Source organism: Pseudomonas sp. SJZ077 (genome assembly GCF_007993905.1).
GTDB classification, from domain to species: domain Bacteria; phylum Pseudomonadota; class Gammaproteobacteria; order Pseudomonadales; family Pseudomonadaceae; genus Aquipseudomonas; species Aquipseudomonas mandelii.
Map to the genome: position 1 here is coordinate 1 of NZ_VIUJ01000015.1, position 112,321 is coordinate 112,321.

General features: G+C 58.9%; 110 protein-coding genes and 3 pseudogenes (1 of these 113 cut by a window edge). 56 read left to right on the forward strand and 57 right to left on the reverse strand.

All coding sequences use genetic code 11. The annotated features are described in order from the left end of the window. Window positions 1-228 (forward strand): universal stress protein (locus FBY01_RS21050; protein ID WP_145309528.1); only part of this gene is annotated, 228 nt, incomplete at its 5' end. 530 nt (window positions 229-758) lie between these two features. Here the strand turns inward: FBY01_RS21050 and FBY01_RS21055 are convergent. Beyond that, window positions 759-857, reverse strand: a pseudogene (locus tag FBY01_RS21055) (LysR family transcriptional regulator); the annotation flags it as partial. Window positions 858-999: 142 nt separating this feature from the next. Between FBY01_RS21055 and FBY01_RS21060 the strand changes: the two are divergent. After that, window positions 1,000-1,401 carry a RidA family protein gene (locus FBY01_RS21060; protein ID WP_010459176.1) on the forward strand — a complete coding sequence of 134 codons (402 nt, stop codon included), beginning with the start codon at window positions 1,000-1,002 and terminating at the stop codon, window positions 1,399-1,401. 86 nt (window positions 1,402-1,487) lie between these two features. On the opposite strand, the gene FBY01_RS21065 is transcribed toward FBY01_RS21060, so the two are convergent. Then, complete coding sequence (locus FBY01_RS21065; RefSeq protein WP_145309526.1) at window positions 1,488-1,892, reverse strand: DUF6632 domain-containing protein; 405 nt, start codon at window positions 1,890-1,892, stop codon at window positions 1,488-1,490. A gap of 398 nt (window positions 1,893-2,290) precedes the next feature. On the opposite strand from FBY01_RS21065, the gene FBY01_RS21070 reads away from it, so the two are divergent. Continuing rightward, a complete protein-coding gene (locus FBY01_RS21070) occupies window positions 2,291-2,833 on the forward strand; it encodes a DinB family protein (RefSeq protein WP_145309525.1) in 543 nt (180 codons plus the stop codon). A gap of 181 nt (window positions 2,834-3,014) precedes the next feature. Here FBY01_RS21070 and FBY01_RS21075 read toward each other — a convergent pair. Then, a pseudogene (locus tag FBY01_RS21075) lies at window positions 3,015-3,891 on the reverse strand (DMT family transporter). Between the two features lie 134 nt (window positions 3,892-4,025). Between FBY01_RS21075 and FBY01_RS21080 the strand changes: the two are divergent. Further along, window positions 4,026-4,880 carry a LysR family transcriptional regulator gene (locus FBY01_RS21080; protein WP_145309523.1) on the forward strand — a complete coding sequence of 285 codons (855 nt, stop codon included), beginning with the start codon at window positions 4,026-4,028 and terminating at the stop codon, window positions 4,878-4,880. A gap of 200 nt (window positions 4,881-5,080) precedes the next feature. Here FBY01_RS21080 and FBY01_RS31925 read toward each other — a convergent pair whose 3' ends face one another. From FBY01_RS31925 to FBY01_RS21110, 5 genes are all read right to left on the reverse strand, one after another. Further along, complete coding sequence (locus tag FBY01_RS31925; protein WP_077750366.1) at window positions 5,081-5,380, reverse strand: hypothetical protein; 300 nt, start codon at window positions 5,378-5,380, stop codon at window positions 5,081-5,083. A 92-nt stretch (window positions 5,381-5,472) separates the two neighbouring features. Next, window positions 5,473-6,192, reverse strand: a complete 720-nt coding sequence (locus FBY01_RS21090) for an NADPH-dependent F420 reductase (protein WP_145309521.1) — start codon at window positions 6,190-6,192, stop codon at window positions 5,473-5,475. Between the two features lie 343 nt (window positions 6,193-6,535). Then, window positions 6,536-7,096, reverse strand: a complete 561-nt coding sequence (locus FBY01_RS21100) for a hypothetical protein (RefSeq protein ID WP_145309519.1) — start codon at window positions 7,094-7,096, stop codon at window positions 6,536-6,538. 60 nt (window positions 7,097-7,156) lie between these two features. Further along, window positions 7,157-7,651, reverse strand: a complete 495-nt coding sequence (locus tag FBY01_RS21105) for a PaaI family thioesterase (RefSeq protein WP_145309517.1) — start codon at window positions 7,649-7,651, stop codon at window positions 7,157-7,159. Window positions 7,652-7,731: 80 nt separating this feature from the next. Next, a complete protein-coding gene (locus FBY01_RS21110; protein WP_077750370.1) occupies window positions 7,732-8,736 on the reverse strand; it encodes a LacI family DNA-binding transcriptional regulator in 1,005 nt (334 codons plus the stop codon). Window positions 8,737-8,963: 227 nt separating this feature from the next. On the opposite strand from FBY01_RS21110, the gene FBY01_RS21115 reads away from it, so the two are divergent. The 3 genes from FBY01_RS21115 to FBY01_RS21125 are packed head-to-tail and all read left to right on the forward strand — an operon-like array spanning window position 8,964 to window position 12,486. Then, window positions 8,964-10,103 (forward strand): Gfo/Idh/MocA family protein, encoded by a 1,140-nt coding sequence (locus tag FBY01_RS21115; RefSeq protein WP_178113285.1) that lies wholly within the window; start codon window positions 8,964-8,966, stop codon window positions 10,101-10,103. Further along, on the forward strand, window positions 10,100-11,197 hold the full coding sequence (locus tag FBY01_RS21120) for a sugar phosphate isomerase/epimerase (protein ID WP_077750372.1): 1,098 nt from the start codon (window positions 10,100-10,102) through the stop codon (window positions 11,195-11,197). Before FBY01_RS21115 ends, FBY01_RS21120 begins: the two co-directional genes overlap by 4 nt. A 56-nt stretch (window positions 11,198-11,253) precedes the next feature. After that, window positions 11,254-12,486 carry a nucleoside permease gene (locus tag FBY01_RS21125; protein ID WP_145309513.1) on the forward strand — a complete coding sequence of 411 codons (1,233 nt, stop codon included), beginning with the start codon at window positions 11,254-11,256 and terminating at the stop codon, window positions 12,484-12,486. Here FBY01_RS21125 and FBY01_RS21130 read toward each other — a convergent pair. The 4 genes from FBY01_RS21130 to FBY01_RS21145 all read right to left on the reverse strand — a co-directional run bounded on the left by FBY01_RS21130 (window position 12,471) and on the right by FBY01_RS21145 (window position 17,029). After that, entirely contained in the window at window positions 12,471-13,163 is a 693-nt protein-coding gene (locus FBY01_RS21130; RefSeq protein ID WP_145309538.1) for a bifunctional 2-polyprenyl-6-hydroxyphenol methylase/3-demethylubiquinol 3-O-methyltransferase UbiG, read from the reverse strand. The two genes, FBY01_RS21125 and FBY01_RS21130, sit on opposite strands and share 16 nt — an antisense overlap. Before the next feature lie 86 nt (window positions 13,164-13,249). Next, entirely contained in the window at window positions 13,250-13,780 is a 531-nt protein-coding gene (locus FBY01_RS21135; RefSeq protein WP_010459205.1) for a glyoxalase superfamily protein, read from the reverse strand. A 314-nt stretch (window positions 13,781-14,094) separates the two neighbouring features. Next, entirely contained in the window at window positions 14,095-16,350 is a 2,256-nt protein-coding gene (locus FBY01_RS21140) for a TonB-dependent siderophore receptor (RefSeq protein WP_145309511.1), read from the reverse strand. A gap of 253 nt (window positions 16,351-16,603) precedes the next feature. Beyond that, entirely contained in the window at window positions 16,604-17,029 is a 426-nt protein-coding gene (locus FBY01_RS21145) for a hypothetical protein (protein ID WP_145309509.1), read from the reverse strand. Window positions 17,030-17,183: 154 nt separating this feature from the next. Here FBY01_RS21145 and FBY01_RS21150 point away from each other — a divergent pair, with 154 nt between their 5' ends. Further along, on the forward strand, window positions 17,184-17,858 hold the full coding sequence (locus FBY01_RS21150; protein WP_145309507.1) for a TetR/AcrR family transcriptional regulator: 675 nt from the start codon (window positions 17,184-17,186) through the stop codon (window positions 17,856-17,858). Between the two features lie 655 nt (window positions 17,859-18,513). Here FBY01_RS21150 and FBY01_RS21155 read toward each other — a convergent pair. Both FBY01_RS21155 and FBY01_RS21160 read right to left on the reverse strand, forming a co-directional pair. After that, window positions 18,514-19,206 (reverse strand): RES family NAD+ phosphorylase, encoded by a 693-nt coding sequence (locus FBY01_RS21155; RefSeq protein WP_145309505.1) that lies wholly within the window; start codon window positions 19,204-19,206, stop codon window positions 18,514-18,516. After that, window positions 19,200-19,604: an antitoxin Xre-like helix-turn-helix domain-containing protein gene (locus tag FBY01_RS21160; protein ID WP_077750379.1), complete on the reverse strand. Its 405-nt coding sequence runs from the start codon at window positions 19,602-19,604 to the stop codon at window positions 19,200-19,202. Before FBY01_RS21160 ends, FBY01_RS21155 begins: the two co-directional genes overlap by 7 nt. A gap of 195 nt (window positions 19,605-19,799) precedes the next feature. On the opposite strand from FBY01_RS21160, the gene FBY01_RS21165 reads away from it, so the two are divergent. Further along, entirely contained in the window at window positions 19,800-20,270 is a 471-nt protein-coding gene (locus FBY01_RS21165) for an anti-virulence regulator CigR family protein (RefSeq protein ID WP_145309503.1), read from the forward strand. Between the two features lie 171 nt (window positions 20,271-20,441). Beyond that, window positions 20,442-20,939, forward strand: a complete 498-nt coding sequence (locus tag FBY01_RS31595; protein ID WP_178113283.1) for a hypothetical protein — start codon at window positions 20,442-20,444, stop codon at window positions 20,937-20,939. 182 nt (window positions 20,940-21,121) lie between these two features. Here FBY01_RS31595 and FBY01_RS21175 read toward each other — a convergent pair whose 3' ends face one another. Together FBY01_RS21175 and FBY01_RS21180 are read right to left on the reverse strand one after the other, a co-directional pair. Then, window positions 21,122-21,556: a GFA family protein gene (locus FBY01_RS21175; protein ID WP_145309501.1), complete on the reverse strand. Its 435-nt coding sequence runs from the start codon at window positions 21,554-21,556 to the stop codon at window positions 21,122-21,124. A gap of 46 nt (window positions 21,557-21,602) precedes the next feature. Further along, window positions 21,603-22,544 (reverse strand): carbon-nitrogen hydrolase family protein, encoded by a 942-nt coding sequence (locus tag FBY01_RS21180; protein WP_145309499.1) that lies wholly within the window; start codon window positions 22,542-22,544, stop codon window positions 21,603-21,605. 104 nt (window positions 22,545-22,648) lie between these two features. On the opposite strand from FBY01_RS21180, the gene FBY01_RS21185 reads away from it, so the two are divergent. Continuing rightward, window positions 22,649-23,338 (forward strand): helix-turn-helix domain-containing protein, encoded by a 690-nt coding sequence (locus FBY01_RS21185; RefSeq protein ID WP_010459223.1) that lies wholly within the window; start codon window positions 22,649-22,651, stop codon window positions 23,336-23,338. Between the two features lie 98 nt (window positions 23,339-23,436). Here FBY01_RS21185 and FBY01_RS21190 read toward each other — a convergent pair whose 3' ends face one another. The 6 genes from FBY01_RS21190 to FBY01_RS21210 form a co-directional block, all read right to left on the reverse strand. Then, the gene (locus FBY01_RS21190; RefSeq protein WP_145309497.1) at window positions 23,437-23,724 is read right to left on the reverse strand and encodes a cyd operon YbgE family protein; all 288 of its coding nucleotides are present in this window, start codon (window positions 23,722-23,724) and stop codon (window positions 23,437-23,439) included. Then, a complete protein-coding gene (gene cydX / locus FBY01_RS21195) occupies window positions 23,721-23,843 on the reverse strand; it encodes a cytochrome bd-I oxidase subunit CydX (protein WP_010459227.1) in 123 nt (40 codons plus the stop codon). The genes FBY01_RS21190 and cydX overlap by 4 nt, the downstream gene beginning before the upstream one ends. Window positions 23,844-23,865: 22 nt before the next feature. Further along, window positions 23,866-25,002 (reverse strand): cytochrome d ubiquinol oxidase subunit II, encoded by a 1,137-nt coding sequence (gene cydB, locus FBY01_RS21200; RefSeq protein ID WP_010459229.1) that lies wholly within the window; start codon window positions 25,000-25,002, stop codon window positions 23,866-23,868. Beyond that, window positions 24,995-26,566: a cytochrome ubiquinol oxidase subunit I gene (locus tag FBY01_RS21205; RefSeq protein WP_010459231.1), complete on the reverse strand. Its 1,572-nt coding sequence runs from the start codon at window positions 26,564-26,566 to the stop codon at window positions 24,995-24,997. Before FBY01_RS21205 ends, cydB begins: the two co-directional genes overlap by 8 nt. Continuing rightward, window positions 26,563-26,763 (reverse strand): cytochrome oxidase putative small subunit CydP, encoded by a 201-nt coding sequence (gene cydP, locus FBY01_RS32285; RefSeq protein ID WP_331460111.1) that lies wholly within the window; start codon window positions 26,761-26,763, stop codon window positions 26,563-26,565. The genes FBY01_RS21205 and cydP overlap by 4 nt, the downstream gene beginning before the upstream one ends. A gap of 148 nt (window positions 26,764-26,911) precedes the next feature. Next, window positions 26,912-28,237 (reverse strand): sigma-54-dependent Fis family transcriptional regulator, encoded by a 1,326-nt coding sequence (locus tag FBY01_RS21210; protein ID WP_145309495.1) that lies wholly within the window; start codon window positions 28,235-28,237, stop codon window positions 26,912-26,914. A 237-nt stretch (window positions 28,238-28,474) separates the two neighbouring features. Between FBY01_RS21210 and FBY01_RS21215 the strand changes: the two genes are divergently transcribed. The 7 genes and pseudogenes from FBY01_RS21215 to FBY01_RS21245 all read left to right on the forward strand — a co-directional run bounded on the left by FBY01_RS21215 (window position 28,475) and on the right by FBY01_RS21245 (window position 33,100). After that, the gene (locus FBY01_RS21215) at window positions 28,475-29,353 is read left to right on the forward strand and encodes an MBL fold metallo-hydrolase (protein WP_145309493.1); all 879 of its coding nucleotides are present in this window, start codon (window positions 28,475-28,477) and stop codon (window positions 29,351-29,353) included. Window positions 29,354-29,405: 52 nt separating this feature from the next. Continuing rightward, entirely contained in the window at window positions 29,406-31,076 is a 1,671-nt protein-coding gene (locus FBY01_RS21220) for a bifunctional protein tyrosine phosphatase family protein/NAD(P)/FAD-dependent oxidoreductase (protein WP_145309491.1), read from the forward strand. Window positions 31,077-31,104: 28 nt separating this feature from the next. Beyond that, window positions 31,105-31,905, forward strand: a complete 801-nt coding sequence (locus FBY01_RS21225) for a sulfite exporter TauE/SafE family protein (RefSeq protein ID WP_145309489.1) — start codon at window positions 31,105-31,107, stop codon at window positions 31,903-31,905. A 14-nt stretch (window positions 31,906-31,919) separates the two neighbouring features. Next, window positions 31,920-32,021, forward strand: a pseudogene (locus FBY01_RS31930) (transcriptional regulator); the annotation flags it as partial. Continuing rightward, the gene (locus tag FBY01_RS21235) at window positions 32,018-32,458 is read left to right on the forward strand and encodes a YeeE/YedE family protein (protein WP_145309487.1); all 441 of its coding nucleotides are present in this window, start codon (window positions 32,018-32,020) and stop codon (window positions 32,456-32,458) included. The pseudogene FBY01_RS31930 and the gene FBY01_RS21235, both read left to right, overlap by 4 nt. Next, window positions 32,455-32,874 carry a DUF6691 family protein gene (locus FBY01_RS21240; RefSeq protein ID WP_083377055.1) on the forward strand — a complete coding sequence of 140 codons (420 nt, stop codon included), beginning with the start codon at window positions 32,455-32,457 and terminating at the stop codon, window positions 32,872-32,874. Before FBY01_RS21235 ends, FBY01_RS21240 begins: the two co-directional genes overlap by 4 nt. A 13-nt stretch (window positions 32,875-32,887) precedes the next feature. Then, window positions 32,888-33,100: a DUF2892 domain-containing protein gene (locus FBY01_RS21245; protein ID WP_010459248.1), complete on the forward strand. Its 213-nt coding sequence runs from the start codon at window positions 32,888-32,890 to the stop codon at window positions 33,098-33,100. A 50-nt stretch (window positions 33,101-33,150) separates the two neighbouring features. Here FBY01_RS21245 and FBY01_RS21250 read toward each other — a convergent pair whose 3' ends face one another. Further along, a complete protein-coding gene (locus tag FBY01_RS21250; RefSeq protein WP_145309485.1) occupies window positions 33,151-33,801 on the reverse strand; it encodes an FMN-dependent NADH-azoreductase in 651 nt (216 codons plus the stop codon). Window positions 33,802-33,904: 103 nt separating this feature from the next. Here FBY01_RS21250 and FBY01_RS21255 point away from each other — a divergent pair, with 103 nt between their 5' ends. Both FBY01_RS21255 and FBY01_RS21260 read left to right on the forward strand, forming a co-directional pair. Further along, window positions 33,905-34,759, forward strand: a complete 855-nt coding sequence (locus tag FBY01_RS21255) for a LysR substrate-binding domain-containing protein (RefSeq protein WP_145309483.1) — start codon at window positions 33,905-33,907, stop codon at window positions 34,757-34,759. Between the two features lie 148 nt (window positions 34,760-34,907). Further along, window positions 34,908-35,237, forward strand: a complete 330-nt coding sequence (locus FBY01_RS21260) for a DHCW motif cupin fold protein (RefSeq protein ID WP_010459253.1) — start codon at window positions 34,908-34,910, stop codon at window positions 35,235-35,237. A gap of 177 nt (window positions 35,238-35,414) precedes the next feature. Here FBY01_RS21260 and FBY01_RS21265 read toward each other — a convergent pair whose 3' ends face one another. Next, window positions 35,415-35,855, reverse strand: a complete 441-nt coding sequence (locus tag FBY01_RS21265) for a phage infection protein (RefSeq protein ID WP_145309481.1) — start codon at window positions 35,853-35,855, stop codon at window positions 35,415-35,417. A 59-nt stretch (window positions 35,856-35,914) separates the two neighbouring features. Further along, the gene (locus FBY01_RS21270) at window positions 35,915-36,094 is read right to left on the reverse strand and encodes a hypothetical protein (protein WP_145309479.1); all 180 of its coding nucleotides are present in this window, start codon (window positions 36,092-36,094) and stop codon (window positions 35,915-35,917) included. Window positions 36,095-36,348: 254 nt separating this feature from the next. On the opposite strand from FBY01_RS21270, the gene FBY01_RS21275 reads away from it, so the two are divergent. Further along, complete coding sequence (locus FBY01_RS21275; protein WP_145309477.1) at window positions 36,349-37,242, forward strand: transporter substrate-binding domain-containing protein; 894 nt, start codon at window positions 36,349-36,351, stop codon at window positions 37,240-37,242. A gap of 23 nt (window positions 37,243-37,265) precedes the next feature. On the opposite strand, the gene FBY01_RS21280 is transcribed toward FBY01_RS21275, so the two are convergent. After that, window positions 37,266-38,183, reverse strand: coding sequence for a LysR family transcriptional regulator (locus FBY01_RS21280; protein WP_010459260.1), 918 nt, complete (start codon window positions 38,181-38,183; stop codon window positions 37,266-37,268). Between the two features lie 125 nt (window positions 38,184-38,308). Here FBY01_RS21280 and FBY01_RS21285 point away from each other — a divergent pair, with 125 nt between their 5' ends. From FBY01_RS21285 to FBY01_RS21310, 6 genes are all read left to right on the forward strand, one after another. Then, window positions 38,309-39,067, forward strand: coding sequence for a 5-oxoprolinase subunit PxpA (locus FBY01_RS21285; protein ID WP_010459262.1), 759 nt, complete (start codon window positions 38,309-38,311; stop codon window positions 39,065-39,067). Window positions 39,068-39,159: 92 nt separating this feature from the next. Beyond that, window positions 39,160-39,405 (forward strand): acetyl-CoA carboxylase, encoded by a 246-nt coding sequence (locus FBY01_RS21290; RefSeq protein ID WP_077749837.1) that lies wholly within the window; start codon window positions 39,160-39,162, stop codon window positions 39,403-39,405. Window positions 39,406-39,415: 10 nt separating this feature from the next. Beyond that, on the forward strand, window positions 39,416-40,789 hold the full coding sequence (locus tag FBY01_RS21295; RefSeq protein ID WP_145309475.1) for an acetyl-CoA carboxylase biotin carboxylase subunit: 1,374 nt from the start codon (window positions 39,416-39,418) through the stop codon (window positions 40,787-40,789). Then, complete coding sequence (locus tag FBY01_RS21300) at window positions 40,786-41,658, forward strand: allophanate hydrolase subunit 1 (RefSeq protein WP_102595540.1); 873 nt, start codon at window positions 40,786-40,788, stop codon at window positions 41,656-41,658. The genes FBY01_RS21295 and FBY01_RS21300 overlap by 4 nt, the downstream gene beginning before the upstream one ends. Then, window positions 41,655-42,629 (forward strand): biotin-dependent carboxyltransferase family protein, encoded by a 975-nt coding sequence (locus FBY01_RS21305; protein WP_083377046.1) that lies wholly within the window; start codon window positions 41,655-41,657, stop codon window positions 42,627-42,629. The genes FBY01_RS21300 and FBY01_RS21305 overlap by 4 nt, the downstream gene beginning before the upstream one ends. A 111-nt stretch (window positions 42,630-42,740) precedes the next feature. Then, window positions 42,741-44,057, forward strand: a complete 1,317-nt coding sequence (locus tag FBY01_RS21310; protein WP_145309473.1) for a cytosine permease — start codon at window positions 42,741-42,743, stop codon at window positions 44,055-44,057. 112 nt (window positions 44,058-44,169) lie between these two features. Here FBY01_RS21310 and FBY01_RS21315 read toward each other — a convergent pair whose 3' ends face one another. Beyond that, entirely contained in the window at window positions 44,170-44,655 is a 486-nt protein-coding gene (locus FBY01_RS21315) for a DUF6130 family protein (RefSeq protein WP_102595542.1), read from the reverse strand. A 331-nt stretch (window positions 44,656-44,986) separates the two neighbouring features. Here FBY01_RS21315 and FBY01_RS21320 point away from each other — a divergent pair, with 331 nt between their 5' ends. Further along, window positions 44,987-45,262 carry a hypothetical protein gene (locus FBY01_RS21320; protein WP_145309471.1) on the forward strand — a complete coding sequence of 92 codons (276 nt, stop codon included), beginning with the start codon at window positions 44,987-44,989 and terminating at the stop codon, window positions 45,260-45,262. A 97-nt stretch (window positions 45,263-45,359) separates the two neighbouring features. Here the strand turns inward: FBY01_RS21320 and FBY01_RS21325 are convergent, their stop codons facing one another. From FBY01_RS21325 to FBY01_RS21345, 6 genes are all read right to left on the reverse strand, one after another. Next, window positions 45,360-45,686, reverse strand: a complete 327-nt coding sequence (locus FBY01_RS21325; RefSeq protein ID WP_224795472.1) for a hypothetical protein — start codon at window positions 45,684-45,686, stop codon at window positions 45,360-45,362. Between the two features lie 202 nt (window positions 45,687-45,888). Beyond that, window positions 45,889-48,471 (reverse strand): EAL domain-containing protein, encoded by a 2,583-nt coding sequence (locus FBY01_RS21330; RefSeq protein ID WP_145309469.1) that lies wholly within the window; start codon window positions 48,469-48,471, stop codon window positions 45,889-45,891. Between the two features lie 279 nt (window positions 48,472-48,750). Then, a complete protein-coding gene (locus tag FBY01_RS21335; RefSeq protein ID WP_145309467.1) occupies window positions 48,751-50,205 on the reverse strand; it encodes a TrkH family potassium uptake protein in 1,455 nt (484 codons plus the stop codon). 261 nt (window positions 50,206-50,466) lie between these two features. After that, entirely contained in the window at window positions 50,467-50,601 is a 135-nt protein-coding gene (locus FBY01_RS31935) for a hypothetical protein (protein ID WP_255311816.1), read from the reverse strand. Between the two features lie 50 nt (window positions 50,602-50,651). Continuing rightward, window positions 50,652-51,374: an NERD domain-containing protein gene (locus FBY01_RS21340; RefSeq protein WP_372241885.1), complete on the reverse strand. Its 723-nt coding sequence runs from the start codon at window positions 51,372-51,374 to the stop codon at window positions 50,652-50,654. 171 nt (window positions 51,375-51,545) lie between these two features. Then, window positions 51,546-51,818: a hypothetical protein gene (locus FBY01_RS21345; protein ID WP_145309462.1), complete on the reverse strand. Its 273-nt coding sequence runs from the start codon at window positions 51,816-51,818 to the stop codon at window positions 51,546-51,548. A 617-nt stretch (window positions 51,819-52,435) separates the two neighbouring features. On the opposite strand from FBY01_RS21345, the gene FBY01_RS21350 reads away from it, so the two are divergent. Together FBY01_RS21350 and FBY01_RS21355 are read left to right on the forward strand one after the other, a co-directional pair. After that, window positions 52,436-52,954, forward strand: coding sequence for an isochorismatase family protein (locus FBY01_RS21350; protein ID WP_145309459.1), 519 nt, complete (start codon window positions 52,436-52,438; stop codon window positions 52,952-52,954). A gap of 168 nt (window positions 52,955-53,122) precedes the next feature. Next, window positions 53,123-53,677: a GNAT family N-acetyltransferase gene (locus FBY01_RS21355; protein WP_145309457.1), complete on the forward strand. Its 555-nt coding sequence runs from the start codon at window positions 53,123-53,125 to the stop codon at window positions 53,675-53,677. A 324-nt stretch (window positions 53,678-54,001) separates the two neighbouring features. Here the strand turns inward: FBY01_RS21355 and FBY01_RS21360 are convergent, their stop codons facing one another. The 3 genes from FBY01_RS21360 to FBY01_RS21370 form a co-directional block, all read right to left on the reverse strand. After that, window positions 54,002-54,331: a hypothetical protein gene (locus tag FBY01_RS21360; RefSeq protein WP_145309455.1), complete on the reverse strand. Its 330-nt coding sequence runs from the start codon at window positions 54,329-54,331 to the stop codon at window positions 54,002-54,004. 44 nt (window positions 54,332-54,375) lie between these two features. Further along, window positions 54,376-54,942: a DJ-1/PfpI family protein gene (locus tag FBY01_RS21365; protein ID WP_145309452.1), complete on the reverse strand. Its 567-nt coding sequence runs from the start codon at window positions 54,940-54,942 to the stop codon at window positions 54,376-54,378. A gap of 328 nt (window positions 54,943-55,270) precedes the next feature. After that, a complete protein-coding gene (locus FBY01_RS21370; protein WP_145309450.1) occupies window positions 55,271-57,238 on the reverse strand; it encodes an alkyl/aryl-sulfatase in 1,968 nt (655 codons plus the stop codon). 414 nt (window positions 57,239-57,652) lie between these two features. Between FBY01_RS21370 and FBY01_RS21375 the strand changes: the two genes are divergently transcribed. After that, window positions 57,653-59,011: an MATE family efflux transporter gene (locus FBY01_RS21375; protein WP_145309448.1), complete on the forward strand. Its 1,359-nt coding sequence runs from the start codon at window positions 57,653-57,655 to the stop codon at window positions 59,009-59,011. 70 nt (window positions 59,012-59,081) lie between these two features. On the opposite strand, the gene FBY01_RS21380 is transcribed toward FBY01_RS21375, so the two are convergent. Continuing rightward, entirely contained in the window at window positions 59,082-60,008 is a 927-nt protein-coding gene (locus tag FBY01_RS21380) for a universal stress protein (protein WP_077749851.1), read from the reverse strand. Between the two features lie 273 nt (window positions 60,009-60,281). Here FBY01_RS21380 and FBY01_RS21385 point away from each other — a divergent pair, with 273 nt between their 5' ends. Further along, complete coding sequence (locus FBY01_RS21385; protein WP_145309446.1) at window positions 60,282-61,523, forward strand: MgtC/SapB family protein; 1,242 nt, start codon at window positions 60,282-60,284, stop codon at window positions 61,521-61,523. Window positions 61,524-61,538: 15 nt separating this feature from the next. On the opposite strand, the gene FBY01_RS21390 is transcribed toward FBY01_RS21385, so the two are convergent. Beyond that, the gene (locus tag FBY01_RS21390) at window positions 61,539-62,438 is read right to left on the reverse strand and encodes a diguanylate cyclase domain-containing protein (RefSeq protein WP_145309444.1); all 900 of its coding nucleotides are present in this window, start codon (window positions 62,436-62,438) and stop codon (window positions 61,539-61,541) included. Between the two features lie 211 nt (window positions 62,439-62,649). On the opposite strand from FBY01_RS21390, the gene FBY01_RS21395 reads away from it, so the two are divergent. Beyond that, entirely contained in the window at window positions 62,650-63,573 is a 924-nt protein-coding gene (locus tag FBY01_RS21395) for a universal stress protein (protein WP_145309442.1), read from the forward strand. A 53-nt stretch (window positions 63,574-63,626) separates the two neighbouring features. Here FBY01_RS21395 and FBY01_RS21400 read toward each other — a convergent pair whose 3' ends face one another. Continuing rightward, on the reverse strand, window positions 63,627-64,190 hold the full coding sequence (locus tag FBY01_RS21400) for a GNAT family N-acetyltransferase (protein ID WP_077749854.1): 564 nt from the start codon (window positions 64,188-64,190) through the stop codon (window positions 63,627-63,629). A 228-nt stretch (window positions 64,191-64,418) separates the two neighbouring features. Between FBY01_RS21400 and FBY01_RS21405 the strand changes: the two genes are divergently transcribed. Beyond that, window positions 64,419-65,330: a universal stress protein gene (locus tag FBY01_RS21405; RefSeq protein WP_010459308.1), complete on the forward strand. Its 912-nt coding sequence runs from the start codon at window positions 64,419-64,421 to the stop codon at window positions 65,328-65,330. On the opposite strand, the gene FBY01_RS21410 is transcribed toward FBY01_RS21405, so the two are convergent. Further along, window positions 65,320-66,303, reverse strand: coding sequence for a zinc-dependent alcohol dehydrogenase family protein (locus FBY01_RS21410; RefSeq protein ID WP_083377034.1), 984 nt, complete (start codon window positions 66,301-66,303; stop codon window positions 65,320-65,322). The two genes, FBY01_RS21405 and FBY01_RS21410, sit on opposite strands and share 11 nt — an antisense overlap. A 23-nt stretch (window positions 66,304-66,326) precedes the next feature. Further along, on the reverse strand, window positions 66,327-67,070 hold the full coding sequence (gene fnr, locus FBY01_RS21415) for a fumarate/nitrate reduction transcriptional regulator Fnr (protein ID WP_102593859.1): 744 nt from the start codon (window positions 67,068-67,070) through the stop codon (window positions 66,327-66,329). A gap of 251 nt (window positions 67,071-67,321) precedes the next feature. Between fnr and FBY01_RS21420 the strand changes: the two genes are divergently transcribed. Next, window positions 67,322-69,694 (forward strand): phosphoketolase, encoded by a 2,373-nt coding sequence (locus FBY01_RS21420; RefSeq protein WP_145309440.1) that lies wholly within the window; start codon window positions 67,322-67,324, stop codon window positions 69,692-69,694. A gap of 52 nt (window positions 69,695-69,746) precedes the next feature. Continuing rightward, the gene (locus FBY01_RS21425; RefSeq protein ID WP_077749857.1) at window positions 69,747-70,631 is read left to right on the forward strand and encodes a universal stress protein; all 885 of its coding nucleotides are present in this window, start codon (window positions 69,747-69,749) and stop codon (window positions 70,629-70,631) included. Between the two features lie 33 nt (window positions 70,632-70,664). On the opposite strand, the gene FBY01_RS21430 is transcribed toward FBY01_RS21425, so the two are convergent. Together FBY01_RS21430 and ftsH are read right to left on the reverse strand one after the other, a co-directional pair. Next, a complete protein-coding gene (locus FBY01_RS21430; protein WP_083377031.1) occupies window positions 70,665-71,090 on the reverse strand; it encodes a potassium channel family protein in 426 nt (141 codons plus the stop codon). Window positions 71,091-71,099: 9 nt separating this feature from the next. Then, window positions 71,100-72,944: an ATP-dependent zinc metalloprotease FtsH gene (gene ftsH, locus FBY01_RS21435; protein ID WP_010459316.1), complete on the reverse strand. Its 1,845-nt coding sequence runs from the start codon at window positions 72,942-72,944 to the stop codon at window positions 71,100-71,102. Window positions 72,945-73,247: 303 nt separating this feature from the next. Between ftsH and FBY01_RS21440 the strand changes: the two genes are divergently transcribed. Beyond that, the gene (locus FBY01_RS21440) at window positions 73,248-74,168 is read left to right on the forward strand and encodes a universal stress protein (RefSeq protein ID WP_145309437.1); all 921 of its coding nucleotides are present in this window, start codon (window positions 73,248-73,250) and stop codon (window positions 74,166-74,168) included. A gap of 96 nt (window positions 74,169-74,264) precedes the next feature. After that, window positions 74,265-75,653, forward strand: a complete 1,389-nt coding sequence (locus FBY01_RS21445) for an MBL fold metallo-hydrolase RNA specificity domain-containing protein (protein WP_169857274.1) — start codon at window positions 74,265-74,267, stop codon at window positions 75,651-75,653. A gap of 53 nt (window positions 75,654-75,706) precedes the next feature. Here FBY01_RS21445 and FBY01_RS21450 read toward each other — a convergent pair whose 3' ends face one another. The 3 genes from FBY01_RS21450 to FBY01_RS21460 form a co-directional block, all read right to left on the reverse strand. Next, a complete protein-coding gene (locus tag FBY01_RS21450; RefSeq protein WP_010459321.1) occupies window positions 75,707-76,249 on the reverse strand; it encodes an Hsp20/alpha crystallin family protein in 543 nt (180 codons plus the stop codon). A gap of 84 nt (window positions 76,250-76,333) precedes the next feature. Continuing rightward, entirely contained in the window at window positions 76,334-77,827 is a 1,494-nt protein-coding gene (gene arcD / locus FBY01_RS21455; RefSeq protein ID WP_077749859.1) for an arginine-ornithine antiporter, read from the reverse strand. Between the two features lie 206 nt (window positions 77,828-78,033). After that, window positions 78,034-79,101, reverse strand: a complete 1,068-nt coding sequence (locus FBY01_RS21460; RefSeq protein WP_145309435.1) for an ArsO family NAD(P)H-dependent flavin-containing monooxygenase — start codon at window positions 79,099-79,101, stop codon at window positions 78,034-78,036. Between the two features lie 210 nt (window positions 79,102-79,311). Here FBY01_RS21460 and FBY01_RS21465 point away from each other — a divergent pair, with 210 nt between their 5' ends. Next, the gene (locus FBY01_RS21465) at window positions 79,312-82,152 is read left to right on the forward strand and encodes a cation-translocating P-type ATPase (RefSeq protein WP_256664458.1); all 2,841 of its coding nucleotides are present in this window, start codon (window positions 79,312-79,314) and stop codon (window positions 82,150-82,152) included. Window positions 82,153-82,218: 66 nt separating this feature from the next. Continuing rightward, a complete protein-coding gene (locus FBY01_RS21470; RefSeq protein ID WP_102593865.1) occupies window positions 82,219-82,671 on the forward strand; it encodes a hypothetical protein in 453 nt (150 codons plus the stop codon). 48 nt (window positions 82,672-82,719) lie between these two features. On the opposite strand, the gene FBY01_RS21475 is transcribed toward FBY01_RS21470, so the two are convergent. After that, on the reverse strand, window positions 82,720-84,084 hold the full coding sequence (locus FBY01_RS21475; protein WP_083377027.1) for an erythromycin esterase family protein: 1,365 nt from the start codon (window positions 84,082-84,084) through the stop codon (window positions 82,720-82,722). Between the two features lie 337 nt (window positions 84,085-84,421). Here FBY01_RS21475 and FBY01_RS21480 point away from each other — a divergent pair, with 337 nt between their 5' ends. Beyond that, the gene (locus FBY01_RS21480) at window positions 84,422-85,081 is read left to right on the forward strand and encodes a c-type cytochrome (RefSeq protein WP_145309431.1); all 660 of its coding nucleotides are present in this window, start codon (window positions 84,422-84,424) and stop codon (window positions 85,079-85,081) included. Between the two features lie 72 nt (window positions 85,082-85,153). Here the strand turns inward: FBY01_RS21480 and FBY01_RS21485 are convergent, their stop codons facing one another. From FBY01_RS21485 to FBY01_RS21510, 6 genes are all read right to left on the reverse strand, one after another. Beyond that, window positions 85,154-85,801: a BON domain-containing protein gene (locus FBY01_RS21485; RefSeq protein ID WP_145309429.1), complete on the reverse strand. Its 648-nt coding sequence runs from the start codon at window positions 85,799-85,801 to the stop codon at window positions 85,154-85,156. Window positions 85,802-86,008: 207 nt separating this feature from the next. Beyond that, window positions 86,009-86,710, reverse strand: a complete 702-nt coding sequence (locus FBY01_RS21490) for a VIT family protein (RefSeq protein ID WP_010459348.1) — start codon at window positions 86,708-86,710, stop codon at window positions 86,009-86,011. 31 nt (window positions 86,711-86,741) lie between these two features. Beyond that, window positions 86,742-87,719, reverse strand: a complete 978-nt coding sequence (locus tag FBY01_RS21495; RefSeq protein WP_256664456.1) for an FAD:protein FMN transferase — start codon at window positions 87,717-87,719, stop codon at window positions 86,742-86,744. Beyond that, the gene (locus FBY01_RS21500; protein WP_145309427.1) at window positions 87,703-89,883 is read right to left on the reverse strand and encodes a PepSY domain-containing protein; all 2,181 of its coding nucleotides are present in this window, start codon (window positions 89,881-89,883) and stop codon (window positions 87,703-87,705) included. Before FBY01_RS21500 ends, FBY01_RS21495 begins: the two co-directional genes overlap by 17 nt. A 25-nt stretch (window positions 89,884-89,908) precedes the next feature. Further along, window positions 89,909-90,379, reverse strand: a complete 471-nt coding sequence (locus tag FBY01_RS21505; RefSeq protein ID WP_010459354.1) for a DUF2271 domain-containing protein — start codon at window positions 90,377-90,379, stop codon at window positions 89,909-89,911. Window positions 90,380-90,471: 92 nt separating this feature from the next. After that, window positions 90,472-90,795, reverse strand: a complete 324-nt coding sequence (locus FBY01_RS21510; RefSeq protein WP_010459356.1) for a PepSY domain-containing protein — start codon at window positions 90,793-90,795, stop codon at window positions 90,472-90,474. 132 nt (window positions 90,796-90,927) lie between these two features. Here FBY01_RS21510 and FBY01_RS21515 point away from each other — a divergent pair, with 132 nt between their 5' ends. The 5 genes from FBY01_RS21515 to FBY01_RS21535 all read left to right on the forward strand — a co-directional run bounded on the left by FBY01_RS21515 (window position 90,928) and on the right by FBY01_RS21535 (window position 96,029). After that, on the forward strand, window positions 90,928-91,587 hold the full coding sequence (locus FBY01_RS21515; protein ID WP_145309425.1) for a response regulator transcription factor: 660 nt from the start codon (window positions 90,928-90,930) through the stop codon (window positions 91,585-91,587). Then, on the forward strand, window positions 91,584-92,927 hold the full coding sequence (locus FBY01_RS21520) for a HAMP domain-containing sensor histidine kinase (RefSeq protein ID WP_145309422.1): 1,344 nt from the start codon (window positions 91,584-91,586) through the stop codon (window positions 92,925-92,927). The genes FBY01_RS21515 and FBY01_RS21520 overlap by 4 nt, the downstream gene beginning before the upstream one ends. A 563-nt stretch (window positions 92,928-93,490) precedes the next feature. Beyond that, window positions 93,491-94,138: a hypothetical protein gene (locus FBY01_RS21525; RefSeq protein ID WP_145309420.1), complete on the forward strand. Its 648-nt coding sequence runs from the start codon at window positions 93,491-93,493 to the stop codon at window positions 94,136-94,138. Between the two features lie 269 nt (window positions 94,139-94,407). Next, on the forward strand, window positions 94,408-95,535 hold the full coding sequence (locus FBY01_RS21530; RefSeq protein WP_145309418.1) for a saccharopine dehydrogenase NADP-binding domain-containing protein: 1,128 nt from the start codon (window positions 94,408-94,410) through the stop codon (window positions 95,533-95,535). A 2-nt stretch (window positions 95,536-95,537) separates the two neighbouring features. Then, complete coding sequence (locus FBY01_RS21535) at window positions 95,538-96,029, forward strand: DUF2269 domain-containing protein (protein ID WP_077749870.1); 492 nt, start codon at window positions 95,538-95,540, stop codon at window positions 96,027-96,029. Between the two features lie 39 nt (window positions 96,030-96,068). Here the strand turns inward: FBY01_RS21535 and FBY01_RS21540 are convergent, their stop codons facing one another. Then, the gene (locus tag FBY01_RS21540; protein ID WP_145309416.1) at window positions 96,069-96,815 is read right to left on the reverse strand and encodes an SDR family oxidoreductase; all 747 of its coding nucleotides are present in this window, start codon (window positions 96,813-96,815) and stop codon (window positions 96,069-96,071) included. A 179-nt stretch (window positions 96,816-96,994) separates the two neighbouring features. Here FBY01_RS21540 and FBY01_RS21545 point away from each other — a divergent pair, with 179 nt between their 5' ends. Next, window positions 96,995-97,564: a YceI family protein gene (locus tag FBY01_RS21545; protein ID WP_145309413.1), complete on the forward strand. Its 570-nt coding sequence runs from the start codon at window positions 96,995-96,997 to the stop codon at window positions 97,562-97,564. 19 nt (window positions 97,565-97,583) lie between these two features. Here the strand turns inward: FBY01_RS21545 and FBY01_RS21550 are convergent, their stop codons facing one another. Further along, window positions 97,584-98,027: a hypothetical protein gene (locus tag FBY01_RS21550; RefSeq protein WP_042932138.1), complete on the reverse strand. Its 444-nt coding sequence runs from the start codon at window positions 98,025-98,027 to the stop codon at window positions 97,584-97,586. A 297-nt stretch (window positions 98,028-98,324) separates the two neighbouring features. Between FBY01_RS21550 and FBY01_RS21555 the strand changes: the two genes are divergently transcribed. Continuing rightward, window positions 98,325-99,452 (forward strand): diguanylate cyclase, encoded by a 1,128-nt coding sequence (locus FBY01_RS21555; RefSeq protein ID WP_145309411.1) that lies wholly within the window; start codon window positions 98,325-98,327, stop codon window positions 99,450-99,452. 110 nt (window positions 99,453-99,562) lie between these two features. Here FBY01_RS21555 and FBY01_RS21560 read toward each other — a convergent pair whose 3' ends face one another. Next, window positions 99,563-100,003, reverse strand: a complete 441-nt coding sequence (locus FBY01_RS21560; protein ID WP_145309409.1) for a hotdog fold domain-containing protein — start codon at window positions 100,001-100,003, stop codon at window positions 99,563-99,565. Window positions 100,004-100,165: 162 nt separating this feature from the next. Here FBY01_RS21560 and FBY01_RS21565 point away from each other — a divergent pair, with 162 nt between their 5' ends. The 4 genes from FBY01_RS21565 to FBY01_RS21580 all read left to right on the forward strand — a co-directional run bounded on the left by FBY01_RS21565 (window position 100,166) and on the right by FBY01_RS21580 (window position 103,983). Further along, window positions 100,166-100,801, forward strand: coding sequence for a TetR/AcrR family transcriptional regulator (locus FBY01_RS21565; RefSeq protein ID WP_145309407.1), 636 nt, complete (start codon window positions 100,166-100,168; stop codon window positions 100,799-100,801). Between the two features lie 24 nt (window positions 100,802-100,825). After that, window positions 100,826-101,536: a GNAT family N-acetyltransferase gene (locus FBY01_RS21570; protein ID WP_145309405.1), complete on the forward strand. Its 711-nt coding sequence runs from the start codon at window positions 100,826-100,828 to the stop codon at window positions 101,534-101,536. A 317-nt stretch (window positions 101,537-101,853) separates the two neighbouring features. Then, window positions 101,854-103,506, forward strand: coding sequence for a malate dehydrogenase (quinone) (mqo, locus tag FBY01_RS21575; RefSeq protein ID WP_083377015.1), 1,653 nt, complete (start codon window positions 101,854-101,856; stop codon window positions 103,504-103,506). A gap of 180 nt (window positions 103,507-103,686) precedes the next feature. Further along, the gene (locus tag FBY01_RS21580; protein ID WP_177346275.1) at window positions 103,687-103,983 is read left to right on the forward strand and encodes a hypothetical protein; all 297 of its coding nucleotides are present in this window, start codon (window positions 103,687-103,689) and stop codon (window positions 103,981-103,983) included. 80 nt (window positions 103,984-104,063) lie between these two features. On the opposite strand, the gene FBY01_RS21585 is transcribed toward FBY01_RS21580, so the two are convergent. Then, window positions 104,064-105,044, reverse strand: coding sequence for an AraC family transcriptional regulator (locus FBY01_RS21585; protein WP_231990924.1), 981 nt, complete (start codon window positions 105,042-105,044; stop codon window positions 104,064-104,066). A gap of 26 nt (window positions 105,045-105,070) precedes the next feature. Between FBY01_RS21585 and FBY01_RS21590 the strand changes: the two genes are divergently transcribed. The 4 genes from FBY01_RS21590 to FBY01_RS21605 form a co-directional block, all read left to right on the forward strand. Then, window positions 105,071-106,039, forward strand: a complete 969-nt coding sequence (locus FBY01_RS21590; protein ID WP_145309403.1) for an oxidoreductase — start codon at window positions 105,071-105,073, stop codon at window positions 106,037-106,039. Window positions 106,040-106,194: 155 nt separating this feature from the next. Then, on the forward strand, window positions 106,195-108,405 hold the full coding sequence (locus FBY01_RS21595; RefSeq protein ID WP_145309401.1) for a bifunctional diguanylate cyclase/phosphodiesterase: 2,211 nt from the start codon (window positions 106,195-106,197) through the stop codon (window positions 108,403-108,405). 161 nt (window positions 108,406-108,566) lie between these two features. Continuing rightward, the gene (locus FBY01_RS21600) at window positions 108,567-111,566 is read left to right on the forward strand and encodes a molybdopterin cofactor-binding domain-containing protein (RefSeq protein ID WP_145309399.1); all 3,000 of its coding nucleotides are present in this window, start codon (window positions 108,567-108,569) and stop codon (window positions 111,564-111,566) included. Continuing rightward, window positions 111,563-112,321, forward strand: the 5' portion of a protein-coding gene (locus tag FBY01_RS21605; RefSeq protein WP_084321445.1) for a xanthine dehydrogenase family protein subunit M. 48 nt of this gene lie beyond the right edge of the window; 759 of the gene's 807 nt are visible here — the first part of the coding sequence; the start codon lies at window positions 111,563-111,565; its stop codon lies off the right edge, out of view. Before FBY01_RS21600 ends, FBY01_RS21605 begins: the two co-directional genes overlap by 4 nt.

Below are 112,321 nucleotides of genomic sequence, written 5' to 3' on the forward strand. Positions count from 1 at the left end.
GATTCACAAAAAGCTGAGGTGCTTCTGAAGCATGAAGGGATTGCATTCGCGCTCCATACCTTACAAGGCGATGCAGCCAGCCAAATTGTGGCGTGTTCGCATTCCCTTGGATGTGACAGCATCATCCTAGGTTCGCATGGCAATGGTTTTTTGGCGGGGATTTTTCTGGGCTCTGTCGCGGCAAAGGTGATTCAGCTCTCGAATTTACCAATCACCTTAGTCAAATAAGAGATCGTGAATGGTTTGATTTCACGGCACCCATAACTGGATTGTCAAAGACAGTTGTTTTGGAAAGGTTTTGATTGAGCCTTGCCCTTTCGCCGACCATGAAGCACCTATGACGAGCGGGGTGTTGATATTTTTTGAATCAAATGCCTTCTCGACAATGACGTGATATCGATTAGCCTAAGATTGCTCCCCAACAGAAGACCCTCGGCGAATCCAATACTGTTTAGGGCCTTTGTGACAATGTTATCGCGTTGCCTGCATAATGGGCGGGGTCGCGTCGGCACCCGAAAGGGTGGTCGGCCCTCGTGGTCGGCACTCCAACCTTCGCGGCTTTGCCCACCACTCATTATAGTGATATCGCGCTCAATCAAGCAGAGGCATCATGCTTGGAAATGCTTAAAGCGCATTTGCTTACTCATGCCCCCCTAATGAAAATACCTGTGACTCGTTTAGAGTCAACGAGCCTATTGCTGTGTCATCAGCAGCTGTTCCATCATGAAGTCTCTATCTTTCACTCGTTCCGGCACGCACACAGTGGTCTTGCTCATGTGCAGTGTTTCGGCTGCCTTGGTGAAGCTGCCCGCTTCCACCACTCGAGCAAATGCCTGCATTGCATCAAAACGGTCCATTGCTGCCCCGGCTATCGATCAGATTGTTTGGATTTCACAAACAGTGATAGCTACGGTTGCTTGTTTATCGCCCAGGCACAAGTCCTTACAGTCTCGACATCGTTTGTTCCGGGTCTGATTAGACCCATTGATGGAGGCACCTATGACACAGCGTGATGTTGTTTTTCCACCCGGACGCCAGGCGCTTTATGAGCGCAATCGCTATTCGCCGGCTATCAAGTCCAATGGTTTCTTATTCGTGTCGGGACAAGTCGGCAGTAACGAAGACGGCTCGCCCGAACCCGATCTGGAGGCCCAGGTTCGACTCGCGTTCAACAATTTGAATGCAATCCTGGGCGCTGCCGGTTGTACCTTCGACGATGTGATTGACGTCACCGTCTTCATCGTCGATCCCGAATCAAAGTTCGAGACGATCTGGAAGGTTCTGCCAGAGTTCTGGGGTAACGCGCCGCACCCGACGCTGACCGGCGTCGGCGTCACGTGGCTCTACGGTTACCAGTTCGAGATCAAGGTGATCGCCAAACTTCCAGAAACCACGGGATGACCTTAGATCTGACGTATCGACAGCTCGCCCGTGGTTGCTTTACTGAAACGCAATTTTCGTCCCGATCCTGACAGTCAAACCTGCTCTTAGACCCCATTGTGTGTCCGGGGCTGAGCAGCCAATTGCGAGCGGGGCGTCAAGATGGCCAAGGCAACCGCCACGATGAAAAGCGCCGGCACGTCACCTGCCAAGTGCCCCATTTGCCCCGGCTGGGTGAGCGCCTGGACGGTCATGATTCCTCCGTGAACGGCGCTAGACCATACGGTGAACCAGATTAGGCTCAGATTGGCTAATGGGTCGCGTGCGGCCAGGATCAAGAACACCCCAAGTGTGGCGTAGAGGCCAACGATCATCATCGGGTAGTCCGAGTGACCGACGTGCCAGGCCCAGCCGGATGGCCAGAACAACATCAGTGGGTAGAGCGCAAGGCACGCGAGGCCAGCCAAAACTAGAACGACGCGCAAATACCTGAGGCGATCGACTACGGTCATGGCGGACTCCTCTTTGGGCCTAACTCTAAGTTGACCTCAAGTGGGGTGATAACACCTTCACGGGCTTGGTCGACTACATTCCTTGCTCTGTCATCTTGCCTGGCTAGACCGGGCATTGTGACTGTCGGGCGACCGCTGAAGGGGGTTATACACCATGGTCGGAAAGCCCCATCTGCTCAATCAGTTCCGGCAGTAGACCAAGCATAGCTACTCATTAGCTATCGCTTCGTTCACCGGCTGCTGTTGGCCGATAGTTGCCTGTCGCGAACAGCAGCAACCGACCCGATATAGCCGGTCACGTGTCTACGAAATCAAGGGCGATTCAAAAAGCCTTGCTCTAGAATGGCCCCAGATGAGCGTGGAACGCTTGTCTAGTATTCACTCAAAGGATGAACACGATGGGCCGCACCGACCATATCTACCAGATGGCTATCTATAACGATTGGATGAACGCAAAGGTTTATGAGGCGGCCAGAAGTCTGACAGATGAAGAGCTGTCAGTGGATAGGAAAGCATTCTTTGGTTCTATTCTCGGGACGTTGAATCACCTGGTGGCCGGGGACACTATCTGGCTAAAGCGATTTGCCAGGCACCCGGCGAATTACTTGGCTCTGGAGCCGATTCGACAGCTCCCGGCTCCTAAAAGCCTCGACCAGTTACAGCTCTCAAATATCCGAGAATTTTCGGCACATCGCGTTTGGCTCGATCAGGTGATTGTCGAGTGGTCTCGCTCGATTACAGAGGCGGATTTAGATTACACCCTCAATTACACAAGCATGAAAGGAACCCCCGCTGACAGGAGCTTTTATGGCTTGGTCATGCATTTCTTCAACCACCAGACTCATCACCGAGGCCAAGTTACTACTTTGCTGTCACAAGCGGGTGTCGACGTAGGCGATACTGATCTGGTCCTCCTCATTCCTTCCGAGTCGCGCACATAATCTAAAAACCAGCGCTAGACCGGGATTTTCATGTCATACCGGGCTGGTAAACCAGCGTGGCCATCTGCAACACTCCTTCTGCTTACACAGAATTTAGATGTGTTGCATCGACCGGTTGAATCCACAGCCGATTGCAGTCTGTCGGCAAGAGCAACTTCTGCCCCGAAACATCCATCAGCTTTTACCGCCGAGCCTGCCGAGCCTCCGACCGAACCACCATCCAGATGCCGACCCCGGACACTGCCATGCCTGACACCATCTGCCATGACAACGGTTCGTTGAACATGGCCCAGGCCCAAAGCATCGTGACGGGCGGGCTCAGGTACAAGACGCTGGCCACTCGTGTGGCTGTCGCCCGGCGCAGGCAGACCCAATAAAGCCCGTAGCCGCCTAACGTAGACAATCCCACCGTCCACAGTACGCTCAGCGCAAACCCCATGCCGGGTATCGGCGCCAGGCTACCTTGCGTGCCCTCGATCAGGGCGAATGCAAAACTCGACACGCAACATTGCAGCCACAGGTTGGGCAGCAGGTCCAGCGATTCAGAGGCGTGCAGATGCTTCTGCCAGAGTGTCGCGATGGCGAGCGAAAGCGTACCGAGCACCGGCAGGCCATACGCCCAGAGGGGCGCGCTACCCCAGGCCAGCGCGCCAAGCGTCACCACCACAACCCCAACCAGGCCGATGCCCAGCCCTGCCCAGACTTGCCAGGCCAGTTTTTGCCCCAGCACGCCAGCGGCCAGCAATGCGACCGCCATCGGCAGCAGGTTGGCGAACACCGCGGCAAGGCCCGCCGGTACGCCCAGGGCTATGCCTTGTATGACGCCGGCCAGATAGCCAGCCATGGCCAGAAGACCGATGCCGGCGTTTTTCAGCAACACGGCAGGGGAGGTTTGCCGCAATTGCCTGGCGACGAAAGGAAACAGGATCAGCGTGACCACGACGCAGCGCCAAAACACCACCAACAAGGGGGGGCGCATAGTCCATCGAGAATCGCGCGCCGACGAATCCGGAACTCCAGGTCAGAATCAAAGCCGCCTCGAGCAGCGGCAGCGGCATCTTCTGGCGCCAGTGGGGGATGACTTGCTGCTGACAGGAGATCGGTGTGGGCTGGTTCATTGCCACAGGCTACAAAATCGGCCTAATCTAATAAATCAAAATAAAGTGCAGCAGTCATTCACGAAGATTAAATCATGACGGCGATACTCGATATCGAGCTGGTACGCACATTTCATGCGGTGGCGCGGATTGGCAAATTCAGTGCGGCGGCCGAGCAGCTGCATAAAAGCCCGGCGGCGGTGAGCGTGCATATCCAGCGGCTTGAGGCAGTCGCCGGGGGGCGCTTGCTGAATCGCGATAATCAGTCCGTCTCCCTGACCGCACTGGGTAAGCGTTTGCTTTTGTCGACGACAGAACTGCTGAGCACCCATGACCGGGTGCTGGCCGACCTGCATGGAAACCACCTGGCAGGACGCATTACCCTGGGTGTCCCCGACGAATACGCCGCCCATGTCATCCGCGACATCCTGCCGACATTCGCCGCTGCCTGGCCCAACGTGGTGCTGGAGTTGAAGACAGCCCCCAGTGATTCGCTGCGTGACCAGGTCCAGCGTGGAAAGCTTCAGGCCGCGGTGATTGCCCAAGCCAGGGGGCAGCTGACCATGCAGGCGCAATTTCTCGTCGCCACCACGCCGATCTGGGTGGGGCCGGCAAACAAGTCGCTGGCCTCGATGGATCCGCTGCCACTGGCCGTGCATGCGGCGCAATGCCCTTATCGGCAAGCCATGGTGGCATCACTCAAACAAAGCGGCCGCCGGTGGCGCGTGGTGCTGGACAGTCCGTCCAACCAGGCCGTCAGCGCCTGCGTGGAGGCCGGGTTGGCGATCAGTCTGATAGACCGCGCCCGGGTGACGGAAAGTATGCAGATTCTCGACGGTTTGCCCGTCATACCGGAGCATGAGGTCGTGTTTGTCCGATCGCCGTCTTCAGATGGGGATGAAGCGGTGGATTTGCTCTCCCAAGCCATGCAGCAGCACTTTCGGCTCTAGTCCGCGAGCAAGGGAAACTGGCTCGATCGTCCCATGCTGAATGGCATTGCGAGCAAAGCTACACTACCGTGTAGGTGTAAGCCTTCGTGCCGCAGTCCTATTCTGGTTGAGAGGTGGGTTTCATGAACAACATCATCTACATCGTCGGGTTAGTGGTGGTCGTCGTGGTTATCCTGTCGTTCCTCGGCTTTGCATAGGTTTCAATGCCTGCACTCCGCCAACACCACTTGGCAGGTAGTCGGCGTGCCACCGGATCGGCCGGCATAGCGGATGCAATTATCCATGGATTTTTTACGCGCCATGCTCAAGGTGGAGCCCCAAGCCAGTCCACCCTCGCCAGCGGTGGGAAGCGCTTTTGCATAGCAGGCTGAGCCCACGCTTGAAGTTGCATAGCGAGCGGTGGACGCTTTGCCGGAACATCCCGCGATCAGCGCCAGGTTGATGGCGAGCAGGGAGGGTATGACCCATGACGAGCATTGGCGCGCTGTTCTATTGGCCATCCCGTTTCCCCTGTATCAAGAGGCGAGCCGCGTGGGGTTGTGCTTCATTGAGATTAGACGGTGTTGGACCTGACCCTCTATCGATTTCAACACTAGCGAGCTTCAGCGCAGGTCGCCTCGACATTCTGACAAAGCTCACCGACGCCCCGTCGTTGCTTGAGTTCGGCCTCACGCCAGACGCCGCTGAGCGGGCCGCCCGGCAACCCTTCATTGGCGCGCGCCAGCGGGAACAGCACCGGTACAAACCCGGCATCACGCACTAACCGGACGCCGATATCCCGGGCCTGGGCATCGTCGGCGAAAACAGGAATCGCCTTGTTTTTGCCGGAAAGGCCTTTCATTGAGGCGAAGCCAATGGCGTTGAACGCCCGCACTAGGTGCACGCCGGGCAGATACTGCTGATCCGCCAGGGCCACGCCCATGTCCAGCGCCTTGCGCCCGACATCTGCGTCACGGCCGCCGAATGGATTACTGGTGCTGAATATCACTTTGCCGTCCAGTTTGCCCTTCAACTGTTCGGACAGCGCCGGCATGGCGCCATAGGGAACACTCAACACGATTACATCGCCCCAGGCCGCGGCCTCGGTGACCGAGCCGGCCCGCGCGTTGGGGCCGGCCTCCTTGACCAGGTCCGCCAGCGACTCGGGGTGGCGTGATGAAAACATCACCGAGTGCCCGGCCTTTACCCAGAGCGTGCCAAGCGTACCGCCGACCTTGCCGGCGCCGATCACGCCGATCTTGAGGGTGTCTGCCATCGCCTGGCTGGTGTACAGAACCAGGCCGGCGAGCATCAGAGAGAAGATTCTGGACATGCACTGGGCTCCTCGGTTGGACAGCGGTCTTGGAATCACCGTAGTTGAGCTTGCGTATAAACGAAAGCTGCCGAGGGAGGCGGCGGACGAGCAGGGGTATTTGATGAGCGGCGTGAGAGCTGTTCAGCAAGGGAAGCTATTGTCTATGTGTTCGCCTCGCCAGTTGCCGTCCCACCAGCTCGTCCCTGAGGTGGCTGGCGAGGTGGACCCTCCTGGCCGATTGCTGCCTTTTGATTTCGCTTGTACTGGATGGGACAGCTGCTATGCCGACTCTCGCCAACTGCGAAGATGGTCTATTCACCCTCCAGGGTTGCGGCCACCCGCGCCACTTTCCACGACCCGCCTAGCTGGTCAGTGTAATGGCGACGTCCAGGGCAGAAATGGGCACATAAATCAGGGTGATCGTCGAATACATTTTGCGCGATTTGGCCCTGAATGCGCAGACCGGGAGAATAATCATGACGACATCCAGCGCCCCCCAAAGCGCCATCGGCGATACCTGAAAGAAGAGAACGTTCACGATGAGGCCGAGCACGAGGTAGGTCGAAAACGATAGAAGGGCGTAGCGCCCATCCTGTTCGAAGTAAACGCGAAGCCCGCTTTGCTCGTCCTCACTTCGACTGGGCAGCAGTAACGCGGCAGAGACAAAAAGCGAGAGTGCCAGGAGCACCAGCAATAAGAACTCGGCAAACGAAAAGGTCGCTTTGATCGTCGGCAACGCGTTGACCGCCCACCAAAAATCCAGCTGGGACGTGAAAAGCATGACCGCCCAGACCAGCGCCACCCAATCAGGCGCGGCGACGCGGCGGATGCGGAATACCGTCAACGCACCCATCAGCAGGCGAGTGACGGAGAGCCCCAATATCATCGCGAGTACCGTGGCCACGATGGGGAAGTTGCTCATGACACCTCCTTGTAAATTACGCGACCCACACGCAGGATCGATTCCGCTTTCGGGCAGGCCCTACCGACTGTGCGCCGCCGCCGCCAATTGATTGGTATCCACGCGGACAAAAACGGAATCGCCAACCGCCGTGAGTACGTCCCCGGCATAGACCTCGCAGATGACACGGGTTTTGCGTCCGACATCGCCTTCCACTCTCGCACGCAGGGTCAATGGCACACCCATCGGGGTCGGTTTGATGAACTTGATGCCAAGGTTGCCGGTGACGCAATTGATCCGGGGCAGGCTGGCGACTTCGCGGTTTTCCTCACGGTAGTGATAAGCCATCGCCGTCCAGTTGGAATGACAGTCCACCAGCATCGCGATCAACCCGCCGTACACCAACTCCGGCCAGCCGCAATACATGGGATCAGGCACGTGCTCGGCCATGACATGCACGCCGTCCGCATGCCAGAAGCTCTTGATGTGCAGCCCGTGCGGATTGCTGCTGCCGCAGCCGTAACAGACGCCGTCAGGCGCGGCGGTGTCTTGCAGGGAGTTGTCGAAACTGGCCATGACAGGCGCTTCCTCATACGAATGAACTCAACCGTCGGATTCTAACGCTGGTATCGGGGTGCGGTCACTTTGGTCATCCGTTAGCGCGCCCTGACAACTGCGGTGCTGTTGCGCAACGTCAACTTGAACGGCAACACCACATGCCGCTGTTCGATCGGTTTCTTCTCGATCAGCGCGATCAACATCTCGACGGCTTTCTGACCGAATGTTTCGGCGGGTTGCGAGATGGTCGTCAGCGGCGGGTCGCAGTACGCCGCGAAGGGGATGTCGTCGAAGCCCACCAATGAAATGTCCTCAGGAACGCGCAGGCCTTGTTGCTTGATGCGTTTCAACGCGCCGATGGCCATTTCATCGTTTTCGCAAAACAACGCCGTGGGACGGTCGGGCAATTCCAGCATCGCGGCGGCGCCGTCATGTCCGGCCTTCAGACTGAAATCGCCATGGCAGATCAGCGCGGCATCCGACGTGATACCGGCCTGTTGCAAGGCGTCCTGATAACCGGCCACGCGATCGCGGGTCAGCGGGCTGCTTTTCGGGCCTTTGATCAGGCCGATCCGGCGGTGGCCCAGTTCGATCAAATGTTCGGTCATGGCCTTGGCAGCCGCGCGGTTGTCGAGGCTGATGGTGGGATGACGGCCGCCCTGAATCACCTCGCAGGCATTGACGATCGGCGGTAAATCGGCGCTGGGGAAGGGCGCTTCAAAAGGGTCATAGGCGCGCAACTGGATCACGCCATCGGCCTGATGGGCGTAGACCAATTCGGCAAACTCCCGTTCCACTTCCTCGCGGCCCTGGGTGTCGCACAGCAACAGCCGATACCCGGCGAGCTGGGCGGCTTGCTGCGCGCCGCTGATCACCTTGGCGAAAAACGTGTTGGCGATGGTCGGCACCAGAATCACCAGGTTGCCGGTTCTGCGCGAGCGAAATTGCACCGCCATCTGGTTCGGTCGATAACCGGCTTTTTCCACCGCGGCGTTGACCTTGTCGCGCGTGTCGGGGAGCACGCGTTCAGGCGACTTCAGCGTCCTGGACACTGTGGCGACGGAGACGCCGGCCAGCCTGGCTACTTCGCGGATATTGGACAAGACCACCTCGTTATCGAACTGTGCAGGGGCGAGCTTAACGCAGGTAAGCCCACCCCTGACATTTTCCTGGAGATTCATCCGGGGTTTGACACCTCGTCAAACAGGGCCTAGATTTCCGTCACGATGTAACCGGTTACATCGGCTTTCGGGTGCATTCCTGAAAAGCCGCCGGAAACCGCCTCAAACAGAGAAACGTTGCGATGAGTGTTGCCGTGAAAAAAATAAGAATGGGTTTTGTCGGTGGTGGGGAGGGCGCCTTCATCGGTCAGGCCCACCGTCAGGCCGCCGGGCTCGATGGCCGTTTTGAGTTGGTGTGTGGCGCGTTCAGTCGCGACGCCCGCAACAATCAGGACACCGGCGCCGCGCTGGGATTGTGCGCTTCGCGTTGCTACAGCGACTGGCGGCAGATGCTGGAGGCCGAGCGCGCGCTGCCGGTCGATCAGCGCATGGAGCTGCTGATCATTGTCACCCCCAATCACCTGCACGCGCCGATTGCCAGCCAGGCGCTGAGTGCGGGATTTCATGTGTTCAGTGAGAAACCGGCGGCGTTGAATCTGGCCGAGTTGCTGCCGCTCAAGGCTGTGCTTGAACGCAGCGATCGCCTCTATGGCCTGGCCCACACGTACCTGGGCTATCCGATGGTCTGGCAGGCGCGGCAGATGGTTCGCGACGGGGTGATCGGCTCCGTGCGCAAGGTGATTGTCGAGTACCCCCAAGGCTGGCTGAGCGAGGATGTGGCGGGGCAGGGCAACAAGCAGGCCGGCTGGCGCGACCTGCCTGAGCAGTCCGGGTTGGGCGGCTGCATCGGCGATATCGGCACCCATGCCTTTTCATTGGCCGAATTCGTGGCGGACCAGCCCATCCAGCACCTGTGCGCGATGTTGAATACCCACGTTGACAGCCGGCAACTGGACGACGATGCCGCGATGCTGTTCAAGATGGCTGACGGCGCGAGTGGTGTGTTGATTGCCAGCCAGGTCTGCGCGGGTGAAGAGAACCCGTTGAAAATCCGCGTCTACGGCGACAAGGGCGGCCTGGAATGGCGCCAGGAAGAGCCGTCGAGCCTGATCCATCGTTCCCTTGATCAACCAATGCGCGTGCTGCGTTCCGGTGTCGGCCAACCCTGGTTGTGCGACGCCGCGACCCGGCGCATGCGTCTGCCGGCCGGACATCCCGAAGGCTATCTGGAAGCCATGGCCAACCTATACGGCGATTTCGCCACGGCGATTCGCAGCAACGTCGACGGCAACGTGGCCCCCGGCGTGCCGGGCATCGACGTAGGGCTGCGCGGCATGGCCTTCATCGAAACCGTGATTGCCAGTCATCGTGGCGACACGAAATGGACCGAACTGGTCTGCCCTCAATGAACCCGGAGCACTCGCCCGTGAACCCTACTTCTCAAGCAGGCCTGCGCGGCCCGGGGATCTTCCTCGCGCAGTTCATGTCCGCCGAAGCGCCCTTCGACACCCTGGCCAATATTGCCCAGTGGGCGGCGTCGCAAGGCTACAAGGCCATTCAGTTGCCGACCTTGGGCACGCAATACATCGACCTGGCGCGCGCCGCTGAAAGCCAGGAATACTGCGACGAATTGAAGGCAGTCTGCGCTAAAGCGGGCGTCGAGATCAGCGAGTTGTCGACGCACCTGCAAGGTCAACTGGTGGCGGTGCATCCGGCGTTCGACGCCCTGTTCGACGACTTTGCCCCGGCGCATCTACGCGGCCAGCCGCAAGCACGCACCGAATGGGCCATCGAGCAGTTGAAGCTCGCAGCCCGCGCCAGTCAGCGCTTGGGACTGAAGGCCCACGCAACCTTTTCCGGTGCGCTGCTGTGGCCGTATGTCTACCCCTGGCCGCAACGCCCAAGCGGATTGGTCGAACAGGGTTTTGCCGAACTGGCCAAGCGCTGGTTGCCGATTCTTGATTGCTTCGAGGAGGCCGGTGTCGACCTGTGCTACGAAATCCACCCCGGTGAAGACCTGCACGACGGCGCCTCGTTCGAACGTTTTCTGGAGGCAGTAGATCACCATCCACGCGCCGCGATTTTGTATGACCCCAGCCATCTGCTGCTCCAGCAAATGGACTACCTGGGCTTCATCGATCGCTACCACGCGCGCATCCGCATGTTCCACGTCAAAGACGCCGAGTTCCGGCCCGATGCGCGTTCGGGCGTCTACGGCGGTTACCAGGGCTGGGTTGAGCGGCCGGGGCGTTTCCGTTCCCTGGGCGATGGCCAGATCGACTTCAAATCGATCTTCAGCAAACTGACCCAATACGACTTCAGCGGTTGGGCCGTGCTTGAGTGGGAGTGTTGCCTCAAGGACTCCGCCCAGGGTGCCGCAGAAGGGGCGGCGTTCATCGAGCGGCACATGATCAGCAAGACGCAGAAGGCCTTCGACGATTTCGCCAGCGTGCAGTCGGACGCAGGTTTCAATCGACGATTGCTGGGGTTGCCCGAGGCCTGATCAAAAAGTTATTCGCTTCTCTCTCCAACAAGAAAAACAATAAGACGGTGACTGTTATGTCCACGATGACCGCGCGCCTGAGCGCCATGATGTTCCTGCAATTCTTTATCTGGGGCGGATGGTTCGTCACCCTCGGTACGTTCCTCGCCAGTGACCTGGGCGCCAGCGGCGGGCAGATCGGCATGGCGTTCTCTACCCAGTCCTGGGGCGCGATCATCGCGCCCTTTGTGATCGGCTTGATCGCCGACCGCTTCTTCAATGCCGAACGCATCCTTGCGGTGCTGCACCTGGTGGGCGCCGTGTTGCTGTATCAGCTGTATCGAGCGCCGGACTTCAGTACGTTTTACCCTTACGTGCTGGCGTACATGATGATCTACATGCCGACCCTGGCACTGGTGAATTCAGTGGCGTTCCGGCAGATGAGCGACCCGGCCCTCGAGTTCTCCCGCATCCGCGTGTGGGGCACCATCGGCTGGATCGTGGCCGGCGTGGTCATCAGCTTTGTGTTTGCCTGGGACTCTCAGGCCCTGATTTCGTCAGGCGGGCTGCGCAACACCTTTCTGATGTCGGCGATTGCGTCTCTGGTGCTCGGCCTCTACAGCTTCACCTTGCCGCGCACCGCGCCACTGAAACCTGAGGTGGGCCGCAGCGGCCTCAAGCAAATGCTCGGGCTGGATGCGTTGAGTTTGCTGAAGGACCGCAGTTACCTGGTGTTCTTCATCGCCTCCATTCTGATCTGCATTCCGTTGGCGTTTTATTACCAGAATGCCAATCCGTTTCTGGCGGAAATCGGCGTGACCAATCCGACGGCGAAAATGGCCATCGGGCAGGTTTCCGAAGTGCTGTTCATGCTGCTTCTGCCGCTGTTCATTCACCGCTTCGGAATCAAGATTGCGCTATTGGTGGGGATGTTGGCGTGGGCCTTGCGCTACTTGCTGTTCGCCTACGGTAACAATGGCGACCTGGCGTTCATGTTGTTTACCGGCATCGCCTTGCACGGTATCTGCTACGACTTCTTCTTCGTGTCCGGCCAGATCTACACCGACGCCAAAGCACCGGAGCGTTTCAGAAGCTCGGCCCAAGGGCTCATTACTTTGGCGACCTATGGCCTGGGCATGCTGATCGGCTTCTGGGTCGCAGGGCAGGTGACCGACCACTATGCGCTGACGGGCAGCCATGACTGGAAGAGCATCTGGTTGTTTCCGGCGGGGTTCGCCCTGGCGATCTTTTTCTGCTTTGCGCTGGCGTTCAAGGGGCGGCAGGCAGCGGTTGTTCAATCGACCGTCTGAACAACGCCTTGCCCGCTTTCGGCCACCAACAGCAACGACTGCGGCACCGGACTTTGCGGGTGCTGCGGCTCTTGCAGGACGGCCAGCCGAAAGCCGGCCATGTCCAGCGCATTCAGCCAGCTGGACAAGGTGCGGAAGTACCACGGCATGGGCTGCCACTGGCCCTTGAACCCGGCAAAGGTTTCTTCCCGCCAGCCATCCTGATAGTCGCCTGCCGCGACAGCCCACGGGTGCAGTGTCTGGATCACCAGTGCACCACCAGGGCGGAGCAGGGCGTTCATGGCGGCGAGCAGCGGAATGATGTCCTGGTGCAACAGGGCGAAGTTGGCGCAGATCAGGTCGTAGTCGCGGCCGATGTCCACCTTGGCCTCCACCAATTCTTCATAGCTCGACACATGCACCTGCGATGACCCCGACGCCCGCGCCGCGTCGACCAGCGTCGCATCGCCATCCACACCGACGGCCGTGATGCCCCGTTGAGCCAGCGCGCGCAGTAACCAGCCCTCGCCGCATCCGAGGTCGAGCACGCGCTCGGGTTGGCGGCCCAGCACGGCCAGCAGGATGGCCTGGTCGGTCACCGTGAGGCGGCTTTCGATGGCGCCGCTGCGGATGGCTGTGATCCAGGCGTGGGCGTTGTGGTGCCAGCTGTCGAGGAGGGTGGATTCGGAGGCGGGCATGTTGGCGTCTGGCGTGGTGGGTTGGTTAGAAGGATAGGACACGTATCAAGGAAGCGGGCTGGGTCACCCCAGCCCGCCAGGCAGGATCAGCTTTGGCAGAATCGAATGCGATTGCCGAAGGGGTCATGGACTTCCAACACTTGCCCCCAACCTTGCTGAACGATATCTGGCCGTCCGTATCCGTAGCGTTTGCCCTGTAATTCGTCGCGCAACAGTTCGATATTGTGCATAGGGACAAATATCGTCGATCCCGGGCTCGCATCGCCATGATGTTCGGAAAGATGGAGCTGCAGACCGTTTCGGCTGATGCCCAGGTACAGCGGCAGATCTGCTTCGAAGCGGTGCTCGAATTCGACGCTGAAGCCTAGAAAATCAAGGTAGAACTCGCGCGCCTTGGTTTCGTCAAACATCCGCAGTATCGGGATGGCTCTGTCGAAGGTAATGGCGGGTTGATCAGGTTCCTGGGGAAGCGTCGCAGACGCTGTGTTCCAGTCCTTGTAACCCAGTTGATGCGCGACCAGCTCAAGCGCGGTTGAGTGAGACGTCGCTTGATTGCGCCCCTCAAGCGAGGCACGCAGCCTCTTGGCCATCTGCTTGGCTTGTTCGATTGAAAACATCGTTCCTCCTGTAGCCAAGGCATTCTGGTGCTCGCGTTGCCAAACCTCGGCTCTCAAGAGATACGACAGGATTTGGGGGAGAAGAAATGCTTTCACCTTTCCCTTCGGGAGCGAGCGGCGGGCAGCATCGGCCCGGGACTGATGATACACAGCGGTCAATGAGTGCGGAAGTCAGGAGCAGGTGAACGAGAGAATGGGCTATTTATTCGACATGAGGCGAGGACTCTTTCGTGTTTGTCTGTCGTCAAAAAGCACAACACCGGCGCAAGGCCGGTGTTGTGTCAGCAGAGTGCAGCGCCACCCGATCGGGTGCCTTAGAAGCGGTATTTCGCCGAAGCCGTAATGCTACGCGGTGCACCGTATGTCAGGGCGCCGTAGGCATCGAAGATGTCGAAGTACTTCTCGTCGGTGACGTTGTTGGCATTTACCTGGCCCGAGAGGTTTTCGGTGAACTCGTAGCGAGCCATCAGGTTGACCAGGGCATAGGCATCCTGCTGGATTTTTTCGGAGTTGCCGGCCGGGTTGACGGCGTAGGTGTAGATCGAATCCTGCCAGTTAACCCCGCCGCCGATGGTCAGCTTGTTGAACGCCCCTGGCAGGCGGTAGGTGGTAAAGGTGCGCAGCAACTTGGTCGGGTACAGCGTGTTGACGTCGTCGCCGTTGGCATCTTCGGCCGTGAACTGGGTGTAACCCACCGATGCATTCCAGTCCGTTGCGAGCTCGCCAGAAACTTCCAGCTCGAAACCCTTGCTGGTCGCGCCTTCACTCGCCTCGTAGGCGAAGCCGCCGACCGGGTTTGAAGGATCGATCAGCGCGCCGGTGTTCTGGCCCAGGTTGTCTTGTTTGATCTGGAAAACCGCTGCGGAGGCGTTCAAGCGGCCACCGAAGTACTCACCCTTCAGGCCCAATTCAGTGCTCTCGCCAACGATCGGTTCCAATGTCTGGCCACTGCGGTCGCGTACCGATTGCGGCAGGAAAATTTCTGTGTAGCTGGCATAAGCCGAAAGGTTGTCGGTGAGGTCGTAGACAATACCTGCATAGGGTGTCAGCTCATGATCGACATCGATCTTGCTGACTTCCGAGAAGACGTCATCACTGGTCTTCTCGTACCAGCTTTCACGCGCGCCAAGGATCACTTTCAAATCGTCGGTCACGTTCAGGCGGGTTGCCGCGTACAGGCCCTTCTGGCGGGTCTCGCTGTAACCGTAGTCGGTCCTCGGGCCCCATACCGGTTCTGCGAAATTACCGTTGTAGGAATCGAAATCGGCGACACCGCCGAAGCCTGTTTGCGCGTCGAGTGAATCGGTGTCGAACTTCTGCTTGCTGTCCACATAGCCGAAGGCCAATTCGTGCTCGCGACCCAGGAACGAGAACGGGCCATTGAAGCGGATGCCGTAGTCGTCCTGGGTGGTCTCGGTCTTGTAGGTCGCCGGGAACGAAGACATCGCGGAGCTGCCGTTCCTGCCTGGATTGCCGGACAGGTACAGCAGGGAAGAGTCGCCGGTGCGTTCGCCACGGTTGTAGCTCAGATTGACTTGCCAGTCGTTGGCAAAGGTGTGATCAAGATTGACGAAGTAGGTCTCGTAGGTCGTGTCCCACTTGCTCCATTTGGCGGAGGTCGACTTCGAGCGGCTCCAGTTGGTGCGGCCGCCGTCTGCGTACCAGACTGGCAGGCCACCCCACATCGGCGAGTCGGCGTTGCTTTCTTGCCGGCTCAGGCCGAACCAGAGCGTGGTGTCGGGCGTCAGGTCGATATCCATCGTGCCGTAGAGGGTCTGGCGCTTGTTCGAGTTCATATCGATCCACGTGTCGCCCTCGTTGGTCTCCCCGACCAGCCGCGCGCGAACGGTGCCTTCCTCGTTCAGCGCCGTGGACACATCAGCCTCGACGCCGTAGGTGTCCCAGGTGCCGGCGCTCAGTTCTACAGAACCCTTCAGGTCTTTACTGTTGGCGCGCTTGCGCACCATGTTGATGGAGGCGGATGGATCGCCGGCACCGGTCATCAGACCGTTGGCGCCGCGTACTACTTCGACGCGGTCATACATGGCCAGGCTGCTGAAAATTTCCCCCGAACTCCATGGCTGCTCGTAGATGGTGGGCACGCCATCGATCATCAGCGAGTTGAGCTCAAACCCTCGGGCGTTGAACTGCGCCCGGCTGGTCTCGTAGCGGTTGACCGACACACCGGTGGCATTGTTGACCACGTCGAGGATCGTATGCAGGTCCTGGTCCTGTATGCGTTGCTGGGTGATGACGCTGACCGACTGCGGCGTCTCCCGCAGCGACATGCTCAACGGCGTGGCCGTGCGCGCAGCCTCCGTCGTGTAAGAGTTGGTGTCTTCGGTGACGGCACTGCGTTCGCGAATGGCCGTCTCAGTGATCGCGATAGGGGCCAAGGTCACAGAGCTTCCAGTCTCCGTCTGCTCAGTCTGTTCCGCCGCCTGCAAGGAGGGCGCAGTCATGGCGATACCGGCTGCCAGCATGTGCACTGCGAGCGCCAGGGGGCGTAGGGTCGAAGGCATGCGCGGCGTCACGGAGGTTTGTGTACACAGGGAGATGGGGGCGGTCATGCGAACACTCATTTGATTTTGCTGTTATTGAGAATCAGTATCATACGCAATGGAAATTGATTCTGGAATAGGATTTATACTCATTTGAGATGGTTTATCAAATGAGATGTGTCCAGCGCATTGCGTGCACGCCTGGAGCGAGGCTGCATCGGCCGTTGACACAGGCTTGATCATGACGGAGGCAGCAATCGATCCGAGGCAGAGTCACCCCGGACCGATACGCTGCCCAAAAAGCGGGGACGTGTTTGGCGCGTCAAGACAGGCGCGATTCGCCTGTCGGGCTGCTCAGGTACACGGTTTTCACACCGATGCGCGAGAACACCAGCCACACAAACAGCAGCACACTGCAACCGATGAGGAGCGAGGCAACGCCAATCAACGGCTCGACTGACGGGAAGCCCTTGAGCCGCAGCGTCAGCGCGCCGAGCATCAGCGGGACGCCAACGTTGTATATCCAGAACTGCGCTGCGGCCACGCGCCCTTCGGTGATGGACGGGTGGGCTGTGCCGATGATGCCGAACAGGGCCATCGACACCCATCCCAACAGATTGATATGGGCATGTACCGCGAAGAGCGAATGATCGCCGGAAGCGCCCATCGCCACGCCCAGCATCACGCCAATGGCAAAGTAGAGGGCAGCGAGCCGAAACCAGGTCCGGGAACGGGGGGTGTGATTCATGGCATTCACCTCATGCGCCCTGGGGCGCGTTCAGTTGCTCAAACAATTGATTTGAAGTCGTCAGGCGCTCCTGCGTGCGACTTCTTGTGGGTTGGATATCGAGTGTCTATTATGAGACTCGTGTCTCACGACAAGACAGGATCTCATTTACTCCATGCCAATTTCCAAGTCAAGCCCGTCCAGCGGAGACGGCGATCAGGGCCGCGACAACCAGAAGCGCCGCACGCGTCAGGCGCTGATCGATGCCGCCATCGCCTTGCGCGACGAGGGCCATAACCCGACGGTTGCGCAAGTGGCCGAGCGGGCGATGGTGTCGCGCGCCACGGCGTATCGCTACTTTCCCTCGACGGAGGCGTTGATCAGCGAGACGGCGGCAGACCGAGACATGACGCCGCTGGAGCAGATCTGGCGGCCGGGGGACGATCCGGTAAAGGGCATCGGTCTGGCGGCGAACGCGCTGAACAAACTGTTGATCGACGACGAGATCGGCCTGCACGTGATGGAGCGTTCCTTCATGACGGTGTGGCTCGAAAACGAATCCCGTGAGGCACTGCGACCAGGCCGACGCATGAGCTACATCGAGCCGATTGTCGACTCGCTGAAGGACGTGCTCTCACCTCGGGCGCGAAAGCGATTGAAGCAGGCGCTGTCGATCGTCATGGGCACCGAGGCGTTGATCGCCGTGCGCGATATCAGCGGCGCGAGCGTCGCAGAATCACTCGACGCCGCCGCTTGGGCAGCTCGGGCGCTGGTGCGTCAGGCACTGGCGGAGGATGAAGAGGCACGACGAAAACGCAACGCTTCGAGCGCGCGGTCTTCGGCTCCTTGACACCGCATACCCCTAAACTGCCTGTGATCCGGGCTGATACCGATCAAACGTAAAGACGGCGGCGTCTCGCTGGTCAATAGAAAACCGCAACCATAATTCGCCACAGCCTCCAAGGACGGTACTTTGAATCACATCAACACCTGCGCGTCTCAAACATCCACCATCGTGTCGCCCTTGGTTTGGTTGTCGGTATTGGCAAGCGTGCTCATCGCCGGCTGTTCCAGTCCACCTCCACCGGTCAGCGCGGTCTACCGCGATCCCTGCCTGGAGGATGGCCCTGTCAACAGCGCGGCCTACGATACGTGTGTGAAAGATCGGGAATTCGACAAAGCCTTGGCATACAAAGCACTTTTCGAAGATCTCGGGCTCTCTTTCCGGCACAGACACCCGAAGCACCGATGCTTTCATCGCTCGGACACAGGCCGCCTTGGCACCGACCGGGCCATATCCTGTCGAGTTGAGCGCAGGCAAAGAACCCGCGTGGCGCGCCGACGAGCTCACGGGAGATAACCTGCATCGGGAAATCCGGATCACGCCAAAACGGTGCGTGGAGTGATGTAAACCTGGGTGCAAATCACGCCCGCCCAATACGACAATGGGCAGGCCCGTGCAACGCAGCTTCAGTGTAATTCGATCAGACGATCAGGCGATCGTTTCAAGCCTCGCTGATCTTGCTGACGCTGGTGACCTGACCATTCCAGACCATCTCGTAATGCGCTGTTTGAATGATTGATAGAACCGGCTTGGGCGTCATCAGCGCCCAGCAATAACTGCCTTGCATCCGCACCGAGTGGTAACGAATCCCTGGACAGCGCGCCTCTTTGACGGACCTGCCCAAGCGCCGCGAGTGCGTGTAGTCGTCAGGGTCATAAACCGGATCAGTCAGCGCAATGGCAGCAGCGTCTTTCATTGCCACATCCACGAAGGCGCAGGACAACCCCCGAAACACGAACCGCTCATAATTGAGGCTCGGCACATTTGACCAATAAAGACTCTGGTGATGCCGAACCTCGGCCAATGCCGTGTCCATGGAGTCCGCCAGGTACAACACCCCAAAACGACCATCGCTGAACCGCGAACCCGCCGGGTTGACGTGGGTAAACGGTGCCGTCGCATAAGAGCAGCCAGGGATGCCGAACGGGATTTGATCCCGCGCAATCAACTCAAGATGACCCACTTCATTTTTCAGCCGGGGATTGGTCAGCGCCTGAATCTGATACAGCACCTCAAACTCGTCCGCATCCGCCACGTCATCAAACATCACAATCGGTGGAAACTTCGAATTGACCAGTCGATAAGCCTGCAGCTGTTCGCCAGCCAGTTCTGCCAGCTCGCTCACCGTCACCATTGCGCACCACGCAGCACGTCAATGCGCTTGAAGGTTTCATACAAGGAAATCATGTCGCCCTGAGCCATGATCTCCAGCGGACTGCGCCCATTGAAAAACTCGTTGTGGTTGGCCATCGACGGGAAGCCGTAGACGTTGTCCGGGTTGTCGAAGACCAGGCGCAATGCGGCGTGGATGTTGAGCACGAAGCTGATGCGCTGCATCTGGTCCGAATCGAGCGTCACGGACCATGCGGGATCGCGCTGCCGGGCGCGGGTGTAGGTGCTGCGGGAAATGCGCAGGATGCGACAGGCCTGATCGCTGGAGGCGCTCCACTTTTCGAGGATGCCGACGGCAGCGCGCAGGCCTGTTACGCATTGGGCTTTGGTAAAGGCTTGTTCCTGGAGGGGGACTGCCATATTCAATAGCTCTTTCTGAATCTGTAGATTCGAAGATAGGTTTAATGAATCTATAGAGCAAGTCTGCTTCGACCAATGGACATTGAAGTCATTGTTATCGGTTAAATACTTTTGGCGACGCGAAGGGAACCAATCTCCTCAATAACGACTAAATTTTAACGAGGGATATTTCCCCCTTACTGAAGGAACGACCCAATGTTCACATCACGCTCATTGATTGCCGCTGTTACAAGTCTTGCACTGGTCTGCGGCTCGGCAACGGCATTGGCCGATCCGGGTAATGGAAAGGGCCAGGGGAACGGCAAGGGAAACCCGCAAAACGGCCAGGCCCATGGCAACCAGGGAGGCCAGGCCGGCCAAGGAAAAAACGCCGGGGGCGGCGAATGGGGTCATGGCCCGAGTATCAATCACAACAGTATTCTGGGGATTGTCGGCGGCTATCGGGACTACTGGAGCCCCGGCCCTGCGTTACCACCGGGTATCCAAAAGAACCTCGCGCGCGGTAAGCCGCTGCCTCCCGGCATTGCCAAAAAACTGGATGGCCGCCTGGTTGGCAGGCTGCCTCATTACGACGGATACGAATGGCAGCAAGCGGGGACCGATTTGATCTTGGTGGCGCTGGCCACCGGGCTGATTTATGAAGTGTTGAACGGTGCGTTTGATTAGCACTTGAGTGGCGAATGCGATTGGAATCCACTGACAAAAGACCCGTGGTTCATTCCAGGCTCTGATGCTGATCAGAGCCCGCATCCATTGCAGTCCGTCCGTCGCAGGGCCAGGAACCGAAATGGGATTCTTGCGTCCTATGGCATGCGATATCAACCTACGGAAGCCACCATGCTTTTAAAGAACAAGAGTCTTTTTGCTGTCATGTCCTGCGCCCTGATGCTTGCGGCTGCGCCATTGCTCCCCGTTGACCTCTCCGTCATGAACTCCGCCTATGCGAAAGAGGGTGGTGGTGGTGGTGGTGGTGGTGGTGGCAATGGAGGAGGTGGCGGTAACGGCGGTGGCAATGGAGGTGGCCATGGCGGTGGCACGGGTGGTGGTCACAGCGGGTCCGGTCACGCCGGCAACGCTGACAGCAGTGGCCGTGGAAAGGGACTGTCCAGCGATCATGCCGGCAAGGCCGTTCGCGACCGTGGTGAAAGCGGAAACCACTATGGCAGTGAACGCAACGGTGATCGCAGTAAAGGCTCAACGACTTCAGGCATCGCCCAATCCAGAGATACGCGCGGCGTCACCAAAGCCGGTGCGATTTCGACCTCGACTCCAGGCGATCACAACGCGAAAGGGTTGAGTAACGCGGCTTCCTCGGGATCAAAAAACCCGTACTGACCCGCGAGGCTGAATCGGTCTGCTGCCTGGCCGGGCGTTGAAGCCGTATAGGTTGATGTAAGCGACTACACCGAAAAAAACGGGCGCCTTTACGGTGCCCGTTTTCAGTTGTGCCGCTGCTTGAGCGCCGACCAGGTAGCAACCGGCATAAGCTGCAATCCCGGACACTTCTTTTGCCAGCACTATTCCTCCACGCTGATCCCCGATCCCCCTGATTCGCCGGGAACATCCTTCAGCTTCGGCAATCCATCCTTGAGCCGCAGCACCGTCTCCTGATAGTGCACGTGGACAGCCGGCGAGTACGCGAGATCCGGAATGACCGCGGCATACACGTCAATCAGCCCCATCTCGGGGTGGTCCGTAAAGAGGTGCCCGCCACACGTCTTGCACCATTTGCGGTAGCTGCGCGGTGTCTTGTTGTAGGTGCCGATGTTGTCGGCACCCCGAGTCACTTGCACCGCGTCGGGTTTCCACAGCGTGAAGGCATTGACCGGTCCTGCTGACCAATGCCGACATGACTCGCAATGGCAATAGCCCATTGCGGCCGGTTCACCGCTGACGGTGAACTCGACTGCGCCGCAGAAACAACTGCCTTTGTACGACCGTTCAATGCTCATGGCATGACTCCTTTATCAATGGCCGATACAGCGCGGATGGCTGTCTTCACTCGTCGATGTAGTGAACCGGTATCGCTGGCGAGCGCCGCACGTGCAGTTCGAAAATGTCAGGGCGCGCGTAATGCCCGGTGACGTCGAGCGCCCGTCGCGCCGGCGCCACGAGTGCGACGTCAATGTCGGCATACAGAATGCCGGCCTCCCGATGCAAGGGGCCGGCCACAATCCGGCCTTGAGGACTGACCACCACCGAGTCGCCATCGTTGATCCATTCGTCCGGATCGGCAAACAGTTGCATACGCGCTGGAAAGTCCTCGGGAATGTCACTGCCGCGCAGCGCGGTGCCGCTGCCGAGCACCCAACAGCGGCCTTCAAGTGCAATGTGCCGCATCGTGATGATCCAGCCTTCGCCGGTGTCGTAGGTGGGCGCGATATAGATCTCCACCCCTTGGGCATACAGGGAATAGCGCGCCAGCGGCATGTAGTTTTCCCAGCAGATCAGCGCACCGACGCGGCCGACCGGTGTATCGACCGCACGCAACCCGGACGCATCACCGAAGCCATGCACCATGCGTTCCGGATTGGTCGGCATCAGCTTGCGATGGCGGTTGAGCACTGCGCCATCCGCACCGATAACGACTACGCTGTTATAGAGCGTGCCGCCTCCCGTAGATCGGTCGCATTCATTGATGCCACACACAATCGTCACGGCGTGAACCCTGGCGGCTTCGCATAATTCGCCCAGATCACCGTTGGCGATATCGACCGCGTTGGCCAGCAGCCGCGTGTGCAACTGGCCCATGACAGCCCCGTCCTTGCCCGCCGCCAGTCGCCAGATCCACGATGGGTAACCGGGAATGAACGATTCGGGCAAAACGATCAGCGAGGCGCCTGCTGCTGCCGCCTCGGCGACCGATTGCACGGCCCGGGCGATCGTCGCGCTGCGATCGAGCAGCACGGGCGGGCGCTGAATGATGGCTACCTTGGTCATGGCGTTCTCCATTGGCTTTTGGCTTTCGAAGGCTTGAGCGTGCGCGTGGCGAAGGGGCCGGGCTAGTTCAAAAAGTGAAGCGTTGCAGTTGCGGAGTCCAGGCAATGGAAGAGAGCTACGGCCAGTTCTGCACAGTCGCCCGCGGTGCTGAAGCCCTGTGCGAGCGCTGGACACCGTTGGTGGTGCGCGAGCTGCTGTGCGGCAGCAAACGCTTTAACGAACTGCACCGTGGCGTCCCCCGAATGTCCACCAATCTGCTGGCACAACGGCTACGCCATCTGGAAGACATCGGCGTCGTACACCGCACGGCCACCGGCAAAGTCTGGGAGTACAGCCTGACCGCGGCGGGCGAGGAACTGCGCCCCATCATCATGGCGCTGGGGCACTGGGGAGCGCGCTGGATCGGCAGTCGCCTGCGCGATGACCAACTCGACGCCGGCCTGCTGATGTGGGATGTGCGGCGGTTCGTGCGCATTGAGACGTTTCCGTCGCGACCGGTGGTCATCCAGTTCACGTTCCGCGACGCGCGGCCCGGCGAGCAAGCGTGGTGGCTGGTGGTGGAGCAGGGCGTGGCGGATCTATGCCGCGATGACCCGGGCCGCGAGCTGACGCTGGTGGTGGACTCCAGCGTGCGCGCGTTGACCGAAGTGTGGGCGGGCGACCGCACACCGCGGGAAGTGCTTGAGTCGCAAGAGCTGCGTGTGGATGGCGCGGTGAAGGACGCGGAAAACCTGTGGCGCTGGCTGGGGACGAGTGCGTTTGCGGGGACCAGGAGGGCGGCAGTCACTCGTTAGCTTGGCGAAATAACCATCAGCGCTGGCCGATCTGAGCATGATCTGACCGGCCTCAGTTCCTTATGTTGAAGAATCAGATCAAATCGTGTCGTCAGTCCTCACTGTAGAAACTTTACCCAGCCAGCAACGGCAAGTAACACGAAACAAGTCCAGCCTGAGAGAAGCCAGCGCCAGACGAGCATCCGCGGGACAAAACCCACACCTTTCACAAAGGCCACGCTCATGGCTGCGAATAATGCTGTAGCCAGCGCGTGGTCAGGCTTCCCGTCAGGAGCGGCCATCATGGGAGGATAGAGCGTACAAGCGAGCATGATTGCTAAAGCGATCACCAAACTCGGCAAATGAAGGTGTGAGGTTGGTTGAGTGTTAGCGACGCGCGGCATCATGACAGCGTCTCGTCGTTGTCGCTCAAGGCTCGGCCAACTTCGTTCTCGCCCCACATCGCGTTCAATATAGCCAGTAGTAATGCAAAACCGACCCCCAGCATCCAGGCGAAATACCACATGTTCATTACTCCTTTGCCGGCACTAATAGGCAGAATGTTCGTTGGCTTTGATCTGTGCAACGGTGACCTTGCCCCGCATGACGCGATACGCCCACGAGGTATAAAGCACAATCAGTGGCATGAAGATCAACGCGGCCCAGAACATGATGGCCAGGCTTAAGTGACTGGCGACGCTGTCCCACACGGTAAGACTTGCCGCAGGCATCGTTGATGACGGCATGACGAACGGAAACATCGATACGCCGGCCGTGCAGATAACACCGATGACTGAAAGCGATGACGCAATAAACGCTGAAAGTGTATGGCGCGCCATCAACAGTACGGCGGCACCTGCTGCGCCGATCAATCCCAGTGCGGGCAGCAGCCACAGCAAAGGATAATGGCCATAGTTGGCCATCCAGGCTCCCGCTTCGCGCACCACGGACTTGCTGAGAATGTCAGGCAGTCCTGCCGTATCAACTACCGATGTAATGCGATAGCCATCAATCCATTGCAGCCAGATGCCGGCAACGATAAATGAACACACGAGCACGATCGCTGCACCCACCCCGCCTTTGATTGCCCTCGCCTGGATAACCCCTTCAGTGCGATGTGCCAGATAAGCACCACCTTGCAGGGTGATCATTGCGCTGCTTACAACGCCGGTGAGCAACGCGAAGGGGTTGAGCAGTTGCCAGAAGCTGCCGGTGTAGGTCGAAACCAGCAGGTCGTTAAAGTGGAACGGCACACCTTGCAGCAGGTTGCCAAACGCAATCCCGAACACCAGAGGCGGCACTGCTCCACCCACAAAGAGTCCCCAATCCCAAGTACTGCGCCAGGTGGAGTTGTGGATCTTGCTGCGATAGTCAAAACCCACCGGGCGGAAGAACAGCGCCCAGAGGACCAGAATCATCGCCCAGTAGAATCCGCTGAATGCGGTGGCATACACCACAGGCCACGCCGCAAACAATGCGCCACCCGCAGTAATGAACCAGACCTGATTTCCATCCCAATGCGGACCGACGGTATTGATAACGACGCGCCGCTCCATGTCATTGCGGCCGACAAAGGGCAGCAGCGTGCCGACCCCCATGTCGTGGCCATCCATGATGGCGAAGCCGATCAGCAATACACCGACCAGCACCCACCAGATAATTTTCAGGGTGAAGTAATCAAGCATGGTGGAGTTCCTTCAAATGGGCATCGTGTACATAACGGCCAGTTCCGAGGCTGCCAGGACCTTGACGGGCAAACTTGACCATCAGGAACATTTCAACCACCAGAAGCACGGTGTAGAAAACGATGAATCCCGCCAGCGAGCCATAGAGGTTGTTGACGCTAAGCGTGGATACGCTCATGTGCGTCGGCAGCACGCCGTAAATGGTCCAGGGCTGGCGGCCGTATTCAGCGACGAACCAGCCCAGCTCGCAGGCAATCCATGGCGCAGGCAGCATGCAGAGCGCCCAACGCAGTAACCAGCGGCGTCGTGTGCAGGTCGACTTCAAGGTGCTCCAAAAGGCAAGTCCGAAGAGCACAAGCATGGCAAAACCTAGCGCGACCATGATCCGGAACCCCCAGAACATGGGTGTCACGCGCGGTACGGTATCGTTTACGGCCTTTTCGATAATGGCCGGCGTGGCCTGGTTGACGTCCTCGACATACTTCTTGAGCAACAGGCCAAAGCCCAGATCGGTTTTGTATTCATCGAATGTCTTCAGAGCTGCCGAATCGGTGCGATTGGCTCTGACGGCTTCAAGGGCATTGACGGCGGTAATTCCTCGGAGAATACGAGCGCGGTTCTTTTCTTTGATCTCATGAATGCCTGGAATCTGCTTGCTGACTGATCGTGTGCCAATCAGGCCCATCAGCCACGGCACTTCAACTTCCCAGTTATTTTTGGACTCGGCTTCATTAATACTGGCCACCAATGTCAGGCCAGCCGGAGCAGGCTTCGTTTCCCACATGGCCTCCATGGCTGCCATCTTGGTTTGCTGCGCCTCACCCACCGTGTAACCCGACTCGTCACCCAACACGATCACGCTCAGCACTGATGCGAGACCAAAGGCCGCCGCCACCCGGAAACTGCGTTTGGCAAACTCGACATCACGATTCTTGAGCAAGTACCAACTGGAAATCGACAGCACAAACATCGAACCGGTGACATAACCGGCTGAGACGGTGTGCACAAACTTGGCCTGTGCTACCGGATTGAAAACCACTGCCCAAAAATCAACCATCTCCATGCGCATGGTGATGTAACTGAATTCTGAACCCACCGGGTTCTGCATCCAGCCATTGGCGATCAGAATCCACAAGGCTGAAAGGTTTGTACCAATCGCCATCAGCAGCGTGACCAGCAAGTGGTGCTCTTTCTTCAGACGATCCCAACCAAAAAAGAACAGGCCGATCATGGTCGATTCAAGAAAGAACGCCATCATGCCCTCGATCGCCAGTGGGGCTCCGAAGATGTCGCCGACGTAATGCGAGTAATACGCCCAGTTGGTACCGAACTGAAATTCCAGGGTGATGCCCGTAGTCACCCCCAGGGCGAAGTTGATGCCGAACAACTTGCCCCAGAAGCGCGTCATGTCTTTCCAGATAACATTACCGGTCATCACATAGACACTTTCCATGATGACCAGCAGCCAGACCATGCCAACCGTGAGCGGTACAAAAAGAAAGTGATAAAGCGCAGTGGCTGCAAACTGCAGCCGAGACAAATCCACCAGGTGTTCTGAAATCACTTGCTTGCCCCTTGAGTCGAGGTGGGTACACCGAAACGGTTTCCGATGGTGTTCGAGTCGACACTGACGTGCGAATCCCGGATGAACAGCCACCACAGCACTGTCAGCACCAGTAGCTTGATCACTACTGCTGTGAGCAGATGGCGTCGCAGTCGTTTGTCGGAAATGGTCATGACTATGCAGTTAGCACACGGCATGCCAAGGGGGAGAGGTAAGTTTTTATCGTTTTAAAACAGGCGGTTAGATACTAATCCAGCGATGCGCGGAATGTGTTGGCAGGTCAGTGCGCTGCCAATCTGCCAGGGTTGGCAGTCATTGGCAGTCTTACGGCGCGAGCACTCACTACTAGGCCAAACCTTGTTCTTTCAATCGTCTGTACAAAGTACGTTCGCTAATTCCAAGGTGCTTGGCCAGTTCAGCGCGGGTACCTTTGAACGTAGCCAGTTCCTGTACCAGCGAGCTGCCATCGAAAGCAGTTGAAGTCGAGACCTGAGCAGATGCCACCACGGATACCTGAGGCAAATGTATGGAGCGAATCACACCATCGTCAGCAAACAGACTGGCTCTTTCCAGAACATTGCGTAACTCACGGATATTGCCGGGCCAGGAAAACCGCTGCAATTGCGTCAGCGCATCAGCGTCTATTGTCAGTCGGCGCTTGCCTGAACCGGCGCGTTGCAGAAATGAATTCACCAGCAACCCAATGTCTTCAATTCGGTCGCGCAAGGGAGGTAACTGAATGGGAAAGGCGCTGATGCGGTAGTACAGGTCCTGCCTGAACTCACCTTTCTCCATCATTTTTTCCAGCGGCTTGTGGGTCGCCGCTATTAACCTGAAGTTAGCGTGAAGGGTCTCGACACCCCCGACACGGCGATAGGTGCCCGATTCGATCAGGCGCAACAGTTTCACCTGCATCGCCAGCGGAACATCGCCAATCTCATCGAGAAACAACGTGCCGCCCTGGGCCGTTTCAACCAGGCCAGGCTTACGCATGGTGGCACCGGTGAATGCTCCTTTTTCATGGCCGAACAGCTCGCTCTCAAATAACGTTTCAGTCAAGCCAGAGCAATCAACGACGACAAAGGGTCCAGTGGCCCGCTCGCTGGTTTCATGTACGGCGCGGGCGAACAGTTCTTTGCCCGTACCGGACTCGCCTAGTAGCAGCACCGGCAGCATTGAGGGTGCCACCCGCTGCAGCTCCGACAGGGCCCGGTTAAAGGCGGGTGAACGGCCGACCAACCCTTCGTTGCTGGGCCGCGCTGATGCGCTGCGAACCAGTGTCAGACGCTCCACATAGGCAGTAATAACACCGTGCTCATCTAGAATCGGGCGCAATTCGACGTCGACATGCTCTGGACCGCGAGGCGTGTGGTGAATGTGCAAAACGCGATCCGGTCCGCGCATTTCCTGCGCCTTTTTCATCGGACAGTTCTCACCCGCCTGATCACAGGGGACATCGTAATGGTGTGAGATTTGATAACACTTATGGCCGATAAAGGGCTTGTCAGCGCTGCCAAACTGCCGCTGATAGGCCGTGTTGGCAGCCAGAATGTTGTAGTCCGGATCGAGCACGATCATCGGCTGGGGTTCGTACTCAAGAAACGAAACAAGTGACTGCACTTGATCCGAGTGCGGGAGTGAGTGGGGTGGGGCGGGCAGGATAGTCTTCATCGTGGCTCCTGAGAATCCATCCATCCTGTTGTGGCACTGCCACCTCTGTCAACAAGCACTGCCAATGGCAGTAAATCCAGGTGAATGTAGAAAAACTCAAACCATGCTGAAAAAAATAAAACTAATAAAATCAAATAGTTAGTAGCATATATTTGTGCTGGTCGGGCTTGGCAGACTTATTGCTATATCTGCCTCAGTGTGAGCGGCTTGGTAAAAGCCCCCTAAGGAGACAGGCCAATGAGTGTAAAACTTCACGTCGAAGGATTCTTCGATTCTGCTACCAATACCGTCAGCTATCTTGTTCTGGATGAGGCGACCCACCACTGCGCTTTGATCGACAGCGTACTTGATTACGACCCTAAGTCCGGCCACACCAGCACAACGTCTGCCGACAAGTTGATTGCGAGGGTGAAGGAACTCAATGCGAGGGTCGACTGGATTCTTGAGACTCACGTCCACGCAGACCACCTGACGGCCGCGCCCTACCTGAAGGAAAAGCTCGGTGGGAAAATAGGGATCGGCAGTCAGATTTCTACGGTGCAGGAGGTGTTCGGCACGCTGTTCAATACAGGTCGCGATATGGCCCGCGATGGAAGCCAGTTCGATCACCTGTTCGTCAATGACGAGCCGTTTGCCATTGGCACGCTGCAATGCCACGCGCTCCATACACCCGGCCATACACCCGCCTGTATGACGTATGTCATCAGCGATGGGATCGAAACGGCTGCCTTCGTTGGCGACACCTTGTTTATGCCCGACTACGGTACTGCACGCTGTGACTTTCCCGGCGGCAATGCGCGCACGTTGTTCCAGTCAATCAACAAGGTGCTGAGTCTGCCGGCCAATACCTTGCTGTACATGTGTCACGACTACCAGCCGGGTGGCCGCGAAGTGCAGTTCGTCAGTACCGTTGCAGACCAGCGCGCGCACAACGTTCATGTGCGTAATGGCATCAGCGAAGAGGAGTTTGTGGCGATGCGCACAAAGCGTGATGCATCGTTGGAAATGCCGACACTGATCCTGCCATCGGTTCAGGTCAACATGCGCGCAGGGCACTTGCCCGAGCCTGAAGCGAACGGAACGCGCTACCTGAAAATCCCGCTCAACGTCGCCTGACGTTGCCTTTCCCAGAAAACGCATAAGAAAAATACCCATAACGGAGATCCTTATGGACATTCGCCACCTTGCGCCCGGACTGTCGGTATCAGAACAGATTTTCCCCAACCAATTGGCTGAACTCAAAGAAGCCGGTTTTCGCACCGTCGTGTGTAACCGTCCCGATGGCGAAGGCAGTGATCAGCCCTTGTTTGCCGAAATCAAACGAGCCGCCGAAGCGGCCGGCATCGAGGCGCACTACCTCCCCGCAGAATCAGGCAAAGTCACTGACGAGCAAGGTATTGCCTTCGGCAAGCTCCTTGAAACACTGCCAAAGCCGGTGTTGGCCTATTGCCGTTCCGGCATGCGCTCGACAACGATGTGGGCACTGTCACAAGCGGGCCAGCAACCCCTGCCACAGATCGTCGAGACGGCCAAAAAAGCCGGGTTCGATATGAAAGGCGTCATTCGCCGGATCGCGAATCAGGGGCGCACGCCGGTCGAAGTGGCCGAGGCGCAGCATACCGTGGTCATCATCGGGGGCGGTGCGGCAGGTATCGCGACCGCTTCCAGTTTGCTGGCACGAGAACCTGGACTCGACGTTGCCATCATCGACCCGGCCGATGTGCACTACTACCAGCCTGGCTGGACACTGGTCGGCTGTGGAGTCTTCGATGCGCCACAAACTGCCCGAACGATGGGCACGACCATCCCTCGCGGTGTGCATTGGATCAAGTCGGCGGTCGCCGCTTTCGAACCCGAGAGAAATGCCGTCATTCTTGATGGGTGCAGAGTCGTCAAATACGAGCAACTGATCGTGTGCCCTGGTCTCAAGCTCAATTGGCATGCAATCGAAGGTTTGTCGGACACCCTGGGCCGCAACGGCGTGACTTCAAACTACCTGTATCAGCTTGCCCCCTATACGTGGGAACTGGTGCAGCAACTGCGTGGTGGCCGAGCCATTTTCACGCAACCGCCCATGCCGATCAAATGTGCCGGGGCGCCGCAAAAAGCCATGTACTTATCTGCCGATCATTGGAAACGTACCGGTGTATTGGACAAGGTCGAGATCGAGTTTTGCAGCGCCGGCGCGGTGCTGTTCGGAGTTCCCGACTACGTGCCCGCACTGATGGAATACATCAAGGCCTATGGTATCGACCTGAATTTCGGCAACACACTCACCAGCGTGAATGGGCCTGCACGGACTGCAACGTTCAACTGCGTCAAGCCGGATGGCAGCGCCCATCTTGTTACGCGCGACTTCGATCTACTTCATGTGGTGCCACCGCAGATTGCACCCGATTTCATTCGCGTCAGCCCTCTCGCTGACGCGGCGGGCTGGATTGATGTCGACCCAGCCACTCTGCGGCATAAAACCTGGGTCAATATTCACGCGCTGGGCGACGCCACCAACACCAGCAATGCCAAGACCGCGGCTGCAGCACGCAAGCAGGCGCCCGTCGTTGCCCATAATGTGTTGGCCGCAATGGGTAAAGCCAAAGGCAGTGCCCATTACGACGGTTACGGCTCCTGCCCGCTGACGGTTGAACGCGGCAAGATCGTATTGGCTGAGTTCACCTATGGCGGCAAGGTCGCCCCCAGCTTTCCATCCTGGCTGATTGACGGTACCCGGCCATCGAGGCTGGCATGGCTGCTCAAAGAGCGGATTCTTCCACCGCTGTATTGGAAGGGAATGCTCAAGGGCCATGAGTGGATGGCGAAACCTGAGTTGGCTGACGTATGAAATCAGACCTGAAAGCAAGGAGACTGAGATGACCGTCGTCTTACTGCTCGGGCTTACTGTTGGCGTCATTCTGGCGCTGACCGGCGCCGGTGGAGGAATACTGGCTGTTCCGTTACTGGTGTTTGGAGTGGGATTGAGCATGGCCGAGGCAGGGCCAATCGGTTTACTGGCTGTCGGTTTAGCCGCGACCCTGGGTGCCGTAATGGGACTCAAAAACGGCACCGTCCGCTATAAAGCGGCGCTTTTAGTTGCAGGCGCGGGGATCGTCTGTTCTCCACTTGGCCTTTGGCTGGCGCAACGCACGCCTAACCGTCCGTTGACGATCATGTTTGCCTTCGTGCTGATGTACGTTGCGTTCCGGGTCTATCGACGATCGCTCACTCCCTCCACGGAGTCGAAGACCCCCGTCACATCCAAACCACCGCCTTGTCTATTGGACGTGAACCGAGGAAAGATTAACTGGACGGGGCCGTGTGCATGGGCACTCACCGTTTCCGGCATTGTCGCGGGCGGGCTTTCCGGCTTGCTCGGCGTGGGCGGTGGCTTTGTGATGGTGCCGGCACTCCAGCGATACACCAATTTGACAGCGCAGTCGGTGCTTGCAACGTCTCTTGCCGTTATTGCGCTGGTTTCCATTTCCGGCGTTGCTGCAAGCTCCGCTGCCGGGCATTTGCAGTGGGCGGTCGCACTTCCGTTTTCCATTGGCGCATTGGTCGGAATGGTGTGCGGGCGTCTGATCGCGGCACGGCTGGCGGGTCCACACTTACAAAAAGGCTTCGCCGCAGTTTCCATGGCGGTGGCGGTGGCCTTGCTAGTGAAAGCTATTTAGTCATGTGCATACGCCGCCGTGACGCAAAGCAGGTGTTCAATCGCATCGGCAGTCCCGCTGCATTGGCAGTCATCCAAACCCTCTATCAACCATTTCGTGCCGGAGAATCTTCATGAATGTCGACTGGCTCAACTTCACCCCCTGGTCATCCCTTGCCGGTGGCGCACTGATTGGCTTGGCGGCCAGTCTTTTCGTCGTCGCCAACGGGCGTATCGCAGGCATCAGCGGTCTGATCGGCAGTCTTTTACAGCGGGGGAGCGAAGGGGTGAGTGAGAAAGCACTTTTTCTCCTGGGCCTGCTCATCGCACCGCTTCTATGGGGCTTGTTCGCCACGCTGCCGCAGATCGAATTCAAAACTGGCTGGTTCGGGCTGATCGTCGCCGGTGTATTGGTGGGCATCGGCACACGATACGGTTCAGGTTGCACCAGTGGCCATGGGGTGTGCGGCATATCGCGCCTTTCGCCGCGATCGATGGTTGCCACTGCGTGCTTCATGTTCAGTGGTTTCGCCACAGTGTTTGTCCTGCGTCATCTTCTGGGAGGTTGGACATGATCAAACTGAGTGCATTCATTGCAGGTCTGCTGTTCGGCTTGGGTCTGCTTCTGGCAGGCATGGCCAACCCGAGCAAAGTGCTCGCTTTCCTGGATCTGACCGGTGCCTGGGACCCTTCCTTGGCGTTGGTCATGGTCGGCGCAATCGGCATAGCCATTGGCCCGCTGACCTGGGCACGCCGGCAATCCAGTTCGCTGCTGGGAAAGCCAATGCAGCTACCGATCAAACGTGAGTTGGACCCACGCCTGATTGGCGGGAGCCTGTTGTTTGGCATCGGCTGGGGAATAGCGGGCATTTGTCCTGGCCCCGCAGTGGCCATTCTGCTGACAGGACGCTGGCAAATAATCGTATTCATGTTGGCCATGCTGGCCGGCATGTTGTTGTTCACTGCGCTGGAGACCCGGCGCAACCATTGATCGGGAGATCGCCATGAAAGCGAATGTCGGAACCATTGATCGAACCCTGCGCATTGTCGCCGGTCTGCTTCTCATTGGCCTCAGTCTGTCCGGGGTGATCGGCGTATGGGGCTGGATAGGTTTGGTGCCGCTGGCGACAGGCATTTTCCGTTTCTGCCCTGTCTATACGTTGCTCGGCATCAAATCGTGCCAGTCGACCTGTTCGGACAGCAGAGAACGGCCATAAGGGTTTAGTCTCGCAGGCCGTGCTTCAAAACCCTCAGATACCTGCTGCCATTATTGCGGGGAGGGGATGAAGCGGTCTGCCAGACGCCTGGCCTGCTGAGTCGCGGCCTCACGCGCGCGCAGGTCAACGTCTTCCCCCAGGATGGTTTTCTCCACAATCACCGAATGCACATCCGTGACGCCGATAAATTTCAGCCAGGCTTCCACGTAGGGCTTCTGAAAGTCGAAGCGCTCTGCCGGTGTGATCGACTGCGCCGAAAAATCCAGGCCGCGGGCGTACATCACCACGGCGCGTTTGTTGTGCAGCATGCCTTCCAGACCGCGTTCCGGGTCAACGCTGAACAGGATGTCCTTCTGCGATACCAGGTCGATGAAGTGCTTGAGTTTGTAAGGGATGCTGAAATTCCACAGCGGTACGGACATCACCAGTACATCGGCGCGGTGCAGGTGCGCAGCCAGTTCTTTCAACGTGTTCCAGGCCTCCTGTTGCGCTGTGGTCAACGGCGTGCCACTGAGCCCGGCGTATTTGGCCTCCATCGCCACATCATCAAATTCCGGCAGCGCCATGCTCCAGAGGTCGAGGGTGACGATTTCAGTGTCCGGGGTGTTTGCTTGATAACGTGCAATGAAACTGCGAGCGACTTCAAGGGAAGCCGAGCGCTGTTTGCGTGGAGAGCATTGAATATGCAGAAGGGTTGTCATGGCACACCTTGAATGATGAGGGCGGGGCAGGTGATGCATTGCAACATAGTTGTATTTGAAATATAAATCGTAAATTCCAACTAGATTAATCACGAATAAAACTATGTTCGACACGTTGCTGCTCAAGACATTTGTCACGGTCGTCGATGAAGACGGCTTCAGCCGTGCCGCCCAGAAGCTGCACCTGACTCAGTCGGCGGTCAGCGGCCATGTGCGGCGATTGGAAGAGCAGATTGGTAAGCCGCTGTTGACGCGTACCACCCGTTCCCAGCAACTGACGGCCGATGGCGAGCGCCTGGTCGCTTATGCACGCACGATCCTCGCGCTGAACCGTGATGCCTGGACTGACCTGACACGCACACCGTTTCACGGGCGGTTGCGGATCGGGTTGTCCGAAGATTTTGTCGAGTCTCGATTGCTGCGCACTGTTCAGGATTTCGCGGCGCAGTACCCCGGGATGGAAATCGAGGTGCAGGTGAACATCCCGGGTTCGTTGCTGGCGCTGATGAAGCAAGGGCAACTGGACGTGGTCATCGGTTCGTTGTGCGAAACCAGCGAAGCGGGGTTGCTGCTGTGGCAAGAGCCGCTGGTGTGGGCGTGGTCGGCGCAACCCGTCACCCGGTTACCGACGCCGTTGCCGCTGGCCCTGTTCCCCGCGCCGTGCCCTTATCGCGAAGCCGCGCTGACGAGACTGGCGCAGGCCGGAATCGCCCAACGCACGGCAATGTTGTGCAGCAGCACCGCCGGGTTGCGGGCGGCGGCACTGGCAGGCTTCGCGATAGCGCCCATGCCTCTCAGTCAGTTGGGGCAGGGGCTGGCGGTTATCGGGGTTGAACAAGGATTGCCGGCATTGCCGGATGCGCAATGTCGGCTGTTCGCCTCACCTGAAGCGGATCAGGCGATGGTGGCAGCGGTCACTCAGCTCATTGTGGAGTATTGCTCCACGCGCAGGGCTTGATTGGCATGGGCGTAGCGGCATCCATTTGAGTCAGTGATTGCAAGCTTGGATGGGCGCCTGTATCTCCTAAATGCGGGGCATCTGTATCTATCGAGAATCCCACTGGAGCGGTACGGTCCACAGATCCTCTGTCATTGATGAGCCACCCATGGATCTAACGGATGTTCCCTTTGGTACGACCGATTGGTCGACTGTCGAACCTGTCCAGTACGCCGGACAGACGGGCACTGCCTATTGGCGAACCTGCCAGTTTGGTTCGACGCGTGTGCGGATGGTTGAATACAGTCCTGGTTATCTGGCCGATCACTGGTGCTGGAGAGGGCATATCCTGTTGTGCCTGGAAGGCGAGTTGCACACGGAACTGGAGGATGGTCGCCAATTCACGCTTACAGCGGGGATGAGCTATCAGGTGGGAAACAACGCTGAGGGGCATCGATCTTTCAGCACCACAGGCGCGAAGTTGTTTATCGTGGATTGACTCTGGTACCAACCACGATCGTCCCATTGCAGAGTCAGGTGCTCATCGAAGGACGTTTGTGGCAGCACTGTGCGCCCGTTCTGCCTGTCCAGAGCTTGACGGAGTAAAAACAGAGCGTAAAAAAGCCCGGCATGTCAGGCCGGGCTTCTTGTTGGATGCCGCAGTAAAGCCATTCATTCAGGCAGCGCGGCTTTCGATCAGACGGTCAGAACCACCTTCAGCGACGCGGTTTTCGATCAGACGGTCGGAACCACCTTCAGCGACGCGGTTTTCGATCAGACGGTCGGAACCACCTTCAGCGACGCGGTTTTCGATCAGACGGTCAGAACCACCTTCAGCGACGCGGTTTTCGATCAGACGATCCGAACCACCTTCAGCGACGCGGTTTTCGATCAGACGATCCGAACCACCTTCAGCGACGCGGTTTTCGATCAGACGATCCGAACCACCTTCAGCAACGCGGTTTTCGATCAGACGATCCGAACCACCTTCAGCGACGCGGCTTTCAATCAGACGATCCGAGCCGCCTTCAGCGACAACCGGGTGAGCAGAAGAAGCGGCGAAAGCGTTAACTGCAAAAACCGAGAAAGCGATGCTGAGAAGGATTTGGCGTTTCATGATGGTGTGCTCCGGGGTGTAGTTGTTTGGTATGGAGGCGATGTTACGCCCCGGAGTTTTTAAGAGAACTTCATTGAGTTGATGGTGACTATCGATGGCAGCAATGGATGCGCCTCACGCCCGTGCCGTCCGCGCAAGCCACCGGACTTATTGCCCGTTTTGCTGGGCAAGTCGGGCACCATCGGGCGGAATCTGGGCTGAGGGTTGGAGCGGCTGCGGGGTTGAGGTTGTTTGCTCATGATTCGGCTCCAGACGTGTCGGCATTTCGCGAAGTAATCCCCCGATTAAAGCTGCCGCCTGAACATCGCGATGAAATTCGTGCGATCTCGCACATGCCTTGGTTTTCTGATCTGGCGCAAAGTATCTACCGTCCCTGAGCGTAGTGTTGGCAATAACGTTTCGTAGACACGCCGGAAATTGGTGCTCACATCCTTTACGTTTTTCAGTGTGTTTTGAGATGTCTTTGCCTTTTTCATACTTTCAAGGGTGTCCCATGAAAACCTCATATTTCGTAGCAACGACAATCCTCGCCGCAGGCTTGTCCGCCATTGCATCTCCCGCGAATTCGCAGACACTCGAAAAAGTTTCCGACAGTAACAAAATCACCGTGTCTTACCGGGAGGCGTCGGTACCTTTCAGCTACTTGATCAGTCCTGCCGAAGCCGTAGGTTTCTCAGTCGATTTAACCGATGCCATCGTTGATGATGTGCGCAGGAAGCTCAACAAGCCGAACCTGGAAGTGGCTCACATTCCGGTGTCTTCGCAAACCCGAATTCCGTTGCTGGTCAATGGCACATACGATCTGGAGTGCGGATCCACCACCAACAACGCTGCCCGTGGCAAGGATGTGGCTTTTGCAATTAGCCATTTCTACACAGGCACGCGCCTGTTGACCAAGAAGACCTCCGGCATAAAGAACTACGCCGATCTCGCAAAGAAGACTGTCGCCAGTACCGTCGGCAGCACGAACGAGAAGGTCCTTCGCCAATACAGTGCCGACAACAATCTAGACGTACAGGTCGTCTTGGGCAAAGACTATGACGACTCCATGGCGCTGGTTGAAAATGATCGTGCCGTGGCGTTTGCCATGGACGATATCCTGCTGTTTGGCCTCATGGCGAACTCGAAAAATCCTGATTCGCTCGAAGTCGTGGGTGATGCGCTGCAAGTCGAACCCTACGGCTGCATGCTTCGCAAAGATGATCCTGAATTCAAGCAATTGGTCGATGGCACCATAACCCGCCTGATGGAGTCGGGCGAATTTGCAAGGCTATACACCAAGTGGTTTCAATCACCGATTCCTCCAAAAGGAATGAACCTGAACATGCCGATGAGCGAACAGCTCAAAGCCAATCTCAAGGCGCGCAGTGACAAACCAGCGCTGTAAAGCTTGACGAACTTTGCTCGACTTCAGCGTCGCGCAGACAGTTGTTGCGGCGCCAAAAACGCATCGTGGAAGTAATTACGAAACGCCTGCATGGCCGGGCTGAATTCGCGCTCGCGATGCCACGCCAGACCAACGCTCATGGGCGTCACTTTATCGGTGACGGTGAGGGTCTCGATGCGTTTTCCTTCCAGTGACCAAGGGCGGTGCACCAGGTCCGAAAGGATCGCCACGCCGCTGCCATTGGCGACCATGCTGCGCACCGCTTCCACTGAACTGGTGCGCACTCGCACGTTCGGCTGTTGGTGCGCGTGTTCCCAGTAGCGCATGGCGCTTTGTTCGGCTTCGTCGACGGTCAGCAGGATGTAGGGTTCTTTCGCCACGTCGGCGAGGCTGACCGCCGAACGTTCGCACAGGGGATGGTGGCTGGGCAGCCAAAGCCGTCGTTCGGAGTTGAAGAGGATTTCCGAGACGATGTCCGGGTGAGTGAGGTTCGCGGTGAGCACCACGGCCATGTCGAATCGACCTTCCAGCAAGCCTTCTTCGATGGCCGTCCGTTCCTGTTCGTGGACTTCGATGGCCACGTCAGGATGCCAGTGTTCCAGGCGTTGCAGGTGGTGCGGCAGGAAGTAGCCGATCACCGTGTAACTCGCTGCCAGACGCAGCAGGCCACTGGCGCGAATGTCCGGCAACGGACTGTTCATCGCATCATCGACACTGCGCAAAATCACATACGCGCGATTCAGAAAGTGCCGCCCGGCATCGGTCAGGCTCATGCCCTGGGCCGAGCGCTGGAACAACAGCGCACCCAGCATACCCTCCAGTTCCTTGATCGCCGTCGTCACCGCCGACTGGGAAATATTCAAATGGATCGCGGCCTGGGAAATTTGCCCGATCTCGGCGGTGGCGACGAAATAGCGGACCTGGCGCAGGGTCAGTGACATGGGGACTCCGGATGAGGGGGTATCTGTTTTTCAGAAGATACCCTATCTGTTAATAGATCTTCCCAAGGGGTACGGAGGAATCTAACTTGGCCTGCATGAAGTCACAAGTGTCAGGAGCAAGCGTCATGCAAGCAGTAGATTTCAATTCGGACATGGGCGAAGGCTTCGGCCCATGGACCATCGGCGATGGCGTCGACAACGAACTGATGGGCTTCATCAGTTCAGCCAATATCGCCACCGGTTTTCATGCCGGCGACCCCGGCACCATGCGCCGCACCATCGAGCAGGCCAAGCGCCTGGGCGTGGCCATCGGCGCGCACCCGGGGTTCCGCGACCTGGTTGGATTTGGCCGCCGGCACATCAATGCACCGGCCCAGGAGCTGGTCGACGACATGCTCTACCAGTTGGGCGCCCTGCGTGAACTCGCCCGGGTTCAAGGCGTAGCCCTGCAACACATCAAGCCCCATGGCGCGCTCTACATGCACCTGGCCCGGGACGAACAGGCCGCCCGTCTGCTGGTGGAAAACCTCCAGCGCCTGGAGCCTGAGTTGCTGCTGTATTGCATGCCCGACTCGGTGATCTGGCGGGTCGCCAAGGAGCTTGGCCAACCGGTAATCCGCGAGTTCTACGCCGACCGCGAATACGACCTCACGGGCTCCATCGTCTTCACCCGCAACGTACGAGCCTACGATCCGGCGCAAGTGGCCGCGCGAGTACTGCGTGCCTGTCAGCAAGGCGTGGTGCGCACGGTCGAGGGTGAAGACCTGGCGATCGAATTCGATTCGATCTGTTTACACAGCGACACCCCTGGCGCCCTGGCGTTGGTCGAAGCCACGCGCAGTGCCCTCGACAGCGCCGGGATCGAGGTTCGTGCACCGCGCTAAATCAGGACGAGACACCTGGCACACAGATGCCAGGGTTTGCACACCGATTCATTTTTGCCTGCCTTTCTACAACTATTCCAAGAGGAACAGACATGGCCGAACACACTGTAATCACCCCGTTGCCCGGGACCTTCTACCGCAAAGCGACTCCTGAATCGGCGAACTTCGTCGAGGTGGGCGCGCAGGTCAGTGCCGACACGGTGATTGGCCTGATCGAGGTCATGAAGCAGTTTTCCGAACTGACGGCCGGAAAGGCCGGTCGCCTCAGCGCATTCCTGGTAGAAGACGGCGATCCGGTGGAACCGGGTCAGGTCGTCGCAACACTCGACGACGAGTGAGGGCGCGATCATGACTCAAGGTATTCGTAAATTATTGATTGCCAACCGTGGCGAGATCGCCGTGCGGATTATCCACGCCGCCAAAGCGTTGGGGATCCCCACCGTTGCGGCATGCAGCGAGGCAGACGTCGATTCCCAGGCCGCGCGCATGGCCGATGAGGTCCACATCCTCGGCCCGGCCCGTGCGGATAAAAGTTACCTGAACGTCGAAGCGTTGCTCGGTGCCTTGAAAACCACCGGCGCCAATGCAGTACACCCCGGTTATGGTTTTCTCTCGGAGAACGCCGATTTTGCCGAAGCGGTCCTTGCCGCCGGCGCCATTTTCGTCGGCCCGAGCCCGGACACGATCCGGCGCATGGGCGACAAAGCCGAGGCCCGGCGCACTGCGCAAGCCGCTGGCGTGCCGGTGGTGCCGGGTTCCCCCGGTGAATTGTTCGACGTCGAATCGGCGCTTAAGGCCGCCGAAGCCGTGGGCTTCCCTCTGTTGATCAAAGCTTCGGCCGGTGGGGGCGGGCGCGGCATTCGCCTGGCGGAAAACGCCCAGCAACTGACAGAAGAGTTTCCCCGCTCACAGCGTGAAGCCCAGGCCGCGTTTGGCAATGGCGCGGTTTACCTGGAGCGGTTTATCAGCAAGGCCCGGCACATTGAAGTGCAGGTCTTGGGCGACGGTCAGCACGCCGTGCATTTGTTTGAGCGGGAATGTTCCCTGCAACGTCGCAGGCAGAAAATCTTTGAAGAAGCGCCGTCACCGGCCCTCAGTCAGCAGCAACGGGAAACCCTCTGCGCCAGCGCCGTGCGCCTGACCGAATCCCTCGGCTACAAGGGCGCCGGGACGCTGGAGTATCTGTATGACGACGCCACCGGCGAGTTTTTCTTTATCGAGATGAATACGCGGATTCAGGTTGAGCACCCGGTCAGCGAATTAATCACCGGCATCGATCTGGTCCAGGCCATGTTGCGCATTGCCGGTGGTGAACCGCTGGGCTTCAAGCAAAGTGATATCCAGCTCAACGGCGCCGCCCTGCAAATGCGTCTGAACGCTGAAGACCCGGCGCGGGATTTCTTTCCCAGCCCGGGGCTGGTCGAGGAACTGATCTGGCCGCAGGGTGAGGGCATTCGCGTCGATACTCATCTGTATCAAGGCTACCGTGTGCCGCCGTACTATGACTCGCTGCTGGCCAAGCTGATCGTGCATGGCGCTGATCGCGCCGAAGCCCTGGCCCGAGCGCGGGTTGCGGTAAGGCGAACCACGCTCACTGGCATGGCCAGCACCTTGTCCCTGCACGGCGTACTGCTGGAGCAACCGTGGCTGCACAGCGCCGACTTTCACACCGGCACCCTGGAAACCTGGCTGGCCGAGCGCCGTTTCGGAGGTGAAGTATGAGCACTCCCATCCGCTACAGCTTTGGCGCCGATGAGCACCTGTTCGCCGAAGTCAGCGACAGCATGTCCCTGGACGCGTTCTTCAAGGGCCTGGCCGTCACTCGCGCGGTGGAACGGCTGGCACTGGATGGCGTGCTCGATATCTGCCTGGCCAACGCGTCATTCCAGATCCGTTTTGACCCGGATCGCATCGCCCCTCATACCTTGCTCGAAGCGGTAAAGATCGCCGAAGTCGGGGCCGTCGCCGAACGCACGTTGCAGACGCGGATCATCGAGATCCCGGTGCTGTACAACGACCCCTGGACCCACGAAACCCTGATGCGCTTTCGCGACCGGCATCAGGACCCGAGCGCCACGGACCTGGAATACGCCGCACGGATCAACGGCCTGGCGGACGTCGAGGCGTTTATCGCCGCCCACAGTGGTGCGCCGTGGTTTGTCTCGATGGTCGGCTTCGTCGCCGGGCTGCCGTTCATGTTCCAGATGGTCGAGCGCGAGCGGCAGTTGCAGGTGCCCAAATACCTGCGCCCGCGTACTGACACGCCAAAACTGACCTTGGGTCATGGCGGTTGCTTTGGCTGCATCTACTCGGTGCGCGGTGCCGGTGGTTATCAGATGTTTGGCGTCACGCCGGCACCGATCTACGACCCACAGCAGAACCTGGCGTACCTGAAAGAGCACATGGTGTTTTTCCGCCCCGGTGACATCGTGCAGTTCAAACCGATGGACCGTGAGGCGTATGACCACGCGGTGGCCGAAGTGGAAGCCGGTTGCTTCGATCTGCGGATCCGGCCGGTGGAGTTTTCGCTGGATGCGTTTCTGGCCGATCCCGTTGGCTATCCCAAGTCGCTGCAGGAGGTGTTGGCATGATCAAGGTACTCAAACCCGGTCTCGCCACGTCGGTACAGGACCTGGGCCGCGAAGGGTATTACCACTTGGGCATTCCGCCCTCCGGCGCGCTTGATCAGTACGCCTTGAGTGCGGCCAATCAACTGGTCGGTAACCCGGCGGGGGCGGCAGCACTGGAATGCACGTTGCTGGGGCCGGAGCTGGAGTTTCAACAAGACGCGCTGGTGGCTGTGTCCGGCGCGCACATGACGCCACGGGTCGACGGCGTGGAAATGCACCACGACACGGCGTTTGCGGTGAAGGCCGGGCAAGTGCTGCGCTTTGACTTTCCCAAGGCTGGCGCCCGCGCTTACGTGGCGGTGGCCGGCGGCATCGATGTGCCGATCGTGCTCGGCAGTCGTTCCACTTATGCGCTGGGTGCGCTCGGTGGTTTTCAGGGGCGCAGGCTGGTGGCGGGTGATGAACTGCCCGTCGGTATCGCCAGCGGAAAGAGCCGCGCCGGGGCCAGTTTGCCCATGGCGTTGCGCCAGTCCTTGGGGGGCGAAATCACTCTGCGGGTGGTGCCGGGTCTTTACTACCACCGCTTGAGCGAATCCGCCGCGCATAGTTTCTTTGCCGAACCCTGGACGGTGGGCTCGGAAGCAGACCGCATCGGCTACCGCTTCAAGGGCGGCAGCGCGCTGAGCTTTGAGCCCCGCGAGCAGCCGTTCGGCGCCGGTTCTGATCCGTCGAACATCGTCGACAGTTGCTACCCCATTGGCTCGATCCAGGTCCCGGCCGGGCTCGAACCGATCGTGTTGCATCGCGACGCCGTGTCCGGCGGAGGCTACGCGATGATCGGCACGGTGATCAGCGCCGACCTCGACTTGATCGGCCAGATGCAACCGAACCAGAAGGCCCGCTTTGTCGCGGTGACCCTCGAAGAGGCGCTGGAAGCGCGACGTTCCTATAAGAAAAAACTCAGCTGCCTGAGCAAGCTGTTCCCTTCCTGATTCTGCCCGCCGCATTGCGCGGGTAATGCCAAACGGTAAGCCAACGCCGCACTTCGGTGCGGTGGCGGCTGCCCGCGCTTCAACCTTTGACTGGTTTTGGAGTTCACGCACATGGCTGCTTTATCGCAATCGAGTCAAACCGGGCAAGACCCGGCCAATCAACCCGTTCCAGCCGAAGCGCGCATGGGGCGATTGTCCCTGACCATGGCCTGGTGGGCGGTGTGCAGTGCGATGTTTTACATCGTGGTCGGCGCCTCACTGGCGTTGTCGTATGGAGCCCGCAACGCACTGATCGGCATGGTTCTGTCGGTGATCAGCTATGGGCTGGTCAATAGCGTGCTCAGCCGCTTTGCGATCCGCAGCGGCTTGTCGGTGGCGTTGTTTTCACGGTTGCTGTTCGGCAGTACCGGAGCGTGCCTGGCAACGTTGATCTTCTTTTCCACGGCGATCTACTACGCGATATTTGAAGGCTCGGTAATCGCCGTGGCGCTCAATCACCTGTATCCGGAGCTGGTTTATCCGCTGGCCGCATTGGCGGTGGTGCTCTACAGCGTGCCAATGATTCTGGGCAGCGTGCAGCATTGGCTGGACAAGCTCAACGGCGTGTTGTTACCGGTGTATCTGGGCGGTTTGCTGGTGGCGGTCGGGCTCTCGATCAGTCGATATGGCTACCAGCCGCAATGGCTGGATTTCGGCCCGGCAACACCCAGCGCCTTCGGCTGGTGGGACTGCTTTGTCGCTTACATGGGGGTCTGGGTGCTGATGCTGTTCACCTTCGACTACGCGCGTTTTGGCAAGCCTGAAGACGCCGAGTATCACGGGCGCTGGAACTTCGGCATGCCGTTCTACGCGGTGACCTTCCTGCTCAATGGCGCGGCGGGCATCTATCTGGTCAGCAGTATTCCCCACGAAGGTGCGCTGAACGAAGTCTCGGTGGTGATGGCGATTCTGCAATTGATGGGCTTGTGGGGCTTGTTGTTTGTCTGGGTCACGCAAACCCGGATCAACACCGCCAATTACTACCTGGCGACACTGAACATGCAGGCGTTCTTCGGGCGTTTTGGCCTGCGCGGTTCGTACTTGATGTGGGCATTGGTAGTGGGGGTGATCGTCTACGGCTTGATGCTCGCGGACGTGTTTGCCTACCTCCTCAAAGCGTTGGCCTATCAGGGGATCTTCGTGGTGGCCTGGGTCGGCGTGGCGTTGGCGCAGATACACTACGGGCGCAATGAAATGGCGGCACTCGAACGGGTGCCCGCGTTCAATTCCGTGGGTTTGACGGCGTGGTTTGGTGCCACCGCTTTGGGGCTTGCGTTGATGTTTGTTGGCGGTGGCCTGAGCAGTTTTTCCGCACCCTCTACGGTGATCGCTGCATTTGCGTTGCAGTCGGGCTTATCCCATCGGCACCGGTTAGTGTTGGCAGAGTAGGATTTTTCAGTCAATCGTTGTGTGCCTGCCTGCTCTAGCACGTTAGAGCAGGCATCGGACGCTCATGACGAATCCGCTGATGAATGTTCCAGGGCTGCTGATGGCACAACCGTTATGGTTTCACTGCGTGGCGTTCTTCAACATGAGGAGCGTCCGCTGGGTTCTTCTGCGGAACGACAAAGTTCACCACCGTACTGGTCAAAATCTTATGACTCGGATCAGCCACTTCAAGTAGAACCTTGTGAGCGCCCGGCGTCAGCCCAACCAAAATAATCGGGTCTTCACTGGTGTGCGCCCAAGTACCTTTCCAGTCGTCGACGGTCACGTGAAGGTGGCCGAGCCGTGGTGATACTTCGACAGCCGTTTTGCCAAATACCGGCATGATCCGGGCGTGCTCGGTTCGATACTGAATAATGACAACCCCGCGGGCCAGCGGCGCGGCGAGCGGCGGGTAGGCAATGAGTTTTGGTCCTGTCTCAGACTCCAGTGGGAGTATGGCCGGTGGCTGATCGGTGTCTGCTACCCCTTGACCCCACGCGGCTATGCAAAGGAAGGCACCCAACGCAAAGGTAGATAGATTTCTGAGAGCAAGGGGCATGGTGTTTTTCTCCCGCGTGATCTCATTCAAGGCTAGATCAAACCGGGCAGTTGTCTATGCCCAAGCTGCCTCTCTCTGCAAAACAGCCGAGTGGGGAGGGGCAGAAAACGGGTGTTGAATACAAGCCCTTTAATGACGGTGATCGGCTAAAAACAGCCAGTAAATGGAGCGGCGCAAAATGACAGCTAAGCTTCCTTCTACTGTCGGGCTTATTAAGCAGACCGGGTTTTGCGGCCATGCCGTGTCGCCGCCTTCAGCGGTCACCACGTCGTTACAACAGCCAGCCCGATCTTGAGCGTCAGCCCTTCACAACAGCCTCGGAGGGGAGCCAATGAAACGTTTCGTCATGCTTATCGCGATCTCTTTGCTGACCACTGCTTGTCAGAGCACACATGATAATGGCGTCACCCGACTAGACAATTGTGTCTGCTATAAATCGACCGAGGCACAACATTTGCCAGCATCGCAAATGGCATGGACAGACCCCGAAACGTTGCAGGAGCAATTCTCACATTGCATTTGCCGGGCCTTGGTTGACCTGAAGAAGGTCGATGATCCCGGCAAATTTTTCGTACCCGGAACCGAAATAAGAACGGAACTGAAATAAAACATGATCGGGGTTGTGAGCCATCCGTACGCTTTGGTGTTTGCGATCACTCGCTCGGGGTGGTGCAGCGTGCGAAACAGACCAGAACCGTCTGGGCTCAACGTCCATACTCAACGTAAGGGCCCAAGTAGAAAGCTTGCGTATCCCAGTTGATTCGATAAATCACTTCTTTGCCTGGTTTTATCCTGGCCGCAACCGTTTTGATCGCGGCACCCGAACATAATCCAGACTCGGCGAGCCCGGCACCGAGATTCACTTCACCGGCAGGCAAAACGAAAGATGCCTTTTGACCGGGGCCTATCTTGGCTGCGCGCTGACCATCGATGTAGAACATGGCGTCACATCCCGCACCGACAAACCCGTCATCACGGACAATAGTCAGGCGTCCCGGCGCTTTCGTGCCCTGGCTTTTGAACGCGTACATCTTGTCGGCCGGCACTGGCCGGGCTTCAGAAACCGGAATGGGTGAGGTTGCGCACCCGCCCAAAGCCAGCAAGAGCGCCCCCGTTGCGATACTCCTTCGCATCGTTTTTCCTCCCGAAAAGGGCGAATGCATCAGGCGCCATTCTGTTTTGCTTGATGACGCCATTCGCCAAAAACGCTTTAAATGGATTTGTTACCTTTTACTAAGCCTTGCTCTTGGCGTCTGTGTTTTTTCTGGCCTTCACCAACAGGTTAAAGGCGTCAGTATCAAGTGGCCGACTTAGAAAGAAACCTTGGCCTTCATCGCACGACACTGCTTTGAGCAAATCCAACTGTTCGGCAGTTTCAATCCCTTCCGCCGTAACGGTGAGTGATAACGCGCGGCCCAAGCCCACAATCGCCTGGATGATGGACTCATCATCACTTTCGACCAGTTTGTTTAGAAAGCTCCGGTCTATCTTCAGGCCATCGAAGGGGAACGTGCGCAAATAACTCAGTGAAGAATACCCCGTGCCAAAGTCGTCCATGCATATGCGCACGCCCAGGCGCTTCAATGTACGCATCAGCTCTAGTGCGCCGGGGGCATCTTCGAGCATGACGTTTTCAGTAATCTCCAACTCTACCCGGGTAGGCGCGATTCCTGAGTCGTGAAGTGCTTTCTGCACACGCTCCACCAAATTGCCTCGCTTGAATTCGCTAGGTGAAAGGTTGACGGATACAAACAAGTGTTCCGGCCACCGTGCGGCGCAACGGCAGGCGGTGTCGATGACCCAGTCACTCAAGAAAAGAATCAGGCCGGATTCTTCAGCGATGGGGATGAACGTATCGGGAGGTATTAACCCGCGCTCAGGATGTTGCCACCGTATCAACGCTTCAGCACCGACCATCTGCCCGTCTGAGATACGGTAGCGCGGCTGGAAGTGGAGTCGAAGTTCTCCATTCTTTATTGCAAAGCGCAGATCACTTTCCAGACGACGTCGCTCAATAATCCTGGCGTTCATATCCCCCGCATAGAAACGCCAGGTATTACGACCTCCAGCCTTGGCTTCATACAACGCAATATCCGCATAACGTAGCAGCTCAGTCGCCTCGCAAGCGTCATTTGGCGCCATCGCGATACCAATACTGGCACTGACAAATACCTCTTGCTCATTGATTTGAATCGGCTGCTCGATGGACTCGATCAAACGGCGACAAAGCGCCTCGACTTCCTCCTGGGAACTGACATCGGTGAGTATCAGTACAAACTCGTCCCCCCCAATCCGAGCGACAAGATCACCGTGGCGAACACAGTCTGCCAAGCGGCTCGACACCTGGTTAAGCACCAGGTCACCTGCGGCATGTCCTAACAGATCATTCACTGGTTTGAATCGATCAAGGTCCAGACTGAGCATGACCAAGGGTTGTTCTAGTGTCGGCAACGCTTTGAGTTTGCCATCAAGAAACTCCTGTAGTCGTGTCCTGTTGGGAAGGCCGGTCAGGGCATCATGTTGTGAGAGGAATTCGATTCGTCGACGGGCTTCAACTTCCTCCGTGACGTCGGTTGCTGTCCCCCGGAATCCTCCTCCTGCCATGACTCGCGCCGAAAGACGGGTGATTCGCTCTTGGCCATTTGTATCCACATAGCGGCACTGAACACTGATATCCGGACGACGGTTCGGAATACTGAGCCACTGAGATAAAGTGCCTAATTCAGTGCGCAGCAGATCATCCATCGCCGCACCAATCCATGCAGTCCTGGAAAAGCCCGTGATATCTTCAAAGCGCTCGGATAGATAGGTGAAGCGCCAACCGGCGTCCATTTCCCATACCCAATCCGAACTGGCCTCAACAACATCACGAAAGCGCGCCTCACTGGTGGCAAGGTCGGTCTGACTGCTTTGCAGCGATGCATAGCTGGCGTCAAGCGCCTGCGCAGCGGCCGTCGTACGACGCAAGATCACCCAAGTCATCAGGCACACCAGCAGCGCAGCGAGTCCCACCAAGGGCAACCCCAGCGCCAATAATTGCAGCCCTGGTTTGTGCGGACTCCATTGCAGGACGCCTGCTGTACCGGCCTCGCCCAGGGGATAGGCAGACACCAAGGGAATTTCGTCGGGAGCGGCCGTGTGCAGGCCATCTACCCCGAAATCCCGGCCTATTGTTGCGAGCTTGGCGCTGTCCAACATTTCAACGAATATCAACACCGACGCCGATCTATCATCCGCTATGACCGTTGGATCAGTTCCGGGCGTAATCGCAGCCGCAGCGACGAGGGCAGGTATCCCTCCCACATTGATGAACGTAGTCGTCGGCGTTTCGGTTTCCGCTCCCTCACGTGCTTTATCGAGAATCGCATCAACAGACTGTTCGAGCCATTGTTCGACTTCAACTGACACCCTCTGACCCTTGACCAAGGAATAAACGGTACGATTGACATCGTTGACTACAAACACTCCCCGAAACCCAAACTCTGTATAAAGTGTCGTCCCGAGATTTTGTCGTACGTACGCCCAGTCCACGTCTACCTGAGTATGCAAGTGCTTGTAAGCATCGCCCCAAAAGGCGTAATCCTTGACGGTCGAGCGCAGCGATTTTTCCAACGATTCCACGGCTTTCTTCGTGTAAAACGCACTGTCACGCTCCTCCGTCCGATCTAGATTTTGCGCAACATAAACAAGTGAAAAGCAGGCAAATAAGAAAACCCCCGCCAAAAGACCCACAAACTTGAATAGCGAAGTTCGAGTCAGGGCCACGCTTGAGCGATTGGTTGAAGAACAGGAGATGGTGGGGAGAGCGTTAGGCATAAATGACCGGTACTCGTTGAAGCTAGTTATTTACATATCAGGTTGTCGGCAGTCGACGCTAAATAGTGAGCGCCCGTCCGTCGCGCCAAGCAGGTCTGCCCAGTCTGCCGGAGACGGGATTTCACGAAGACGCGTTGCGCTACCGATGCAATAGGCTTGTTGCCAACGGCGAGAGGCAGTCATCTGCCGAAGCAGCAACTCAAACGACTACTGATCTTTATATGGCAGTACTCGCCGCCCCCCCATGTACTTTTTAGACTCAGCCCTCGACAAGGTGGGTCAATATTTCCAGAAAACTGGAGTGACAAGTACCAGCACCGTCAGGATTTCCAGCCTTCCCAGAAGCATTCCAATGGTCAGTATCCATTTGGCCGCATCAGGTAATGTTGAGAAATTACCGGCGGGCCCAATGATCGTGCCCAGCCCTGGCCCGACGTTACACACCGCAGTAGCGGCACCGCTTAACGCTGTAGTCCAATCAAGCCCAATCAGCGCCAGGCCCAAGGCGATGGCCGCAATAGTGATCGTGAAGAAGAACGAGAAGGTCAAAAGCGAGCGCACGATTTCCTCGTCGATCGGATGACCGTTGTACTTCTTCTGTATCACGGCTCGAGGATGGATCAACTGCTTCAAGCTACTGACCAGGAGAGCGGCTGCGACCTGGAAACGGAAGATTTTAAGGCCACCTGCCGTTGAGCCTGAACATCCACCGACGAAGGTCAGGTAGAAAAAGAGCAAGACCGCGAAGCTGCCCCACAAGGTGTAGTCGCCAACCGCAACTCCGGTGGTCGTGACAACCGAGGTCACGTTCACTGCCACGATACGAAACGCGTCCCACCATCCGTAATCGCTGTGAAAGTACAGCCAGGTGCCCACGCACAGTGATGTGACGAACAGGAACCCAATAAATCCGCGGACCTGGTGATCCTTGAGCAGCGCGCGCCGATTGCCCCGCAATGTCGCGACGTACAGGGTGAAGGGGAGGCTGCCCAGAATCATGATGGCCACCGCTACCCAGTGAATCGCTGGTTGCGTCCAATGCCCAAGTGAGGAGTCCGAAGTCGAAAATCCCCCGGTGGAGATCAATGACATTGCGTGGTTGACCGCTTCGAATGGCGTCATTCCAGCGAGCCAGAGCGCCAGGGTTCCGATGCCAGTCAGCCCAAGGTAGAGCAAAAGAATGTACTTGGCTGCCACGTGGGAGCGAGGTGTCACTTTCTCCGACCAATCTGAGGACTCTGTCTGGAACAGACGCATGCCGCCTACTCGCAACAGCGGGAGGATCGCCACCGCCATGCCGATGAAGCCAATGCCTCCCAACCAATGCAGCATGGAGCGCCATATCAACAAGCCGGGAGATGAGCTATCCAAACCGGTGAGGACAGTCGAACCAGTGGTTGTGATACCAGACATCGTTTCAAAGAATGCATCGGTGTAGCTGATATCGCTGATGAACACCATTGGCAACGCTGCGAAGGTGCACACAACGACCCAGCTTCCGGTCGTCAGCAGGTACATATCCCTGGGACGAAGCTGGCCAGTATCCGGGCGTCCCCGCACGACTAACAGGAGGCCACAGATAAAGGTAATCAAACTCGACCAGAGAAATGCTGACAGATCGTCGCTACGCTCATAGACCACCAGTGTGATCATGGGAATAGCCATGCTCACGGCCAGCGTGATCAGAAAAAGCCCTAGGATGAATCCGATAAGCCGAATGGCTGCGAGGGACATAACAATAACGTTCCAAATTTGCACCGCGCAGTATCGGATGCGCACCCCGTCAAACCCGTAAATTTTGCGTAAAATTTCTGCCAGCAACCCGTCGGGATAAGTGAGGCGAGCAAGAGCGCCCCTGTTGCGATAATCCTTCGCATAATGCGTTCCCTCCTGAAAAAGGGCGCATGTATCAGCGCGTCATGATGCTTTGCTTCATAAAACCATTCGCCCAAAACACTTTAAATCGATCTGTCACCTTTCATCTTCTTTTCATCTTCAAGGCTTCTTCGGCGGGTAGTTACCGCGCAAGCCCCCGGACTTGTTGCCGGTTTTGCTGGGCAGGTTAGGTACGACCGGGCGGGACTTGGGCTGAGGGTTGGAGCGGCTACGGGGTTGAGGTTGCTTGCTCATTTTGCGCCTCCTGAATTGCGGCACTTCGCGAAAGGGCCTACTCATTCAGCTTAGCTGCCTGGCGAAATGGGCTGCACCGTTCGGCACTTGGGGAAAGTGCTGCAGCCCCAAAACTGTTGACCGCTCCTCGGGCCACCGTTGTATGTCCGCACCACCAGCGCACTGCCGCAGCGCGGGCATTGGCGCGAGGCCGATGGATCGTCGCGCTGCTTCAGGCGTTGCACATGCTCACGTCGGGTAGCGAGCGTCGGCGCCAGGCGACCTGCTTGCAAGGTCTGCAACATGGCCGTCACCTGCGCCTCGCTGAACACCGTTTGCTGGAAAGACTTGATGTAATGGACCCAGCCACCGCCTCGGGTGACATTAGCCGGCATCCTGGTCTTGAAAGTGCTTGGGCCGACAAACACGATGACCGAATGCACAAAGTTCGGGCCGATGCCCAACGCCGCTTGCAGGGCCTTCAAGTGTTTGTAGTTCTGGCGGTTCGGGTTCTGGAAGGTGAAGCGCTTCTTGTGAATCAGCTGCGTCCACTGAGCCTGCTTCTCACCACCGAAGATCCAGCCTTTCATGTGCTTGGTCTCCAGCACAAAAATGCCGAAGGGCGACACAAACACATGGTCGATCTGCGTGGTGCCGTCCGGGGTGATCAGTGTCACGTCATGCAGGCGACGGTAAACCTGACGATCCAATCTAAAGTGTGCGCGCAAACGCACCAGACGCTCACCGAAGCAGCCTTTGAACAGGCGCGTGCGCAGCAGCGTCCATACCAGCATCAGCGGTAGCAGCCAGACCAGGATGTTGAGTAAGGGGTGCAGGATAACGGAGATGTTCACTTGGCAGTCCTTTGCAGTGAGGGGAGGGGTGTTGAGTTGTCCGATGCTACGTCCCAGTAAAGCATTCCGGACCGCAAACAAAACGGGCACCCGATAGGCGCCCGTTTTCATTTACTCCGCCGCCTGCGCCCGCAAGCGTCGGCCGATCACATCCATCAAGTCACAGCCATCGCGCAATGGGATGGCCAGCAATTTGGAGAAGTCCGTCAACACCACCGTGTCACAACCGAGCTCGGCGCGGAAGGCGATGTTTTCCAGCACCTGCGTGACGGCGCGGATGCGGTAGTCGGCCATGGCTTGAAGGACGTCGAGTGGAGCTTGTGTGTCGATGAGCAGGGAGGCCGGGATCAGGTCGATTCCGGTAAGAGGCATGTATCTTTCCAAAGGTAAAACTCCGATCAAAGCAAAGATTGACTGCCCCTCAATCGTCGCCAAACGAATGGGTGACAGCTGTACGCAGGTTGGCGAACCGGGATCGGAATACCGGCAGACCCGAAGGTCTCCCGCGCACAGCTGCCATAAAGACAGCTTTGCGGGCATGCGAAAGCGACTGCATGAAAGCACAGCGCTTTTGCATCCGATCGATCAGGTCGCCAAACCTGAATCGCCATTTTGGGCGACGGGGCGGACTATAAACTTCATCGGAACGACGGGCAAGGTTAGGAATTCCGAAGTTTGTGTAGGAGATTAATGGCGGTCCTAGGACCGTTACATACCTTCTGTGAGCGACTGCTATCGGCCAAAAGCGGACCTCAATGAGCAATACAAGAAGTAGCCATCGCGTAGATCTTGTCCCCTTGCCAACCAGGCACCGTGCAGATACTGTCCGCTTATGAATCAGCTACGCATTGCCTCGACCACCACCACGACTACGACCGCCCGAGGCGGGTCGTGAGAGGTGTCGTGAGCCAATAACGCACGAACTTCAAAGGCCCGCCAGTGATGGAAAGGGCCTTTTCTTTTGCCCTTGTGTCGCTGGTCCAAACGCAAGGAAAAGCACTATGCATGCACTGTTGATTCTCGATATGCAGGTTGGATTGTTTCATGGCCCGGATGAACCATGGGCTGGTGAGGCGCTGCTGAATACGTTGAATAGTCTGTTGAATAAAGCCCGCAGGGCCGGCGCGCCAATTTTTCTTGCTCGCCACGTGGGGCCGCCCGGCTCGCCTATCGAACCTGGAAGCCCGTTGACGCAACTGGTGCAGGAACTGTTGCTGCAAGGCGACGAAGTGATTTTCAACAAAAGCCGACCTAACGCTTTCGCCATGACTGACCTGGCCGATCGACTAAAGGCTTGTGGATCTCGAGGCGTGGTTATTGCGGGAATGAAGACCCAGTATTGTGTCGACAGCACCTGCCGCGCCGCACGAGATCTTGGATTCGACGCAGTGCTGATCGCCGATGGTCATACCTGCACCGACACTCCCGCATTGAAGGCTGAAAGTATCGTCGCTCATCACAATGCAACCCTGGCGGGCCCATTCTGTCGTGTCGTTCACGCTGAGGACTGGCGTTTCTGACCGGCATTGATAGATCGACTCAAGTTCTGGGTCGATCTGTCCGCTTTGGGTGGCTGCTGCCCCCACGGCAGGCAGAAATCGGCCAAGTGTAGACACGCGACAAAGGCACGATTGCTTTAGGAAAGTATTGATCAAATCTGCAACAACTCTTGCCAAGGATTTTATGCGATGGATTGCCCCCCGACGCTATACACCAGCCGTCTTATCCTCACGCCACTGCGAATGACTGATGCAGCCGCGATACAACAGCTGTTTCCCCAATGGGAAGTGGTCCGCTACCTTGACAGCCGTGTGCCATGGCCCTACCCGCAGGATGGGGCGCTGGTTTACGTGCGCGATGTCGCTCTTCCCGCCATGGCTAGACGACAAGAGTGGCACTGGATGATTCGCACGCGCGCGCAACCTGAGCGCAGCATCGGGAGCATCAGCCTGTATGACCAGCCAGGTAACAATAGGGGGTTCTGGCTCGCGCCTCTGTGGCAGGGCAACGGCTATATGCGCGAAGCCTGCGAGGTCGTCAACGCTTACTGGTTCGCGACATTACTACGTCCGGTCATGCAAGTGCCCAAGGCTGTCGCCAACCACGCTTCGCGCAAGGTATCCCAACATGAAGGCATGCGGATGATCGGGACGCGGAACGGGCATTTTGTCTCGGGGCCCATGCAGGTCGAAGTCTGGGAGATCACACGGAGCGAGTGGCTTGGCGCGCGCGCTGAAACTTGACCTGAAATTTGTGCCGGTCCGAGTGACAGGCTGCTATCGGGTCGATTTCAACCGGTTGCAAACGGCCGAGGCTGTGTGAAAACGTTTTTCAGCGCGACAGGTACTCAAAAACGGACTGCAAATCGCGCTTCTACGCGAAATCCACATCTGCTGACGTGCCGATAAATTTCAGATTTAACGTAGACGCGCACACTTCAATTTTGGCGAAACGTTTTTACACACTCTGGGCCAGAAGCTGCCATTGCGCGCCAGGATTCAGGCATCGGATGATCCAGCACGCCACACAGCAAACACCTCAAAAAATGTCGGCTTGGACAGCGTGGATCAACTTAAATACCCTATCGCTCCCAGAGTCTCAATCAAACGCAACAATGCTGGTTTTTCGGCTGGTTTTTCGCCGATGCAACACACGTCCGGGTCGCTGAGAGAGCACCAAACCGACACAGGGTCGCCTACCTTCAGTCCGTATGAGGCTTTACGCAGAGTTGCAGTTGACCAAGCGTCAATGGTTTCGTTGAGAGACTTGTGAAACCGCTTCCCATTGGCGCTATAACTGAAGCTCATGAACTGCGCTCCGATCCACGGCCCCTCACTCCCTACAAAGGTTACATAGCCTAGTACTACTTGCTCCACAGGTACATCGCCAGCGCTCATCAATTCTCTCCTGAGAATGTGCCCGACATGCCGGGACGACGCGATCACCCATGTTCTGCTGCCAACATTGACCTGAACTGAGAAATGCTCTCTGAAGATAGCCCGGCACGTTCAAACACTGCGCAGGTGAAGCTAACGGGGGCGGTGCCTGGAGCAGTAATGATGCGGTCTGCCATCACCGCTATTGAGCTGCTTCGGTAAAGCGTGCAGCCTTCATAACTGACGGCATTCTGTAAGAAGTCAGCGCTGTTCGAGGTATGAGGAACCATGTCTAGAAGCCCGGCCCTCGCAAGTGCCAGCGTTCCTCCACAGATACCGGCAATGGTTGCTCCACTTGAACGACTGGCATGAAGAAAGTCTCGAATATCCGGGGCTTCTGCACTTTCCCAGACCATTCCTCCAATGACGACGACAACGTCCGGTTTCCAGTCCAGACATTGTTGCAAGCTGCTATCAACCGTTACAGCCAATCCACCCTGCGAACGAAACTGCCCCGTAGTAGGAGCGAAATACCTGACGTCGATCCCGTAAAACGGGGACGCCGTACCAGCAATGAAAGCATATTCCCAGTCCGCAAAACCGGGTGTCAGTATCAAACCCACGCGTGCCATCAGTCAGAATCCTCCATGAATGCCCGTAACATATGACGACAACAAACAGACATCAAGGGCAGCAATGGGTCGATGACTGCCCTTCGCGACGGGCAGAAATCGGCCAGGAGCGGACTGCCTGCCCTATTAATAAATCTGAGAATCATCTGGCCGGCCTCGTAAATCCGGATCCCGCCAGCCCAGGCGTTACTGCCTAATAGGGTCAAAACAAGGATCTATGGAGCAATATTCAGTCGGCAAGCGTGGCTGCTTCGATACATAGCGCACCCTCTGAGATTCATCAGGCAAACCAATCAAACCCATTGCCTGAGTGCCAAGCGCATAAGCGCTACGGTTCCGCGATGGTGAACCAGAAATCGAACTTGTCGAAATGGGTCAGCATGTCTTTAAACTTGTCCTTGTCGCCTTCGATTTTCACTTCGCCACTGTCCGATAAGTTACCCAGTTTCAGTTTGCCCAAGGCGATGTCATCGAGGGTGGTCCGGTTAAGAGTGACCGTGCCGTCGGTCTTATCCAATGGCTTGCCTTTTTTGTAGTTCATGACGCCATTTTTTACAGTCAACACGTACGTGGCGTTGGTGTCCGGGAAGTTGAGGTTGAACGTATAGGACTTCTCGCCGACTTTCGGGCCATTCAAGTGAATGGCAAGGAAGTCGAGAAACATTTCAGTGGTCATGCCGCGAATGATGTCAGGTGAACTGGTGTTGGGCGTGACCATTTTCTTGACGCCCCCCCGCAGTTCTTGGGCGCCGGACAGATAGAAGTTTCGCGCAGGTCCCGATTCAGCCTGGTAACCCATCTGTTCCAGGGCGTCAGCCTCGACAGAACGAGCAGCCTGGTTCTTCGGATCGGCGAACACCACCTTGTTGGCGACAGTCGCCGCCCAGCGGTAGTCGCCTTGGGCATAGGCATCCTGAGCGGTTTTGACCATCTTGTCGGCACCCACCATTTCGACGTACTTCTTAGCCTCCTCGGTTGGTGGTAATGGATCGAAGTTGGCCGGGTTACCGTCCCAGAAGCCCAGGTAGAGTTGATAGGTCGCGCGCACGTTATGTTTGAGATTGCCGTAGTAGCCGCGGTTATAGAACTCTTTCGCCAGGCTGTCAGGCAGGACGAACGCCTCGGCGATCTCGTTCATGGTCATGCCTTGGTTGGCCATGCGCAGCGTCTGATCGTTAATGTACTTGTAGAGGTCGCGCTGTTTCTCCAGATGCTGCACAACGCGATCATTACCCCACTGCGGCCAATGGTGGCTGCCGAACGACACCACGGCATCCGCCCCCCACAGATCAATGGTTTGCCCCAGGGCACTCGCCCACTTTTGCGCGCTGCGAACTTTTGCACCACGCAGGGTCAGAATGTTGTGCAAGGTGTGGTTGCCATCCTCGGCCAAGTCAATGGCTTTGAATTGCGGGAAATAGAACAGCATTTCAGCCGGAGCTTCTGTGCCGGGCGCCATTTGGAACACCACCTCGATCCCGTCGACGGTGAGTGTTTCTCCGGTTTTCTCGATCAGTTTGTTCGGTTCGAGCAGGGTGATGGTGCCTGCTGCTGTGGTTATACCCAAGCCACCACTGACCGTACCTTTGGGGTCTTTTGGCAACAGATTGCCGTACATGTAAGAAGCGCGACGGCTCATCGCGGTGCCGGCAAACACATTTTCACTGACCGCTTCTTCCATAAAGCCTTCAGGGGCGATCAGCGGCACTTTGCCGGACTTCACATCGGCGTCGTCGACCATCGCGCGCACGCCAGCGAAGTGGTCAACATGCGAGTGAGTAAATATCACGGCAGACACTGGTAGTTTTTCAACTTTGTCATTGACCAGCCCCAGCGCCGCTTTGGCTGTTTCCGCCGAAGTCAGTGGATCAATGACGATCCAGCCAGTCTTGCCACGGATGAAGGTGATGTTGGCCAGATCGATATTGCGTACCTGGTAGATGCCATCCACCACTTTGAACAACCCTCGAATCGTCAGCAACTGCGATTGCCGCCACAGACTCGGGTTGACGGTGGCCGGTGTCGGGCCTTCTTGCTTGAGAAAGTCGTACTGAGACAGGTCGATAACGGTATTGCCCGCATCGCCCTTGATCACAGGACTGGGTAAATCGGCAACGAAGCCGTGGTTCGCATCGTCGAAGTCTTGTTTATTGGCAAAGGGCAAATAGCTGAGCAAAGCATCGTTGGCTTTTCGAGTTGCATCGGTGGCGTCGTTAGGTGCGGCCTGCACCGCGCCGATTACCACGCAACTCGATAACACCGCGAGTACTATTTGTCTGGGAAGCAGAGCTAGCATGTCGTGTCTCCTCATGTTTGCAAGCACACTCCCGAAACAGCTTCTGACGTCGGGAATAATTTCGTACAAAGAAATGAAAAACGCAGGTCATAACAGGGTGGCTGCATGGCGCATTGGGGGCGGTGCGACGGTGCTCCACTGACTCGATACTCTAGCTCCGCACCCTGGTCCGCATTTATTGTGTTCACCCTTGGAGTATTACGACGCCAAGGCCGGCAGAGTTGAGATAAATCAAGCAGTCAGTGATCGTGTATGCGGTTAGTGAGGACGGGAGAACGCCCGTGGAATTGACAGGCAGCTTCTGGCCGAAAGCACACATCACTCACGCTGTTCACATCCGCGAAATCGAAAGGGCAGTGCCCAGCCCCCTAGCGTAGAATTCCCAAACCGCGCCCACCCCGAGACGGACCCTCAATGCAAACCCCAGCCCCTCAACATCCCCTCTGGAAAACCTACCTCCTTTTCCTCGCCCCCATGGTCCTCTCCAATTTCCTCCAATCCATGTCGGGCACCATCAACAGCATCTACATCGGCCAAATGCTCGGCACCCAGGCCCTGGCCGCCGTGTCGGGCATGTTCCCCATCGTCTTCTTCTTCATCGCTCTGGTCATTGGCCTCGGCGCAGGTGCTGGCGTGCTCATCGGCCAAGCCTGGGGCGCGCGCGAGCCGCACTTGGTGAAAACCATCGCCGGCACCACGTTGCTCCTGGGCGCAATGATCGGACTGGTAGTGGCGATTTTGGGCAGCGTCTTTGCACGGCCCGCCCTGCAAGGCCTCGGCACACCGGCCGACGTGATTGACGATGCGGTGTCCTACGCCCACGTGATGATGTGGATCATGCCGTCGCTGCTGGTCTACGTGCTGTTCACTCAGTTGCTGCGCGGGGTCAGCGATACGGTGTCGCCGTTGATTGCGTTGGTGGTGTCGACGTGTATCGGGTTGGCGCTGACGCCGGCGTTGATTCGGGGGTGGTTCGGGTTGCCGATGATGGGGATTCAGAGTGCAGCGTATGCGGGGCTGGTGGGGAATTTGTCGGCGATGGGCTGGTTGGCGTGGCGCTTGATTCGCAAGGGGCATCCGTTGGCGCCGGATCGGGAGATGTTTGCGGCGATGCGCCTGGACCTGGTGATTCTCGGCAAGGTGTTGCGCATCGGTTTGCCGACCGGGTTGCAGATGGTGGTGTTATCGGTGTCGGAGTTGGTGATTCTGGCGCTGGTGAATCGGCACGGTTCACAGGCGACGGCGGCGTATGGGGCGGTGACGCAGATCGTCAATTACGTGCAGTTTCCGGCGTTGTCGATTGCGATCACCGCGTCGATCCTTGGCGCTCAGGCGATCGGGGCAGGGCGGCTTGAGCGCATGGGGCCGATTTTGCGCACGGGGCTGTTGATCAATGTGTGCCTGACCGGTGGTCTGGTGGTGTTGGGGTATTTGCTGTCGCACTGGTTGCTGGGGTTGTTTCTCACCGAGGATTCGACCCGGGCGATGGCGGAGCATCTGTTGCACATCATGCTCTGGAGCCTGTTGGTGTTTGGCTTCCAGGCGATTGTCGGCGGCATCATGCGCGCCAGCGGTTCGGTGCTGGTGCCAATGGCGATTTCGATTTTCTGCGTGGTCGGCGTGCAGTTGCCGGTGGCGTATGTGCTGGACGGGCAGTTTGGGTTGCAGGGCGTGTGGATGGCCTTTCCCGTGGCGTACCTGGGCATGCTGGTGTTGCAGACGGCGTATTACAAAAAGGTCTGGAAGCATCAGGCGATCGAGCGGTTGGTGTAGCGCCGCGCCATAAAAAATGGGCTGCCGTGCAAACGGCGGCCCATTTTTTTGGATGGCGCGCGGTCGTTGCTTATTCCTCGATGACTTCCGGCGACACCACCCACACGCTGCACGGCATTTTGTACAGCAGGTGTTCCACTGTGCTGCCGATCAGCCGCCCGATGCCGCGGTGGCCAACCCGACCCATGACGATCACGTCGACGTTGTAGGCATCGGCATAACTGGACAGGACTTTGGCCGGGTTGCCCATCACCATGTGCCGCTGTTCCGGCGGAATGCCGTTGCGTTCGGCCAGCGCGTTGAAGGCTTCACCTTGGGCGTCGAACAGGGTTTTGGCCTTGGTCGAGGAGAAGAATTTGGTGGCGTCGCCGAAACCGAACTCATCGGCGCCGATGGACGACAGGTCATAGGCGTACACCACGTCGACCTGGGCGTTGCAGGCCGTGCCCAGCTTCACCGCCTCATGCAGGATGCGGTCATTGAAGCCTTCGTATTGGCCATCGCGATGGAACGGGTCGACGGCCGCGACGATCCGGCGCGGCAAGGCGTGTTGCACGTTACTGACAAAATGCAGCGGCACCGGGCATTCGCGCAGCAGGTGGATGTCCAGCGGCGTGAACATCATCCGTGACAGCAGCGATTCGTGTTGCAGCGCCTTGATCACCAGGGTCATCGGCTGCTCTTTGAGGTGGATCAGGATTTCCTGCAACGGACGTTCGACCCAGACCACTTCCGTGGTGACGGTCACGCCGATCTTGCGCAAGGGCCGGGCCTGATCTTCCAGCCACTGGCGGTGGCGCTCGACGTACCCCAGGCGCATCTGTTCCAGAGCGTCGCGGTTGACCAGGCTGGCGGTGGCCAGGCCTTCCAGGAAATCGAACGCGACGATGTGCAGCGCCGCGTCTTGCGCCTTGGCCAGCGCGGCGGCCCGGTCGAACGCGGGGCTGTTTTCCATCAGGGGCGAGGCGATGAGCATAAAGCGTGCTTGTTCGGTCATGACAATTCTCCCTTGGGTCTTCACACAGACGCAGGCCTGAAGTGGCCGCGAGGGTTGGCTGGAGCGTTTACCTGAAGTCCATAGTGGCGATGGTGAGGATGGGCCGCTTGATCTTTGTCAAACCTGCGCGTGTCGGCGCGAGGGCGGCCGACGTTTGGTTGCCTGGGCCATACTGGAAGAGGTTGATCATGATCAACCTGGGCATGAACGGTTTGGCGCACGCTGGCGTCAACTGAATGCAGATCCCCCCGGCTTGGCCGGATTGAGAGTCCAATGAATGAAACCCTCGGTGGCATGACCGGCGCGGCGGCTGCGCTGGGGATCGGCATGCTCATCGGCCTTGAACGCGAACGGCACAAGGGGCGAGGGGACAGCCGTGCCTGTGCCGGTTTGCGCACGTTCGCGATTACCGCGTTGCTGGGGTATGGCGCGATGCAAGTGGGCGGCGGCTTGCTGTTGGGGATCATGGCCACCTGTGTGGCGTTGCTGGTCACGGTGGCGTACTGGCGCAGCCTGAGCGATGACCCCGGCGTGACCAGCGAAGTGGCCTTGTTCACGGTGTTGGTGCTGGGCGGGTTGTGCGTTACCGCGCCGGCGCTGGCCACGGCCATCGGTGTGGCGATGGCGGGGTTGCTGGCGTATCGGCAGAAATTGCATCACTTTGCGCGCAGTCAATTGACCGAGGCGGAAATGCGCGACGCGCTGGTGCTGCTGGTGGCGGTGCTGGTGGTATTGCCGTTGGCGCCGGACCGCTTCATCGGCCCCTATTCGGCGATCAACCTGCGAACCATTTGCGCCTTGACCGTGCTGCTGATGGCGATAGGCGCAGTGGGCCATATTGCCGTGCGAACGCTCGGCAGCCGTTACGGTTATGCGCTCAGTGCCATTGCCTCCGGGTTTGCCTCCAGCACTGTGACCATCGCCACGATGGGGCATCGGGTCAGCGCGGAGCCCGGCAACATCAAGATTCTCGGCGCGGCGGCGATTTTCTCCAACCTGGCCACCTTCACGCAGGTCGGCCTGATCCTGGGGGCGGTTGAACCCGATCTGCTGCGTCACGTGTGGGGACCGCTGTTGTGCGGGACCATCGCCACCGCGCTCTATGGCCTGGGTCTGATGTTTCACAAGCCGGTGACCGGCCCCAGCCAGCCGATCAAGGTCGGTGGGGCCTTCAACCTCAAGCTGGCCGTGGTGGTCGCGCTGGCCATGACCGGTATTACCTTTCTGTCGTCGATGATGCTCAACTACTTCGGCGAGGTGGGGGTGATGCTGACGGCGGTCTTTACCGGGTTCGCCGATGCGCATGCCTCGACGGCCTCGATTGCGGCCCTGGCCAAGTCCGGGTTGTTGCCGTTTGATGTCATTGCCGCGCCTGTGCTGCTCGCGGTCAGCAGCAATTCCCTGAGCAAATGCGTCGTGGCCTGGGTCAGCGGCGGGCGCCGGTTCGCCGTGTATGTGGTGCCCGGCCAGGTGTTGCTGACAGTGGCGATGTGGGCGGGCCTCTGGTTGCTCTGAGGCCCTGTTTGCGATCTAGTCATCGGGCGACAGTCGTTTGAAGCGGCAGGCGTTACCACCGGCTCGCTTGGCCAGGTACATGGCCCCGTCAGCCTGTTCGAGCAGGTCTTCGACACTCGCGCCATTGGCAGGAAACAGGCTGATCCCGACGCTGATGGCCGTGTTGACGCGGTGCGCATCGATCATGAACGGCTCACCGATCGCGGCGATCAGCTTGTTGGCCAGGGCTTCAAGCTGGTCGGCTTGTTCCATGCACGTGATCAGGATTGCGAACTCGTCGCCACTCAAGCGAGCGACCACGTCAGACCTGCGCACGGACTGGCCCAGGCGCTCGGCGACGGCCACCAGCAGCTTGTCGCCACAGGCGTGTCCCAACGTGTCGTTGACCGATTTGAAGTGGTCCAGGTCGATAAACATCAACGCCAGTGGCTGCTGGTGTTTGGTGGCGTGGTTGATCGCCTGATTGAGCAGGTTCAGAAACAGACTGCGGTTGGGCAATCCAGTCAGGGCGTCATGGAACGCCAGTTGCTGCATGTTGGCGCGTTCTTCATCCGTGACCTTGAAATTGTGCAGGATGGCGATGAAATGCGTCACCACGCCATGAGGGTCGAGCACGGGGGTGATGATCTGATTGACCGTGCAGCTGGCGCCGTCCTTGCGTCGCTCGACCATTTCGCCCTGCCAGGGCAGGCCCGCCAGAATCGTCAGCCACAGGTCACGGTAGAAGGTGGAACTTTGTCGACCCGAAGACAGCAGGTGCGGGGTTTTCCCCACCAGTTCCGGCTTGGAATAGCCGCTCAAGCGGCAGAACGCATTATTGATCCAGACGATGCATCCCGTGCGCTCGGTGATCAACACCGGGTTAGTCGCAGCGTCCCATGCTCTTGCCAACACCTGCTGGTCATAATCGATCATTGCCCCCTCCCATGTAGCCCTGGACGCATCAGGCCTTGATTCAGGCTAAGAGGAAGGGGCCGGGAATCTGTTGATCAAAATCAACTTTTACGGACGCAACGGGCATCAAAAACGCGCGTTATAGCTGATAAAGATCAAGTTGCCCGAAGCAGGAACGCTCACTCTGAATACCTGTTCATTCCATTGAAACGACCACGTGCCGAGGTGCCCCATGTCGCAGACTCAGCGTTTACTGTTAATCGCTCCCCAAAACATGACCCACACGCCCGCCTTCGACCGTGCCGCCGCGTTGTCGCTGGCCATGCAGATGCCCTTGCACATCGTCGCCTTCGATTATTTGCAGGCCCTGGCGGTGGCGGGGTTGTTCGCCCCCGAACAGATCAGCCTGGCCCGTGACGGGTATTTGCAAACCCATCGGGAATGGCTCGCCGAGCAAGCCGCGCTGATGAGAAAGCATGGCGTCGAGGTCACCAGCGAGGTGGTCTGGGTGCAGCATCCGTATGAGGAGATCCTGCATTTCGTCAACGAGATGTCCTTGGCGTTGATCATCAAGGATGCGCAGGAAGAGTCAGCCTTGAAGCGCGTGTTTTTCACGCCGCTGGACTGGCAGTTGTTGCGCGATTGCCCGGTGCCGGTGCACCTGGTGACCAACGCCGTCAACCCTAAGCCGCACAACGTGCTGGCCATCATCGATGTGTTGCGCAGCGAGGACCAGGACCACGTGTTCAACGACCAGATCATCGACGCCGCAGCGAAGCTGGCCTCCGTGTGTGGTGCAACCCTTGAGCTGGTGCATGTGTATGACTGGACGGCCGTGTATGCCCAGGACATTGGCTTTGGCGCGCTGCCATTGGCCGTCGGGATTTATGAAACCCTGGGCAGCGCCCAGCACGAAGCGTTTGCGGCGATTGCCGAACGCCACGGGGTAGCGCCGCAAAATCGCCATTTCATCGAGGGCGCGCCGCTGACGAGCATTTGTGATTTTGCTGCTGAGCACCGCACCGATATCATCGTGATGGGGACGGTGCAGCACAAGGGGCTGAACAAGCTGTTGGGGACCACGGCCGAGCAACTGTTGCATCGGGCGCCTTGCAGCGTATTGGCCATCAAGCCGGGCCGGGTTTTACAATCCTGAAGGCTGGATCGTCCCGCGATGAACCGTTGGCCTGAACATCGCGGGACGATTTTTTACAGGGCTAGACGGTGAATGACCTGACGCGTGTCATCAGGATCGTTGTGTGTTTCGAAACCCAGCGCTTTGGCCAGGTCACGCATCGGCGTGTTGCTGGCGGCGTCCACCGAATACATCTGGCGGAAACCGTTCTTGCGCGCGGCTTTGATCAAATGCTCCATCAACAAGGTGCCCAGGCCCAGGTGCATCCATTCATCGGCGACGGTCACGGCGCATTCACATTCATGTTCCCCCGTAGCGGCATAGCGGCTGACACCGATCTCGATCAGTTGGCCATTTTCGTGGACCAGCGCAATGAAAGCCGTGCGCTGTTTGTTATCGGTGTCCATCAGCTGGTCGAGCATCGCCGTGCCGGGTTCGTTGATTTGTGCGAGAAAGCGCATATGCCGGGACTCGGGCGACAGGCGCTTGATAAACGCGCGTTCACGTTCGCGGTCTTTTTCCGCCAGTGGCCGGATCAGCACATGACGCCCGTCCTTGAGCGCTTCGATCCAGTATTTGCCGGTGACGGCGGCATAGGCCGCAGCGGCTCGGTCATTGTGGTCTTTGACAGTCAGCATGGGGTATTCCTCCATCCGGTTTGAAAGGTGTGCGGCACGATGACGAGCCGTTCGGTGACTTCCTTTCTACGCCGTTGGCGGCGCCTGAATCTGATCTGGATCAGAGAGTCGCGACGGCAGGCGTTGATTGGCTCATGTTTGATGTAAATCAAGCGGGAGGAGGGGGCGAGGAGCGCAGTCTTGGACACTTGCCGGCGTTTGATGACCGGTGTCGAGCCGAGGTGTGTGATGGGCCAATATCAACGTTTGTTGCTGATCGCCGACCAAACCCTGCATCAGTCCCCCGCCATGTTGCGGGCCGTCGCGCTGGCCAGGGCGAGCGGGGCCGAACTGGCGGTGCGGGCCTTTGTCGAGCCGGCGCCGGTGGTGCATGTGTGGGAAGACAAAATCGACGACGCACGCTATCAGGGCTATTTGCGCCGCTACCGTCGTTGGGCCGCCGATGAAGTCGAACGGCTCAATGAGATGGGGCTGGACGCAACGGTCGAGGTGGTGTTCACCACCCATCCGCTGCTGGATATTCTGCGAACGGTCGAAGACTTCAAGCCGGATCTGCTGATCAAGGATGTCACCTTCGAGCCGTTGCTCAAACGGGTGTTCATCACACCGCTCGATTGTCACTTGCTGCGCGAGTGCTCGGTGCCCGTGCACTTGGTCAACCAGGCGCGTTACGGCTTGCCGCACCGGGTCGTGGCGGCGGTGGACCCGTTCGACCCGTCGACGCAAATCAATGGCTTGAATGACACGATCATCCAGACCGCGAACGCCCTGGCCCTGCAATGCGACGCTCCGCTGCACCTGCTTTACGCCTACGACTTGTCACCGGCGTTCAACGGCGATGCGCCGTTGGCCAGCGGTGGCTGGGACGTGGATTTAATCGAGGAGCTGCGCCAATCCTTGCACCAGGCCTTTGTCGCCCTGGCGGATCGCTACGGTGTACCGCCAGAGCGGCGGCATTTCGTGATGGGCCTGCCCGTGCCGGTGATCAGTGAATTCGTCGAGCACTACCTGGCGGATGTGGTGGTGATGGGCACGGAGCACAGAGTGGGGATCGACCGGTTGATCGGCAGTAACACCGAGCGGGCGCTGTACTCGGTGCCGGGCAGCATTCTGGCCGTCAGGTCGAACGTCAGGGGGTGAGCACGATGGCACCCTTGAACTGCCCGGCCCGCAAACAGGCGAGCGCCTGGTTGGCGTCTTCCAGGGCAAAACGGGTGACGTCGCAATGCACTGGCGTGTGTTGCAGTTCTTCGAAAAACGCGGTGCCGTCTTCACGGGTCAGGTTGGCCACCGAACGCACGCTGCGTTCGCCCCACAGCAGCCGATAAGGGAACGCGGGGATGTCGCTCATGTGAATACCGGCGCAAATCACGCAGCCGCCCTTGGCAGTGACGGCCAGTGCCAGCGGCACCAGCGCACCGACGGGGGCGAAAATCAGGCTGGCATCGAGCAGGTGCGGCGGAGGCTGGTCCGACGGGCCGGCCCACTCGGCGCCCAGTGACCGGGCATAGGCCTGGCCTTCGCTGTCCTCAGGTCGAGTGAAGGCCGATACCCGTTGCCCCCGGCCCCGCGCCACTTGAATCGCCAGATGCGCGGCGGCCCCAAAGCCATAAAGGCCCAGGTGCCGAGCGCCCTTGGCCATTTGCAACGCGCGAAAGCCGATCAGCCCGGCACACAGCAATGGCGCGGCCTGGAGGTCCGAGAGCACCTCGGGAATGGGGAAACAGAAACGCTGGTCGGCCACGGTGTACTCGGCATAACCGCCGTCCAGGTGACAACCGGTGAACTGCGCGTGGTCGCAAAGGTTTTCCCGGCCCGAAGTACAGAACGCGCATTCACCGCAGGTCCAGCCCAGCCACGGAACGCCGACCCGCCGGCCGATCCAGTCGGGCGCGACCTCGCTGCCCACCGCCGTGACTTCGCCGACGATTTCATGGCCGGGTACCCGTGGCAGCACGGCTTGCGGCAATTCACCGTCCACCAGGTGCAGGTCGGTGCGGCATACGCCGCAGGCGAGCACTTTAAGCAGCAATTGATGTGGGCCAGGTATCGGGATGGGACGTTCTTGCAATTGCAACGGTTGGCCGGGAATAGTCAGAACCATGGCGCGCATGACGAAGCTCCAGGCGGGCGAAATCAGCGAGGTTGGCGATGACAGCCGGCGACCATCTGCTTGAGCCCTTCCATGTCCTGGATCTTGACGTCGCGGCCGGCGATTTCCACCAGCCCTTGGTCCCGCAGGTGCGCAATGCCCCGGCAAATGGTTTCCAGGCGTAGCCCAAGATAGGAGCCGATTTCTTCGCGACGCATTTTCAGCACGAACTCCTTGGATGAATAGCCACGGATGCTGAACCGTTGGGACAGGTTCAGCAAAAAAGCCGCCAGGCGCTCATCAGAGTTCATGTTGCCCATCAACATCAGCATGCTGTGATCGCGCACGATTTCGCGGCTCAGCAGCCGGTTGAGGTTGTGCTGCAACGACGGCAGGGTTTGCGCCAGTTTTTCCAGCTGCGCAAAGTGAATGGGGCAGACTTCGCTGTCCTCCAGGGCAAACGCCGTGCAAGCGTGCGCATCGGCACTGATGGCATCCAGACCGAGCATTTCGCCGGGTATGTGAAACCCGGTGACTTGTTCACGGCCATCGACGGACACCACGCAGGTCTTGAATGAGCCGATACGCACTGCGTAAAGCGAACGCAGAGGGTCACCGGTGCGGTACAGCGCGGCGCCCTTTTTGACTTTGAAGCGTTGCACGATCAGCGTATCGAGCCGTTCGACCTCCTCTCCGGTCATGCCAATGGGAAGACACAACTCCAACACACTGCAGCTGGAACACGCAGACTTGAGGTGATGAACTTGCAGGGGACGAATTTCAGGCATGGGGGCGGACGCCATCTGGGAGTGGTTTAAGCATAGTTGGTGAGCCATCGGGGAGGAGCTTCATTCGGGCGTTTGACGGGGTAATAGACGAACGGGAAAACCGTCCCTTACGGTTTGATTTTCATGGCATTTCAACGCCCTTCAACTTGAGCGCCGACGGCGATACTTGATGTAAATCAAGTCCCGAGCGTTCCAGACTCCCAGAATTGGTCAAGGATTGCCGGCCGGTCGGACCTTTTACGGAGAACTTCATGAGCGATTTCCTGAGTGATGAGCAACTGGAGGGGCTGGACGCCTATTGGCGGGCATCCAATTACCTGGCCGTCGGGCAGATCTACCTCAAGGACAACCCGCTGCTGCACCAGCCTTTGACCCTGGCGCACATCAAGCCGCGTTTGCTCGGTCACTGGGGCACAACGCCGGGGCTGAACCTGATCTATACGCACCTCAACCGGCTGATCAAACAGTACGACTTGAACATGCTGTTCGTCGCAGGGCCTGGTCACGGCGGCCCCGCCGTGGTGGCGCAGACTTACCTGGAAGGCACCTATACCGAGTGTTACCCCTCGGTGGAGCGCGACACCAACGGCCTGGTTTGTCTTTTCCGGCAGTTTTCCTGGCCTTACGGAATCTCCAGCCATGTGTCGGCGCAGATTCCGGGTTCGATCCATGAAGGCGGCGAACTCGGTTACAGCCTGGCCCACGCCTATGGCGCGGCGTTCGATAATCCCGATTTGATCGTCGCCTGCGTGATTGGCGACGGTGAAGCCGAAACCGGCACGCTGGCGGCGAGCTGGCACTCCAACAAGTTTCTCAATCCGGCGCGTGACGGGGCGGTATTGCCGATCCTGCACCTCAATGGTTACAAAATCGCGAACCCCACGGTGCTGGCCAGAATCAGCGAGGATGAGCTGTCGGCCCTGATGTATGGCTATGGCTACGACCCGTATTTCGTTGAAGGTGATGAGCCGGCGCAGGTGCATCAGGCCCTGGCCCAAACGCTGGACACGATGGTGCTGAAAATCCGCGAGATTCAGCGCGAAGCACGCCAGCCTCGGTCATCCGGGGCGCCAGAGCGGCCGCTTTGGCCGATGTTGGTGTTGCGCACCCCCAAAGGCTGGACCGGGCCGAAATTCGTCGATGGCCATCGTGTCGAAGGCACCTGCCGTGCGCATCAGGTGCCCTTGGCCGATTTCCAGCAACCGATCCATCTGCGGCAACTGGAGGAATGGCTCCACAGTTACCGTCCCGATGAGCTATTTGATGCCAATGGCGCGTTGTTGCCCGACATCGCGGCGCTGGCACCGACGGGGCATCGGCGCATGAGTGCCAATCCCCATGGCAACGGCGGCGCGTTGTTGCGACCGCTGGACCTGCCGCGATTTGCCGACTACGCGGTGAAACTCGAGGCTCCCGGCAGCCTGCGCGCCGAGGCCACGCGCGTCTTGGGCACGTTTTTGCGCGACGTGATGAAAAACAGCCTGGCCTCGAACAATTTTCGCCTGTTCGGCCCGGATGAAACCGCCTCGAACCGGCTGGACGCGGTCTATGAGGTCAGCGCCAAGACATGGATGGCGCCACTGGAGGCGGACGACAACCATTTGGCCGCCGATGGCCGGGTCATGGAAATCCTCAGCGAACAGGTGTGCGAGGGCTGGCTCGAAGGCTATCTGCTGACCGGGCGACATGGCCTGCTGTCCTGTTACGAGGCGTTCATCCATATCGTCGATTCGATGGTCAATCAGCACGCCAAATGGCTGAAAACCGCCAGCGAAGTGCCGTGGCGCAAACCGATTGCTTCGCTCAATTATTTGCTGACCTCCCATGTCTGGCGTCAGGACCATAACGGCTTCTCCCATCAGGACCCCGGGTTCATCGATCTGGTGGCGAACAAAAAATCGGACGTGGTGCGCATCTACCTGCCGCCCGACGCCAATTGCCTGTTGTCGGTGGCTGACCATTGCCTCAAGAGCTGCAATTACATCAACGTCATCGTCGCGGGCAAACAACCGGAATGGCAGTGGCTGGACATCGATGCCGCCATTTGCCATTGCCAGGCCGGCGTTGGTCGCTGGGGGTGGGCCAGCCAGAACGATGACGACCCCGACGTGGTCATGGCCTGCGCCGGTGACGTGCCGACCCTCGAAACCCTGGCCGCCGTGACGCTGTTGCGCGAGTACGTGCCGGACTTGCGGGTGAGGGTGGTCAATGTGGTCGACTTGATGGTGTTGCAGCCGTCCTATCAGCATCCCCACGGGATGTCGGACTCGGCGTTTGATGAGCTGTTCACCGTCGACAAACCGGTGATTTTCGCCTTCCACGGTTATCCCGCGCTGATCCACCGCCTGCTCTACAAACGCACCAATCATGACAATTTCCACGTCCGGGGCTTCAAGGAGGAGGGCGCGACCACCACCCCGTTCGACATGGCGGTAATCAACAATCTGGATCGGTATCAACTGGCGCTGGACGTTGTCGAGCGGGTGCCGCGTCTGCGCGATCAGCTGCAAACCGAGCGGTCGCGCTACTGGTCGACGATGGAGCGGCACAAGCTCTACCTCATCGAACACGGGCAAGACATGCCCGAGGTGCTGAACTGGCAATGGACGCCGGCAAATCCCTGAGTCTTGCCGCGCCGCGGTGCGTGTCGAATGTTCACCTGACGGGAGTCACATCATGAGCCAGTATCAACGCTTGTTACTCATCATCAACCCGGCCCTGCGCCATTCCCCGGCGATCAAACACGCGGCGGCATTGGCCAGGGCCAGCGGCGCGAGCCTGCATATCGCCGCTTTCATTCCTTCGTTCAAATTGTTGTCGCTGCTGGAGGAAGGTGATCGGGAACAGGCCCGTCAGCGCTACCTGCAAGACCATCGTGATTGGCTCCAGGTGCAGGCCGAGACGCTGCGTTGCGAGGGCATCGATGCGACCACGGAGGTGGCCTGGGCCGAGGATATGGAGCAAGACATCCTCGATCATGTCACGGAAATGCAGCCCGACCTGTTGATCAAGCAGGTGCAGCACGAGTCAGCGCTCAAGCGCGCCTTTTTCACCCCGCTGGATTGGTACTTGCTGCGCCACTGTCCGATGCCGGTGTATCTGGTGGGCGGGCGCGGCGACGGCTGGCCGCGCAAGATCGTGGCCGCGGTGGAAGTGTCCGACACCGAGTCCCCCGACAATACGCTGAACGACCGCATCATCAGGCAGGCCAACAGCCTGGCCATCCAGTGCGATGCCGAATTGCATTTGCTGTACGCCTGTGACATTTCGGCGGCCTTTCTGGCGGACATGGATGGATTGACCCTGGCGGACCTGACCAAAGCACTGCGCAAGGACCTGCAGCAAGCCTTCGTGAAACTCGCCGGCCAATACGGTGTGCCTGCGGATCGTCGTCACCTGGTGTCCGGCCATCCGGTCAAGGCGTTGAGTGAATTTGCCCACGAACACGAGGTGGATGTGATCGTGATGGGCAAGGTCCAGTCCTCCGGCGTCGACAAGCTCCTGGGCAGCACCACCGAGCACATTTTGTATCAGGTGCCGTGCAACGTGCTGGCGGTCTAGAGGCCCCGGGAGGGCTGCGTGCCTTCGGGCCGGCTATTTGCGCTTCCAGTACTTCTGCATTTCAAGAAACAGGAAGGACGCCGTCCAGGTGATGAGTACCAGACCGGTCAAGGCTTGCAGGCCGGTCAGGTATTTGAGGTTGCCCACCGGTGAAATATCGCCGAAGCCGATGGTCGTGTAGGTGGTGAAGGAAAAGTACACGCAGTCCATGAACGAGCCATCGAAGTTACCGGTCAAGGTGCCCCATTCGCCGGAACGCACCATCAGGTAATAGACCAGTGCGAAGCACCAGACTTCTGTTGCGTGGGCAAACAGGGCCCCGAATACCCCGACGACGATCCTGAAGCGGCTCCAGAGTCTCAGGCGGGGCAGCCAGTCGTTCAGGCGTAACAGGCATTCGTAGTGGATGATCACGACGATGATCACCACCAGTGTATTGATCAGCGTGACTGCCAGCATGGCGAACCTCTAGCGATCGCGCAGTGTCACGGCGAGGGGGAGTGTCAGGACCGGCTTCATGGGCTGAAGCGGGGGGAACTCTTCAGGGGTCAAGGTTTCTTTCTCCAGCAAGAGACGGGCCCCGGCGTCCAGATCGGTGCGGCGGCTCTGCAGCAACGCTTTGGCTCGGGTGTAGGCTTCGTCGAGCAGGGCACGGATGCCCAGGTCGATCTCCCTGGCGGTTTGTTCCGAATAGTCTTTCTCACTGACGCCCTGCATGCTGTCGCCAAGGTAGGTGGCCGTTTTTCGCTCCAGCACTGCCAGACCCAGTTCGGCACTCATGCCAAACCGGGTGAGCAATTGACGAGCAATATCGGTGGCGCGGGCCAGGTCGTCGGCCGCGCCGGTGGAGATCTGGCCATAAGCAAGGAATTCGGCGGCTCGACCGGCCATCAGCACGGCAATCCGGTCCTTGAGCATCTGGCAGCTGATGAGGAAGTGATCTTCAGTGGGGCGCTGCAATGTATAGCCCAGCGAGCCAATGGCCCGGGGCACAATCGAGACTTTATGCACGGGGTCCATGGCCGGCAGACTGCTGGCGGCCAGGGCATGCCCCATCTCGTGATAGGCCACCACCTGACGCTCGTCGGCACGCAACACGCTGCTCTTGCGCTCGACCCCGGCGACAATGCGTTCCACCGCTGCGGTGAAGTCTGCAAGATTGACCGCATCAGCGCCGCGACGCGTAGCGACGATGGCCGCTTCGTTGACCAGGTTGGCCAGGTCAGCGCCCGTGAAGCCCGTGGTGATGTCGGCAATCTGCTCGCTATCCAGCGTGGGTTCCACGACGATTTTTTGAAGATGAACCTTGAGGATGGCCTGACGGCCTTTGCGGTCTGGGCGATCAATCAGCAGCTGGCGATCGATCCGACCCGCTCGCAGCAGGGCGGGGTCGAGAATTTCCGGGCGATTGGTCGCGGCAAGTAGAACGACGCCTTCACGCGGATCGAATCCGTCCAGTTCGGCAAGTAATTGATTGAGGGTTTGTTCTTTTTCATCATTGCCGCCAAATGCACCGACGCCACGCATTTTGCCTAAGGCATCCAGTTCGTCGATGAAAATGATACAGGGCGCCGCTTCCCGAGCCTGTTCGAACAAGTCGTGCACGCGGGCGGCGCCGACGCCGACGAACATTTCGACGAACTCAGACCCCGAGATCGAGAAGAACGGCACACCGGCTTCACCGGCGATCGCTTTAGCCACCAGCGTCTTGCCAGTGCCGGGCGGGCCGACCAGCAACGTACCCTTGGGAATGTGCGCACCCAGGCGTGAGTATTTGGCCTTGTCCTTGAGGAATGAAACGATTTCCACCAGTTCGGCCTTGGCTTCATCGATGCCGGCGACATCGGCGAAGGTCACCCCGGTATCGCGCTGGACGAACACTTTGGCGCGGGACTTGCCAATGCTCATCAGCCCGCCCATGCCTTGTTTTTCCGCCAGCCCGCGAAACAGGAAATGCCAGACCACCATGATCAGCACAAAGGGCAACAGCCAGCCCAGCAGGCCACTCAGGAAAGTATTTTCATTGATGCCGGTAAAGCCGACACCTGAATGCGCGAGGTCGCTCGCCAGTGCTGGATCGACCCGCACCGTCGAGAACTGCAGGCGTCCGTCGATGGGCTCTTGAAGCTTGCCGCTGATCTGGTCCTTCTCGATCCGCAAATCGCTGACTTTTTGTTCGCTCAGCAGTTGCAGGAACTGACTGTACGGAATGCTCTGCACCACACGCCGTTCGATAAACAAAAACTGAACGAGGGTCAGCACGACAAACGCGATGGCGAAGTAAGACAGGTTCCATTGGTGGGTTTTTTTCATGGACGTGGCTCAGAGAAGGGGCCGCGGCGGGGATGGCGCAACCGTGAGTCTGGTCAGTGTTTTCTACGCCTGAGCGACAAAAAATCATTGAGTTAAATCAACAATGCTTCTGTGCGCCCGAAGTCGATGGGGACGCCCGCCGAAAGCCTTCCATTAGTTGACAAAGATCAGAGCCACCACGGGATAACGCCTGATACTCAAACAACAGCTTTCCAGCCGCCATCAGCCTGTAGAGCTGCACAAACGCCGACAGGAATCGGGTTTGCGGTAAGGCAATAGGTCGATCCCAGGACGAGGTAGGTGATGCTGAATATCAAACGTATCTTATTGATTGCCCCTTCCGAGATGGTCCGCACCCCGGCATTCGACCGCGCACATGCACTGGCCTGTGCCACCGGTGCTTTGCTGCACATCGTTGCCTTCGACTATGTGCAGGTGCTGGCGGTTGCCGGACTGTTTGACCACGATGCGATGGCTCAGGCGCGGGAAGGCTATTTGCAAGTGCACCGTCACTGGCTGGAGCAGCAGGCCCGGTTCCAGCGGTGCATCGGGTTGCAAGTGACCACTGAAGTGGTCTGGGCCAAATCCAGCCGGGCGAACGTGCTTGAGTACGTCAACGATTTCCATCCGGACCTGGTGATCAAGGACACCCACCATGTACCGGCACTCGACCGCGCGTTCCATCGGCCACTGGACTGGCTGTTGCTGCGCGACTGCTCGTCCCATTTGCATTTGGTCACCGAGGCCAGGAATCCCAAGCCGTTGAACATTCTTGCGGTCATCGATCTGTCCCATCTGGAGGAACTGACGCAGGGTCTCAACGACCGGATTCTCGACCTGGCCTCGACGCTGGCGGCCTCCTGTGGCTCAACCTTGCAACTGCTCAACGTCAGCAGCTGGTCGGTGGTGGGCGACGCAACGATGAGTGTGCCGACGCTGAGTCTGAATGACAGCCTCAGAGACGCGGTCAACGATGCGCAGGAAGAGGCCTTTGAGGCGCTTGCCGAACGCTATGGCATCGACAGACAACACCGACACCTGCTGACCGGCATTCCGCACAAAGTCATCGGGTTGTTCGCCAAACGGCACGCATTCGACATGGTGGTGCTGGGGACGGCCTATAGCCATGGGGTTGACCGGTTCATCGGCAGTACCGCCGAGAGCGTATTGAACCGCGCACCGTGCAGTTTGATGTTCGTCAAGCCACGCCCCTGGCTCGAGTGAACGGCCACCCGTTGCGCCACAGTTGATAAAAATCAACTGCCCTGGAGCCGAAAGGAGCGATCAATAGCGCTTCCATGAATGTTCAAGGAGACGGCCATGCGAATGACATTTCTTGGTGCTGCGGGCACCGTCACGGGCAGCAAGTACTTGCTGGAGCATCGCGATCAACATGTGCTGATCGATTGCGGTTTGTTCCAGGGCTACAAGCAACTGCGCTTGCACAACTGGGACCCTTTCCAGCTGCCGGTTCGCGACCTCCAGGCCATCGTGCTGACCCATGCCCATCTGGATCACAGCGGCTACTTGCCGGTGCTGGCGCGCAATGGTTATCGCGGCCCGGTGTATGCCACGCCCGCCACCTGTGAATTGGTCAAAATCCTGCTGCGAGACAGTGGTCGCTTGCAGGAAGAAGAGGCCGAATTCGCCAATCGACACGGCTTTTCAAAACACGCCCCGGCGTTGCCGCTTTATACCGAGCAGGACGCCGAACGCGCACTGAAGCTGTTGCATCCGGTTGAGTTGCATCACCGGGTCACGATTGTTCCGGGGCTCAGTATTCTGTTGCGCGGGGCCGGGCATATCCTGGGCGCCGCGACCGTTGAAATCGTCGCCGATGGCATCACGCTGGTGTGTTCCGGGGACCTGGGGCGGCCGAACGATCCGTTGATGTTCGCCCCCGAAACCATCGAACAGACCGATTACCTGCTCATAGAGTCGACCTACGGTGACCGTCGGCACCCTGAAGAGTCGCCGGAGAAGCAACTGGCCGAGGTCATCACCCGCACCGCGTTGCGCCATGGCATCACCCTGGTGCCCTCGTTTGCGGTCGGGCGAGCGCAATTGTTGATGTATCACTTGTACCGACTCAAACAGCAGCACGCGATCCCGGACCTGCCGATCTACCTCAACAGCCCCATGGCGACGGATGTCACGCGCTTGTATCAGCGTTTTCGCAGTGAGCACCGGTTGTCGCTGGAGGACTGCGAAGGCATGTGCCAGGGCACGCATTTTGTGCGGGCGACCCGTGACTCGATCGAGTTGGATCAGCAACGCACCCCGGCAGTGATCATCGCAGCCAGCGGCATGGCGACCGGAGGACGGGTGCTGCACCACCTCAAGGCACTGGCGCCCAATCCGCTCAATACCCTGCTGATCCCGGGCTTTCAGGCCGGCGGCACCCGCGGTGCGCAGATCATCGCCGGTGCGCCTTCGGTGCGTATCCACGGCAAGGAGGTGCCAATCCGGGCCGAGGTGGTGCCGATGGAAACCCTGTCGGCGCACGCTGACGCCGACGAGATCATCGAGTGGTTGCGCGGGTTCAAGCGGCCGCCGAAACACACCTATGTGGTACACGGCGAGCCCAATGCCTCGGATGTCTTGCGCCGGCGCATCAGCCTGGAGCTGGGCTGGTCGGTGTCGGTGCCGGAGTACCGTGACAGCGTCGAGCTCACACCCATCGATCCATCTTCAAGTTCATCGTCCTGATAAAAAAGCCCCCTGGCCGGTTTTCCGGCCAGGGGGCGAGGGCTGCTCGGGACTTACTCGCCCTTGATCGGCACGACTTTGTCCGCTTTCATCGCGTCAGGCTTTTTCGGCAGCGAGATGCTCAGCACGCCTTTGCTGAAACTCGCGTCGATCTTCTCGGCATCGACGCCTTTGGGCAAGCTGAACACCCGTTCGAAGGAGCCGTAATGGCGCTCACTGAGGTGATAGCCTTTGCGTTTTTCCTCCTTGTCTTCTTTCTTTTCCCCTTTGATGATCAGGCTGCCGTTGGACAGTTTGATCTCAATGTTTTTCTGATCCATGCCGGGCAGTTCGGCGGTGATTTCGTAGCTTTTGTCTTTCTCGGTGATGTCCACGGCCGGCAGGCTGGGGACCGTCAACTCCTGCGACCATAAAGGCTCGACATCGAACAGCCCACGACTGAAGGGGGATAGCCCCCGGCCGTGACCAAAGTCCGAGAACAGTTGATCGACCTGCTGCCGGAGTTTTTCCAGAGGTCTCCAAAGGTCTGTCGTGACGGAGGGCTGATTCCCTTTTTCCTCAGTCTTTATCGGCATTTTTTTCACGGAATTGCTCATTTTCAATACTCCTCTTGGGATTGAAGGGTGGACTGAACATCCCTCGCTGCATTCCACCCGGAAAACACTCAGCAGTCCCTTGCGTTACAAGGCCAGCGTCCCGGACCACAGCATCCACCCGGCAAAGGCGGCTGCCGTCCAGATGATGATTAACAGCCCGGTTTCAGGGCCGCTGAGCGGTTGGCCCTGGCGAGACTTCATCGTGACCAGGTAAATCAACGAGCCGGGGGCGTAAAGCAACGCGCTGAGCAGCATGTATTTAGGCCCGGCGGCATACAGCAGCCACGTGCAATACAGCGTGGCGACCAGGGCGATGGCCATGTCGCGCAGTTGCAGGCCCCTGTGACCGGCGTAGGTCTGGCCCTGCCAGGTCAATTTCAGCGCGTACAGACCGCTGAACAGGTACGGCAGCAGAATCATCGACGTGGCCAGGGAAATCAGCGCGAGGTAAGTGGCGCTCGAATACAGCGTCAGCAACAGGAACAGTTGAATGCAGCCGTTGGTGATCCACAGCGCATGGGCCGGCACGCCTTGGGTGTTCTCCACGGCGAGTGTCCCCGGCATGACGTTTTCCTTGGCCGGTGTGAACACCGATTCGGCTGCCAGCAGCGTCCAGGCGAGCAGGGCACCGCCCACCGAAATGATCAAGCCGATGCTGATCAGCACCGCGCCCCATGGCCCGGCCGCCGCCTCAAGCACGCCAGCCATCGACGGGTTTTTCAGCGCCGCCAGTTCTGGCTGTCTGAGAATGCCCAGCGACAACAGGGACACCGCGATCAGCAGCAACAGGGTGATGACAAAACCGATGACCGTGGCACGACCGACGTTGGCCCGTTCTGCGGCTCGGGCGGAAAACACGTTGGCGCCCTCGATCCCGATGAACACCCACACGGTGACCAGCATGGTGCTTTTGACTTGATCAAGCGTGCTGCCCAGTGCCGACGAACCCCAGAAGTCGACCGAGAAGGTTTCTTTCTGAAAGGCCGCGATCACCAGGCCGATAAACAGCAGCAACGGCACAATTTTGGCGATCGTCGTCAACGCGTTGGCCCGCGCCGCGGTGCGCATGCCCCTGAGGATCATCCAGTGCAACGACCACAGCACCACGGACGCCCCGGCAATGGCCGCTTTGTTATTGCCTTCACCAAACAGCGGGAAGAAGTAACTCAGCGCCGCGAACAGAATCACCAGGTAACTGACGTTGCCGATCCAGGCGCTGATCCAGTAGCCCCAGGCGGAATTGAAGCCGAGGAATTCGCCGCCCAGGGCGCGGGCATAGGCAAACACGCCGTTGTCCAAGGCCGGCTGGCGGTTGGACAAGGTCTGGTAGACCAGGGCCAGTGACAGCATGCCGACGCCGGTAATCAGCCAGCCAATCAGAATCGCCCCGGCTCCGGCACTGGCCGCCATGTTCTGCGGCAGACTGAAAATACCGCTGCCGATCATCGAACCGACCACCAGAGCGATCAGCAAACTCAGGGAAAGTCGTTTGGGCTCGACCTTTCGCAAGCTGCCCGCCAACGGATGGGGGACCGTCGGTGGGATGATCGGTTGAGTGCCTTGCAGTTGGGTAGCCATGTCAGCCTCCACGAGACGAGACGAGAGTCCTCTGCACTCACCGCGAATGCGCTGGTGCGAATACTGGCTCTAAATGTCGGCGTGAACGGGCTGCCCGTCTTTGATTTAAGTCAGAGACAGGGGAAACAGTTTTGCCGGCGTCGGCGAGTTATTAACGAAGGACCCTGGGGGGATGAATCGCCCCATCGCGGCGATCACCCCTGGATTCAATGTTCGGTTAAAAATCTGTCGATTTCTTCCACGGTGCTGCGTGCTGTGCGCGTGACGCCAATCAGTGTCGCGGAAGCGGCGCCGGTCCAGTCGCCATAGCCCACCAGCCACAAGCGCGGCTCTTGTATGGAATGCGTGCCTTCGACGGCCACGCGCCCATCGGCGGTGCACACGCCCAGTGATCCCAGATAGCCGAGGGCAGGGCGGAAACCGGTGCACCAGATCACCGCGTCGACCGGCGTTTGCGAGCCGTCGGCCCACTCCACGCCGGTGTCGGTAAGGCGCAGAAACGGCCGGACCGCGTGCAATACACCGCGCTCCCGGGCTTCGACGACGGGCGGCACCATCACGATATCGCCCAAGCCACCGACCGGTTGTTCAATGACGGTGCCGGCGAGTTGGGCTTTCCAGCGTTCGGTGGCGCGTTCGAACAGCACTCGGCCATCGACGTCATCGGCGAGAAACTGTGGCGGCTGCGGCGTGACCCAGGTGGCGTCCGCCACTTGCGAGACTTCAGCGAGGATCTGGGCACCGGAGTTGCCGCCGCCCACCACCAGGACTTTTTTGCCGGCAAACGGCTTGGCGTCGACGTAGTGGGCCGAATGCACTTGCTGGCCGGTAAAGGTTTCACTGCCGGGGTAGTGCGGCAGGAAGGGATGGCGCCAGGTGCCTGTCGCGCTAACCACCGTGCGGGCCAGCCAGCTAAGGCTATCGGTCTTGACGAGCAGCCGATTATCCCGGCGTTCAATAGCGTTCACCCAATAGGGCCGCGCGGTAGGGAACTGGTAGCGTTGCTCATACTCGCGCAGGTAATCGAGGACGTTGTCGCGGCTTGGGTAGCCGTCCGTGACCGGCGGCATCATCCAGCCGGCGATGGAGCTCCAGGTCGAGGGTGAAAACAGTCGCAGGGAATGCCAACCGTGCCGCCAGGCGCCGCCCGGCCCGGCTTCGGCATCAATAATCACAAACGAACGCCCTGTTCGGCGCAGAAAGTAAGCCACGGCGAGTGCGGACTGGCCACCGCCGATAATTGCGACGTCCACTTCGGTGGGGGTAGAAGGCATGGCGAATCCTCAGGGCGCAAAGTCACGCCAAGATACCCGATGCGGATCGGCTATTTGTTGATGTTGCTCAAGCGATTAATGCAGCGGCTCATTCAGGGAATGCTGCACAACGCACTCAACCGGTTATCGTCACCTATCATTTCGGTGCATTCGCGTTCGTTACGCTATCAATGGATCAACGGCGCACGCTCCGTTGTAAAAGGGGATCAAATGAATCGCGCAGTTGAGAGTGGTAAACGCCGTATCGTTTCTCCCCACCTCGAAGACGTCGAAACGCTTGTCCGCGAGCTGGACGCTGATCTGCGCGTGGGCTTGTCCAGCGCGCAAGCCCAGGCCCGTCTGAGTCGTGACGGACCCAATGAGTTACGGACCCAACCGGTCAAGCCCGCCTGGCATTATCTTCTGCGGCAGTTTCAAGATCCGCTGGTGTACCTGCTGCTTGTCGCGGTGGGCATCACCCTGGCCACCTGGTTGCTGATGGACCGTCAGGAATGGCCGGTCGATGCGTTGGTGATCACGCTGATCGTGCTGGCTAATGCGTTGCTGGGGTTTTTCCAGGAAACCCGCTCACAGCGAGCTGTTGCGGCGTTGGCCAACCTGACCCAGACCTCTTCTTCCGTCATCCGCGACGGGGCCCTGACGCGAATCCCCAGTCAGCAACTGGTGATCGGTGACCTGCTGGTCTTATCCGAGGGCGATTCGGTGGGCGCCGATGCTCGCCTCATCCAGGCCAATGAATTGCGCGTGCTGGAAGCGTCACTGACCGGAGAGAGTGAAGCGGTGTCGAAAAATACCGCGTGTTCAAGCACCGAGGTGCCTTTGGCAGAGCGCGCCAATATGATTTTCAAGGGCACAGCCATCGCCCAGGGGACGGGAGTCGGCATGGTCACGGCGGTCGGTATGGCGACTGAAGTCGGGGCCATCGCTCATCTGCTGGATGTCACGCCCGAAGAGGTCACACCTCTGCAAAAGGAAGTGCGCGCCATAGGGCGGATGCTCGGCATTGCGGTTCTGGTGATCGCTACGGTGGTCGTCGTGGCCGTGCTGATGCTCACTGACATTCAGACGGTCGACGATGTGCTGCGGGTTTTGCTGCTGGGTGTGTCCCTGGCGGTGGCGGCGGTGCCAGAGGGGCTGCCTGCCGTTCTGTCATTGGTGCTCGCCTTCGGCATGCTGCGCATGGCGCGCAGCAAAGCCATCATCAAGCGACTGTCTTCAGTGGAGACCCTGGGGTCTGCATCGGTCATCTGTACCGACAAGACCGGCACGCTGACCCGTTCCGAAATGACCATCCAGCAAACCATGACTGCGTCGGGTAAAGGAGTGGTCAGCGGTGTCGGCTACGCCCCGCAAGGGCAGATTCATCACCAGGACCTGCCCCTGAGTGGGGGGCCAGTGCACAGCGAAAACGTGCTGTTATTGCGCGGCGGCAGCCTGGCTGGCAATGCCGTGCTGGCGCAGCAGGAAGACGGCACCTGGGTGGTTCAAGGCGATCCGACCGAGGGTGCCTTTCTGGTGGCGGAGCGCAAGCTCGATGCGCCGGCACGCAGCGTGAACCGCTTCGAGCGTGTGGCTGAAATACCCTTTACCTCTGATCGAAAAATGATGTCGGCCCTGGTCATCGATCATGAGCACAACGACGAGCGACTGCTGATCAGCAAGGGCGCGCCCGATGTGCTCCTCCAGCATTGCACACAAGTCCAGGTCGGCATGGATGTCGTGCCACTCACCGACGACCTGCGTGCAAAAGCCGTGGCTGATGTGAATGAGTTGTCGGGCGTGGGATTGCGCACGCTTTCCGTGGCGTACCGTCCCTTGGCCGCTGGCGAGGAGGTCACGAGCGGTGAACCCCTTGAGGCCGGCCTTGTTTTCATCGGTACGGTCGGCATCAGTGACCCGCCGCGTGAAGAGGTCGCGCCGGCCATTGCCGAAGCCCATCGGGCAGGCATCCGCATCATTATGATCACCGGTGACCATCCGCGAACGGCAGCGCGCATCGCCGAGGATCTGGGCATCATCCAGGCCGGTGCCGGGGCGTTGACCGGGGCCGATCTGGATAAGCTGGACGATGCGGCCCTGGCCGAGGCGGTCCGGTCGACCTCGGTCTATGCCCGTGTGGCGCCCTCGCATAAGTTGCGGATTGTCGATGCGCTGCAAGCGCAGGGGCATGTGGTGGCGATGACCGGTGATGGTGTGAATGACGCTCCGGCACTGAAGTCAGCCGACATCGGCATTGCCATGGGCATCACCGGAACGGAGGTGACCAAGCAGGCGGGAAAGATGATCCTGGCCGATGATAACTTCGCGACCATCGTATTGGCCGTGCGCGAAGGCCGCGGGATTCTGGACAATATCCGCAAGTTTCTTCGTTACTTGCTGTCTTCCAATATGGGCGAAGTGCTGACGGTGTTTCTCGCCGTTGTGGGGGCCAGCGTCATCGGCCTGGTGGATGAGAACGGCGGGATCATCCTGCCGCTGCTGGCCACGCAGATTCTGTGGATCAACCTGGTCACGGATGCGGCACCGGCCATCGCCATGGGCCTTGATCCGCATAGCGAGGATGTCATGACACGCAGCCCGCGCAAGCCTTCGGACCGAATCATCGACACACGCATGTGGGTGGGGGTGTTCGAGGTGGGGCTGGTCATGGCATTGGCGAGTTTGTTAACGGTCGACTGGATGCTGCCGGGAGGGTTGATACCGGGGGATGCGTCGCTGGAGGAAGCACGCACGGGCGCTTTTACCGTCCTTGTTTTGGCGCAGCTGTTTAACGCGTTGAACGCGCGCTCTGAATCAACCAGTGCGTTTATCGGCCTGTTCGCCAATCGATGGCTCTGGGGCGCCATCGTCCTGGCCATGGTCTTGCAGATTGCAGTGGTGCACTGGGCGCCACTCAACAAGGCGTTCGGCACGAGTGCATTGACGCTCAGCCAGTGGGGCCTTTGTCTGGCAATGGCGAGCCTGGTCTTCTGGTTCAGCGAGTTGCGCAAGCTGTGCAGGCATTGGCACCGTGCAAGACGAGAAGACAGGACACAACTGCACTCAAGTTGATCAAGATCAAACGGCATTTGCTGATCGGCGTCATTGTTTTGATAAACATGGGCGAGAGATACGGTCATGACAGACAACAAACTCGTCAGCAGCGGGGTTCACGTGACCCAAGGCAGAGGGACGGCACTGGGGCAGTTGCGCTGGCCGGGTCCCCGTTCCTGGAAACGTGAGGCAACCTTCCTGGTGGCGATCCTGATGGGGCTGACGGCGGGATACTTTACGGTGTCTCATTTCGCCTCCCAGGCGGCGCAAGACTTGGCAGACAGGTGCACAGCGCGTTTTGAGATCGAGCTTGAGAATGCCGACATCGATTCCCTCACAAGAGCCCTGCCTCGGTCATTGTGTGAATGTCTGGCGAATTCGCTCCTCGACAAAAACGGCATTGCGCGGATGGCGATGGTCAACTGGCGCCTGCTTGATCCGTTGGCTCTTGAGCCGGTGACGGAAAAGGACGAGGACAGTTGCATCAACGCGCTGTGGGTGCCCAGTGTTGAATTGGCCAAGCGCCTGAGTCTTTGAAAAAGGGGCACCTCGCAGGGGCACCGCTTTCATCGACCTTGTTGCGCCTCACAAACCAAACGGAAAGGTCTCGTCCTCCGGTTCGATCGCCTGGCCTTTCGGCAGCGCCAGTGCGGTCACGGGGCGGGTCTGTTCGATCCAGATCATTGCGTCAAACTGGTCGGCCAGCGCCGCCTCGAAGTAATGGCTGCGACGCTCGGTTTCAGGACGATAAATCACGCCGATGGCCCGTTCCAGCAATGGCTTGCTCAGGACGCGACGCAGTTCTTTGCGGCGCGGGTCTCGCCAGTCGGTCAACGACGCTGGAATGCCGGCTTTGAAAAACTGATGCTCCCAGCTGTCCGGGTGCGAGGGCCTGATGTCCTTGATGAGCAGGTCGCCGTCCCAGTCATCGGCCGCCGCCACCTGGCCCCGGTCGGTGCTCATGCCAATCAGCACGACCTCGCGACCATAGGCACTGCGGCATAGATGACCGATATTGAACTGGCCCTTCCAGCCCATTTCGGTGGCGGCCGCATTGCCGATATGGGAGTTGTGCGCCCAGACCACGGCCTTGGCGTGGGGCCCCCGGTGCTCAAGCAGGCGCTGCAGGGTGTCGAACATATGCCGGTCGCGCAGATTCCACGAGGCCGTCGAGCCTCGATAAATCGCGCGGTAGTATTGCTCCGCTGCCTGCACCACCCGGGCGTTTTGCGCCGCATTGAAGAACCCTTCATCATCCCGGACGAGCCCGGCCAGTTGTTTGGCCAGCATGGCGTTGAGTTGCTCGACCACCGGCTGTTCGCAGGGCATCAGGCCGCCGCGTTCGACGAAGTGACCGTACAGCGCCGGATCATCCTGCCACGGCGTCAGGCAGCCATAACGCCGCCGCGCTTCGTGGGCCAACTGCGGGTCGACCTGGTCCAGGTAGCGCAGCACTTCATGAATGGAGTTGCGCAAGCTGTAAATGTCGAGGCCCCGGAATTCGACACGACGTTCAGGGGCGAGTGAGTGATTGAATTGATGCAGCCAGTGGACGAATGACCTCACCTCGGCATTGCGCCACATCCAGGTCGGAAAACGGCTGAAAATGTGACGCTTCCACGCCGAACGGGCCAGGCCCCGGACGTAATGGTCGACATGGCCGGCGTCCGGCCAGTCGGCTTCCACCGCCACAATGTTGAACCCGTGGTGTTCAATCAGCCTTTGGGTGATCGCTGCCCGGGTTTCATAGAAGTCGCGGGTGCCATGGCTGGCCTCACCGATCATGACGACACGGGCATCGGCGTAGCGATCGAACATTTCACCAAAGGTCGATGAGTCCCGCGTCGGCAGGGGTTCTGCGTATTGACGCAGGAGCGGTGCGATGGTGGCCACGTCGATGTGTCGAGGAGAGCCATCCCTGTCCGGCGAGTCGTGGGAGGGGGTGTTCATGACGGTTATCCCCTTGAGTCAGGTCACTGCCACAGGCCTGGCGTGCGTCTTCCATCAGATGCTTTATCGTCTGGTGGGTATTCCAACACCTCGATTCAGACAAATGATTGAGTTTGATCAACAAAGGGGGCAATGCCTTGAGCGATGGTGTTTGAGACAGCGTTCCCGGCACACGGGATATAAGGCGAAGCGATGGCCTTTAGTTCGAATCAGGCTGAACGGTTCGTTGTCATTGACCTGTAACGGGCGGCCTCTGGCTAAGCTCAATTCAGAGGGTCACTCCGACAGCCTCAAGGTGTGACGGGCGTGTATTGATCGTCGAATCGAGGGTGAGACCATGGAAGCCTGTGACAAGAAGCGTACTCCCCGCCAATCACATCGTTTACTTGCCATGTGCATCGTGACGTTGATGGGCTGCACGAGTAGCAACGAGCAGACCTCGCAAGACGCGTCAGCCATGTCCGGTGTCGCCATGGTGGATCAGATCTGCTCCTTGTGTCATGGCTTGACGGGGGAGTCCGCCTCACCGCTGTTTCCCAAGCTGGCCGGGCAGCAAAAAGAGTACCTGAAGCTGCAACTGGTCGACTTCAAGCGGCATCTGCGCAGCGATACATCCGGGGCTCAATACATGCGCGGGTTTGACCATTTGACCGAGACCCAGATCACCGAACTGGCCGATTATTTTTCACGTCAAAGTCCAATGAAGGCGGATGCCGACAGCGCCGATGCCCGGGGTGAATCCATCTTTGGCAACGGCATTCCCGAGTCCGGCGTCGCTCGGTGCAGTTCGTGTCACGGTGCTGGCGGGGAAGGCAATGGTCGGATTCCCCGGGTGGCAGGTCAACATGCGGAGTATGCGATTCGCCAGATCAAGGTGCTGCAACAGACGGAGCAGCGTCCCCGTGACGACTCGATGAAGGCGTCGAATCATTCACTGTCTGAGGCGGACACCGAATCTGTCGCTCGTTACATGGTGACACTCGGCGCCAAACCATAATGATCTTTGAGTCTCAGTGATGAGCCTCACGGCTGCAGCCCGGGGAGATCGCACACTCCCCGGTGCCGTGACTCAGGCGAGCAGTATGTGATCGATCACCTCTTTTACACCGGGTACTGACCAGGCCGCCCGTTCTGCAACCTGACGCTGGCGCCATAAATGGACCCGGCCTTCGAGTATCACCACATCGCCCTGGACCTTGACGTGTATCCCCTCGGCTTCTACTTCGGCATTGCGCTTGAGTGCCGCTTCGATGCTGCGCTGGATATTACCGGCGTCGACCCGGGGACGAAGGGCTAGCTGATTGTCGATGCCCAGCACGCCGGACAATTTGCGCACGGCCCGTTCCGCGGTTTCTTTCTGGTATTGCCAGTCCACTTGACCTTCCAGGGTGACCCACCCATGTTGCACGACGACTTTGATGTCGCCTTCGGGCACGTCGGAACTCCAATTAATAATTTTCAACGCGCGACTGGCGATGGTGTCATCTGCCGTGCCGGCGCCTTTCTCGGGGCGGATCTGAATTTCTTCGGCGACGGCGCGTACCCCTTTGAGGTTTTTGACCGCGCGCTCTGCGTCGATTTTCTGGGCATAGGTGGAAACGTGACCGGTGAGGGTCACCACACCATCTTCCACGGCCACGCCAATGTTCGCAGCATTGATTTCAGGCTGGAATTCCAGTTCATCCAGAATGGCATTACGCAGACTCAAGTCGTTCATGATGAAGTCCTCTGTGAAGGGCGTGAGACAGGACGGACCGTGAATGCCCGGTCAGTCTTTTCTACGCCTGAACGAGGAAGCGTCATTGAGCTATATCAACAATGGGGCAACAGGCCCGTGGTGTCAGAATGCCAATCTGACGAGCGATGGTGTCGGGGCGTCCTTTTCATCAAGGGACGCCCTTTGTTTTTGCGGGAGGGACGCGCGCTAGACCACAGCGCCAAACAAGTGCCCCACCAGTGCCGTAACCGCCATGGCCAACGCGCCCCAAAAGGTCACCCGCCAGGCCCCGGTGATGACCTTGGCGCCGCCGGCCCTGGCGGCAATGGCGCCCAGCGTCCCGAGAAACACCAATGACATGCCCGATATCCAGGGCACCACGCTGTGCTCCGGTGCGACAAACGTCACCGCCAGGGGCAGGGCGGCACCCACCACAAAGCTGGCAGCGGAGGCCAGGGCGGCCTGCAAGGGTTTGGCGGTAAGGGTGGCGCTGATACCCAGTTCGTCCCGGGCGTGCGAACCCAACGCATCATGGGCCATCAATTGATCGGCCACCTGATGCGCCAGTTCGGGTGATACGCCACGGTGCATGTAGATGTTGGCGAGCTCGATGTGTTCGGCTTTCGGGTCACTGGCCAGCTCGGCCCGTTCGCGGGACAAATCGGCACGCTCGGTATCCGCCTGGGAGTGTACGGAGATGTACTCGCCTGCCGCCATGGACATGGCGCCGGCCATCAGTCCCGCCATGCCCGTGACCAGCAACGTGGCGTGGCTGGCGTTGGCGGCGGCAACGCCGATCAGCAGGCTGGCGGTGGAGACAATGCCGTCGTTGGCCCCCAGGACGGCGGCGCGCAGCCAGCCGATACGATCACTGCGGTGGGATTCGGTGTGTCTGTGCATGAATTTCATGGTTGAGCGCGACTCACTGTCATTGGGCGGTTCACATCGGGCGGGTTTCAATCTGCGCCTGCAACTGGCCGCCGACAATGGATATTTCCTTGAATTGTTGCCCGTCGCGCAGCACAAACAGCGCGTCCATCCCGCGTTCCTGTGCCAGACGTGGCCCTTCGGTTTCACCCAGCACCATCAGCGCCGTGGCCCAGGCATCGGCGAGCATGCACGAAGCCGCCACCACAGTGACGGCGGCGAGCGGGTTGCACAGCGGCGCGCCGGTAGCCGGGTTCATGGTATGAGCATAGGCTTGACCGGCCACGTCGACCCACTGTCGGTAGTCCCCGGAGGTCGCGATCGCGGCGTCGCCAAGTTCCATCACACCCATGACTTCACGCACGCCCCGGTCAGGCTTTTCCACCGCCACGGTCCAGCACTGGCCGTCGGGTTTGACGCCCCGGGCGCGCATCTCGCCATCGATGCCGACCAGGTAGCGGGTGATGCCAAAACCATCCAGGCAACGGGCCAACTCATCGACGCCAAACCCCTTGGCGATGCCATTCAAATCAAGGTGCAGCGGCGCGCGTTTGCGCACCTGATTGCGTAACGGGTCGACCACCAACGCGGCGCTGGCTGACAGCCGGGTGCGCGGCGGCATCGTCGCGAGCGCCTGTTCTGTAACGGTCGGTTCTGCGGGGCCGAACCCCCAGGCATTCACCAGATCACCGACGGCAATGTCGAAGGCGCCGCCGGATTGCTGACTGACACGCAGTGCCGCTGACAGCACCGTTGCCAGTTCCTGGGGCACCGAAATCCATTGCTGCTCGGGGGCGGCATTGAGGCGGTTGAGGTCCGAGTCGGGTTTCCAGGTGGACATTTGCTGGTCCACCCGGGCCACCGCGCACGCCAAGTGACGACCCACTTCGTCGGTATCGATTCCGGCCCCGGCATAGAACAGGGCGGTGTAGCGGCTGCCCATGGTTTCGCCGTTCAGGCTGTAGCGCTGCAACTCAGTAGACGTCTTCACGGTAGCGTCCTTGTGCCTTGAGGGTCAGCACCGTCAGGTTGAGAGGTGCCAACACCTCATCGAGGGCGTGCATCACGCCTTTGGCCATTTCGCGACTGCCACACACCAGCACCTGGGCGCCTTTTTCAATCAGTCGACGCAGGGCCTGGGCATCGCCGATCAGCCGGTCTTGCACGTAGCAGCGGTCTTGAACCTGAGAGAAGGCGGCGCGCAATGCCGTCAGGCGCCGGTCGGCCAGGTACTGCTTGAGTTGCGGCTCGTAGAGGAAGTCGGAGGCCGGGTTGCGCCCGCCCCAATACAAGTGCATCGGGTGGTGGGCCGTGTTGTTGCGGATAAAACCGGCCAATGGACCGATACCGGTACCGGCACCGATCAGGATCACCGGGTGCGTGCCCGACGCCGGGCGGAATTGCGGGTTGGGCTGGATAAACGCTTCGATCGATGCTCCGATGTCCAGGCCATGAAGGAATTCCGAGCACACGCCACCTTTGTGTTTGCGCACGCAGATTTCCAGCACGCCGTCCTGCGAACCGCTGGCCAGCGAGTAGAAACGGGGGATGGGACTGCCCGGAGGCACAATCCCGACCAGGTCACCGGCCAGGAAGTCCGGCAGCGCACCGGGTGCCTTGAAGCGCAAGACGTGGGTCGGTGCGTTCACCTGTTCGCCATAGACGATGCGCTCAGTCAGCAGCAATGGACGGGTCTGTGGCCGCTGCGGGGCATGGACCAGTGTCAGGTCATGTTTGAGCACGTCGCCCAGCGCGTGGCCCCAACGTGCAAATTCCTGAGAGGATTGGCGGTTGACGGTTTCCAGCCCCAGTAACGGCGAGCCACCGGCTTGCAACATCGCGTCCTGAACCTGATGGGCGAACTGACAGAACTGCGCAAACTGGCGGTCACCAAAGCCCAGCACGGCAAAGGGCAGGCCGGGCTTGAGGCCGGTTTTGGCCAGCCGCGCCATGAACTGCGAAGCCGAGGCTGGCGCGTCGCCGTCACCGTGGGTCGCGGTGAGGATGATCACGCGTTGGGCGCTGCGGTAGTCGTTGACGTATTGATTCATCGCCGCGCTATGCACTCGGTGTCCGGCCAGGTGCAAGGCGTCATGCAAGGTCTTGGCAAAGCCCCAGGTGCTGTTGTTTTCACTGCCCACCAGAATCACGCTGTCGGCAGAGTGGGCAGGGCTGTTGTGGCGGATGTTCGGGCTCGCCTTGCGCCGGCGCCACCACAACAGGAGGCCGGTGACGCTCATCAACGGCACACAGAGGGCGCAGAGCCCAAGCGGCAGGCCCAGCCACCACAGGCCTTCACCGGTGTGCAGCTGATAGATCAATTCGTAGAGGTTGTGCATCGAGTCGTGGGCCTGGTAGGACAACAAGGCGCCGCTGGCCTGATCCACGTAGCCGTCGCCCTGGGCCGTGCGCAGGGAAAACACGTCCTTCGGGTTGCCAGGACTGGGGTAGACCAGCTCGCGCAGGTCATTCAGGTCGGTGGCCTGCAAGGCTTGCAGGCTCGCCACCGGCAAGGCCGGCCCGGCACTGACGTGGGCGGGGAAGGCGGGTTCATTCTGACTGCCGTCGGCGAAAAAACCGAAAGTGGTGGCGGACATATACAGCCCGCTCAAGGCCGACAGCAGCAGCCCGAGCAAGGCCATTCGCCCGACTTCAGCATGCCAGCGCTGGTTGAACGTGCCGCGCAGTGGCCGCAGCAGGTTGCGCCAGCCACCCAGGCGTCGGGCCAGCAACAGCGCGCCGGACACTGACAGCATCAGCATGAACAACGCGCCGACACCCGACACCCCATGGCCCGGTGTGCCAAGGAACATCGAGCGGTGCAGCTCTTTCACCCAACGCGTGAACGCGGAGGGCGCATAAGGCGCGAGGCCTTCGCCAGTCAGTGGGTCGACCGTTTCAGCCCCGGCCTGACCGTTCTGGTTGTAGTAGACGATGACCGTCCCGGACGCTGTGCGCTGGATCTGCTCCACGCCCGGGAAGTGATTGGCCACACGCCCGGCCAGTTGGCCGACGGTGAGTTGCCCGGCGGCGGTGGGGGTGCTGTGCAAGCGTTCCAGCGCCGGGTCGACCGACAGGATCGCGCCGCTGATGGCCAACAGCATGACCAACAGGGCGGCGATCAGGCCGGACAGGGAATGGGACTGGCGAAGCATGTTCAGCCTCCAGAAAGGGCAGGTGCTACAAATCGTAAGTAAAGGACTCGACATAGGTGCTGCCGGTCGCCGGCTGGCCTGCGCCCTTGGACGTCAGGGGCACGCTGACATCGGCGCGCGCGTCACGTTTGTCCTCGACGGCACTGTCGATGCGGATCTGATACCCGGCATCGATCAGGGTGTCTGCCAGTTCGACGCTGACTTTGAGCGTGCGCCCACTGCCGACACTGGCACCGCTGACGCCGTCGAACTCGCTCGGGTTCATCCCGCTGCCACGGGCCCAGTCGCCCAGGTGTTTGTAGTACTTGGCCTTCTTGCCGGCCACCCACAGGGTTTTCTGGTATTGGCCGTTGGCGTCGGTCACGTAGATCGCCAGGTAGGCATCATTGCCGCTGTAGTCCTTGAGCTGGGTGGTCAGGGTTACTTCCCGGGCCTGGGCCAACCCCGGCAGGGCAATGGCGCCGGCGAGACAGGTGGCTGCGATGATCTTTTTCATGAGGGTGTCCTTGTGATCGTTAGGTCGAGAGCCTGGACCTGCTTGCTGACAGCAACCTGAATCGCAGGAAAAACTCATCGACGGGTGAGGCGTCATTCGGTGAGCGGGCTGCCGAGATAATCCCTGGCATCGCCGTCGTCGCGGAAATGGATCTCGAGCGTGCGCAGGCGCAGCGAGGCCGGTGAGTAGCTGGCTTCGATGGCGTTGCCCTTGCGGTCCAACCCCTTGAGTTCGTAACAACCGTCGTCGACCTTGATGCGTTGCACGCTCCAGCCGTATTGCCGCTCGACCTGCTGTCGCAAAGTCTCGCGGGGTTGCCAGTCGCTCACCGGGTCGCTGCAGTCGTCGTCGGCCATGGCGAAACCGCTAAGCAGCAGACTCAACAGCGCGGCATGGGCAATAAAACCTGATTTCATGATCTGTCTCCTGCCGAGGTCGGCGTCTGTGGCATACCCTAAGGTGCATTCCTGACAACCAGCTGAATCTTCAGATTCACGTCAGGTAAGGCGATTAAGGTGCGGCACGACAACCACCACAGGAGGTGCCAGATGCGGGTTTTATTGGTCGAGGACGCCCCAGGGCTGGGGGAAGCGGTGCGCGAACAGATCGCCGATGACGGTCACGCCGTCGATTGGGTGCAGCGCCTGGACCATGCGCGCAACAGCGTGCGCACCACGCCTTACGACCTGATCCTGCTGGACTTGATGCTGCCGGACGGTCGCGGGCTGGATTTCTTGCGTCAGCAGCGCTCGGCGGGGGACGTGACCCCGGTGATTATCCTGACGGCCCAGGATCAGATTTCCGATCGCATCGCCGGCCTCAATGCCGGGGCCGACGATTACCTGGTCAAACCGTTCGACCTGTTTGAACTCTCGGCCCGTGTGGCGGCGGTGGCCCGCCGTTACAGCGGCAACCCCAATCCGCAGATCAGACTTGGTGATGTGCAGGTCGACATGAGCGCCCGCACCGTGCAGCGTGCCGGCACCACCGTGGACCTGACGGCCCGGGAATGGGCGCTGTTCGAAGCGTTCGTGCAGCGCCCCAGCGCGTTGTTGTCCAAGTCGCAGCTCGAAGAGCGGCTGTATGCCTTCGGTGCCGAAATCGAGAGCAATACCATCGAGGTGTACATCAGCCGTCTGCGTAAAAAACTGGGGCGCGATCTGATTGAAACCGTGCGCGGCATGGGCTACCGGTTGGCGTCCGCATGAAGTCTTCTTCGAGCCTGCAAAAACGCCTCGGCCTGGGGCTGACCCTGGGCATGACCTTACTGTGGCTGGGCGCGACGGTCGGCGCCTGGCTGGTGGTGCAACATGAGTTGAACGAGGCGTTCGACAGTGCGCTGGAAGAGACCGCGCAACGGATCTTGCCGCTGGCCGTGCTGGAAATCAGCAACCGGGAGGAACCCCGTGAAGCGCAGCACGTTGCGACGTTGAAAATGCACAACGAATACCTGACATACCTGGTGCGCGATGCCAGCGGCAAGATCCTGATGCAGTCCCACGACGCCAACCCGAAGATCTTCAGTAAGCGGCCGACCGAGGGATTTTCCACCTCTGAAAAGTACCGCTTGTATGGTGCCAGTGCGTTACGCGAGACGCTGTTCATTGAGATCGCCGAGCCGCTGGGTCATCGCCGTGAAGCCGCGCGGGAGGCTTTGTTTGCCTTGTTGTTGCCGCTGTTGGCGCTGATTCCCATCAGCCTGTTGGGCACCTGGTTGTTCGTGCGGATCAGCCTGCGCAGTGTGTTGGCGTATCGTCGGGCGGTCGAGGCGCGTGGGGTGGGGGATCTGTCGCCGATCAAGGTGGCCCGCCTGCCCGCAGAAATCGATCCGTTGGCCGAGGCGGTCAACCACCTGCTGGAGCGCTTGCGCAAGGCCCTGGAGGCCGAGCGCAGTTTTACCGCCAACAGCGCCCATGAACTGCGCACGCCACTGGCCGCGACCCTGGCGCAGATCCAGCGTTTACACCACGAGGCGCCCGAAGGGCCGTTGCGGGTGCGGGCGGCGAAGATCGAAAACGCCTTGCGTGAGCTGGCGCGGCTTTCGGAAAAGCTCATGCAATTGGCCAAGGCCGAGGGCGGGGGGCTGTTGTCCGAAACGCCTCAGGACCTGATTCCGTTGCTGGCCCACGGCGTTGATGAGTGGAACCAGCGCAGCGGCCAGCGCATTGAATTGCATTTGCCAGGGCAGGCCAGCGTGTACTCGAACATCGACCCGGATGCCTTTGGCATCTTGTTGCGCAACCTGATCGAGAACGCGCTGAAGTACGGCGCCACCGATCAACCGATCGAAGTCAGCCTCACCGAACAGGCCCAACTTCGGGTAGTCAATGGCGGCCCGGCGGTGCCGGCATCGGTGTTGCAGCACCTGACCGAGCGTTTTGTGCGAGGTCACAGTGAAATAAGCGGTTCTGGATTAGGGCTGGCGATCGCCAAAACCATTGTCCAAGGGGTCAACGCGAGTATGAAATTGGTCTCTCCTGCAACCGGTCGACAAGAAGGTTTTGAAGTGTGCGTCTGGTTACCGCTCGCGACGGTGATCGGAGACTGATAACGGCCGGGTCATTGTCGTAAATCCGCTTGCGTTAAAAAGTCCGACTGTTTCAGCGGTGAGGACAGTAAATGAGCGCGGGTCTCTCAGGCACTTATCGTAAGTAATGCAACAACTAATGGATCCAATGGAAGTATCTGGCGCCCATCTAATTTACGCGGGCCAGTTATCATGCGGCTTTCCGGGAAGTTGCCGACTTACCGTCGGGATGAGTTGCTTTGACTGAAGTAACCGTTTGTCGGCAGTCTGCTCAAAAAATGAACATTCTAGCCTCTGCGCCCTCTGATCTTTCAGCATGTCACCATGACTTGCTATTGCTGTCGCGAGAAAAGAAGTGGAAAAACAACCTCATGTGCAGTGAATGCAAATGGGGATTTTTTTATCTGAAATTCAGGAGGTAATAACTAGCCGGTCATTGAATTTCTAGGTAATTCAATGGGCTAAGCAGTGTCAGGTCGACGATTTGGCATATCTTATAAAAAGTAAGATCGCACAGGGTTTGAAGAGCGAAATGCCCTGTTGAAGAACCGATCTGTACTATCGAATAAGGTGGGGAACTTACCGTGGCGATAAATACAATTATGAGCCTGTTGGAAAACAAAGAATGTATGGAATTTTTGCGGCTGGGCGTTATTTACGTTCATTTATTGTCGTGTTGCGTGGCTATTGGTCTGGTGTTGACCAGTGATATTGCAATGGTTAAAGATTTATTGAAACGGAAAACGTCCACTGGGCATGATCATGCTCACATGGAAAGTCTGCAGAAGTCGGTGGTGGTTGCGTTAATCGCGTTGTGGGTAACCGGTATCGCTGTCATGGGAGTTGATTACCTGGATAAAGGTATGAACTACTTCATGAACCCAAAACTTCAAGCCAAAGTCATTATTGTCATGTTGCTGACCTACAACGGCATGTTGTTGCATCGCCTGGTATTGCCCGCTTTGCAAAAGGCCGGCTCCTTGCTCGATCTCGGATTCAGCGCACGGATGCTGGCGCTGTTTTGCGGCTCGCTGTCGGCGGTGTCGTGGATGTACGCGGCCATGCTGGGCGTCGGTCGCCCGTTGGCCTGGAAATACTCGCTTTCCGAACTGTTGATGGCGTATCCGGTGCTGATCGCGTTGGGTTTCCTGACCATGCTGGTGTTGACTCAGCGAGTCAAACAACAGGACTACGCCGTTTTCTCTGCGCGGACCGTTGCGAGCCAGTGCTAGGCCCGTTCAGCGCGTAAGTCTGGCGGGCTTGTTTTAAAGCCTGGCAGTGGCGACTTTCTTAGTGCAAGGCAATATAGGCCTGCACTGAGAAGGTCGCTTTTTTTTTGCCGCCATCTTGGCGCGTAACTGTAAGCGGGCACGGTAATGGATGCTCGCTTATGGCTAGCGGTGCTTCGCGGCTTGCCTGTCCGTTCGATATCAGTAAAGCTTTGCCGCGCCCGGTCCCGGGCGGGTTGGCTACATGATCCAATGGTTAAGGAAAGCGTTGAATGACACTCAGGGTGATGGTGGTCGGTGGCTACGGAAATTTCGGCAGCATCGTTTGCAGGCATTTAGTTGCGATGCCAGACGTAGAGCTGGTGGTCTCCGGTCGTAACTCACACAAGTTGCAGCGCCAGGTCAATGAACTGAAAACCCAGTCCGGTCGTGTCTGTGAAAGTTGGTGCGGTGATGCCATGAGCAGTGCGTTCGGCTCCACGCTGAGCGCGATGGGCATCCAGTGGGTCGTGCACACCGGCGGCCCGTTTCAGGGGCAATCCTATGCCGTCGCGCAAAGCTGCATCGACGCGGGCGTGAACTACTGCGATCTGGCTGACTGCCGCACCTTCGTCAATGGCATTGATGTGCTCGACGCGAGCGCAAAACAGGCCGGCGTGGCCGTTCTCAGTGGGTGCAGTTCGGTGCCGACGCTGTCGTCGGCGCTCATCGACCACTATCGATATCGCTTCAAACGCATCGACTCGATCGCGCATGGCATTTCTTCCTCGGCCAAGATGCCCGGCCTCTCGACCGTCGAAGGGGTGCTGGCCTATGCGGGCAAACCAATCAAGCAGCTCAAGAACGGCCAGGTGCACGAAGTGTCGGGCTGGCAGGATTTGACCCTGCGCAAGATGCCGCAATTGGGGACTCGTGTCCTGTCCAATGTCGATGTGCCGGACATGGATATCTTCGCGGCCCGTTACGGCGCCCATACCTTGAGTTTCAAGGCAGGTTCGGGCCTGAAACTCGGTGGCGTGGTCAACTACGTGCTCGCCGAGGCTTTGAGAATCGGGCTGGTGCGAGACTCCGCGGCGTGGGCGGCAAGGTTGCATCGTTGGGGGACGTGGTTTGAGCGATTCGGTGATGGCTTGAGTGCGATGTACATCGACGTCGAAGGGCAGGGCGTTGACGGGCAACCGCTGTCCATGACCGTGCAATTGACGGCGCACAATGACAAGGGCCCTGAAATCCCGAGCTGCGCGGCTGTCGCCCTGGTAGCAAAACGGGTCGCGGGTTACGTGCCGGCACCCGGCGCCCGTCCCTGCGTGGGCGAGATCAGCGTCGACGAGTACATGGCCGCGATCAACGACCCCGCCAATCTGCAGCTGTCCGTGCGCTTTTCTGACGAGCAGGGCTGAGCATGCTCTATCTGTGCCTGAAGTACCTGCACGTCATTGCCGCGATTTTCCTGTTCGGGTTCGGCATGGGCTCCTACCTCTATCTGATCGCGGCCAGTCGCACAGCCAACCCGCAAGTGATCGCGCACGTCGCCAGAATGGTGGTGCGCTTCGACACCTGGATTACCACCCCGGCAGGCTTCATTCAGATCGTCTCCGGTTACCTGCTGATGAAAGTGTCCGGGCTGCCCATGAGCACTGAATGGATTCTGACCTCGTTGATCATTTTCCTGTGCGTGGGGTCATTGTGGCTGCCGGTGTTGGTGCTGCAGAAGCGGCTGCACGGGATGGCGTTGAGCGCGGTGGAGACGGGCGAGGGGCTCGACGCGCAATTCCGGTCGGTCTACCAGAAGTGGTTCTGGATGGGCGTGATGGGTTTTGCGGGGATGTTTGTGATCGTGATGATGATGGTCACGAAGATGACGCCGATGCAGTTGATCGAGGCGGTGGCCTAGCGCAACGGCCACGCCTCATATTTGACCTGGCTTTGTCGCCTAGTGGGTCTCAAGCCACTCCTGAAACCGGGTCGCGCCGACAATGGGATTGGCACCTGGTGTCAGCGACTGGTCATTGATCGGCGCACCGAAGTAAGGGACCGTGTCGTCCGCGACGGTCTGGCGTGGGTCCAGGGTGTGCTTCAAATAGTCGCTCGCGAACTCGATGAGGGGGCGGTTTTCAGGGCCGGCCACTTCGACGGTCTGATTGATCGGTGCTTTCAACGCGATGTCCGTCAGTGCCGCCGCCACATCGGCCGAGGCTACCGGTTGCAGCGCGGCGGACGTCAAGTGAATGGTGTCGCCTTCCTCGCGCCCGGAGTGAGCAATGGCATGGATAAATTCGAAGAACTGCGTGGCCCGCACAATGGTGTAGGGAATGCCCGACTTCTTGATGAGTTTTTCCTGGGCCATTTTCGCCCGGAAGTAACCGCTGTCGAGCATCCGTTCGGTGCCGACCACCGACAGCACAACATGGTGTTTGACGCCGTCGATTTTCTCCGCCGCGATCAGGTTGTGCCCGGCGGTTTCGAAGAAGTGCAACGCCGCGTGGTCCTCGAACGAAGGCGAGTTCGACACGTCGACCACCACATCCGCACCTTTCAACGCCTGCGTCAGCCCCTCGCCGCTGATGACATTGACGCCGTTGCTTGGCGACGCCGCCAAGGCTTCGTGCCCCAGATCCTGCAGGTTCTGGCAGAGCTTGCTGCCGATCAGCCCGGTGCCACCGATGACGACGATTTTCATGTCCTGTCTCCCGAAGCGGTGAGTGCTTGAATCATTAAACACCTGTGCAGGTGGCCGTATCGGGCTCTGGTGCACGTTGCCGACAGGAGGTCGGAAGTCTCAATGCCTGGTGGAATAAACGGTGGTTCTTTGCTTTAGTCCACCTGTCTGGCCAGCGTGTGCCACGACTGGAGCGCCCCATGAACTCTCGATTCCCGTCGTTTTCCGTACTGGCTGCTGCGCTTGCCTTCGGCTTTTCTCCAGGTGCCGAAGCGGCCGAATACACGCAAGTGAATGAAACCGCCAGCACGATCTCCTTTACGTACAACCAGTTCAGCTCGCGGGTGTACGGCACGTTTGACACGTTCAAGGCCACGCTCGACTTCGACACGGACAACCCCGAGGAGGGCCGTGCCGCGCTGACCATCCAGCTCGGCAGCATCGATGCCGGTAGCGAAGACGCCAACACCGAACTGCAAAGGCCCGCCTGGTTCGACACGCAGAAGTATCCCGAGGCGACGTTTGAATCGACCACCGTGAACGCGCTGGGTGACCACCGCTATTCGATCACCGGCAAACTGACGCTCAGGGGCGTCACCCGTGAGGTGACTGTTCCGGTCCTCCTGAAAGAGGAGGAGGACATCGGGATCTTCGATGGCCAGCTAACGCTCAAGCGTAGCGACTTCAAGGTCGGCGAGGGTGAATGGGGCGACACGGTTGTTTCCGACGACATCATTATCCGGTTTCGGATGGTTGCGCCGCAGCGGTAGTGGTAGCGGTCAGTGGGGTCTAACGGCAAGCATCCGCCACCGCTTTCTCGGCCCGTTCAATTTCCTGCTTGATGTCCGTGGTGATCCGCTGTTCCTTGAACTTCTGTTCGAGAAATTGCTGGCTCCCCTGGTTTTTCAGCTCTGCGTCGGTGGCGGCGTCCTGCGCCTGCAACTCGGCAGCGTGTGCGTCTATGACGGCTTCAACCTCGGCATCATTCTTCGCGGTATCCAGGGAGCTGACCAATTTGCCGACTTCGGCTTTCTCGGCTTCGGCGTAAGCATCGACAGACAGCCCGGCAGCCATCGCTCGTGCTCGAATTTCCACCTCTTCCTTGTGCTGTCGAGCTGCCTTGCACACTGCATCCCGGCGCGCGCGTTCGCCAGTGTTCCATTCTATAAACCCATACGTCGTCACTCCGATCATGGTCAGGGTAATGACGGCGCTGATAAGTTGGGCTCTCACATTGCGCAACCTCAACAGTCAAGTGGATCCGTATGAGTCACTATCGCCCGATTCCATGGGAGGCTTCAAAAGCGTAGCAGGACGAACGCGTTGTACGTTGCCGGCGCAATGTCATTTGGCTCGATGCCTAGGGATAGCTCACTTTGTGCTATTACTTTTCTGACGATTGTCACAGAGGCTTTAAGGGCGCATTACCGTGAATGTGCGGGTACCCACGAGTCGTAATTGTTTGTTTGCCTAGGTGGCAGGATGCCACAATCGTTTTTTTTGTCGCAGCATCATGATCAGGCGGATCAAATGGGTGGCCCAGGATTTCGGCACGACCAGGATGCTTTCATCGCAGCGCAGGTGCGCAGTGATCGATTGCATCAGCTTTTCCACCAGTCATTCCCTGCGATTTTCGGCAGTTTTCTGGCCGCGATCATGCTGTGCGGGCTGTGCTGGGAGCGTTTTGATCACTCCGTCATTTTCACCTGGATAGGGCTGCTGACAGCGTCGTCGTTGCTGCGCCTCCTGATGTTCGTGGCCTGGTTTCGCTGCCCGGACAGTGAGCGCACCCCGCAACGCTGGGAGAAGAAATACGGGTTCACGCTGGTGTTGTCCGCCGGGATATGGGGGGCGGGTGCATTTGCGGTCATGCCGGCAAACGACCTGTTGGCCCAGGCACTGGTCATGCTTTTTGCCGTCGGCATGTCGGTCAGCGCGGTGTCGTGTTATTCGGCGTATCGATACATGACGCTGGCGTCCATTGGCCTTGTGTTGTTGCCGTGTACGCTCTGGCTGCTGTTTCAATCGTTAGCGATTCAGGTCGGCATGGCGCTGGCCGTGATTGTGTTCGCCTCATTCGTGGCCAGCGCGACACGCAAACTGGCTGAAGCCCTGGAAACCGCCTTCCTGCTAACCCGCGAAATGGAACGCGCCCATCGCATTGCCACTTACGCCGCACAGACCGATGAACTCACCGGCCTGAAAAATCGCCGCGCTTTTTTCGAGCATGCCCAGCAACTGTTCCATGACTGCCAACACAACCGGTTACCGTTGTGCGCGGTGATGCTGGATATGGATCACTTCAAGCACATCAATGACACCTACGGTCATCAGGTCGGAGATCAGGTGTTGCGGCAAATGGGCGTGATCATCAACCGGTCCTTCCGCGACACGGATGTCTTCGGCAGGCTCGGCGGTGAAGAGTTCGCGATCCTGCTCCCGGATACTTCCATTGAAGTCGCCCTTAACATCGCCGAGCAACTTATCCAGTCGATCGGTGGATTGATGACCGGACCGGTTCACCGTATATCGGCCAGCCTCGGTGTGGCAGCGATGGACATCGGCGATAACGATTTTCAAAGTTTGCTGAATAACGCGGATAAAGCGCTGTATCGAGCCAAGGCGCGTGGGCGTAATCAGGTAGCTGTTTCGGAGTAGGGAGGTAGAAAGGTTTTTCGGCCCTGCTTGAAAGCATTCACGCGATTGGCGGGTTGCGCAATTGTTGTAGCAGCCGGACGCTGGCTGCTACAGGTTGCGGGCGTGGGCGTTTAAGCGAGCTTCACATTCATGGTGATGCGCGCCGTGAACACCTTCTTGCCTTCGGCATCATGAATATCCACCGGCACGATCTTGTCGCCCTCCGTTTGCCAATCCACCGCCTCGCCATCGGCCACCGCCGTCACATCGCTCTTGGCCTTGGCCAGATACTCGACCGTCATCCCTTTCGGAATCCAGCGCGCACCGGCGGGAATGGACACGTCGGTCATCGTCCCTGCCGCCAGTTCGGCGGCGTTGCACATCGCAATCGCATGAACCGAGCCCAAGTGGTTGGTGATCTCCTTATTGAACGGCACCTGCACTGTGGCATGACCGGGGCGCAACGCCGAGATCAGCGGCTTGATGGTGCTGAAGTAGGGCGCCACCTGGCAGGCCATTTTGCTGAATGCTTCCGGGCCGGCGCTGTTGAACATGCTGAGAAACTGACTCATTTTGAAGCCTCGCTGAGGGATGGTTTTACAGAATTATGTTCCGTAACAGAATAATGTTCTGTGACGGAACAGTATTCTGTTGCGATTAAATCTGTCAACCTAGCGCAGCTTTCTCACCGGCAGCCGCCTGCCTTGTCATGAATTTTCTGGCCTGTATCCCGCATGGAAACCGCAGATCTACTCGAGCGCAGCTACCCCGGCAGAAGAGCCGAACTCAAGCGCGACATCTTCAGAAAAGCCTTGGCCCTGTTCAACGAACAAGGGCTCGAAGCCACGACCATCGAAATGATCCGCGCCCAATGCGATACCAGCGTTGGCGCGATCTACCATCATTTCGGCAACAAGGAAGGCCTGGTGGCCGCGCTGTTTTTTACGGCGCTGGACGATCAGGCACTGCTTCGCGACAGCTACCTCGCCGAGGCACAGACGACCGAAGAGGGCGTGCACGCGCTGGTCCACAGCTACGTCGATTGGGTCGACAGCCAACCCGACTGGGCACGTTTCCAGTACCACGCGCGATTTGCCGTCACCAAAGGGCCGTTCAAGGAAGAACTGGCCACTCGCAACAAAATCCGTAACCAGACACTCGGCCAATGGCTGGCAGAGCCCGGCCGACGCGATGAATTGCGCGCGTTTCCGGCCGAATTGCTGCCGTCGCTGATCATCGGCCAGGCGGACAGTTACTGCCGGGCCTGGTTGTCGGGGAGGGTGGTCGCCAGTCCGAAGGCCTACCGGGAATTGCTGGCAGAAGCGGCGTGGCGATCAATCTGTGACAATAGCCCCGCCGAAACCCAGTAAAGCGATCCCGGAGTCAGAATTTCAATGCCCGAACTCACCCACTTCGACGCCCCGTGCCCGGAGCACATCAACAGCCAGATCCTGCAGATGGTCGTCGACAACCTGACCGACATCAGCATGGTCGGCATCGTGCCGAGCAACCCGCTGTACAACGTGTATCAGTACGCGGTCGGTTACGAAGTGCATCTGTACCTGGAAGCCCTCGGCGGGTCCAAGGGCATTGCGGTCGAGTTGATCGTCGCCACCGACGATGAAGACCCTGAAAAGGTCATCGGCTTTCTGCTGTACCTGCCGGTCAAGGACGATCCCGAAGCCTGCGGGGTGGCCTACATGGCCGTTGACTCGGGTCATCGCCGCCGAGGCGTCGCACGGGCCATGCTGCAAGACATGATCAGCCGCTACCCCCACGCTGAACTGACCTGCACCGTGGCCAAGGTGCCGTGGTTCGAGTCGATGGGTTTTCAGGTGCTGGGCGTGCGCGGCACGCAGGTGCTGATGAACACCCGCGACCACAGCAGCGAAGGCTTGATGGGACTGTTGGATGTCACATTTATCTACAGTTCTCTAGAGGTTCGGCAGATACATAACTACTTGCTGCAAAAACACGGAAAGCGCGCGATGGTCGATGCCGAAAAGCAACGCGACCGGCATCTGGACCAAATGACCCACAACGCCAAGGTGTTTGTGCTGAATCGTTTGGGCCGGGACGCGGCGAACGAGCCCCGTCTGGACTAGACTCATAAGTCCTTTTGGGAGCGCGTGGTCGTCCTGCCATGATATTCTGCGCGCCAACTTGGTTTGACCTATTCAGTTGGCCCGTCCTTGAGACGTGCCGACAGGATCAATGTCGCTCAAGTAGCTGAAGCCAATAATGATAAAAAGTCAGTTCAGTAGGGACATATAAATTGAGGTCGATGCAGACAGTCGGCCTTGTGTGCCCACCCTTCGATTCTTGTGTACGAGCACCCACGACGTCCTGCCTGAATGTCGTGAACCAAGGGGCCGTGAGCGGGAATGGAAGGGCGGATGGCGTTTTATCATAGGTGCTACAGATGTTTAAGAAAATGAACACGGCCCTGCTGGGGCTGGCTTTGTCGATGGGGATCACGTCCGTTCACGCGGCAGAGGCAAAGAAAGTCGATGTACTGCTGATCGGCGGCGGCATCATGAGCGCGACCCTGGGTGTCTGGCTCAACGAGCTGGAACCTGGCACTTCGATGGAAATGATCGAGCGCCTCGACGGCGTCGCCCTGGAGAGCTCCAACGGCTGGAACAACGCCGGTACCGGTCACTCCGCCTTGGCCGAGTTGAACTACACCCCGGAAGACGACAAGGGCAACGTACAGATCCCGAAAGCCGTTGAAATCAACGAAGCGTTCCAGATCTCCCGTCAGTTCTGGGCCTGGCAGGTTCAGCAAGGCGTGCTGAAAAACCCGCGTTCGTTCATCAACTCCACGCCGCACATGAGCTTTGTGTGGGGCGATGACAACATCAAGTTCCTGAAGAAGCGCTACGAAGCACTGCAAGCGAGCCCGCTGTTCGCCGGCATGCAGTACTCCGAAGACCCGGCTGTGATCAAGAAGTGGGTTCCGCTGATGATGGAAGGGCGCGACCCGAACCAGAAAATCGCGGCCACCTGGAGCCCGATCGGCACCGACGTCAACTTTGGCGAAATCACCCGCCAGTTCGTCGCGCACCTGCAAACTACACCGAAGTTCGACTTGAAACTGTCTAGCGAAGTGCAAGACATCACCAAGAACGACGACGGCACCTGGCGCGTCAGCTACAAAAACCTGAAAGACGGCACCCAGTCCGAAACCGACGCCAAGTTCGTGTTCATCGGCGCGGGCGGCGGTGCACTGCACCTGCTGCAGAAGTCCGGTATTCCTGAAGCCAAGGAATACGCAGGCTTCCCGGTAGGCGGCTCGTTCCTCGTCACCGAAAACCCGACCCTCGCCGAACAACACCTGGCCAAGGCCTACGGCAAAGCCTCCGTTGGCGCACCGCCAATGTCGGTTCCGCACCTGGACACCCGTGTCCTGGACGGCAAGCGCGTCATTCTGTTTGGCCCATTCGCGACCTTCAGCACCAAGTTCCTGAAGGAAGGCTCGTACCTGGACCTGCTGACCACCACCACCACGCACAACGTGTGGCCAATGACCAAAGTCGGCATCAAGGAATACCCGCTGGTCGAGTACCTCGCCGGCCAACTGATGCTGTCTGACGAAGACCGCCTCAACGCCCTGAAAGAATACTTCCCGAACGCCAAAGCCGAAGACTGGCGCCTGTGGCAAGCCGGCCAACGCGTGCAAATCATCAAGCGTGATGAAGCAGCGGGTGGCGTGCTGAAGCTGGGCACCGAGATCGTTGCATCGCAAGACGGCACCATTGCCGGCCTGCTGGGCGCATCGCCGGGCGCCTCGACGGCTGCACCGATCATGCTGACCGTGCTGCAGAAAGTGTTCAAGGACAAGGTGGCTTCGCCTGCCTGGCAGGAAAAGCTGCATCAGATCGTGCCGAGCTATGGCACTCAGCTGAACGGCAGCCCTGAGAAGGTTGCGCAGGAGTGGGCTTACACCGCCAAGGTACTGCAACTGACTCCGCCGCCAGCGATTGGTCAGGTAGCGGCTCCGGCTGCTGCTCCGGCTGATGCTGATAAGGCGAAAGCGCCGAAGGCTAATGCTGCCAGTGATATGGCTTTGTAAGTAGAAGCGTAATCAGAGAAAGCCCACTGACCGGAGACGGTCAGTGGGCTTTTTTGTGGGGAGTGGTTTTCGAGGGGGTAGATTCATCGGGGCTCACATCTCGGTGCTTCATCCAAAGCCTGTCTCAACGCATCAATAATTTTGAACCGCCTTTGGACGCGCTCGCCTAATGATTAGCTTGTGGACGAATCGCACAGGCAATGTGCCAATACCGGCATTTTCCGAGAGGTGGTCAACGTGGCTAAAGACGAGAAGAAAAGCAAAGGTGATGCTTCGAACGCCAGCAAGGATTTGAAAGACAAAAAGTCATCGAAGGCAAAGAAATCAGCTGCGGCCTCGGCTCTTTCGAAATCTTCCGAAAAGAAAGACAAGAAAAAAGATGCCGAACCGAAGAAATCTGCAAAAAAAGCTGATAGCAAGCCAGACAAGGCTAAGAAATCAGACAAGGCAGAAAAGCCGGCGAAAAAGAATAAGTGACCTCTGCGATCTGCTAGGGCGTTACGCCCTAGCTTCCTCAGGCCGTATTGCGAGCAAGCCTGGCCCACCTCAATACCCGGTTATCGCAGTGCTTCGCGTCGATATTGTCCGGGCGATTTTCCGTGAACACGGCGGAACGCGACTCCAAAGGCAGCGTCCGACAAATAACCCAGCGAAGCGGCAACGGTAGCGACGTTGTCCGTGCCATCGCGCAACCTCGACGCCGCCACTTGCATGCGCCATCGCGTGACATATTCGCCGGGCGACTGCCCCACGCGCGTCTTGAATAATGCAGTAAAACCAGAGCGGGACATGCAAGCCATATCCGCCATTTCAGCCAGCCTCAAAGATTTTTCGGGTGCGCCATGAATGGCACGCAACACCTTGGCGATGACCGGATCTCGAAGTCCTCCCAGCCAATTCAAATCAGTAGCGTCGGCGGCGGTGATGCGATGGCGAAGCACGTGAATGAAGATCAGCCGCAGCAGATCGTTGCACATTGCATGCGCGCCAGCTTGATTCGATTGCCACTCACGATCCAGTTCATCCAGTAGCCAGCCAAACGACGATGCGCCTCCGGACCCGGCGCGGATGATGAGTGCAGGCGGCAATGCATCGAGCAACTCCATCGCCGCAGGACCGACAAGTGAAACGCTGCCGCCCAGCAACTCGACATCGTCACCCACGCCAAACATTGCCGACGCCCCCGCATGGGAAAACACATCGGAGGCATTTATCGCCTCCACATCCGGCCCGCTGGCCAGAACGAACGGCGTACGAGCAACGACAAAACAGTCGCCAGCCCTCAGATGACAAGGCGCCATGCCGTCCATGCGCAACCAGCACTCGCCTCGTCGCACGACATTGAATTTCAATTCGATGGGCCGGAACTGTAATGCCCAAGTGCCGCCTGCCTGCAATCGCACGGAGCAGGCGGCACGCAGTCCTGACAGCGCCAGGACTTCGGACAATGGATCAGAAACTGAATTTTGGATGATCACGATAGAAAACCGGGTTTCTTGAGCTGTTTCGTCCAGCGAGCTTAGTGAAGAATCGAGCACTTCGATACCTGCGAGGGAGATTTCTCATGCCGACGCTTCAAAACCCTATTCACTCCGACTTCAATGCCGCCAGTACCGCCGCCGAGGTCATGGCAGGTGTTGACCTGACCGGCAAAATTGCGATCGTCACCGGCGGTTATTCGGGAATCGGACTGGTCACCACGAAGAGCCTGGCTGCCGCCGGCGCGCACGTTATCGTTCCCGCCCGAGATCCGGTCCGGGCCCTGGCTGCCCTGGCAGAGGTCAAGCGGGTCGAAGTACTGGAGATGGACTTGATGCAACCCGCATCGGTTGAAGCCTTCAGCCGACGCATGCTCAACAGTGGCCGTCCGATCTCGCTGCTGATCAACTGCGCCGGGGTCATGGCCTCGCCACTGACGCGAGACGGCGATGGGCACGAAAGTCAGTTCGCTACGAACCATCTCGGTCATTACCGCCTGACTTGCGGGTTGTGGCCGGCGCTGATTGCCGCGGGTGCGGCGCGCGTGGTTTCGGTCTCGTCACGAGGGCATCAGATCGCCGGGGTGGATTTTGACGACATCGATTTTTTGCGCCGGCCATACGACAAGTGGGTGGCGTACGGTCAGTCGAAAACCGCCAACGCACTGTTTGCGTTGGCGCTCGACAAACTCGGACGTCATCGCGGCGTGCGGGCATTCTCGCTGCACCCGGGGCAAGTCCTGACCAGCCTCGGACGCCATCTGAGCAGCGCCGAAATAGCCGCATTCGACGTGCTGGATGAGCACGGTCGGCAGCGCCTGAACCCGGAGATCGGACTCAAGACACTGGAGCAGGGCGCTGCAACCGGCCTGTGGTGTGCGACCAGCGCCACGCTTGCAACCTTGGGCGGTGTTTACTGCGAAGATTGCAATATCGCCTCTATCAACGAATCGGAGACGGGACGCAAGGGCGTGGCCAGATGGGCAGTCGATCTTGAGTATGCCGAGCGTCTTTGGGCCGCATCGGAGCAATGGACAGAGATGACAGTTTCATAAATCTGATACTGTTTTTTATGTTGGATCTGAGTCTTTTTTTAGTGCGTCGGTGCTCTATAGAGTGCGCGTCCGACGCACTAGTGGACAGTGATCGGCCGCCTACTATTTCTGGCTCTCTGAAGACCGGACGACCTCGAGAGTCTTCAGGAACCACCATGAATACTCGTCCTGGTTTTCGCAGCAAGACACTCCCCGAATCGCAACGTGACATTCTCGGTATGATCGCGACCGATCATCATCTGGGCGACATACTCTGCGCCATCTGCCAGATGCACGACGCACAGGCCCCCGAAACCTTCTGTTCGATACTGCTCACTGATGCCGAGGGCAAACGCTTGCTGAGCGGCGCGGCGCCCAGCCTTCCGGTCGAATACAGTGACGCGATTCATGGAATGGCCATTGGTCCACAGGAAGGAACCTGCGGCACCGCTGCGTTCCGGCGCGAGCTTGTAGTCACCGAAGACATCGCCCGGGACCCCAACTGGGAGCGTTTCCGCAGCCTGGCGCTGGGGCATAACCTGCGTTCCTGCTGGTCGGTGCCTTTGCTCTCCCATCAGGGACGCGTGTTGGGTACATTTGCCCTGTACCAGAACCGCGTCCATGCGCCGGACGAGGCGCAGATTCAACGACTGGACCGCGCGGCCCAACTGGCAGTCATTGCGATTCGTCATGAGCGTGATGGCCAACGACTGGAGGAAAGCGAACAACGTTTTCGTTCATTGTTCACCTACAACCCCCACCCCGTGTTCTCCCTCGATCTGTTCGGCAATATCCAAAGTGTGAACGCAGCAGGCCTGAAGCTGAAACCGTACACCGCAACCGATTTCATTGGTCATCACTTTTCCCATCTGGTACTCGAAGAGGACCTGGAGCGGGTCAGTCAGCATTTTTCCGCAGCCCGCGCCGGAGAACCTCAGCGCTTCGAGGCACGGGTTCTCGACGAGAGTGACAATCTGCTGACCATGGACATCTCTAACCTGCCGATCATGGTCAACGGAGAAATCGTCGGGGTATTCGGCATTGCCCGGGACATCAGCGAGCAGAAGCATTACGAGCGCCAGTTGAGCTTCAACGCCAGCCATGACCGGCTGACCGGCTTGCTCAACCGTGTTTCGCTTGAAGAACGGCTTGTTCTGGATTGTCACATCAGTCGTCGGCGCAAGCGTCGTCTGGCGGTGATGTGCATTGATCTGGATGGATTCAAATCCATCAACGATTCGATCGGACACTACTTCGGCGATCAGGTGCTGATTGAGGTGGCGCAGCGTATGACCCAGCAGATTCGTCCCGGCGATACCATCGTGCGCATGGGCGGTGATGAATTTATCGTTCTGCTGCCGGACTTGCTTCGTGATGAGGACGTTGTACCGGTGGCCGAGCGGTTGATGGCCAGCATTGGCAGACCCTACTGCATCCAGGGCATTGACCTGCACGTGAGTGCAAGTGTCGGCATCACCCTGAGCGATGGTCACATCGAGCAGCCGATGCAGCTGATCCAGCAGGCTGACATGGCCATGTACAAAGCCAAGCAGCAAGGGCGCAACAACTTTCAGTGGTACACCAGTGATCTTAATCAGCGCGTTTGCGAGCACGCGAGCCTGCGCAATGACCTGCAAAAGGCTATCGAAACCCAGTCGCTCAAGCTGCATTATCAACCGCAGATAGAAGCGCGCACGGGTCGGGTGGTCGGGATCGAAGCGTTGCTGCGCTGGGAGCATCCGGAAAAAGGCTTTATCTCCCCCGCGGTGTTTGTGCCGGTGGCAGAGGACAGTGGGCAGATCATCCCGCTGAGCCTTTGGGTACTCGATACGGCCTGCGCGCAGCTGCGACAGCTAGGCGAGCAGGGCATCACGAGCATCTCGATGGCCGTGAATATTTCGCCGATGCATTTTCAGCGTGGCCAGTTCGTCCAGTGTGTCCAAGCCACCCTGGAGAAACATGGTCTGCGTGGTGAGCAGTTGGAGCTGGAGATCACCGAGTCGCTGCTGTTGCATAACGCTGAACAGGCGATCGACACGTTGCACCGGCTCAAGGCGTTGGGGGTGCGCATTGCGCTCGATGATTTTGGCACCGGTTTTTCCAGCCTCAGTTACCTCAAGTGTTTGCCCATCGACAAGATCAAGATTGACCGCTCGTTCATCCAGGAAATCGCTACCGATCCTCACGATGCAGCGATCACCCAAGGCATTATTTCCATGGCCCATCACCTCAGCCTGACGGTGGTCGCCGAAGGCGTGGAAACGGCGTCCCAGGTGGATTTCCTGAAGGGCAGCCGCTGCGATATTTTTCAGGGGTATTACTTCGCCAAACCGATGCCCTATGCAGAAATCGAAGCGTTCCTGAGCCATCCCGCGTCCCATCCCTGACCGGCCATTCTGTCGGTCCCAGTCCTGAAAATCAGACGCTAAGGCAAATTTTCAGACCCCAACGCAGAACTCCCTCCCCCCAGGCAAGGCGCTCCCGGCGCCTTTCTCACACACTCGGCTCTAACGCTATCGCGCTGCACAACAACAAGAGCCGCGAAAAAATGACTAGTTTCCAACCTGCTACCGAAAGCCAGACCGGCCACATCGGCGCCCGTCAGACCCGTGTCGAGGACGCCGCCTTGTTGCGCGGCCTCGGCTGCTATGCCGATGACGCTGCGATCCCTCCGGGAACGCTGCACGCGGCGATCATCCGTTCACCCCACGCTCATGCGCGGATCACCTCGGTGGACTTTTCCCGTGCGCTGCTGATGAAAGGCGTGCATGGCGTGCTGGTCGGCGAAGACGTCAAACGCTGGGCGCTGCCGTTCCCGGTGGGTGTGCGTCAGCCGATGGAGCACTGGTGCGTCGCCGTTGACAAGGTGCGTTACGTCGGGGAGCCGGTGGCCGTGGTGATCGCTGAGAGCCGCTATCTGGCCGAAGACGCCATCGAAGGGGTGCGCGTTGAATACGAGCCGCTGCCCCCAATCATCGACCCGGAACTGGCCACTGCCGAACAGGCGCCGGTCCTGCACGAAGCAGTCGGCAGCAACGTGGTCAACGAACGGCACTTTCGTTATGGCGAGCCGGAGCAGGCCTTCGAGCAGGCGCCGCACAAGGTCTCGCTCAAAGTGAAGTTTCCGCGCAGTTCCTGCACACCCATTGAATGCTATGTGGTGCTGGCTCAGTACGAGCGCGCAACCGGCATTTATGACGTGCTGGCCAATTTTCAGGGCCCTTATGCGTTGCACACGGTCATGGCCAGGGCACTGAATGTGCCCGGTAACCGCTTGCGTTTACGCACACCGAAAGATTCCGGCGGCAGCTTTGGCATCAAGCAAGGGGTTTTCCCTTACGTGGTGATGATGGGGCTGGCGTCACGCAAGGTCGGTGCACCGGTGAAGTGGGTCGAGGACCGTCTGGAACATCTTCAGGGGGCTTCTTCGGCGACCAATCGGGTGACCGAAATTGAAGCAGCGGTAGAAGCGGATGGCCGTATCACCGCTTTGCGTTATGACCAGATCGACGATTGTGGTGCCTACCTGAGAGCGCCTGAACCGGCGACTTTCTACCGCATGCACGGCAACCTGACGGGTGCCTACGCGATCCGCAATTTGCAAGTGCGCAACCGAGTGGTGCTGACCAACAAAACGCCTTCCGGCCTGAACCGTGGTTTCGGTGGCCCACAGGTGTATTTCGCCCTTGAACGGTTGCTGCAACACATCGCCGTGCAGTTGAAGCTTGATCCGTTGGATGTGATCCGCCGCAACCTGGTGCCGGCCGATGCCTTCCCTTATCGCGCGGCTGCCGGTGCGTTGCTCGATTCCGGCAACTACCAGGCTGGCATTGCCTTGGCGGCGGCTGATGGCGGTCTCGACGAGTTGCTCAAACGTCGTGATCAGGCGCGTGCCGAAGGCCGGATCTATGGCATTGGTTATGCCGCTGTCATCGAACCGTCGATTTCCAACATGGGCTACATCACCACTGCGATGACACCCGAAGAGCGGCGCAAGGCCGGTCCGAAAAACGGCGCTGTCGCCACCGCAACCATCAACGTCGGCCCGTTGGGTGACGTCAGTGTGCATGTGTCCTCGGCACCGCAAGGGCAGGGCCATCAAACCACCGTCGCTCAAGTCGTCGCCGAAGTGCTTGGGGTTGCGCTGGAATCCATCGTGGTCAACGTTGAACTGGATACCCAGAAGGACGCTTGGTCGATTGCCTCGGGCAACTATTCCAGCCGCTTCGCCGGTGCTGTGGCCGGTGCCGTTTACAAGGCGGCGCTGAAGATCCGCGAGCGTCTCGCCGCGATTGCCGCCGAGCAATTGCGGGCCAGTCCCGAAGATATTCGTTTCGCGGGCGGCAAGATTTTTGTGGTCAATGGCGGGGCGATGGCGCCTTTCCATCGGATTGCGGGTGCGACCCACTGGTCGCCGGGCCTGCTGCCGGAAGGTGAAAGTGGCGGCCTGCGCGAAACCGCCTTCTGGAGCCCGCCGCAGTTGGTGGCACCGGACGACCAGGATCAGGTCAATAGCTCGCTGTGCTACGGCTTTGTCTTCGACATCTGTGGTCTGGAAATCGACCGCATGACCGGCGAGATCCACATCGATCGCTACGTCACCTGCCATGACGCCGGCCGTCTGCTCAACCCGGCACTGGTCGATGGCCAGATTCGTGGTGGCTTCACCCAAGGCCTCGGCGCGGCGCTGATGGAAGAGTTCGCCTATGGCGAGGACGGCAGCTTCCTCTCCGGGACCTTCGCTGATTATCTGGTGCCGACCGCACCGGAAGTGATCGAACCGATGATCCTGCACATGGAAACGCCATCGCCCTTCACCCCACTGGGCGCCAAGGGTGTGGGCGAGGGCAACAATATGAGCACGCCGGTGTGCGTCGCCAACGCGGTGGCCGACGCCCTCGGCCGCTCGGACATCCGTCTGCCACTGACGCCATCGAAAGTACGCACGCTGATCGGGATCGACGAGCCGCCACGGCCCGCCGGTATGGAGCCCGATGAAAACCTGGACGCAGTACCTGCCGGTGGACCGGCACTGCGGGCCAACGACTCGGTGGTGATTCCTGCTTCGCCGCAACAGGTCTTCGATACCTTGCTCGACCCGCAGACGCTGGCAGCGATCATTCCCGGTTGCCACGACCTCGTGCTTGAAGGCGAAAACCGTTACCGCGCAGACGTCACTGTCGGCGTCGGAATGATCCGTGCGCGCTTCGAGGCCAAGGTTGCCCTGAGTGATCTGGACCCGCCGCATTCGTTGCGTCTGTCCGGATCCGGCAGCAGTTCGATGGGCTCGGCCCAGGGCCAGGCCAAGGTGCGTTTCGTCGAACTGGAAAATGGCCACACGCGTCTGGAATACCAATACCAGGTGGCGGTCAGCGGCAAAGTCGCCGCGGTCGGCGGCCGAATGCTGCAAGGGGCCTCGAAAGTGATCATCGGACAAATATTTACTCGCCTGTCACAACGGGTTAGCGGCCAAGCCATCTCCACCGGCTGGTGGGCGCGATTGCGTGCCTCGCTTGGCGCGCTGTTTGGCAAGGGAGGTGCGCAATGAAACCGGCTGCTTTCGATTACGTTCGGGCTGACAACCGTCGTCAGGTGGTTGAGTTGCTCGCCGAGTACGGCCAGGAAGCTCGCATCATCGCCGGTGGCCAATCGCTGATGGCGGTGCTGAACATGCGCCTGGCTCAGCCCAAGTTGCTGATCGATATCAATCATGTGGCTGACCTGGCCTATATCGAACTGCGCAAGGATTGTCTGGCGGTAGGTGCCGGGGTACGACAGGCGCAGTTGCTGGCGCGTTCGACCCTGATGGACGAGGTGCCTTTATTGGCGCTGGCAATGCCTTGGATCGGTCACTTCCAGACGCGTAATCGCGGCACAGTCTGCGGTTCGGTGGCTCATGCCGACCCGAGCGCCGAGTTGCCGCTGTGCCTGGTGACGCTGGGTGGCGAGATCGTTCTGGAGTCGAAAAAAGGCAAGCGCATTGTCAAGGCTGCTGACTTCTTCCAAGGCATTCTCACCACCGACAAGCGTGCGGATGAACTGGTCGTCGAGGTGCGCTTTCCGCTCAAGCGCGAAGGCATTACCTATCGCTTCCGCGAGATCGCCATGCGCCACGGCGACTTTGCAATTGTCTCCCTGGCCGCAGCCATCGGCGCGGATCAGGTCGAACTGGGCATCGGCGGGGTCGCCGACCGTCCGCAACGTCGCAGCCTGCCTCGTGGTGCGGAGCTGCCGGACGCGCTCAATCAAACCGCCTGGTCGCTCGATGCACAAGACGATGTGCACGCCAGCGCTGCCTATCGC

Excerpts from the sequence above, each read along its gene's own strand:
- FBY01_RS21190 (WP_145309497.1), bottom strand. The coding sequence starts at position 23,724 with ATGATGCCGCGCGTCGCTAACACTCAACCAACCTCACACCTTCATTTG.
- FBY01_RS21175 (WP_145309501.1), bottom strand. The coding sequence starts at position 21,556 with ATGAGCATTGAACGGTCGTACAAAGGCAGTTGTTTCTGCGGCGCAGTC.
- FBY01_RS21355 (WP_145309457.1), top strand. The coding sequence starts at position 53,123 with ATGGATTGCCCCCCGACGCTATACACCAGCCGTCTTATCCTCACGCCA.
- FBY01_RS21505 (WP_010459354.1), bottom strand. The coding sequence starts at position 90,379 with ATGAAAAAGATCATCGCAGCCACCTGTCTCGCCGGCGCCATTGCCCTG.
- FBY01_RS21185 (WP_010459223.1), top strand. The coding sequence starts at position 22,649 with ATGGAAGAGAGCTACGGCCAGTTCTGCACAGTCGCCCGCGGTGCTGAA.
- FBY01_RS21370 (WP_145309450.1), bottom strand. The coding sequence starts at position 57,238 with ATGCTAGCTCTGCTTCCCAGACAAATAGTACTCGCGGTGTTATCGAGT.
- FBY01_RS21450 (WP_010459321.1), bottom strand. The coding sequence starts at position 76,249 with ATGAGCAATTCCGTGAAAAAAATGCCGATAAAGACTGAGGAAAAAGGG.
- FBY01_RS21465 (WP_256664458.1), top strand. The coding sequence starts at position 79,312 with ATGAATCGCGCAGTTGAGAGTGGTAAACGCCGTATCGTTTCTCCCCAC.
- FBY01_RS21375 (WP_145309448.1), top strand. The coding sequence starts at position 57,653 with ATGCAAACCCCAGCCCCTCAACATCCCCTCTGGAAAACCTACCTCCTT.
- ftsH (WP_010459316.1), bottom strand. The coding sequence starts at position 72,944 with ATGAAAAAAACCCACCAATGGAACCTGTCTTACTTCGCCATCGCGTTT.
- FBY01_RS31595 (WP_178113283.1), top strand. The coding sequence starts at position 20,442 with ATGCTTTTAAAGAACAAGAGTCTTTTTGCTGTCATGTCCTGCGCCCTG.
- FBY01_RS21485 (WP_145309429.1), bottom strand. The coding sequence starts at position 85,801 with ATGAACGACTTGAGTCTGCGTAATGCCATTCTGGATGAACTGGAATTC.
- FBY01_RS21565 (WP_145309407.1), top strand. The coding sequence starts at position 100,166 with ATGGAAACCGCAGATCTACTCGAGCGCAGCTACCCCGGCAGAAGAGCC.
- FBY01_RS21320 (WP_145309471.1), top strand. The coding sequence starts at position 44,987 with ATGAAACGTTTCGTCATGCTTATCGCGATCTCTTTGCTGACCACTGCT.
- FBY01_RS21590 (WP_145309403.1), top strand. The coding sequence starts at position 105,071 with ATGCCGACGCTTCAAAACCCTATTCACTCCGACTTCAATGCCGCCAGT.
- FBY01_RS21070 (WP_145309525.1), top strand. The coding sequence starts at position 2,291 with ATGGGCCGCACCGACCATATCTACCAGATGGCTATCTATAACGATTGG.
- FBY01_RS21305 (WP_083377046.1), top strand. The coding sequence starts at position 41,655 with ATGATCAAGGTACTCAAACCCGGTCTCGCCACGTCGGTACAGGACCTG.
- FBY01_RS21080 (WP_145309523.1), top strand. The coding sequence starts at position 4,026 with ATGACGGCGATACTCGATATCGAGCTGGTACGCACATTTCATGCGGTG.
- FBY01_RS31925 (WP_077750366.1), bottom strand. The coding sequence starts at position 5,380 with ATGGCCAATAGAACAGCGCGCCAATGCTCGTCATGGGTCATACCCTCC.
- FBY01_RS21595 (WP_145309401.1), top strand. The coding sequence starts at position 106,195 with ATGAATACTCGTCCTGGTTTTCGCAGCAAGACACTCCCCGAATCGCAA.
- cydB (WP_010459229.1), bottom strand. The coding sequence starts at position 25,002 with ATGCTTGATTACTTCACCCTGAAAATTATCTGGTGGGTGCTGGTCGGT.
- FBY01_RS21440 (WP_145309437.1), top strand. The coding sequence starts at position 73,248 with ATGCTGAATATCAAACGTATCTTATTGATTGCCCCTTCCGAGATGGTC.
- FBY01_RS21350 (WP_145309459.1), top strand. The coding sequence starts at position 52,436 with ATGCATGCACTGTTGATTCTCGATATGCAGGTTGGATTGTTTCATGGC.
- FBY01_RS21155 (WP_145309505.1), bottom strand. The coding sequence starts at position 19,206 with ATGGTGACGGTGAGCGAGCTGGCAGAACTGGCTGGCGAACAGCTGCAG.
- arcD (WP_077749859.1), bottom strand. The coding sequence starts at position 77,827 with ATGGCTACCCAACTGCAAGGCACTCAACCGATCATCCCACCGACGGTC.
- FBY01_RS21145 (WP_145309509.1), bottom strand. The coding sequence starts at position 17,029 with ATGAATCACACCCCCCGTTCCCGGACCTGGTTTCGGCTCGCTGCCCTC.
- FBY01_RS21545 (WP_145309413.1), top strand. The coding sequence starts at position 96,995 with ATGAACTCTCGATTCCCGTCGTTTTCCGTACTGGCTGCTGCGCTTGCC.
- FBY01_RS21240 (WP_083377055.1), top strand. The coding sequence starts at position 32,455 with ATGATCAAACTGAGTGCATTCATTGCAGGTCTGCTGTTCGGCTTGGGT.
- FBY01_RS21315 (WP_102595542.1), bottom strand. The coding sequence starts at position 44,655 with ATGCCCCTTGCTCTCAGAAATCTATCTACCTTTGCGTTGGGTGCCTTC.
- FBY01_RS21330 (WP_145309469.1), bottom strand. The coding sequence starts at position 48,471 with ATGCCTAACGCTCTCCCCACCATCTCCTGTTCTTCAACCAATCGCTCA.
- FBY01_RS21540 (WP_145309416.1), bottom strand. The coding sequence starts at position 96,815 with ATGAAAATCGTCGTCATCGGTGGCACCGGGCTGATCGGCAGCAAGCTC.
- FBY01_RS21255 (WP_145309483.1), top strand. The coding sequence starts at position 33,905 with ATGTTCGACACGTTGCTGCTCAAGACATTTGTCACGGTCGTCGATGAA.
- FBY01_RS21130 (WP_145309538.1), bottom strand. The coding sequence starts at position 13,163 with ATGCCCGCCTCCGAATCCACCCTCCTCGACAGCTGGCACCACAACGCC.
- FBY01_RS21065 (WP_145309526.1), bottom strand. The coding sequence starts at position 1,892 with ATGACCGTAGTCGATCGCCTCAGGTATTTGCGCGTCGTTCTAGTTTTG.
- FBY01_RS21535 (WP_077749870.1), top strand. The coding sequence starts at position 95,538 with ATGCTCTATCTGTGCCTGAAGTACCTGCACGTCATTGCCGCGATTTTC.
- FBY01_RS21480 (WP_145309431.1), top strand. The coding sequence starts at position 84,422 with ATGGAAGCCTGTGACAAGAAGCGTACTCCCCGCCAATCACATCGTTTA.
- FBY01_RS21310 (WP_145309473.1), top strand. The coding sequence starts at position 42,741 with ATGGCTGCTTTATCGCAATCGAGTCAAACCGGGCAAGACCCGGCCAAT.
- FBY01_RS21410 (WP_083377034.1), bottom strand. The coding sequence starts at position 66,303 with ATGCGCGCCATGGTTCTGACTATTCCCGGCCAACCGTTGCAATTGCAA.
- FBY01_RS21270 (WP_145309479.1), bottom strand. The coding sequence starts at position 36,094 with ATGAGCAAACAACCTCAACCCCGCAGCCGCTCCAACCCTCAGCCCAGA.
- FBY01_RS21295 (WP_145309475.1), top strand. The coding sequence starts at position 39,416 with ATGACTCAAGGTATTCGTAAATTATTGATTGCCAACCGTGGCGAGATC.
- FBY01_RS21250 (WP_145309485.1), bottom strand. The coding sequence starts at position 33,801 with ATGACAACCCTTCTGCATATTCAATGCTCTCCACGCAAACAGCGCTCG.
- FBY01_RS21285 (WP_010459262.1), top strand. The coding sequence starts at position 38,309 with ATGCAAGCAGTAGATTTCAATTCGGACATGGGCGAAGGCTTCGGCCCA.
- FBY01_RS21340 (WP_372241885.1), bottom strand. The coding sequence starts at position 51,374 with ATGCTGGTATGGACGCTGCTGCGCACGCGCCTGTTCAAAGGCTGCTTC.
- FBY01_RS21215 (WP_145309493.1), top strand. The coding sequence starts at position 28,475 with ATGAGTGTAAAACTTCACGTCGAAGGATTCTTCGATTCTGCTACCAAT.
- FBY01_RS21160 (WP_077750379.1), bottom strand. The coding sequence starts at position 19,604 with ATGGCAGTCCCCCTCCAGGAACAAGCCTTTACCAAAGCCCAATGCGTA.
- FBY01_RS21490 (WP_010459348.1), bottom strand. The coding sequence starts at position 86,710 with ATGAAATTCATGCACAGACACACCGAATCCCACCGCAGTGATCGTATC.
- FBY01_RS21570 (WP_145309405.1), top strand. The coding sequence starts at position 100,826 with ATGCCCGAACTCACCCACTTCGACGCCCCGTGCCCGGAGCACATCAAC.
- FBY01_RS21360 (WP_145309455.1), bottom strand. The coding sequence starts at position 54,331 with ATGAGCGCTGGCGATGTACCTGTGGAGCAAGTAGTACTAGGCTATGTA.
- FBY01_RS21420 (WP_145309440.1), top strand. The coding sequence starts at position 67,322 with ATGAGCGATTTCCTGAGTGATGAGCAACTGGAGGGGCTGGACGCCTAT.
- FBY01_RS21090 (WP_145309521.1), bottom strand. The coding sequence starts at position 6,192 with ATGTCCAGAATCTTCTCTCTGATGCTCGCCGGCCTGGTTCTGTACACC.
- FBY01_RS21220 (WP_145309491.1), top strand. The coding sequence starts at position 29,406 with ATGGACATTCGCCACCTTGCGCCCGGACTGTCGGTATCAGAACAGATT.
- FBY01_RS31935 (WP_255311816.1), bottom strand. The coding sequence starts at position 50,601 with ATGAGCAAGCAACCTCAACCCCGTAGCCGCTCCAACCCTCAGCCCAAG.
- FBY01_RS21560 (WP_145309409.1), bottom strand. The coding sequence starts at position 100,003 with ATGAGTCAGTTTCTCAGCATGTTCAACAGCGCCGGCCCGGAAGCATTC.
- FBY01_RS21140 (WP_145309511.1), bottom strand. The coding sequence starts at position 16,350 with ATGACCGCCCCCATCTCCCTGTGTACACAAACCTCCGTGACGCCGCGC.
- FBY01_RS21515 (WP_145309425.1), top strand. The coding sequence starts at position 90,928 with ATGCGGGTTTTATTGGTCGAGGACGCCCCAGGGCTGGGGGAAGCGGTG.
- FBY01_RS21265 (WP_145309481.1), bottom strand. The coding sequence starts at position 35,855 with ATGAAACGCCAAATCCTTCTCAGCATCGCTTTCTCGGTTTTTGCAGTT.
- FBY01_RS21395 (WP_145309442.1), top strand. The coding sequence starts at position 62,650 with ATGTCGCAGACTCAGCGTTTACTGTTAATCGCTCCCCAAAACATGACC.
- FBY01_RS21385 (WP_145309446.1), top strand. The coding sequence starts at position 60,282 with ATGAATGAAACCCTCGGTGGCATGACCGGCGCGGCGGCTGCGCTGGGG.
- mqo (WP_083377015.1), top strand. The coding sequence starts at position 101,854 with ATGTTTAAGAAAATGAACACGGCCCTGCTGGGGCTGGCTTTGTCGATG.
- FBY01_RS21165 (WP_145309503.1), top strand. The coding sequence starts at position 19,800 with ATGTTCACATCACGCTCATTGATTGCCGCTGTTACAAGTCTTGCACTG.
- FBY01_RS21120 (WP_077750372.1), top strand. The coding sequence starts at position 10,100 with ATGAACCCGGAGCACTCGCCCGTGAACCCTACTTCTCAAGCAGGCCTG.
- fnr (WP_102593859.1), bottom strand. The coding sequence starts at position 67,070 with ATGCCTGAAATTCGTCCCCTGCAAGTTCATCACCTCAAGTCTGCGTGT.
- FBY01_RS21520 (WP_145309422.1), top strand. The coding sequence starts at position 91,584 with ATGAAGTCTTCTTCGAGCCTGCAAAAACGCCTCGGCCTGGGGCTGACC.
- FBY01_RS21460 (WP_145309435.1), bottom strand. The coding sequence starts at position 79,101 with ATGCCTTCTACCCCCACCGAAGTGGACGTCGCAATTATCGGCGGTGGC.
- FBY01_RS21180 (WP_145309499.1), bottom strand. The coding sequence starts at position 22,544 with ATGACCAAGGTAGCCATCATTCAGCGCCCGCCCGTGCTGCTCGATCGC.
- FBY01_RS21060 (WP_010459176.1), top strand. The coding sequence starts at position 1,000 with ATGACACAGCGTGATGTTGTTTTTCCACCCGGACGCCAGGCGCTTTAT.
- FBY01_RS21235 (WP_145309487.1), top strand. The coding sequence starts at position 32,018 with ATGAATGTCGACTGGCTCAACTTCACCCCCTGGTCATCCCTTGCCGGT.
- FBY01_RS21275 (WP_145309477.1), top strand. The coding sequence starts at position 36,349 with ATGAAAACCTCATATTTCGTAGCAACGACAATCCTCGCCGCAGGCTTG.
- FBY01_RS21380 (WP_077749851.1), bottom strand. The coding sequence starts at position 60,008 with ATGACCGAACAAGCACGCTTTATGCTCATCGCCTCGCCCCTGATGGAA.
- FBY01_RS21390 (WP_145309444.1), bottom strand. The coding sequence starts at position 62,438 with ATGATCGATTATGACCAGCAGGTGTTGGCAAGAGCATGGGACGCTGCG.
- FBY01_RS21115 (WP_178113285.1), top strand. The coding sequence starts at position 8,964 with ATGGGTTTTGTCGGTGGTGGGGAGGGCGCCTTCATCGGTCAGGCCCAC.
- FBY01_RS21245 (WP_010459248.1), top strand. The coding sequence starts at position 32,888 with ATGAAAGCGAATGTCGGAACCATTGATCGAACCCTGCGCATTGTCGCC.
- FBY01_RS21280 (WP_010459260.1), bottom strand. The coding sequence starts at position 38,183 with ATGTCACTGACCCTGCGCCAGGTCCGCTATTTCGTCGCCACCGCCGAG.
- FBY01_RS21400 (WP_077749854.1), bottom strand. The coding sequence starts at position 64,190 with ATGCTGACTGTCAAAGACCACAATGACCGAGCCGCTGCGGCCTATGCC.
- FBY01_RS21475 (WP_083377027.1), bottom strand. The coding sequence starts at position 84,084 with ATGAACACCCCCTCCCACGACTCGCCGGACAGGGATGGCTCTCCTCGA.
- FBY01_RS21135 (WP_010459205.1), bottom strand. The coding sequence starts at position 13,780 with ATGTTTTCAATCGAACAAGCCAAGCAGATGGCCAAGAGGCTGCGTGCC.
- FBY01_RS21530 (WP_145309418.1), top strand. The coding sequence starts at position 94,408 with ATGACACTCAGGGTGATGGTGGTCGGTGGCTACGGAAATTTCGGCAGC.
- cydX (WP_010459227.1), bottom strand. The coding sequence starts at position 23,843 with ATGTGGTATTTCGCCTGGATGCTGGGGGTCGGTTTTGCATTACTACTG.
- FBY01_RS21210 (WP_145309495.1), bottom strand. The coding sequence starts at position 28,237 with ATGAAGACTATCCTGCCCGCCCCACCCCACTCACTCCCGCACTCGGAT.
- FBY01_RS21335 (WP_145309467.1), bottom strand. The coding sequence starts at position 50,205 with ATGTCCCTCGCAGCCATTCGGCTTATCGGATTCATCCTAGGGCTTTTT.
- FBY01_RS21300 (WP_102595540.1), top strand. The coding sequence starts at position 40,786 with ATGAGCACTCCCATCCGCTACAGCTTTGGCGCCGATGAGCACCTGTTC.
- FBY01_RS21260 (WP_010459253.1), top strand. The coding sequence starts at position 34,908 with ATGGATCTAACGGATGTTCCCTTTGGTACGACCGATTGGTCGACTGTC.
- FBY01_RS21225 (WP_145309489.1), top strand. The coding sequence starts at position 31,105 with ATGACCGTCGTCTTACTGCTCGGGCTTACTGTTGGCGTCATTCTGGCG.
- FBY01_RS21510 (WP_010459356.1), bottom strand. The coding sequence starts at position 90,795 with ATGAAATCAGGTTTTATTGCCCATGCCGCGCTGTTGAGTCTGCTGCTT.
- FBY01_RS21425 (WP_077749857.1), top strand. The coding sequence starts at position 69,747 with ATGAGCCAGTATCAACGCTTGTTACTCATCATCAACCCGGCCCTGCGC.
- FBY01_RS21290 (WP_077749837.1), top strand. The coding sequence starts at position 39,160 with ATGGCCGAACACACTGTAATCACCCCGTTGCCCGGGACCTTCTACCGC.
- cydP (WP_331460111.1), bottom strand. The coding sequence starts at position 26,763 with ATGCCGTGTGCTAACTGCATAGTCATGACCATTTCCGACAAACGACTG.
- FBY01_RS21555 (WP_145309411.1), top strand. The coding sequence starts at position 98,325 with ATGGGTGGCCCAGGATTTCGGCACGACCAGGATGCTTTCATCGCAGCG.
- FBY01_RS21405 (WP_010459308.1), top strand. The coding sequence starts at position 64,419 with ATGGGCCAATATCAACGTTTGTTGCTGATCGCCGACCAAACCCTGCAT.
- FBY01_RS21105 (WP_145309517.1), bottom strand. The coding sequence starts at position 7,651 with ATGGCCAGTTTCGACAACTCCCTGCAAGACACCGCCGCGCCTGACGGC.
- FBY01_RS21325 (WP_224795472.1), bottom strand. The coding sequence starts at position 45,686 with ATGTACGCGTTCAAAAGCCAGGGCACGAAAGCGCCGGGACGCCTGACT.
- FBY01_RS21125 (WP_145309513.1), top strand. The coding sequence starts at position 11,254 with ATGTCCACGATGACCGCGCGCCTGAGCGCCATGATGTTCCTGCAATTC.
- FBY01_RS21500 (WP_145309427.1), bottom strand. The coding sequence starts at position 89,883 with ATGCTTCGCCAGTCCCATTCCCTGTCCGGCCTGATCGCCGCCCTGTTG.
- FBY01_RS21470 (WP_102593865.1), top strand. The coding sequence starts at position 82,219 with ATGACAGACAACAAACTCGTCAGCAGCGGGGTTCACGTGACCCAAGGC.
- FBY01_RS21150 (WP_145309507.1), top strand. The coding sequence starts at position 17,184 with ATGCCAATTTCCAAGTCAAGCCCGTCCAGCGGAGACGGCGATCAGGGC.
- FBY01_RS21365 (WP_145309452.1), bottom strand. The coding sequence starts at position 54,942 with ATGGCACGCGTGGGTTTGATACTGACACCCGGTTTTGCGGACTGGGAA.
- FBY01_RS21430 (WP_083377031.1), bottom strand. The coding sequence starts at position 71,090 with ATGCTGGCAGTCACGCTGATCAATACACTGGTGGTGATCATCGTCGTG.
- FBY01_RS21445 (WP_169857274.1), top strand. The coding sequence starts at position 74,265 with ATGCGAATGACATTTCTTGGTGCTGCGGGCACCGTCACGGGCAGCAAG.
- FBY01_RS21600 (WP_145309399.1), top strand. The coding sequence starts at position 108,567 with ATGACTAGTTTCCAACCTGCTACCGAAAGCCAGACCGGCCACATCGGC.
- FBY01_RS21100 (WP_145309519.1), bottom strand. The coding sequence starts at position 7,096 with ATGAGCAACTTCCCCATCGTGGCCACGGTACTCGCGATGATATTGGGG.